Origin of the sequence: Sulfuriferula thiophila (genome assembly GCF_003864975.1) — a bacterium.
In the GTDB taxonomy this organism is placed as follows: Bacteria; Pseudomonadota; Gammaproteobacteria; order Burkholderiales; family Sulfuriferulaceae; genus Sulfuriferula; species Sulfuriferula thiophila.
In genome coordinates this window covers 1-113,172 of the sequence record NZ_BHGL01000006.1, presented here as the reverse complement: position 1 = coordinate 113,172, position 113,172 = coordinate 1, and the positions used below count along the sequence as shown (strand labels likewise).

The window sequence follows — 113,172 nt, the reverse complement described above, 5'->3', positions numbered from 1 at the left end:
TGAGCACGGATCTGCGCGACGGCAATCAGTCATTGTTCGAACCAATGAACGCTGAGCGTAAGCTGCGCATGTTCCGCACCTTGTGCGACATCGGCTTCAAGGAAATTGAGGTGGCATTCCCGTCTGCCTCGCAGACCGATTTTGATTTCGTACGGCACATCATCGAAGGTGGCCACATCCCCGCCGACGTCACCATCGAGGTGCTCACCCAGGCACGCGAGCATCTGATTCGCCGCACCATGGAGTCACTCAAAGGCGCACGTCGCGCTATCGTCCACGTTTACAATGCCACCTCCAAACCTTTCCGCGACATCGTGTTCGGCATGAGCAAGACGGAAGTCATTGACATGGCGGTCTCCTCAGTAAAGTTGATCAAGCAACTGGCTGCCGAGCAGCCGGAAACTGAATGGGTACTGGAATACAGTCCGGAAACCTTCACCGCCACCGAGCTCGATTTCGCGCTGGAAGTGTGCGACGCGGTGACAGCGGCCTGGGACGCTACCCCGGACAACAAGATCATTCTCAACTTGCCAACCACCGTGGAGACAGCCACACCGAATGTGTACGCCGACCAAATCGAGTGGATGCACCGTCACCTCGCGCGCCGCGACAGCGTCATTCTCAGCCTGCATCCGCACAACGACCGCGGCACTGCGGTAGCGGCTGCCGAACTGGGATTGATGGCAGGGGCCGACCGGGTTGAGGGCTGCCTGTTCGGCAACGGTGAACGCACCGGCAACGTCGATATCGTCACTCTGGCGCTTAATTTGTATACGCAGGGTGTGGCACCGGGACTGGACTTCTCCGACATCAATGCCGTGGCGCGCACCGCCGAATACTGCACCCAGTTGCCGATTCACCCGCGCCACCCTTACGTCGGCGATCTGGTGTTCACCGCTTTTTCCGGCTCGCATCAGGACGCCATCAAAAAAGGCTTTGCCGCACAGCAACCGGACACTTTATGGAACGTGCCCTACCTGCCCATCGACCCGGCCGACGTCGGCCGCAGCTACGACTCGGTGATCCGCGTCAACAGCCAGTCGGGCAAGGGCGGTATCGCCTATCTGCTGGAAACCGAATACGGCATAGTCATGCCGCGCCGGTTGCAAGTGGAATTCTCCGGCGTGGTACAGCGCTATGTGGATGAACATGGCGGGGAAATGAGCGCTGCCGACATCTGGGCACTATTTACCCACACCTATCTCGCCAGCGACGCGCCGCTCAGCTATGTGGAGCACCACCTGTTCGAACATGGCGCAGCGCAAGGCATCCGCTTGACCGTAACACAGAACGGCGTGAGTCATGTATTGACTGGCGAAGGCAATGGCCCGATTGATGCGGCAGCACACGCCTTGCGCGGCCTGTGCATGAATGTGCAAGTACGCAGTTATGAAGAACGCTCCATGGGCAGCAGCGGCGATGGCGGCAATGCACTGGCCTGCGCCTTCATGGAAGTGACCAGCCCCGAACATGGCGGCGAATGCTATGGTGTGGGCATGGATGCCAATATTGTCACCGCCTCGATCAAGGCGCTGGTGAGCGGGGTCAACCGGTTGGTTGGGTAACGCTGACTGAGACTAGAATCGCCCGAGCATGCGCCTTACCAGCAACAGCGGCAGCCGCAGCACGAACCCGAGGAACAGTCGCAGGTGCATCCAGCTTAGCAGCAGATTGTCGCGCAGGTAACGGAAATGCGATACGCCGCCTTCTTCGACACGGTAATAGCGCACCTGAGCCGGCAGGTTAACCGGCTTAACTCCGCGCCAGCACAGTCGCACCACTGCTTCAGGGTCGAAGTCAAAGTGCCGCATCCACGGCTGAAAACGCATCACCTTTTGCAAAGGCGCAATAGGATAGACACGAAAGCCGAACAGTGAGTCGCCTATGCCTGCCCACAGTGTTTCCAGATTAGCCCAGGCATTCGACACGCGACGACCCTGAACGCGTAATGCGGGGGCGCTGGCATCAAACACCGGCTTGCCCAGCACCATCGCAGCGGGTTGCTTGATAGATGCCGCCATAAATACTGGGATCTGCTCGGCGGGATGCTGGCCGTCTGAATCCATGGTCAGCACATGGGTGTATCCGGCCTGCGCGGCCAGATTGATGCCATGCAACACCGCAGCGCCTTTGCCCTGGTTATGCTCCAGCACAATGACGCGCAGACCAGCATCTTCGGCAGCCATGGCTTGCAGGCCAGCAGCGGTGCCGTCGGTGCTGCCATCGACCACCACCCATACCGGCTGCCAGTACTGACGCGCGTCACGCACGGTTTCATAAACTTTCTCACCCGGGTTATAACTGGGTATGAGGACGAGATGTGAGGTTGAAGTCGTGGTCATGGCAATACGGTAGTTTGTGTTGGGTCTGGTTGGATAGGGGATTACGGCGATTAATTTTATATTTTTCAGCTTTGCGATAGCGCATTTATCTAACGCGCACCACCCACGCATAATTCCGGGACAGTCGCTGATGCGCGAATTATAGCCTATCGTCATGACATTCTGGTTATACCCGGCTGACCACCTAGCGGATACATGACCATCTGGTTGACCTGGTATACAAAAAGGCTGTTGCAGCAGTATCAAGCTCGACACCTTTTTAGGTTAAAATACAGCCTATTCCTCCCGCTACCCCGGTCAACACCATGGACACCAGCAACCCCGACTTCCGCACCGGCTTTATTGCCATTATCGGTCGCCCCAACGTTGGCAAATCAACGCTTACCAACCACATCGTTGGTGCCAAAGTCAGCATCACGTCCCGCAAGGCGCAAACCACGCGCCATCGTATCCATGGTATCTATACCAGCGAGGATGCGCAGTTCATTTTTGTTGATACGCCCGGATTCCAGACACAATACAACAACGCACTGAATCGCGGCATGAACAAAACCGTGATGGATGCGCTGCATTCAACCGATGTGGTGCTCTTCGTCATCGAGGGCACCCGTTTTGACGAACGCGACCAGCGCGTGCTGGAATTGCTGCCCAGCGACTTGCCGGTGATTCTGGTATTGAACAAGCTCGATCTGGTGAAGGATAAAGACCAGTTATTGCCGTTCATCAGCTCCATGAACGAATTATTCAAATTTGCCGCCATCGTGCCTATTTCTGCACGCAATGGCGAGCATGTGCCGCAATTGCTGGCAGAAATCCGCAACTATCTGCCGATTGCAGCGCCAATGTTCGACGAAGACGACATTACCGACAAGAGCGAACGCTTCCTTGCCGCTGAGATTGTGCGCGAGAAAGTCTTCCGCCTGTCCGGCGAAGAAGTGCCCTACTCTGCCAGCGTGATGATAGAAAAATTCGAACAGGAAGGTGAACTGCGCCGCATATTTGCCAGCATCCTGGTCGACCGCGACAATCAGAAAGCCATCCTCATCGGCCATGAAGGCAGCAAGCTCAAGGAAATCGGCACCTCGGCCCGTCTGGACATGGAGCGTCTGTTCGGTGGCAAGGTGTATCTGGAACTATGGGTTAAGGTCAAAGGCGGCTGGGCCGATAGTGAACGCATCCTCAAGCAACTCGGTTACGATTAAGCAGCAATGACTGCCCGGCTTCCCAGCACCGCCCACGAACGTAGTCGCGTCGATAACGCGATCGGTCTGGTGCTGCACAGCTATCCTTTCCGTGAAACCAGTCTGATCGTCGAAACCTTCACCCGCGAACACGGCCGTGTCGCGCTGGTAGCGCGTGGCGCACGCCGACCACGCTCGCAACTGCGTGGCCTGATCCAGTCATTCACCCCGCTGCTGCTGTCATTTGCTGGCAAAGGTGAACTGCGCACCCTGCACAAGGCCGAATGGCAAGGCGGCCTGCCGTTGCCGCAAGGCATGGGGCTGTTATGTGGCTTTTACATCAACGAACTCATGCTCAAGCTGCTGGCACGCGATGATCCACACCCGCAACTGTTCGAACATTATCACGCCACCTTGCAGGCACTGGCTACGCCGGGCTTATCCCAGACCGGATACGCCATCATCCTGCGCCAGTTCGAGCAGCGCCTGCTTGCCGAGCTTGGCTATGCGCAACCCTTTACCCACGAAGCCGACAGCGGCCAGCCAGTCATAGCCGAACAATTCTACAGCTACGTGTGTGAACGCGGTGCCTGCCTGACTTCCGCCGAACATGCGCATAACGGCCTGATCTTGCGCGGCAAAACGCTGCTGGATCTGGCCAGTGGCGATTACGCCGACCCTGCCAGCCTGATGCAGGGCAAGCAGCTGATGCGCCACATTATCAACCACCACCTCGCCGGACAAACCCTGCACGCGCGGGAACTACTCAAGGATTTACAACAGTTATGATACAGCTCGGCGTTAACATCGACCACGTTGTCACCATCCGTCAGGCGCGCGGTACGCGTTATCCCAGCCCGGTACAAGCTGCACTGGTGGCCGAAATGGCAGGTGCAGACGCGATTACCCTGCACTTGCGCGAAGACCGCCGCCACATCCAGGATCACGACGTGGACACCCTGAGCCAGGTACTGACCACGCGCATGAATCTGGAAATGGCCGTCACCGATGAAATGCTGGCCATCGCCTGCCGGGTCAAGCCGCATGATGTGTGCCTGGTGCCGGAACGTCGCGAAGAGCTCACCACCGAAGGCGGGCTGGATGTGGCAGGACAACTCGACAAGGTCAAACGCGCCTGTGACATATTAGCCAGTGCCGGTATTCGCGTGTCGCTATTTATTGATGCCGACGAACGCCAGCTAGATGCAGCACGCGCCTGCGGTGCGCCGGTGATAGAAATCCATACCGGGCGCTTTGCCGATGCAGAGAATAAGCACGAGGAAGCCAGTGAGCTGCAGCGCATCATCCGCGCAGTCGAGCATGGCAATAAGCTGGGGCTGCAAGTCAATGCCGGTCACGGTCTGCATTACCACAATGTGCAAGCCATTGCTGCCATCCCCGGCGTGGCTGAGCTCAACATCGGCCATGCCATCGTCGCGCAGGCGTTATTTGTCGGCTGGGAAGCTGCGGTACGCGACATGAAGCAATTGATGCTGGCCGTGGCCGTATAACACCTCCCTGCGCCGTTTGTGTTTTAATACAGATTCCATTGCGATTAACAGGAGATACAGGATAAACCACAATGTTGGCGGTATTGATCGAGTAATACGCATTGTTGCCGGAGTCGTGTTGATAGCTCTGGCTGCTACCGGCACGATAGGCATCTGGGGCTGGATAGGTGTTGTACCCTTGGCAACCGGCCTTATCGGCTGGTGTCCGGCTTATCTTCCTTTTGGTATCAAAACCTGCAAAACCAGGTAAACATCTCGCGCTTACAGAATTCTGGCGTTTTACCCGGAGTTACGGTTTAATCTGTTTTTCTACGATTAAACCGTAATCCCTATGTTGATCTCCAGCCAATTCGATGCCGGCGCAATTGAAGTCGTCGCCGCCACCGATCCCAGCAACATCCAGCTAAATATCCGTGCAGATAACGCCGCACAATTCCGCCAATGGTTTTACTTTCGCGCCCACGACGTTGCCAACACCGAGCTCACCCTGCACTTACTGAATGCCGGAGACTGCACTTATGACCAGGGTTGGGAAGATTATCAGGCCATGGCCAGTTATGACCGGCACAACTGGTTTCGCGTCCCGACTGATTATGATGGCAAGGTATTAACCATCCGTCACCGGCCAGAACATGACAATGTCTATTACGCCTATTTCGCACCCTATGCCTACGAACGCCACCTGGATCTGATTGCACGCGCGGCAATAACTGAGAATGTGCGCATCAGCTCGCTGGGAAACAGTGTGGAAGAACGCCCTATCGATGCGATTCATTGGGGCTCGGGGAAGTTACCGGTATGGATTATCGCCCGCCAGCATCCCGGGGAAACCATGACCGAATGGTGCATCGAAGGTCTGCTGACGCGCCTGATTGATGACAGCGACCCGGTCGCGCGCCAACTGGCACAACTGGCCACACTGCACATCGTTCCCAACATGAATCCGGACGGTGCCATCCATGGCAATTTGCGCAGCAATGCAGTGGGTATCAATCTTAATCGGGAATGGATGCAGCCTGGCATCATACGTAGCCCCGAAGTTTGCCGCGTGCGCCAGGCCATGCATGACACGGGTGTTGCCCTGTTCCTGGATATACACGGCGACGAGACCATCCCGTACGTGTTCACTGATGGCTGCGAAATGATACCTGGCTATGCACCCGAATTAATCGCGCAACAGCAAGAATTCACCCAATTGCTGCAACAGATCAGTCCGGATTTTCAGACTGAACACGGCTACGCGCCGGATCGGTTTTCCGATGAAATGCTTACGCTGGCCTCAAAATATGTGGGGCATACTTTCGGTTGCGTATCACTTACGCTGGAAATGCCGTTCAAGGATAATGCCAACCTGCCCGATGCGCACTCTGGCTGGAGTGTGGCGCGCAGCAAAAATCTTGGCGCTGCGCTGCTCACACCCATACTGGCACATTGCCAGGCATTACAGCATCAACCTAAATAGACACCCAGGGTCGCTACGGTCACGGTCAGAATACCGAGGCTCAGATTTATGGCAATCAGCTTGCGAATCTGACCGAGTGCGGCACCACCGGCCGGCCAGTCCTGTGCTGCGACGGCGCGCTTGAGGCGTTTGAATGGCGCAAAGAACACATGGGCAAACAGCAGCATCATGATAATTCCGAGCACAAACATGATAGCCACATGAACGGGCGGCTTACCCAGCATCGCCATCATGTACAAGCCGCTAGCAAGTATCAGCACGACCGATGTCCACACCCATGGAAAAAACTTGCTGAATACGCCTTCCCACAGGCTCAGGCGTTGCGGCAGCTCCAGACGTTCAGCTGCCACCGGACGCAATGCCATGTAAGCGAAGAACATCCCGCCTACCCAGATAACCACACTCAATACGTGTAAAAACTTTGCCAGTATCATTTGATTCCCTTTCAATAAATACAGTTAGAGTAGCATTCGGGTTTGCTGTTAAAACATCGTTTGCTGCGCCAAGGCTTTCACTGGCGCATAGCTAAGTCTATGCTCGGGCGTGATGCCATATTGCGCCAATGCCGCCAGGTGCGACTTGGTAGGATAACCTTTGTGCTGAGCAAAACCATACTGCGGATAGAGCGCATGCAAGCGCAGCAGTTCCCGGTCACGTGCAGTTTTGGCCAGGATCGATGCCGCCGAAATCGATGGCTCGGTCAAATCCCCCTGCACAATGGCTCGACTGGGGAAATTTACTTTGGGACAATACAAGCCATCAACCAGCACCTCATCAGGCACCATGGTCAAAGCCATGATCGCACGCTGCATCGCCAGCAATGATGCCTGCAGGATATTTACCTGATCAATCTCAGCCGCTGTAGCAAAACAGACCGCATAGGCCAGCGAGCGTTCAATGATCAGCAACTCCAGTTGATCACGCCGCTTGGCAGTTAATTTTTTAGAGTCAGTCAGGCCATCTATCGGGCGCTTCGGATCCAATATTACGGCAGCCGCATACACGGCACCGGCCAGTGGCCCGCGACCGGCTTCATCAACGCCGCAAATCAGCTGCACTTTCTGCCTAAAAATGGCAACACGGCATCAGCCATTTTTTCTGCCGTATTCTGTTTGAGAGCACGATGCTGGCGCGCAAATTCGATTTCTATTTCTGCACGCTTATTTTTATCAGTCAGCAAATTGATAAGGGCTTCAGCTAATTGCGGGGCAGTCGCATTCTCCTGCACCAGCTCGGGCACCACGTCACGGTTGGCCAGAATATTAGGCAGACCCACCCACGGCAGATACGCCTGACGCCGCATCAGGTAGGCAGTAAATTTAGGTACACGATAGGTTATGACCATAGGCCGCTTTAACAACGCCGCTTCCAGCGTTGCCGTACCCGAAGCTACCAGCACGAGATCAGCAGCGGTCATTGCATAATCAGCATGACCAATCATGATCTGGATAGGCGGCGGATGATCACAGGCATGCAGCGCACGCGTAAATATCTCGCGCGTTTCCCGGCTGATCAGCGGCACGACAAAACGCACTTCCGGATGATGCGCCTGCACCAGTTGGGCAGTTTCTACAAATAGCTGAGCATGCTGCTGCAACTCACCCACGCGACTACCAGGTAACAAAGCAATAATGGGTGTCGCCAATGGCAGATTCAGCCGCTCACGCACAGCCTGCCGATCCGGCTGTTCCGGCAACATATCTGCCAGCGGGTGGCCAACATACGTCACGGGTATTCCGGCATTACGGTAAATCGCCTCTTCGAAAGGAAATACCACCAGCATATGCGATACAGCGCGCGCAATTTTTTTGATGCGGCCGCCGCGCCAGGCCCAGATTGAGGGGCTGACATAATGCACGGTAGGGATACCCCTGGCTTTCAGATCAATTTCCAGCCCGAGGTTGAAGTCCGGAGCGTCGATGCCGATAAACAGATCAGGCAAGTCTTGGAGGATAGCGCGTTTGAGCTTGCGCCGAATACCCAGAATTTCCGGTAAATGACGCAGCACTTCCACGTAACCATTAACCGACAGTTTCTCCATGGGAAACAGACTGCGCGCGCCGGCAAAGATCATTTTAGGTCCGGCAATACCATAGAATTCGGCATTCGGACAACGTGCTTTGATCGCACGGATCAAGTGACTGCCTAATAGATCCCCGGATGCTTCGCCAGCAACAATCGCAATCCGTGGCGGTCGAATATGATCTTGCATGATTAGCGGATGATCCCGCGTTCAGACTGCGCAAGGAAGTCGGACATCAATGCGACTTCCGGCACTTCCAGCGCGAGTTCGGACAGTTTGATTTGAGCTTCACTAAAGCTCAGACCTTCCCGATACAGTATTTTATAGGCGCGCTTCAAGCCCGCCAGGGCCGCCGGTGTAAATCCGCGCCGTTTCAAACCTTCGCTATTCAGCCCGTGGGGCGCAGCCGGTTGTCCAGCAGCCATCACGTATGGCGGTATATCCTTGAACACCACACTGGAGATACCCGTCATCACATGCGCACCGATCTTGCAGAATTGATGCACTCCGGTAAACCCGCCGAGTATAGCGTAATCACCAACATGGACATGGCCTGCCAAGGAGGCATTGTTGGCAAAAATGGTGTTATTGGCGACCTGACAGTCATGCGCCAAATGCACGTAGGCCATGATCCAGTTGTCGTTACCGACACGCGTCACGCCGACATCCTGCACTGTTCCCAGATTGAATGTACAAAACTCGCGAATGATATTGCGGTCGCCGATTTCCAGGCGGGTTGGTTCACCGGCGTACTTTTTGTCCTGCGGCACTTCACCCAGCGAACAAAACTGGAAAATCTGGTTGTCGCAGCCGATAGTCGTATGCCCACTGATCACCACATGGGCGGCGACTGTGGTGCCATCACCGATCTGCACATGCTCGCCGATAATGCTGTAGGGACCGATGCTGACATTCACACCAAGCTGTGCGCCTGGATGGACAATTGCTGTTTCATGTATCATTAAACTAGACTTTCACTCATTAGCGCAAAGTCGCCATCATCTCTGCTTCAGCGACGCGCTGACCGTCCACTTCGGCGTAGGTTGCGTACTTCCAGATCCCTTTGAGGTGGCGCATTATTTCGACATGCAATACCAACTGATCGCCCGGCATGACCGGTTTCTTGAAGCGCGCGCCGTCAATACCGGCAAAATAAACCACAGCGTTACTGTCGGGTGGGTTGCCGACTGTTTTGAATGACAACAAGGCTGCGGCCTGTGCCAGCGCTTCCAGTATCAATACGCCCGGCATGACTGGATGCGCGGGGAAATGACCGGTAAAGAACGGTTCATTCATAGTGACATTTTTTAACGCAATGATGTTTTTCCCCGGCTCTAAATAAGTCACACGGTCTACCAGCAAGAAGGGTGGACGATGCGGCAAATACGCCATGATTTCATTGATATCCATATTATTCATTTGTTTTTTTCTCCAAAGCTTCCAGCTGTTTTTCCATAGCGCGCAGACGCTTTGCCATACTGTCCAGATGACGCATCTGCACTGCATTTTTTAACCATTCGCTATGTTCTGAAAATGGCAATGCCGAGGTATAGGTCCCCGGCTTCGGTAACGATTTGGTAATCAGGGTATTCGTGGAAATATTTACCCGATCGGTAATTTCGATATGACCGAATATCATGGCCGCGCCGCCTATCGTACAATGCGCGCCGATATGTGCACTGCCTGCTATCCCGGTACAGGCGGCAATAGCAGTGTGTTCACCGATATGCACATTGTGGGCTACCTGAATCTGGTTATCGAGTTTTACGCCATCATGGATGATCGTATCGTCCAGAGCCCCGCGATCCACCGTGGTATTGGCACCGATTTCAACATCATCCCCAATCACAACGCGTCCGATTTGCGGAATCTTTAACCAGCGACCGGCATCGGGTGCCAGACCGAATCCATCTGCACCGATCACGCAACCAGAATGCAGGATAACCCGATCCCCGATCACGCAACGATGATACACCGTGACATTGGCGTAAATCAGTGCGTCACAGCCAATGATGGTTTCCGCACCAATCACACTACCAGCGCCGATAACAGATCGACTGCCTATCACTGCACCACGCTCAACCACTGCGTTGGCAGCAATCTCGGCACCTTCGCCGATTACGGCCTCAGGATGGATGACTGCGCTGGGGTGCACACCTGCCTCACCGCGGATGGGCGGATTAAACAAAGTCGAGACTTTTGCAAAGTAGGTGTACGGATTTTTGGTTACGATACGCGGCTTAGCGCTTGCCTCAGCCATATCCTCACCCACAATCAAGGCTCCTGCCTGACTGCTGGCAAGCTGATCGCGATATTTGAGATTAGCCAGGAAGGCAAGCTGATGCTGGGTAGCATGGGCGAGGCTGGCGACTTGCGACACCGCGGTCAATGCATCACCGCGCACCTCGCCACCAAACTGCGCCACTAACTCAGCCAGCGTATAGGCGGGAACTGACATGACGTGTACCCGCTTACTGCGACAAGGTACGAATTATACGGTCAGTAATATCGATTTTTGGACTGAAATAAATGGCGTCTTCCAAAATCACGTCATATTTTTCGGCTTCGCCATAAGCCTGAATTGCCTTGCGTGCGCGATCCTGTACTTTAACCAGCTCTTCATTGCGGCGCAGATTCAAGTCTTCACGGAACTCACGTACGCTACGCTGATATTCGCGATTCAAATTCGCCAGATCACGCTCTTTATTGCGACGGTCTGAATCAGACAGCGTTACGCCATCTTTTTCGATCTGGTTTTGCAAATCACGTGCCTGCTTTGCCATTTTCTGCAACTCTGCATCCCGCGATGCAAACTCTTTTTCCAGCTTTTTCTGGGCAGTCAGCGCAATGGGAGCTTCACGAAACACCCTTTCGGTATTTACAAAACCGATTTTCAGTTCAGCGAATGACGCGGTGCTTACAACCAACAATGTTGCGGCAACGATACTTTTTAACCATGGCTTGCTCAAAACACTACTCCTTAGAATACTTGACCCAGCGTAAACTGGAAGACTTGCTTTTTATCATCGCTTTGTGGATTCAGCGGTTGTGCAAGACTGAATTTTAGCGGACCGACCGGTGAAACCCAGTTAAGCGCCAGACCCGTTGAATAACGCAAATCCTGGAATGAGAAGCTGCTGTAACGACCTAAATAATCCCCAGGGCCAGCCACTTCACCCGCATCAAAAAATGCGCTCAGACGTACCGATTTGTCGTTTTCCATACCCGGCATCGGGAACAGCAACTCGGCATTCGCGACAACGCGCTGTGTACCACCTGCAGACACAATGGCTCCTGTCGTTGGATCCTGGTACTTAGGCCCTATCGTCGCTGTATCATATCCACGTACGGAGCTCACGCCACCGGCGTAGAAATTCTTGAAGAACGGCATACCCTGGCCGCCATAGCCATCACCGTAACCAACTTCACCATTCAGCATCAGGGTAAAGTTTTTACTTAACGGCTGGAACCACTGGTGCTGATAATTCAGCTTATAGTACTTTAAGCTGCCAGGCGGCACGCCTATTTCGCCATAGACACGTTGCAACATGCCCTTGGTCGGGTAAGTCAGGCTGTCACGACTATCGCGCGACCAGCCCAGATCCGCACGTACAGTATCGTTAGTACTGCCATACTGATTAACGAAGTTCACATACTGAACCGGACTGGTCGGATACGTAGTTAACGTAAAGCGCTCGTAAGCCAGTCCCAGGCTGATCGCATCTTTCTCATTCAGCGGAATGCCTAAACGCACGCCGGCACCGACAGTCGAGTTCTTGTATGTGGAAAGCGCGGTTAAACGACTGGTATCCGTATCTCTGCGGTACACGTCATAACCCAGGCTCAAACCATCCGGCGTAAAGTAAGGATTGGTGTACGAAATCGAATATATTTTATTTACGCCACCGCTGTTGATCCTCGCGGTCAATGCATTACCGCTGCCAAACAGGTTATTCTGCGATATGGAACCTGACAGAATCAAGCCTTCCGAGGAAGAGAAACCCGCACCCACCATGATATTACCGGTGGCTTTTTCAGTCACACTCAGATTCACGTCCACCTGATCTGTCGTTCCAGTCACCGGCGGAGTTTCAACGTTGATGTCACTGAAATAGCCTAGACGCTCGACACGCTCGCGCGAACGCTGAATCTTGTCCGCCGCGTACCAGCCGCCTTCCATTTGGCGGAACTCACGGCGCACCACTTCATCGCGGGTACGCGTATTGCCATTAATATTGATACGGTTGACATAAACTCTGCGGCCAGCATCGACAAAGAAGGTAAACGCTACCGTATGTTTATCTTTATCAATCTCAGGTACTGCATTGACGTTAGCAAACGCATAACCGTCATTACCCAGACGGTCACCAATTTTTTTCGCTGATTCGGTAATTTTCTCGCGGGAGAACGTATCGCCAGCTTTGAGCGTAATAAGTTTCTGCAACTCGGCTGCAGGCACCATCATTTCGCCAGCGAGCTTGACGTCGGTAACGGTATATTTGTCACCTTCCGTCAAATTAACAGTCAGGTAAATATCGTGTTTATCAGGCGTAATCGACACCTGGGTAGAATCGATATTAAATTCCAGATACCCCTGATTCAGATAAAACGACTTCAGGGTTTCCAGATCAGCAGATAACTTCTGTTTGGAATACTGATCGTTCTTGCTGTACCAGGTAAACCAGCCGGGGGTACGTAACTGAAACAGGCCTCGCAATTGCTTTTCACTAAAAGCCTTATTGCCGACAATATTGACATCGCGGATTTTGGCAACATCGCCGTCTTTAACGTTAAAGGTAATCGAAACACGATTACGCTCTAAGGGTGTAATTGTCGTGTCGATTTGTACCGCATATTTACCACGGCTGAAATACAAACGTTTAATTTCTTGCGACGCCCTGTCCAGCATGGCTTTGTCAAAAATCCTACCTTCAGCCAGGCCGGATTGTTTCAAGCCATCCTTGATTTGTTCTGCGGTAAATTCTTTGCTGCCGATGATATCAATTTTCGCGATCGCCGGGCGCTCTTCCACGACCACAATCAACACACCATTCTGGGCTTCCAGACGCACGTCCTTGAAAAACCCGGTTGCATACAGAGCTTTAATTGCCGCTGCAGATTTGTCTGCATCCAGCGTATCACCTACTTTGACAGGGAGGTAACTAAATACCGTACCGGCTTCAGTACGCTGTATCCCTTCAACGCGTATATCCTTTACGACGAAACTGTCGATTGCGTGAGCAGACATTGCCCACACACTAGTAACCAGTGCTATAGCGATTTTGTTGTGCATTATTGAGAACCAAACAAACGAATAACGTCGTTGTAAAAAGCGAACACCATCAGCGTCAGCAGTGCCGCCATTCCGAAGCGCTGCCCCAATTCCATGACGCGATCGGGTACCGGACTGCCCTTAACGGCTTCGATAATATAATACATCAAATGACCGCCGTCCAATAACGGAATCGGCAATAAATTAAGCACGCCCAAGCTGATACTGACCAGCGCCAGGAAGCTGACAAAGGCCAGCCCGCCACTGCGTGCCGACTGCCCTGCATAATCCGCGATGGTGAGTGGTCCCGACAGGTTATGCCAGGACACCTCACCCGTGATCATTCGCCCCATCATAACCAGACTGAAAGCTGACGTTTCCCAAGTCTTGCTGAATGCCTGCTGCAACGCGCGACCGAAGGAGTAATGCACTTCCGTCAGCATATCTTTGAACAGGGCTTCATCTATTTGCGGACCGGCGCCAATTTTACCGATTTCTTGCTGCTGTTCATGTGACAGCTCTGGCATCAAATTAATAGTCACGATTTTGCTATCGCGCTTGACATCGGTTTTTAGCAATCGGGCGGGATTATTCCGCACCCATTGCACCAAATCCGACCAGACTTTAACGGGTTCGCCGTTTACAGCTACGATCTGATCACCCACACGCAAACCTGAACGCTGCGCCACACCATCGGGTATCAATTGCCCGATAATGGCAGGCAAAGCGGGCTCATACACATGCAAACCCAATTGTGCAGACACACTTACTTTACCATCCCCCAGCGCCGCTCCGCTCGCATCCAACTGATGCATACCACCACCGGCCACTTTAATCTGTAGCGGGGATTGAGTAGGCAGTTTACGCAACAGTATCCAGTCTATGTCCATCCAGCTCTGTACCTGCTGACCGGCGATCTCGGTGATTTCATCACCCTGATGCAATCCGGCCAATGCTGCCGCACTCGCTGGTACTGGCTCCGCCAACACCGGTTTAATTGCTGGTACGCCGTGCAAAAACAGCCCCCAGTACAGCAACACTGCCAATAATAAATTAGCCACAGGGCCCGCCACCACAATCAGCATCCGCGCCCACACAGTTTGACGATTGAATGCACGCGACAACTCGGCCGCCGCAACGGGCGCCTCGCGTTCGTCCAGCATTTTTACATAGCCGCCCAGCGGTATGGCAGCCACTGACCATTCCGTTGCATCTGCCCCCCAGCGCCGGGTAAATAATGGCTTACCAAATCCGACAGAAAAGCGCAGCACTTTTACTCCTACCCAGCGTGCTGCCAGATAATGGCCGGATTCATGCACCACCACCAGCACGCCCAAGGCCGCTACAAATGCGAGCAGGGTACTTAACAGGTGCATGACTACGCCGCCCGCTTCTGTATATGCATTGCGGCATCACGCCGTGCCTGCGCATCGGCTTCCACCAGATCTTCCAGCGAACCTGGCTCCCCGGTAATTGCACGAGCCAATGCGTATTCAATATTAGGCGCGATATCGCCATACCCGATCTGCCCTGCCAGAAATGCCGCCACCGCAACTTCATTGGCAGCATTCAGCACTGCAGGCAGCATTCCGCCTTGTGCCAGGGCATCAAACGCCAGCTTCAGGCAAGGGAAACGAGTGTAATCGGGTGCTTCAAATGTCAAGCCACGGCCAAACAACTCCAGCGCTGATACACCTGAATCTATCCGTTCCGGGAAACCTAATGCGTAAGCAATCGGCGTGCGCATATCGGGGTTACCCAACTGCGCTATCACAGAGCCATCCAGATAATCCACCATGGAATGAATCACGCTTTGCGGATGGATCACCACCTCAATTTGCTGGGGAGTCGCGTTGAAGAGCCAGTGCGCCTCAATGACCTCCAGACCTTTATTCATCATGGTAGCGGAGTCAACCGAGATCTTTTTACCCATTACCCAATTAGGGTGAGCACAAGCCTGATCAGGTGTGACATGCGGCAGATCTGCCAGCGGCAGCGTACGGAATGGCCCGCCGGATGCTGTCAATAGAATACGACGCACCCCGCATGCAGCCAGGTCGCCGGCGAATTCGCGAGGCAACGATTGAAATATAGCGTTATGTTCACTATCAATTGGCAATAACTCAGCGCCACCCGCGGCCACTGCCTGCATGAACAAGCTGCCCGCCATAACCAGCGTTTCCTTGTTGGCCAACAGAATACGCTTACCCGCATGTGCCGCAGCCATGGCCGGGCGCAGACCCGCTGCACCGACGATTGCAGCCATAACCGTATCAACTTCGGGCATGGCGGATACAAACTCCAACGCCTCAATGCCAAACAATACTTCCGTCTTCAAACCGGCATCAAGCAACAAACTGCGCAAGCGAACCGCCGCACTCTCTTCCAGCACTACCGCATAGCGTGGCTGATGCTGCTGACATTGTGTTACCAGCTTTTCCAGCTGGCTGCTGGCAGTCAATGCCACGACCTTGAAACGCTCAGGATGGCGCGCTACCACATCCAGGGTATTTACCCCTATCGTGCCGGTCGCGCCTAAAATTGTCAGATTTTGTACTTTAGTCATAAAATTCGCTGCAACAATTCGGCATGCAACAAGATCAATGCAGCAATTGGCAAGGTTGAGGTCAGCGCATCGATACGATCAAGCACACCCCCATGCCCTGGCAATATGCTGCCGCTGTCCTTAACATTGGCCACACGCTTGACCCAGGACTCAAACAGGTCGCCCAATATGCTCAGGTACAACATCACCACACCCAGTATCATTACCGGCAATGCCCAGGCGTATGCATCGAACCGCGGGCCACTCAATACTTTCAATACAATGACGCCGTATACCACCACAGCAACAGCGGCACCGATTACGCCCTCCCAGGTCTTACCCGGACTAATGCTCGGTGCGAGTTTGTGTTTACCGAACTGACGGCCGGCAAAGTACGCAGCCGTATCCGCAATCCACACCACGCCCATCAGCAACAGCACCCACCATGGACCACGCTCGCGCAACTCGACCAACGCCATCCACAGCGGCAACAATACCAAAATACCCACTGGCATCCGCCACCAGAGTGATTTAAGCTGCCAAGCTGCAGCTAGCCACATCGGCACGATGATCAGCCATAAAACAAGCGCCGCCACATATAACCATGCGGCCAGATCAAAATAGTAGGTAACGCCCGCCAATACCACATTCCCCAGCGCATAAGTCACCCTGGCAGGTTTAGACAAGCCGGATAACTTGCCCCACTCCAGCGCACCCACCGCCAAGGGCAGCAGCATGACTAGCGCCCAAAGAGTATCCGGCAGAAAAAACAGGCAGCCCAACAGGCCGACCAGCAACAAAGCAGCGGTTAATATACGTTTAAGGAGCATGTTGTTTAAGTTGTTCACTCGTACGTCCGAAACGGCGCTCGCGTTGCTGGAATGAGGCTATCGCCTGATCCAGTTCGGCCGCGCCAAAATCAGGCCACAAGGTTGGTGTGAAATAAAGCTCGGAGTAGGCTAACTGCCACAGGAGAAAATTGCTGATGCGCTGTTCACCACCGGTACGGATAAACAGATCCGGCTCCGGCGCATAGTGCATTGATAAATGGGGTTCAAGATGATGCTCTGCCAGCGGCTGGCCAGCCAGTTCAGGTTGATGCGCCAACAACTTGGTAACCGCCTGCAACACATCCCAGCGACCGCCATAATTGGCTGCGATTGTTAAGGTCAGCCCACCATTACCTGCTGTCATGCGCTCAGATTCATGTATGAGTTGTATCAGCCGGGGTTCGAAGCGGGACAAGTCGCCCACCACCTTGAGACGCACCTGATTTTTATGCAGCTTCGTGACTTCGTGTTCCAGCGCATAGCGGAACAAATCCATCAGTAACGACACCTCTTCTTCAGGGCGCCGCCAGTTCTCGGAACTGAACGCAAACAAAGTCAGATACTTGACGCCACGGGAAGCGCACGCCTTAATGACTTCCCGCACCATTTCCACGCCGCGTTTATGGCCAGCTACACGTGGCATAAAACGCTTCTTTGCCCAGCGCCCATTACCATCCATAATGATGGCAATGTGACGCGGGACATCCACTGATTCTGGAATGGCTTGCGTCGAGCTACTGAAAATACTCACGCTTAAACCGCCATCAAATCGGCTTCTTTAGCGACCAGCGCTTTATCCACTTCAGCGATGAATTTGTCGGTCAGCTTTTGCACTTCATCTTGCGCGCGACGTTCATCGTCTTCACTAATAGCCTTGTCTTTAAGTAATCGTTTCAGCTGATCATTAGCATCGCGGCGCACATTACGTACAGCAACCTTGGCTGCTTCACCCTCGGTTTTAACCAGTTTGATCATATCCCGGCGACGCTCTTCAGTCAGTGCAGGCATAGGCACGCGTATTACTGCACCCTGGCTGGCTGGATTCAATCCCAGATCAGCATCACGAATAGCCTTCTCAATTGCACTCACCATCTTGGATTCGAATGGCTGCACAGCAATCGTACGCGCATCCATCAGCGTGACGTTAGCCACCTGGTTGATAGCCGTCGGGTTTCCATAATAATCGACCATAACGTGATCCAGTATGCCCGGATGTGCACGCCCGGTACGTACTTTGCCTAAATCGATTCTGAGCGATTCCAAGCTTTTGGTCATTTTTTGTTCAGCGGTGTTCTTGACATCAGCAATCATGCAATATTCCTCTTAACAATGTACTATCGTACCTTCGTCTTCACCCGCAACAAAGCGCGCCAAAGCGCCGGTCTTGAAAATACTCAATACTGCCAGCGGCATTTTTTGATCCCGGCACAACGTAAACGCGGTTGCATCCATTACTTTCAGGTTCTTCTGTATCGCTTCATCGAAGCTCAGGCGCTGATAACGCGTAGCACTTGCATTCTTATTCGGGTCATCAGTATATACGCCATCCACCTTGGTGGCCTTGATAACAATATCAGCGTTCATTTCCATGCCACGCAAAGCTGCAGCGGTATCGGTGGTAAAGAACGGATTACCCGTTCCCGCACCGAATATCACCACACGCCCCTCTTCCAGATAGCGTATGGCTTTGCCACGTATATAAGGCTCGGCAACCTGTTCAATATTTAACGCCGATTGTACGCGACTCACTACACCATTAACACGGAAGGCGTCCTGCAACGCCAGTGCATTCATTACTGTTGCCAGCATCCCCATATAATCGGCAGTTGCGCGATCCATACCCGCTGCAGCGGGCGCAACGCCACGGAAGATATTACCGCCACCGATAACGACGGCGACTTGCACCCCCATATCCACTACGGATTTAACTTCCTTGACGATGCGGGTGATGGTGTCACGGTTAATACCGTAACTATCTTCCCCCATCAACGCTTCGCCGGAGAGCTTGAGCAATATACGCTTATACACTGGCGCACTCATGCTTACACCTTCGCAGCAGCAGCCACTTCAGCGGCGTAATCAACCACTTTCTTCTCGATGCCTTCACCGACAACAAACATGGTGAAGCCATTCACTTTGGCTTTTTTCTCAGCCAGTAATTTCTCTACCGTTTGATCAGGGTTCTTCACAAACGGCTGACCCAGCAATGTTACTTCTGCAAGGTATTTAGCTACACGGCCTTCTACCATTTTAGCCACGATATCAGCAGGCTTGCCTGATTCAGCAGCTTGAGCGGTGTAAATCTCGCGCTCTTTCTCAATCAGGTCAGATGCAACCTGGTCTTTGGACACACACACCGGCTTGCTTGCAGCAATGTGCATCGCCAGATCTTTACCCAATGCTTCTTCGCCATCCAGATCAACCATAACGCCGATCTTCGAACCATGCAGGTAAGTTACCAAGCGACCCGCTGTCGAATAATAAGCTACGCGACGGATAGTCAGGTTTTCACCCAGCTTCATGATCAATGCCTGGCGCACCTCTTCTACCGTACCGCCAGTCATGGCCATTGCCGACAATGCAGCAATATCTGTGCAGTTATGCTCTGCCGCCAATTGCGCTACAGCTTTGGAGAAAGCCAGGAAATCTTCGTTCTTGCCCACGAAATCGGTTTCGCAGTTCACTTCTACCAGCGCGCCAGTTTTGCCATCGGCGCTGATAAACGCGCCGATCACGCCCTCTGAACCGCCACGCGCAGCCGCTTTACTCGCTTTAGCGCCACTCTTGATACGCAACAAGTCTTCTGCCGCTGACATATCGCCGCTGGTTTCAGTCAATGCTTTTTTGCATTCCATCATGCCCAAGCCAGTGCGTTCACGCAACTCTTTAACCATACCTGCTGTAATTTCAGCCATGCCTTGCTCCTTAATTGAATCGATACAAAATTTACAAAAAAAGGGGCGAAAGCCCCTTTTCGTTAAACGTTTTGGTGATTATTGCGCTGCAGCCGCTTCGTCAGCAACCTCAACGAATTCTTCGCCTTCACCTAAAATCTCGTTAATGGACTGGTTACGCGCTTCCAGCACAGCATCGGCAACACCACGTGCATACAAACGAATTGCACGGCTGGAGTCATCGTTACCTGGCACAATGAAATTCACGCCAGCAGGGCTGTTATTGGTATCAACCACACCAATCACTGGAATACCCAGTGTGTTAGCTTCTACCACAGCGCCTTTTTGGTAACCAACGTCGATTACGAAAATCGCATCAGGCAATGCAACCATATCCTTGATACCACCCAGGCTACGATTTAATTTATCCAATTCACGCTGCAATACCAGCGCTTCTTTTTTAGGGATCTTAGCGCTTTCGTCACCCAACAGCACTTCCAGATCTTTCAAACGCTTAATGGACAATTTAACGGTTTTGAAGTTGGTCAACATACCACCCAACCAACGGTTATCCACATAAGGCATGCCAGCACGCTCAGCTTCTTCACGGACGATTTCACGTGCAGAACGCTTGGTACCAACAAACAATACAGTACCTTTATTAGAAGACAGTTTACGCACGAACTTCAATGCGTCCTGGAACATAGGCAAGCTTTTTTCCAGGTTGACAATGTGAATCTTGTTGCGATGACCGAAAATGTACGGTGCCATTTTCGGGTTCCAGAAACGGGTTTGGTGACCGAAGTGAACACCGGCTTCCAGCATTTGACGCATAGTAATAGACATGATAATTTCCTTTAGGGTTAAGCCTCCAACTGTCGCCCAACATTCTCATTGAGAACACCCTAAGCATAGACAGTTGTGCGTATTTTGCTATTTAACATTAAATAACAAGCTCAAAATTATAACACAATAACCCTGTGCGGAGCAACGCAGTCACCACTCCCTGCCATAACCCACCAACCCTTTTAACATGCGCACCAGACCCAATGCCAGGTTCGGTAAAATACGCCGATACCACGCTCTCCGGCGCCAACCATCCGGCTGCACCAGCGTCCCTCCGTCCTGCATCGCCACCTGCAAACTCTGCTGCAATGCACGTGCAAAATCGCCGCTTTCCACCACCAGATTGGCCTCACGCGCCAGCAACAAGCTGAACGGGTCGATATTGCTCGACCCAACCGTAGCCCACAGCTCATCAATCACGGCCACTTTGGCATGCAAAAAGCTCTTGTGATACTCGCAAATCTCCACCCCGCCCTCCAGCAACTGAGCATACAGCGCGCGCGATGCATAATGCACCAGACGGTATTCCACCCTGCCTTGCAACAGCAGCGTCACCTTCACCCCGCGCGCCGCTGCCTCAATCAACGCCCGGCGAAAGCGCATGCCCGGCAAAAAATAGGCATTGGCAATCAGTATATGACTGCGCGCACCGGTAATAGCCGCCATATATGCCTGCTCAATGTCGCGCCGGTGCCGGAAGTTATCGCGCACCACAAATGCTACGCTATCCTGTCCAGCCACCTGAGTTTGCACAGCAATCCGCTTATTAGCTCGCCATGCAGTCTTACTTTGCGTCCACAGCACCAACGACCATAGCCGCTGCACATCCTGAATTATCCTGACCAATATCGGCCCTTGCACGCGCGCGGCATAATCAAAACGCGGTGGAGTCTGCCCCGGCGTATCCATATCATCAATAATATTGATACCGCCGACAAAAGCAATTTTCGCATCAACCAGCACCACTTTGCGGTGTAAACGCCGTAAACGGTGACGGCGCATCACCAGCAAGCTGTCATCAGGCCGAAACACCAGCCACTCCACGCCCGCGTCTTGCATGCCGCCAATCAGCTGAGGCGACAAACCGCGCGAACCAAACCCATCCACCAGCACCCGCACCCGTACGCCGCGTTGTGCTGCTTGCGACAAAGCTGCCGCTATCATCGCACCCGTTGCATCGCTGGCGAAGATATAAGTATGCAAATCAATATCGAACTGCGCGGCATTGATTGCTTCTACCAGCGCAGGGAAATACGAAGTACCACTTTCCAGCAAATCAACCTGATTCCCGGAAAGCAGACCATTCATCACAACACGCCCACCGTTGCCAGCAGCACGGCATGATCCGAGCGATGCCAGTCGTCAATCCCGTGCTTGACCTCTGCATGATGTACTTGCCAGCCACGCACATAAATTCTGTCCAGCGACAACAGCGGCATACGTGCAGGGAAGCTTCTGGCCGGCTTGCCATGCATAGCTACAAAAACCTCAACCAAACCCAGATCCCGCGCAAATTCCCGACCAGCATGACCACGCCAATCGTTAAAATCACCGGCAATAATCAACGGCGCCTCTTGCGGAACCGCCTCCAGCACGCGCCGCCGCAACATAGCCAACTGCTGTTTACGACTACGCTCAAACAATGCCAGATGCACACAGAACGCATGCACCTCATGCTCAATATCCGGCACAGCAATCACCGCATGCAGCAATCCTCGCGACTCAAAGGCATGCGCCGAAATATCCAGGTTTTCCCAGCGCACTATCGGATAACGCGACAATATCGCATTGCCGTGATGCCCATCGTCATACACTGCATTTTTGCCATAAGCAAAATCTGTCCACACTTCATCCGCCAGAAACTCGTACTGAGGCGCAACCGGCCAGTGCTTCCAGCGTTGCTCATGCCCCAGATGACTGCCCTGCACCTCCTGCAGAAACACGATATCCGAGTTCAGTGCACGCAAGCGTTCGCGCAGATCATGGATCACCATGCGCTGATTAAAGTGGGAAAATCCCTTATGGATGTTATAACTGGCGATACGTAGCTGATTACTCATGCGTAGATAATAGCAAGCGTTATGCTCAACTTGCTACTATCTTTAAACAACTGCCGGCGTTTTCATACTTGCTCAAGCCGCTGCCAGCACCCTGGTTTGCTGCAACGAAGCCGTACGGCGCTCGACATACAAGCTGGAACCCGATATTTTTTTCGCGCCTTTTTTCACTTCCGTGGCGGCTGCTGCAATTTCATGGCACTCACGGAATTGATTGCGACCCACCGGCACAGCGCCAATAGACAAGGTTGGGAAACTGTATTCCGCGCGGTTGCCACGCCTGTCCTCTGCCACGTAAAAACCGTCACCCAGATTTTCCTGTTGCAGATAAGATTGCACAGCGCTGTCGAATGCCTGCAAAATAGCCTGACAACGCTGCTCCCAATCTGTGCTCTGAAACAGCACAAAGAAATCATCACCGCCGATATGGCCGACAAAATCAATATCCTTGTCCGCATGATTCACCAGCACATTGGCAGTCAGCTTGATCAGCTCATCACCACGCCCATAACCGAACACATCATTAAACGGCTTGAACCAGTCCAGATCGACATAACATGCGCAGAAAATCTGCCCATTACCCAGCAGTAACTCTATCTGTTCATTAATAGGCACGTTACCCGGCAACATTGTCAGCGGATTGGCGTAACGCGCCTCCTGAATCTGCAGCTTGGTCATCTCCTGCATCAATGCAAAGTTCGATCCGACGCCGGCATAAGCACCATCCCGCACCAGAATAAAACCATCGGCAAAGCGTTTCTGCCCCTGCATCAGCACCAACTGGCTTAATGCCACGACTGACATGGTCACATCCACGATCAGCGGATTCTGCTCCATAAAAAACGTGCATGGCTTGCGGCTGTACAAATCACGCACATAACCATGGGAAAATTTATCCACCAGGGTCCGATTCAGCAAACCAACCGGCACTTTGCCATCCAGCACCGGCAACACGTTCAGCTCAGGATTAGCCAGCAATACTTTCAGCGCATCTTCGCTGGCAGTCGTCACTGTCACCGTCGGCACCTCAGTCAGCAATAACCGGGCCTGGCGCCCGCGCTGCAACACCATCTTCGACCAGGGATTCGCACTGACCAGCGCGCCATCCAGGCAGGCCTGCGCTGCCGCACTGGGCACCCGCTCGGGCTGCATTACCGGACGACCGATAAAATAACCCTGCCCCAGGCAAATACCCATTTCTTTCAAAATCAGCAATTCAGCCCGGTGTTCTATACCCTCAGCGATAATAATGGCGTTACTTTTTTCCGCGATTTGCTTGATTGAGCGCACAAACTGCAACTTCACCGGGTCTTTATCAATACCGGTAACAAAATGCTTGTCCATTTTCACAAAATCCGGACGCACATCCGACCAAAGCCGCAAGCTGGAAAAACCCTCACCCAGATCATCCAGCGCAATCTGAAAACCGCGCTCGCGCAAGGTCATCAGCCCGGCGACCACCGATGCATTGTCCATTTGCGGCGAACCTTCGGTGATTTCAAACACCACTCGCCCCGTCAGCACGCTGTGCTCGCCAATTAAATCAGTTAACAATGGATCAGACAGCGCGCCCGCCAGCAGCGCAAAGGGACTGATATTGACAAACAGCCTGCCCGGCAAATCCGACTGAATAAATTGCGTCATCACTGTATAAATGCACAGCATTTCCAGACGCACCAGCAAATCGGTATGCTCAGCCGCCTGAAACAGGGCCTGGGGCAGATGCAATTCACTCTCTGCCGGACCTCGAATCAGCCCCTCGTAGCCAATCACTGTGCCATGATGCAAATCCATAATGGGTTGAAACAGCGGATACAGTGCCCGCCGGTTCAGAATATCTAATAACTCTTCGCGTAGCTTCATGAGAATTTCCACCTGATTTTCCTAGCTTGTCAAAATACACCAGCAACATGACAAATTGACGACAAGCGCCCACTCCCAATGAATTCGCGTTAAGATATTGTACAAAGACAAATTATGCTTAAGGATCGTGCATGGCCCGCCCAGAAAAAATCCGCCTTGGGGAATTACTCGTTCAACAAAAGCTGCTATCTGAAACCCAGCTGCAGTTAGCACTGGAAGAACAGAAGAAGAGCGGGCGCAAACTTGGCCGGTTTTTAGTCGAAAACGGCTTCATCACCGAAGACCAGATCGCCGATGCGATTGCCAAGCAACTCAACATCCCGTTTATCCAGCTCAAAAATTACAGCATCAAACCCGAAACCACGCGCCTGTTGCCGGAAATGCAGGCACGGCGCTTCCGCGCAGTGGTACTGGAAGACCGCGGCGACAGCGTACTCATCGGCATGACCGACCCAACAGACCTTTACGTGTATGACGAAATTGCGCGTGTCGTCAAAAAAACCATAGACCTGGCCGTCGTCAATGAAAATGCCTTATTGCAAACCATAGACCGGATCTACCGCAAGACTGGCGAAATCACCGATCTCGCCCGCGAACTGGAGCAGGATCTGGGCGACAGCGTAGTCGACTTTTCCGGACTGGGCACCGGTTCCGGCAGCGAAGATGCCCCTGTCGTCAAGCTGCTGCAATCGGTGTTTGACGACGCTACCCAGGTGCATGCTTCGGATATTCACATCGAACCTCAGGAAGATGCGCTACAGATTCGTTTCCGCATTGACGGTGTGCTCAACCTGCAAACCCGTGCCGACATCAAGATCGCACCAGCACTGGCATTGCGCCTCAAGCTCATCTCCGGGCTGGATATTTCCGAAAAACGCCTGCCGCAGGACGGCCGCTTCGCCATCAAGGTCAAACAGCAATCCATCGACGTGCGTATCTCCACCATGCCTACCCAATACGGCGAATCAGTGGTCATGCGCCTGCTCAACCAGAGCGGCAACACCCTCAATCTCAACGCCATCGGCATGCCACCGGCGATGCTGGCACGCTTCCGCGCCATCCTGAAACGACCGAATGGTCTTATTCTGGTAACCGGCCCGACCGGTAGCGGCAAAACCACTACCCTGTACGGCGCACTGTCCGAACTCAACAGCCCCGAGCTCAAACTCATCACCGTAGAAGACCCGGTGGAATACCGCCTGCCCGGCATTAACCAGGTGCAGGTCAACGACAAAATCGATCTCAGCTTTGCCCGCGTGCTGCGCGCCGCATTGCGTCAGGATCCCGACGTGGTGCTGGTCGGCGAGATGCGCGATCAGGAAACCGCACAGATCGGCATGCGCGCCGCAATGACCGGCCACCTGGTGCTCTCCACCCTGCACACCAACGATGCCGCCAGCACCCCCATCCGCCTGATGGACATGGGCGTGCCGCGCTACATGGTCGCCACTTCGATACAGGCGGTATTGGCGCAGCGGCTGGTGCGCATCATCTGCGACAGCTGCAACGAGCCGTACACACCGACACCCGCCGAACACACCTGGCTCAAATCCGAGCTAGGCGCCAGCGTCGACAGCCAGACCTATCAACACGGCAAAGGCTGCTCGCAGTGCAATCAAACCGGCTATAGTGGACGCATAGGCGTGTATGAAATGCTGGAAATCACCAATGCCGTAGCCGAAGCCGCCAGCCAGGCCGATCCCGCCGTGTTTTTACGCGCTGCCGAACAGCAGATGGCAGGCAATACCTTGCGCCGCCATGCTATCAACCTGGTAGTCGCCGGCAAAACCACAGTGGCCGAAGCCATGCGCATCAGCAATCAGTTCGATGATTAATAACGTTAACATTGCCTTCAAGCGCCTGAATTTTTTAATTGACTGACGACTAGCCCACCCATGCCATTTTTTGCATATAAAGCCCGTAACACTCGTGGCGAGCTGGTAGAAGGCACACTGGAAAGTGCCGACAGCGGCAGCGTCGCTGACCTGCTCATCAACACGGGCGTCACCCCGGTCGACATCCGTCTCACTGCCGACCCGCATGCCAAGACCGGTGACAACTGGTGGAAAAAACTCACCGAAGTCAAAGTCACTGCTATCGACGTGCAATTATTCAGCCGCCAGATTTACACCCTGCTCAAAGCCGGCGTGCCCATCATGCGCGGCCTGGCTGGCCTGCAGGAATCCGCCGTCAATAAAACCTTTGCCGGCGTCATTCAGGACCTGCGTGAATCACTGGATGCAGGCCGCGAACTGTCTGCCGCGATGCAGCGCCACCCTACCGTGTTTTCAGCGTTCTATTTGAGCATGATCCGCGTTGGCGAAATGACCGGGCGACTGGAAGAAGTGTTTATCCGTCTGTTTGACCACCTCGAATTCGAACGCGAGATGGGTGAGCGCGTCCGCACCGCCTTGCGCTACCCGTCTTTTGTCGTCCTGGCCATGGCCATCGCCATCGGCGTTATCAACCTGTTCGTCATCCCCGCGTTTGCCAAGGTCTATGCCGGGTTTCATGCTGAACTGCCGCTGGTCACGCAAATCCTCATCAACACCTCGAATTTCATGGTGAATTACTGGGGACTGATGCTGGCCATCATCATCGGCAGCATCATCGCCTTCAAATACTACATCGGCACCGAAGCAGGCCGCTATCGCTGGGACAAAACCAAACTCAACATCCCCATCGCCGGCAAAATCATCCTCAAAGGCACGCTGGCACGTTTTGCCCGCAGCTTCGCGCTGGCCAGCAAAAGCGGCGTTCCGATTATCCAGAGTCTCAACGTCGTCGCCCAGACCGTCGATAACGCCTACATCGCCAGCCGCATCGAACAGATGCGCGACGGCATCGAACGTGGCGAAAGCATACTGCGCACCGCCGCCACTGCCAACGTGTTCACCCCGGTGGTACTGCAGATGATCGCCGTCGGCGAAGAAACCGGCGATCTCGACAACCTCATGGAAGAAATCGCGCAGATGTACGAACGCGAAGTCGATTACGAACTCAAAACCCTGTCCTCGCAAATCGAGCCCATCCTGATTATCGGCCTGGGCATACTGGTGCTGATACTGGCTCTGGGTGTATTCTTACCGATCTGGGATCTGGGCAAGGTTGCATTGCACAAATAAAATCAGATTATATAAAACGCACGGAGACGCAAAATGAATAATAAACAGAGCGGTTTCACCCTGATCGAACTTGTGGTCGTCATCACTATTTTAGGTATTTTGGCTGCGATGGCATTGCCCCGCTTTACCGCGATTCAGGCCGACGCCCGCCTCGCTAAAATGAATGGTGCCATGGGCGCAGTCAAATCCGCTGCCGCCATGGCGCACGCCACCCTGCTCACCCGTGGCTACAGCAGCAACTACACCGGCACGCCCAGCACACCGGCCATTATCATCGAAGGCACCACGGTCAGTTATGTCAATGGCTACCCGGATGCAGCGTCAATTGTGCCGCTGGCCGGACTGACCACGCCGGATTACGTCATTACCGGATTAACCGCACCGGTGATTGCCGCAGTCGATGCCAACCATACCGGCGGCACTGCCGATTGCAGCATCAGCTATACCGCACCCGCTGCAGCGGATACCCTGCCAACCTATACCGTCAACGCCACGCTAGCCACGTGCGCTTAAGAATTGTATTATTCAACCGTTATTACAATAATCATCAACACTTTTATTAATTGCACAGGGGCACAAAAATGAAAACAACTCAAAGCGGTTTTACCTTGATCGAATTAGTCGTCGTGATCGTCATTCTGGGCATTCTGGCCGCGACCGCATTGCCAAGATTCATTGATTTGACAGACGATGCTGACAAAGCTGCCATTCAAGGTGTTGCTGGTGGCTTAAGTTCTGCCGCAGCGATCAACTACGGTGGCTGCGCTGTTACCAATAACGCTACTTCCAGCAAGTGCGTCAAAGTCGCAAAATGCTCTGATGTAGGTACATTACTGGCTCCCTCATTAACATTATCTACCACAAGCACACCTTATTATCTTGCTGCAGACACTCCAGCCACAACTAACGGCGCTACCGTTACCTGTACTATCTATAAAGATAAAAGCGCAACGGCTACAAAAACTTATACAGCAGATTACAGCGCTGTTGGTGCCGGCAACTAAATAGCTTGACCGATAAGGGGTTCCATTAGTGGAACCCCTTGTTTATCCCACCTCAGCAGTTACTTATATCATGTGGCCACACGCCTTTTCTGGAGCAGCAATAGATGGGCAGGTCTGATCGTTACCACTCTCTGAAACACCCCTCAACCGGCTTCACTCTGGTCGAACTCGTCGTCGTCATCGTTATCGTCGGCGTATTAGCCGTCGCCGCCATACCGCGCATGTTTGACCGCAGCACGTTTGATAGTCGTGGTTTCTATGATGAAACCATGTCGGCACTGCGCTATGCGCAAAAAACCGCGATTGCCCAGCGCCGTACCGTATGCGCCGCTTTCACCAACACCAGTCTGACCCTGACCATCGCCTCCGCCGCTAATGTCGGCACGTGCGACACCAATCTTGCCAACCCGGCCGGCAGCAGCCCGTTTACCGTTACGCCGCATTCAACCGGAATTACCTACACCAGCACCCCCACCGCTTTCAACTTTAATGCGCTGGGGCAAGCCAGCAGCGGGCAGACCATACAAGTCAAAGACGCTACTGGCAGCATCATCATTGAGCAGGACACCGGCTATGTGCACAATTAAACGCCAGTCCGGAGTCTCGCTGATCGAGCTCATCATTTTCATTGTCATCGTCAGCACTGCCGTCGCCGGTGTGTTAGCGGTGATGAACGTCACCACGCAACACAGTGCTGACCCTATGCTGCGCAAGCAGGCACAAGCCATTGCCGAATCATTGCTGGAAGAAATCGAATTGCAGCCATTTACTACCTGCGACCCTAACGATGCCACGGCAAGCACGGGCACCTGCACCACCACTCCAGAAGCCATGGGGCCGGACGTCAATCCAGACACTGGCGTCACTGAGACCCGTTACGACTCGGCTAACCAGTTTGATAATGTCAACGACTACGCAGGTTTCACCATGACTGGTATCAACGACATCACCAACACCCCCATAGGCGGCTTAGGCAGTTATACCGCAACTGTCGCCATAGCGACGGATGGCGCCAGCTTTGGACTGGCTTCAGGTCAAGTATTAAAAATTGATGTCACCGTCACCAGAGGTAACGACAGCCTCACTCTCACCGGCTACCGTTTCCAGTACGCTCCGAACGCGGTGCCATGATCATGCGACCCATACCTCCCCTTACCCAGCGCGGCTTTACTCTGATAGAAGCCATCGTTGTCATTACCATCACCGCTATCATTGCTGCGGTGGTGGCGACTTTCATCCGCACACCGGTACAAGGTTATTTCGACAGCGTACGCCGAGCCGAATTGACTGACACCGCCGACACTGCGGTGCGCCGTATTAGCCGTGACCTGCATCTGGCGCTGCCCAATAGTGTACGCGTCACCAATATTGGCGGGATTTCCTATCTGGAATTTTTGCTGACCAGCGGCGGTGGGCGTTATCGCACCGACACCCCCGGCAATGTTCTGGATTTCACCACCAGCACTACCAAATTCGACGTACTTGGCCCCGCCATCGCCACCACATCAGGCGCACTCAATCTGATCGCCATCTACAACCTGGGCATCCCCGGCGCAGATGCTTACTCTGCCGACAACACCAGCCCAATCACCGGCATCGCGGGCAATACCGTCAGCATCAATGCCAAGCTGTTTCCGTTTGCTTCACCCAGCAATCGTTTCCAAATTATCCAGACACCGGTGACCTACGTGTGCGACCCGACTGCCGGCACACTCACGCGCTATTGGAATTACACGATAAGCGCAAGCCAGCCCACCAGTTTCAGCAGCGGCACCAGTGCGCTCCTGGCCAAGAACGTCAGCGCATGTAACTTCACCTATAACCCCCAGGTCATCACCCAGCGGGCCGGTCTGGTTTCGGCTACTCTGCAACTCAGCCAAAGCGGCGAAGCCGTGAATTTATATTATGAAACCCATGTCAGCAATGCGCCTTAACCTCCTTCAGCGCGGCTTCTCCATCGTTTCCGCGATTTTTCTGCTGGTCGTGCTGTCAGCGCTGGGCGCATTCATGCTCACCTTCTCCAATGTGCAGCAAATGACTTCCGCACAAGATGTGCAGGGCGCAAAAGCCTATCAGGCCGCCCGTACCGGCATAGAATGGGGTGCGTATCAAATTATCGTCGCCAACAGCGGGTGTACGGGCTTTCCGCTCAACAAAAATCTGTTCGGCTTTGGCCTGACGGTGACATGCTCACGTTCAGGCCCATACACTGAGGGCGTCAACACCGTCAACCTCTACCAGATTACAGCTACTGCAAGCACCGGAATCGTTGGCAGCAGCACTTATATCGAGCGTCAACTGCAAGCCACGCTAGAGAAATAAGGGAATAAAACATGTGCGTTCAAATTAAAAATACCGATAAACAAAGCGCTATCCATTCGTTACTCGTTCTTTGGCTGATACTCGCCACGACGCTCATGGCATTGCCTGCCATGGCGGCTACGTACGCCTATCGCAACGACACCTTCAGTTACGACACTCCTTCGGCTGCCGCCAAAACTGTTGCCTGGCATACAGCCAGCCCCGCGCCAGCGTGTACCGGGTATCCCAATGGCGATGACGACTGGGCCGATATCAGTTTTGCCAGCGTAACTTCTCCCGCAAATAACTTTACCTTCACTTTTGCCGGAGTCGCTCAGACCGGAGTACGCATCTATTCCAACGGTATGCTGGTATTCGGTAATGACACATCCGGTTATTGGCGCGTCTATACCAACACTACCCTGCCCGCCACCGCCAATGCGACAGCTTATACCGGGTGCAGCAGCGGACAACTTGGCAATGCGATTGTGGCTTATTGGACCGATATTGTTGCCGGCACTGCCAACAACACCACCGGTGCCTCTGTGCAATACGAATTACTTGGCACAGCACCCAATCGGCGCATGGTCATTTCCTGGGTAAACGTAAAACTGTACAACAGCACCACACGCTATAATTTCCAGATCAGCTTGTATGAAAGCCCCGCAGGCGGCCTGAACAGCAATTTCAAATATCAATACACCACAGGCAGTTCAACAGGCTCGGCGGCTACTGTAGGCGTACAGGTCAACACTACTGATTCGACACTATATGCATACAATCAGGCATTTATTGATCCGACCATCGGATCTGCAATCCTCTGGTACCCCGCTAACCAGTTAGCAGGCAAGAGTGCTGAATATCACTTCGACGAAAGCACCTGGAATGGCACGCCCAACGAGATCAAAGACACTTCCGGCAATAGCCGGAACGCATCTCGGACAGGTGCAGCGAGCAATATTGCAACCGGCAAGATTTGCCGTGGAGGGAGTTTTACCAACAACACCAGCAATGCAATCATAGATGCCGTTTCCACTCCGCTTTCACCATCCAGCGCGGGTTCTGCCGACTTCTGGTTTTACTCCAACGCAAAATGGAATTCAGCTGATGCCATGCTGCTTGATGCCACAACGACTGCAGCGAAACCATTTTTCTTTATGAAAACAGCAGCCGGTGCTTTAAAACTCGCGGTGACTGATAGTAGCGGCACGGTATTAACGCTATCGTCGGCAAATCAGGCCTTCGCTGCCAATACCTGGCATCATGTCGGGGCAAGCTGGAATATGCGTCCTGGCAGCAATCAAACCTTGTTGCAAATTTTTCTGGACGGCGCGTTAACAACCTCTTTGCGGACCACTTCAAACGGCTCGATTACCGCGCTCTCGACTTTCAACATTGGTGACAATCGCACATCAGGCATTACTCCCACAGGCGGCACGCCAAATGGTGCCAACGGTTACATCGACGAAGTCAATATCTACTCCACCGAAATCAATACCAATCAGGCATTGGCCGATATGAATGCCACGCATGCCTGCACTTCACTCGATCATTTCCACATTATTCACAACGGCTCGGCTGTCACCTGCGATACAGCACCGGTGACGATAGAAGCACATGATGTCAATCACACATTGCTGACTCTGTCTGGCACAACCCTGAACCTATCTACCTCCACGAACCACGGCAACTGGTCCAACATAACGGGTGGCTCTGTCAGCACTATTACCAATAATGGCAACGGCTCTGCAAGCTATGTGTTCAGCAATGAGTCTTCGGTCACTTTCGGGTTGCAGGATTCCACTGCCGAATCTGTCATTATCGGCGCAACTTCAGGCACCGTCTCCACTACATCCGGCGCAGCGGCATCTTGCGCTGTGGCAGATTATACGTTTGGCACCGCCTGTAATGCGCCATTGGTATTCTCATCCGCCGGATTCCGTTTTGTGGATGGCTCTGGCAATCCCATTACCAATCAGGTCGCTGGGGTCAGTTCGGGTACTTACTATCTTCAGGCCATCAAACAAGGCACTACCACCGGTGTTTGCACCTCATTATTCCCGGCGGGAACGGCGGTCAATATTAATCTGGCATCGGAATGCAACAACCCGAGCAGTTGCCAATCCGGACAAGCGGTTACGTTTACCTCGGGCACTGCCACCACGATAGCCAGTAATGCCAATGGCACAATCACCGCTACCAGCGGCAATTACACCAGCAAATCGCTTACCTTTAACTCCACAACGCTTATACCTGCAGCGCCTTTCACCTTCAGCTATTCCGACGTCGGCCAGATTAGATTATGGGCGAGTTACACCCCTTCCGGCGGCTCGACCATCTCGGGTAACACCCAACTGATCGTGGCACCAAAATCTTTTGCATTCAGCAGTATTACCTCAGCCCCAATCAAAGCCGGGCAGGCATTCAGTGCCAAGGTAACCGCAGTCAATGCATCAGGCATAGCCACGCCCAACTTTGGACAGGAGACCACGCCAGAAAGCGTAAATCTGTCATTCACAAAGTGCCAGCCAACAGGCTCCAATTCCCAAAACGGGGCGCTCGCTGGCACTCTGGGCACTTTCAGTGGCGGCATTGCGGCAAGTAACAATCTTACATGGAGTGAAGTAGGCAACATTGACCTGATCGCTAACCTCGGCAACAGCAACGGCTATCTGGGCTCGGGGCTTTCAGCCACAGGCAACTCCGGCTCTACCGGCACGACTTGCTCCGGCACAGGCAATATCGGCATGGTGGGGCGCTTTACCCCTGATCATTTCATTACCTCAGTGACCCATGGCTGCAATGCCGGCAGCTTTACATACTCAGCACAACCATTTACGGTTGCCATCACCGCGATGAATGGCCTGGCTACACCCACTACGACGCAAAATTATGATGGCACAACCAATACATCACCAAATTTTGCCCAGAAAGTCACCCTGACCGATGCCAATGCAGCAGCCATACCTGTTGGCAAGTTTGTTACCAATACCGACAGCGTAGCTGCCACCAACTTTAGCAAGGGCGTCGCTTCGGTCAGTACGCCAGCCTATGCCTTCAACAATGCATTAACGGGGGCTACAACAATTAAACTTCGCGCAACGGACGCTGACAGCATTACATCATCCGGTTATAGCGAAGGCACTACTGAGATCCGCAGTGGCCGCATCAAAATCAATAACGCCAGCGGTTCAGAAGCACTTGCCCTGCCTGTGCCCATGGTGGCGCAATACTATAACGGCACCGCCTTTGTCACCAATGCTGCAGATAGCTGCACATCAGTCCCCGTGCCAACTACGCCTACTGCGAGCTCAGGCCTGTTAACCACATTAACGACAACAGCAACTCTGTTGGCACCATTCAGTGCCGGCGACAGCAAGCTAAAATTATCCAAACCAGGGGCAAAAGGTTATGTCGACATCACTATCGCTGCCCCTGCCTGGCTACAGTACAACTGGAAGGGTACGGGCCTGACCAACCCGACCGCACGCGCAACCTTCGGAGTTTACAAAAATGCGAATGAATTCATCTATATGCGCGAGATGTATTAAGCTAATTGACAACTTCATGCATTTGCTTTAATTTTCATACAATTACTTAAAAAAATAGATAAAAATGGGGCTTTTCTCAAAAATCAAAAAAACACAGGGCGGGATGGTTTTTGAGCTGCAGGCCGACGGCATTTGTGTCACCCGTGTCACGCAAACCGCCCATGCCAAGCCCAAAGTAGCGCTGGCTAAGTTTTATCCGCTGGCACAGTTGGAAACATCCGTATTGCTGTCCAATATCCACAAAGAACTGCAGACCAAACGCTACGACTGCAGCCATTTACTCAGTGCCGGCGAATACCAGTTATTGACAGTCGAAACCCCCGGTGTGCCACAGGAAGAGCTAAAAACCGCAGTACGCTGGCTGCTCAAAGATATGCTCGACTACCATGTGGATGATGCCACCATCGACGTACTCGATATCCCCGTGGATAAAAATGCCCCGGCACGCAAAGCGATGATGTACGTTGTCGCCGCTCGCAACCAGCTTATCGCGCAACGCCAGGCGATGTTCGACAGCGTACAAATCCCGCTTAAAGTGATCGATATCCCGGAACTGGCACAACGTAATATTACGACTCAGATTGCGCCTGCTGATCGCGGCCTGGCGCTGCTATCCGTTGATCAGGCTGGTAGCTTGCTGACCATCAGCTTTAATGGCGAACTGTATCTGTCACGTCGGCTGGATATTAATCTTATCCAGATCGGCACTCCCAACACCGAATATCAGGAACAGCTATTCGAGAAGCTCACCCTGGAATTGCAACGCACGTTTGACCACATCGACCGCCAGTACCCGTTTATCAGTCTGGCCAAACTGGTATTGGCACCCGCCTCACCGGAAATCTCGGCATTGTTGGCCTACCTCTCCAGCAACCTGTATATCCCCGTGGAAATCCTCGACTTGGCCGCAGTATTCGACCTCACCCCGGAATTACAGCAGACCGAACAGCAATCCCGTTTCTGGATGAGCCTGGGCGCAGCATTACGGCATGAGGATAAAGCCCTGTGAGTCAACAGATCAATTTATGCAACCCGCTGTTCCGCAAACAGGAAAAATACTTTTCTGCTGTCACCATGGCCCAATCCCTGGGCCTTATCCTGCTGGGCTGCGCCGTGTTTTACGCTTATCTGGCGTATCAGACTCGCGCACTGACAAAACAGGCCGGACAAATGGTGCAGATGCACGAAGCCGCACAACGGCAGCTGACTACGCTCGCCACCACAATGGCCGCACGCAAGCCTGACCCGCTGTTAACCGATGCAGTAGCCAAAGCCGAACAGGATGTGCGCGCACGTCAGGTTATTCTGGATCTGCTACAACAAGGCGAGTTAGGCAACCAGACAGGCTTTTCCGAGTATTTCAAGGCCTTATCCCGCCAGACAGTCAGTGGTTTATGGCTAACCGGGTTCGAAGTTATCGGCAACGGCAATCAGATCACCATCAGCGGTCGCGCCTTGCAACCGGCATCAGTCCCGCTGCTGATCCAGCACCTGAAATTTGAACCTGTGTTTGCCGGTGTGCACTTTGCCGCGCTCGACATGCGCCATCCGGATACACCGACAACCAGCACCGGCACCCCCGGCTTGCCTTTGCCGTATATCGAATTCACTTTGGGCAACAGCAAAGCGGAGCCAGCTAAATGAAAGCATTAAAAGCCCACTGGCAGAATCTGGCTAACCGCATCGATGTCCTGAGCATGCGCGAGCGCATCATGGTATTCGCCGCTGTGGTCGTGGTCATCGTAACCATCATCAACACGCTGCTGATCAACCCGCAACTCGCCCATCAGAAGCAATTAGCCGAGCAAATTGTGCAATCGCAACAAGCCACCGCAGCGATGCAAGCGCAAATCCAGGAGTTGCTCAAAGCCGGCAGCACCAATCCGGACATCGCGCTACAGGTCAAACTGGCGCAGTTGCGCAACCAGGCCACCGATAGCGGCAAAACCCTGGATGACATCCAGAGCAAACTGGTCGCACCGCAACAAATGTCGACGCTGCTGGAAAACATCCTGCGTCATAACCAGAACGTACACCTGGTCACGCTGAAAACACTGCCCGTTGAAATCCTGAATGCCAAATCCGATACCGACACCAGTGCAGACAGTAAAGCCTCTACAACTGCCAAGTCCGATGCAGCCAGTCCGACTGAAACCGCCAACCACATTTATAAACACGGTGTAGAAATCACCGTGACCGGCAGCTACCTTGATCTCACCCGCTATTTGAGCGCAGTCGAGGCCTTGCCGTGGCGCATGTTCTGGGGCAAAGCAGCGCTCAGCGTAGATAAAGACCAAACCGTCAGCCTTACGCTACGCCTCTACACATTAAGTCAGGATAAAGCATGGCTCAGTATTTAAGCTTGCTCACCCGCTGGGTATGCACTGCATTGTTATCAGGCCTTGCTGCCACCAGCTTTGCTGATATGCCGCACGACCCGACGCAACCGCCTGCCTCTATCGCCACAGTTGGCCCAAATGGCAATGCTACGACCGGATCAGCGATACAGTCCATTACCATTCGCGGCAGCCAGCGCTATGCGATGGTAAACGGCACCATGGTCAAGCCGGGCGATACACTCAGTGAAGGTCGTATTGTGAAAATTACAGAAAACGCGGTCATTGTTAAATCCGCTACCGGACTCACAGCCTTGAAACTGTTTCCCAATGTAGAGAAACGCATGCACCCACCCGCAAAATCGACCCACCAACCGTCGGTTCACCGCAATTAAAGGTAGAATCATGAACACACGCCGCTCACTTACCCCTACCCGTTACTTATCCGGTTTACTGGCTGTACTGGTGCTCAATCTGACCGGCTGCGCCGCACTGCAACCCAAAGCCGATAACACTCAGGCACACATCAACACTGAGTTGGACCAAGCTGCTGCCTCAAGCAAAACCCCGTTAAAAATGCAGCCTGCGGCCGTAAATGCGGCCTTATTACCGCCTTTGCAAATTGCCTTGCCGAAAGCAGCCAAGCCGATAGAACAACGATTTGATCTGGTTATCAACAATGCGCCTGCCAGCCAGGTGTTCATGGGCATTGTCTCCGGCACGCCTTACAGCATGCTGATCCCGCCTGATCTGACCGGGAATTTGTCCGTCAATCTTAAAAACGTGACGGTGTTTGAAGCACTGGATGCCATCCGCGAGCTTTACGGCTATGATTACAAAGTGGACGGCAGCCGCATTTTCATCCAGCCGATGACCATGCAGACCCGGGTGTTCAAGCTCAATTACATTGCCGGCCACCGCAAGGGCAGCTCTGACATCCGCGTGACTTCAGGCTCTGTCAGTGACGGCCCCATCACACCGGGAGCAGTACCCGGCGCGATCCCCACCACAACACCGGGCGCAGCTAACAGCCGCGCAATCGAAACCAGTAAAATTACCACCTCGATCGAAACTGATTTCTGGGGCGACCTCAAAACCTCGTTATCTACCATTATCGGCGATAAAGATGGCCGCAATGTGGTGGTCAATCCGCAATCAGGTGTCCTGCTGATCCACGCCATGCCGGTGGAAATTCACCAGGTGGAAAACTACCTTAAAGCCATGCAACTGGCCGTTGACCGCCAGGTCATGCTCGAAGCAAAAATTATCGAAGTGCAGTTGAATGATGGTTTTCAAACCGGCATTAACTGGGCAGCATTCAACCGCAACGGACAAAGCCGATTCTCGGTGGGTGCCGATCCCGCTAGTTTTGGCGTACCCGGTGGCACACCCGTCGCCAATAGCACGCTGGCCAGCATATTCTCTGCCGGCATGTCCACTGCCATCAACACCAGCGCGGGCTTGCTTAATGTGGCCGCACAATCCGATAACTTTGCTGCTTTACTGAATTTCCTCGATACCCAGGGCACAGCCCGTGTGCTTTCCAGCCCGCGCATAGCTACCTTGAATAACCAGATGGCGATACTGAAAGTCGGTACTGACGAATTCTTCGTCACCAATGTCACCTCCACGGTAACCAGTACCGGCAGTGCAACCAATACGGCCACGCCGAATGTGACACTGCGCCCGTTCTTCTCAGGTATCGCGCTGGATGTGACCCCGCAAATCTCGGATGAAGGTCTTATCACCCTGCACATTCATCCTTCGGTGAGCAATGTGACCGAAAAAAATAAAGTGATAAACCTCGGCCAGTCGTTGGGCACGTTGACGCTACCACTGGCATCCAGCACCATCTCCGAAACCGACAGCGTGGTGCGGGTGCAGGACGGCAGCATCGTGGCCATCGGCGGCCTGATGCGCGAAGCCAGCACCGATGACAAAACCGAAGTGCCGGGACTGGGCAGCGTACCGTTACTCGGCTCGCTGTTCAAACATACCAATCGTATTTCGCAAAAGCGCGAACTGGTGATCCTGCTTAAGACCACAGTGGTTAAGGGCGGCAGCGACTGGACCCAGGATGTATTACAAAGCCGCGAGCGCATCCAGAACATGCAACGCGGTGGCAGCTGAGTGTCATGTACCTTGAACACTTCGGCTTGCGCGAGTATCCGTTTACCCTCACCCCGGATACCAGTTACTTTTTAGCCAACAGCCACCATCAGGCGGCGTTGAATACCTTGCTGGTTGCCATCAGCACCGGCGAGGGCTTCATCAAGATCACCGGTGAAGTTGGGACCGGAAAAACCTTACTGTGCCGCCAATTTCTGGCTCACATCGAGCATATCAACGCCACGCAACCCACCCCGCAATTTGTCACCGCATACATTCCAAACCCCTATCTGACGCCGCACAGCCTGATGCTGGCGCTCGCCGAAGAGCTAGGCTTCAGCCCGGCAGCCAATATCGAGCAACACCAGCTGCTCAAATCCATTACGCAAGCGCTGCTGGCCTGCGCCAATCAGGGTCAGCAGGTCATACTGTGTCTGGATGAGGCTCAGGCCATGCCCATCGAAACGCTGGAAGCGCTGCGCCTGCTCACCAATCTGGAAACCGAAAAACGCAAATTGCTGCAAATCATCCTGCTCGGACAGCCTGAACTGGATCAGAAATTACAGCACCACAGCATACGCCAACTGAATCAGCGTATCAGCTTCCACTATCAGCTAGGCACGCTCAACCTCGCTGAACTAGGACAATATGTGGCGCATCGCCTGCACACTGCCGGCTATCAGGGCCCACCTGTGTTCACTCGACGAGCCTTGCAGGCCCTGCATCATGCCAGTGGCGGCATACCCCGTCTGATCAACATCCTCGCCCATAAAGCCATGATGCTGAGCTTCGGCACTGGCGAGTATCAAATCGGCGCAAGGCAGATCAGCATCGCTGCCGAGGACACTGAAGCCGCACAGCAAATCGTACATTACCGGTATTACCTGGCGATCGCCTTCATCATGCTCGCTACCGGATTTGGATGGGTCATACTTAAATGAGTCTAATCAATCAGATGTTGCAAGACCTGGCACAGCGGCAGGCACCCACCGCGGATACCCTCAGCCAGGTTACCGCCATTCCGCTGCAACCCCGGAAAAAAGGAATACCAATCTGGTTCTGGGTCAGCCTGACCAGCCTTATCGCTATTAACGCTGCAGCATGGTTATGGTGGCACAGCCGGCCAAATACAGCGCAACCCGTCACGCCGCCGATCATGCGCCACGCCATACAAGCTGCTGTACCTGCAGTAACCAAACCGGCTCCGACAGTAGCTCCACCGCCTGCCGTACCCGTAGCGGCAGTAGCTCAGCCAACTCTGGCTAGCACTATACCGACCCTAACACCCTCGCTGACACTGTCATTGGGTATCAGCAATCCTAACCCCAGCGTATTACCGAGCAAACCAGTACCGCTCAATGATCCTGTGCAGATTACTGCTAACAGCAGCATCAGCAAACAGCTCAAACCACTGACGACTGCCCAACTGGCCGAAAACGAATACCGCAAGGCACTGACACTGACGCAGCAAGGCCACATTAATGAAGGCATGGAAAGTTTCAGCCTAGCCTTGTCGCTTGATCCGCACCACCATGCCGCCAGACTGACACTGGTCGGACTGCTGATTGAGAATAAACGCATGGCAGAAGCCGAGCGTCGTTTGCAGGATGGTATCGCCCTCGATGCCGACCAGACCGATCTGGCGATGATACTGGCACGCCTGCAAGTCGAGCGCGGCAGCATCACTGATGGCATCGCCACGCTGGAGCGCAGCTTGCCTTATGCAAGCGAACAGGCGGATTATCAGGCATTTCTCGCCGCATTATTGCAGCGTAACGGACGCCATAAATCGGCAATTGAGCACTATATTGTCGCGCTGAAAAAGGCGCCGCAATCTGGCGTGTGGTGGATGGGCCTGGGCATTTCCCTGAAAGCCGACAATCAACCGGACAAAGCGCGTGAAGCGTTTACCCGAGCCAAAGCGACTAACAACCTGAGTCCGGATTTGCTCGCATTCGTAAACCAGCAATTATCCTGAGCATGCACCAAAAAGGATGAACTCCACTGTGTCGGCACTATACAGGTGCCGACAGTCATCGCCATAAAAAACACAACATACTGTTTATTAATACAATTAATCATGGCACGCTCATTGCTATGTAAAGAGTGGGGCATAAATTTTCGTTGTTGGTTTATGCACCGTTTTCATCCTCCATGCGGTATTTAGGGCGTCTTCGGACGCCCTCTTTTTTATCAGTTGCCTGAGTCCCTACCGAGCAGCGTACAATTACATCTTTCGATTTCCGTAGCTGATTACCGTGATCCGTTTTACACAACTCACCCTCGCCCGTGCTGCCAAAGTCCTCATTGAGCAAGCCAATCTGCAAATTCACCCCGGCCAGAAAATCGGTCTGACCGGTGCCAACGGCTGCGGCAAATCCAGCCTGTTTGCCCTGCTCCTCGGCGAACTTCACCCCGAATCCGGTGAACTGAGCTTACCTGATACCTGGGTGATCGCGCACGTCTCCCAGGACACTCCGGCCTTGCAGCAACCGGCTCTGGAATTTGCCATGGATGGCGATAAACGCCTGCGTGCAATCGAGCACGAACTGGAGCAGGCCACCGCTGCCAATGACGGGCACCGTGTCGGTGAACTGCATGCACAACTGGGCGAAATCGATGGCTACAGCGCCCGGGCGCGCGCTGCGGAATTGCTTCATGGTCTGGGCTTCAGCGATACCGACTTTGCCAAACCGGTTGCCGACTTCTCCGGCGGCTGGCGCGTACGCCTGAATCTGGCGCAAGCGCTGATGAGCCGCTCTGATTTGCTGTTGCTGGATGAGCCCACCAACCACCTGGATCTGGATGCGGTGCTGTGGCTGGAAGGCTGGCTGAAGAGCTATCCGGGCACGCTGCTGCTGATTTCGCATGACCGTGACTTCCTTGATGCAGTTACCACCCATATTGCGCACATCGAAAACCGTGGCATCAAGCTCTATAGCGGCAGCTATTCCGACTTTGAACGCCAGCGTGCCGCCCATCTGGCGGTGCAGCAAGCCATGTTCGACAAGCAGCAGCGCGAACGCGCCCATCTGGAAAGCTTCATCGAACGCTTCCGTGCCAAAGCCACCAAAGCCCGCCAGGCGCAGAGCCGGATCAAGGCGCTGGCACGCATGGAAGACATCAGCGCAGCTCATGTCGACTCGCCATTCAGCTTCACTTTTCGTGATCCGGTCAGCGCACCCGACCCGCTACTGGATATCCGCCACGCCAGCGTCGGCTATGGCGCGCAACCGCTGTTGACCGATATCAACCTCGCGGTACGCAGCGGTGAACGCATCGGCCTGCTCGGCCGCAACGGTGCCGGAAAATCCACACTGATCAAATTACTCGCCGGTGAAATCCAGCCGTTTAGCGGCACCCGCAGCGAAGGCAAAGGGCTCGCCATCGGTTACTTCGCCCAGCACCAGCTGGAGCAATTGCGCCCCGACGAATCCCCCTTGCAGCACATGTTACGGCTGTCACCCGATACCCGCGAGCAGGAATTGCGCGACTTCCTCGGCACCTTTGACTTCCGCAACGACGCAGCCATGTCACCCTGCGGTCCATTCTCCGGCGGCGAAAAATCGCGCCTGGCGCTAGCACTGCTGATCTGGCAACGTCCGAACCTGTTGCTGCTGGACGAACCCACCAACCATCTGGACATGGACATGCGCCACGCCCTCAACCTGGCATTGCAAGGCTATCAGGGCGGTGTGGTATTGGTATCGCACGACCGCTCGCTGCTCTCCACCACCTGCGACAGCTTCATGATCGTCGCGGATGGCAAGGCGCAAGTATTCGATGGTGATTTGAACGATTACCGCGACTGGCTCAACCAGCAGCGTCTGCAGGAAGCCAGCGTCAATCCTGACAAGCTTGAACGCCGCCAGCAACGCGAGCAATCGGCACAGGAACGCCAGGCACGACTCGCGCAACGCCGCCCCATCGTAAAGGAATTGGAAAAACTTGACCAGCAACTGCCGAAATGGCAAGCCGAAAAAACCACACTCGACCAGCAACTGGCCGACACCACCCTGTATGAAGTGGCTCAGCGCGACAAACTGCAAACGCTGCTCAAGCGTCAGGGAGAGCTCGGCAACATGATAGATGAGGCTGAAGAACGCTGGCTGAATCTGCATGAAACCTTAGCCGAACTTGATACTGCCGAAAACTGATCCTGATTGCTGGCGCAATATCGCCAGCAATCAGGCATCTTGTACTACCCACGCCATCAGCATTCCCGCCGCACAACCATGCACCACAATCACAAAAACAACACCGATAGCTATTAACTATCTATCAAATTAATATTTTCAATTAGATTTATTAATCACCCTTCTTTATCATACGCTCCGTAGCAACTAATTTTTAACCCACCAAGGAGCAAGACGCATGAACACCACTTTAATCAACACCGAAGTTCTGCCATTCGCAGCCACCGCTTTCCACAACGGCAAGTTTGTTGACGTTACCGAAGCAAGCCTTAAAGGCAAATGGTCGGTCGTGTTTTTCTATCCGGCTGACTTTACCTTTGTCTGCCCAACAGAGCTTGGCGATCTGGCTGACAACTATGCTGAATTTCAGAAAATGGGCGTAGAAATCTACGCGGTATCTACCGACACCCATTTCACCCACAAAGCCTGGCATGACACCTCCGACACCATCGGCAAAATCCAGTATCCGATGATCGGCGATCCTACCGGCACCATCACCCGCAACTTCGGCGTGATGATCGAATCTGCCGGTCTGGCCGAACGCGGTACTTTCGTGATGGACCCTGCAGGCAAAATCCAGATTATCGAAGTCAACGCCGGTGGCGTGGGTCGTGATGCATCTGAACTGCTGCGCAAGATCAAGGCTGCTCAGTATGTTGCTGCGCATCCGGGCGAAGTCTGCCCAGCCAAGTGGAAAGAAGGCAATGCCACCCTGGCGCCTTCGCTTGACCTGGTAGGCAAGATCTAATTGCCACCCGCTGCCGGCTTAAACCGGGAGCGGGATTGCAGCGCAAAGGCGTAGATACTATCCACGCTTTTGCAGTGTAATCCCATAGAGGAAAATATCATGCTCGACACCAATATCCAGACCCAACTCAAAGCCTATCTCGAACGCCTGCAGCAACCGATAGAACTCGTCGCCACGCTGGACGATTCGACTAAATCCGCAGAAATGCGCGAACTGCTGCATGACATCGGCGCGCTGTCGACGCTGGTCAGCGTACGCTACGACGGCATAGACGCGCGCATCCCGTCATTCTCGGTCGGCCTGCCCAACCAGACAGCACGCATCCGTTTCGCCGGTATCCCCATGGGTCATGAATTCACCTCGTTGGTGCTGGCGCTGTTGCAGACCGGCGGCCACCCGCCCAAAGTTGATGCTGCGTTGATAGAACAGATCAAAGCCATTCCCGGCAATTTCCGTTTTGAGACCTTCATTTCGCTGTCCTGCCACAACTGCCCGGACGTCGTACAGGCACTGAACCTGATGGCGGTGCTAAACCCCGGCATCGAAAGCGTAATGATAGACGGCGGGCTGTTTCAGGATGAAGTCGCCTCGCGCCAGATCATGGCCGTGCCCATGACCTTCCTCAACGGCGAACTGTTCGGGCAGGGACGCATGACCCTGGAAGAAGTGGTTGCCAAACTGGATAGCGGCAGCGCTGCACGCGATGCCGGGATACTGGATGCCAAGGCTGCCTATGACGTGCTTATCGTCGGTGGCGGCCCGGCAGGAGCTGCTGCCGCCATCTATGCGGCACGCAAAGGTATCCGCACTGGCGTGGTCGCCGAACGCTTCGGAGGCCAGGTACTGGATACGCTCGCCATCGAGAACTTCATTTCGGTACAGCATACCGAAGGCCCCAAGCTGGCCGTAGCGCTGGAACAGCACGTAAAAGAGTACGACGTCGACATCATGAACCTGCAACGTGCTGCTGCGCTCATTCCCGCTGGCGACGATGGCCTGAATCAGGTGCGTCTCGCCAATGGCGCAACGCTCAAAGCCAAAACCATAGTGATTGCTACCGGTGCCAGATGGCGTGAAATGAATGTACCGGGTGAACAGGAATACCGCAACAAAGGCGTTGCCTACTGCCCGCATTGCGATGGCCCGCTATTCAAGGGCAAGCGCGTGGCAGTGATTGGTGGCGGCAACTCCGGCGTGGAGGCTGCCATTGATCTGGCAGGTATCGTTGCCCACGTCACACTGCTCGAATTTGACGTCAAGCTGCGCGCGGATGCGGTTTTGCAGAACAAGTTGCGCAGCCTGCCCAATGTCACCATCATCCTCAATGCCCTGTCGACTGAAGTCAGCGGCGATGGCAGCAAAGTCAATGGCCTGATTTACCAGGATCGCGCCAGCAATACCACCCACCGTATCGAACTGGAAGGCATTTTCGTCCAGATCGGCCTGCTGCCGAATACAGACTGGCTCAAGGACACCTTAGCCCTGTCTCCTCGCGGAGAAATAGAAATCGATGTACGCGGCCAGACTTCCCTGCCCGGCGTATTCGCCGCCGGCGATGCTACGACTGTGCCGTACAAGCAGATTATCATTGCCATGAGCGAAGGAGCAAAAGCCAGCTTGTCGGCATTTGATCACCTGATAAGAAGCTCGTCACCCGGCTAGGCAGCAATTTACGAAGTAACAGAAATCATTGGAATAAGACGTAAAAAAGGCCCACATTGCTGTGGGCCTTACTTTTACTGGTGGGTCTGCACGGACTTGAACCGTGGACCAAAGGATTATGAGTCCTCTGCTCTAACCAACTGAGCTACAGACCCGAAAGCGCAAAACTATACCATTTTCAGGCTGTTCTTACCAGCCTGCAATGGATCTTATTGACTACCGTTGTCGATAAAGCTCTTGAGCCGGTCGGAACGGGAGGGATGACGCAATTTACGCAATGCCTTGGCTTCGATCTGGCGAATACGCTCACGCGTTACGTCAAACTGCTTGCCGACTTCTTCCAGGGTATGGTCGGTATTCATTTCAATACCGAAGCGCATGCGCAGAACTTTGGCTTCACGCTGGGTCAGGCCGTCCAGAATTTCCTTGGTGACATCCTGCAGGCTGTCATAAATGGCAGCATCCATTGGTGCCAGGGTTGAAGTGTCCTCGATGAAATCACCCAGATGCGAATCTTCATCATCACCAATCGGCGTTTCCATGGAAATCGGCTCTTTGGAAATTTTGAGGATCTTGCGGATTTTCTCTTCCGGCATTTCCATTTTCTCGGCAAGCACTGCTGGATCCGGCTCTTGTCCGGTTTCCTGCAATATCTGCCGGGCGATACGATTCATCTTGTTGATGGTTTCGATCATGTGCACGGGAATACGGATGGTGCGTGCCTGATCGGCGATGGAACGGGTAATCGCCTGACGTATCCACCAGGTGGCATAGGTCGAGAACTTGTAACCGCGACGATATTCGAACTTATCCACTGCTTTCATCAGGCCGATGTTGCCTTCCTGAATCAGATCAAGGAATTGCAAACCACGGTTGGTGTATTTTTTCGCGATGGAAATAACCAGACGCAAGTTGGCTTCGATCATTTCGCGCTTGGCGCGCAAGGTACGACCTTCGCCCGTGGTCATCTGGCGATTGATTTCTTTCAGGTCCTGGATAGGAATACCTATCTTGTCCTGCAACGCAATCAAACCATTCTGCCGCTCAATAATGGTGTATTGATGGCGAATCAGACCTTCTACATAAGGCTTCTTGACGGAAGCCTGTTCGTTGACCCATTCCAGGTTAGTTTCGTTATTCGGGAATACTTTGATGAAATGCTCACGCGGCATACCGGATTTCTTAACTGCAACTTCCATGATGTCGCGTTCATGAGAACGCACGGTTTCTACCAGACCGCGAATCAGGTTGCACAGCGCTTCAACCTGCTTGGCGGAGAAACGGATTTCCAGCAGCACGTTGGAGACTTCTGTTTGCAATTCGTTGTATTGTTTGCTGCCATAACCGTATTTCTTGTGCGCAGCCTGCATGCGCTTGACCAATTTGCGCAGCAGTTCGAAACGCTCCATTGCATCCGCTTTAAGCTGTGCCAGGTTGGCTGCTGCCATGGCACTGCCATCGTCCTCTTCTTCGCCTTCCTCTTCGTCCAGCTCAGCTTCCGCTGCCTCTTCTTCAGCCGCAGCGGTCACGACAGCCGCCGCAGCCGCTTCGAGTTCAGCTTCGGTGGCGACAATGCCATCAACGAATTCATCAATGCGAATTTCGTCACGCTCAACTTTATCGACTAAAGACAGGATTTGATCAATGGTGATCGGACAGGCTGAAATCGCCTGCACCATGTGCTTCAGACCATCTTCGATACGTTTGGCGATTTCAATTTCGCCTTCACGTGTCAGCAACTCTACCGTACCCATTTCGCGCATGTACATACGCACAGGATCGGTGGTGCGACCGAATTCGGAATCAACTGTGGACAGCGCAGCTTCGGCCTCGGCAACCACATCTTCATCAGCCACCGCTGGGGCCGCATCCGACATGAGCAAGGCTTCAGCATCGGGCGCTTCATCATAGACCTGGATACCCATGTCATTGATCATGCTGATCACGCCTTCGATCTGCTCGGCGTCGAGCATGTCATCAGGCAAGTGATCGTTGATTTCTGCGTAGGTCAGATAGCCACGCTCTTTACCAAGTACAATCAGATTTTTGAGACGGGCACGACGCAATTCTGCATCGGTTTGTTTAACATCATTCTTGTCTTGATCGATCGCCATAATAAAAATGTATCCAATGAGTACTGCTTAAAAATGTGATAATTATACCAGCCGACACACCATTCCAGCCAAAACTTCGTTATAAACACTGTGTCTGCTTAGCGTAATTGCTGTAATTCTTTTTTTTCTTCGTCAGTTAAATCGCGCAGCGATTTTTGCGCCAATACCTGCATACGCGTCTGCTTACCCGTCATACGCAACTGCTCCAATACCAGATTGAATTCCGGTGTCACATCCAGATCGGCTTCCCAATCCATGATTTCAGCACCGCATTGCTCAATATCGGCAGCATGTAACTGATGCTGCCCCTGCTCAATCAGCATCGCTGTATCCAGATGGGGATGCTGATGCAAAATTACAAGTACTTCGCGCAGGGTTTGCGTGTCAGTATCGGTTTGCGTCAGCAGATCCTCAGTTAAATATTGTGCCAAACTCGGATTAAACAACAACATACGTAATAAATGCCGGCTGATAGACGCAGGCGCCGGACGCTTTATCCGCGCCGGCCCTGCCGATAATGCCCGCACCGGTTTGAGGTGCCACAACGCAGCAAGTTCCGCCATATCAATCTGCACTAATTCAGCCGCGCGCTTACGCAACATCAGCGCCAGACTGGGTGCCGTTACCTGTGCAATTAACGGCTGCAGCGCTTTTAGAAAAGCGCTTTTACCCTCGTCTGTAGCCAGGTCGTGCTGCTGCGCAATCTGCTTGAACAAGTAGGCTGAAAGCGGCACAACCGACTTGGACAGCATCGTTTCAAATCCAGCGCGCCCAAATTCCCGCACATAGCTGTCCGGATCATGCGACTCGGGCAGGAACAGAAACCCCAGCCGACTGCTGTCGGTAACAATAGGCAAACTATGCTCTAATGCGCGCCATGCTGCGCGCTGTCCGGCGCTGTCACCGTCAAAGCAGAAGACCACTTCATCTGTGTGGCGCAACAATTTCTGTAAATGCGTTGCTGTCGTCGCCGTACCCAGCGTTGCCACAGCATATTCCACGCCATGCTGCGCCAGCGCCACGACATCCATGTAACCTTCGACCACAATTACGCGGCCGGCATCCCGAATGGCGCGACGCGCCTGAAACAGGCCATACAGCTCGCTGCCTTTCTGGAACAATGGCGTTTCCGGCGAATTCAGGTATTTTGGCTCGCCACCGCCATCCAGCACTCGACCACCAAAACCAATGACATCACCCTTCTGATTAATGATAGGGAACATGACTCGATCACGAAAGCGATCATAGCGCTGCCCCGCATCATTCACCACCACCAGCCCGGCTTCATGCAATGCCGGATCAGCATAGTGCTCAAATACCGCTCCCAGGTTCTGCCAGCCATTCGGCGCATAACCCAATCCAAAACGTGCCGCAATCTCGCCAGTAAGCCCACGCTTCTTCAGATATTCAATTGCCGTAGCAGACAATTTAAGCTGCTGGCGATAATACTGCTCGGCACGTTGCATGACTTCTACCAGACTGGCTGTTTGCTGCGCACGTACCGGATTCGGCGTCGCACTCTCCGGCACTGTCATGCCGGTTTGATCTGCCAGCGCCTTAATCGCATCAACGTAGCTTAAACCGGCATATTCCATTAAAAATCCGATTGCCGTGCCATGCGCACCGCAACCAAAACAATGATAGAACTGTTTGGAAGGCGAAACCGTAAATGAGGGGGATTTTTCGTTATGAAACGGACAGCAGGCTTGATAATTGGCACCGGCTTTTTTCAGCGGCACGCGGCGATCGATCACATCTACAATATCAACGCGACTTAACAGGCTTTGAATAAAATCCTGCGGGATCATATAACGCAAACCTTTTAGTAGCGGAAACCTTTAATGATACGTACCCGAACAGCACGTAAAATTAGCCGACTAACTTGGCCTTAATCCGTGTTGACACTTGCGCCATATCGGCACGACCGGCCAGCTTGGGCTTAACCGCCGCCATGACCTTACCCATATCCTTGACACCAGCAGCGCCTGTTTCTGCAACAGCTTGAGCAATCAACGCATCAATTTCATCGTCGCTTGCAGCATCTGGCATATACGCTTGCAGTACACTGATCTCAAAATGCTCAATATCAGCCAGATCCTGTCGTCCCGCAGCTTCAAACTGAGAGATGGAATCACGCCGTTGTTTAAGCATTTTATCAATCGCAGCAATTATTTGCGTATCATCCAGCTCAATACGCTCATCAACTTCACGCTGTTTAATTGCTGCCAATAATAGCCGAATCGCTCCCAGACGCGCCGTTTCCTTGGCGCGCATGGCAGACTTCATATCTTCAGTGATTCGGGCTTTCAGACTCATAAAAAATGCAAATTAATACATTTTTGGAGGAAGAGTTTGGCTACGGATACGCTTGTAGTGACGCTTTACTGCAGCTGCTAATTTGCGCTTGCGCTCAGCAGTTGGCTTTTCATAAAACTCACGAGCACGCAACTCGGTCAACAGACCAGTTTTTTCAACAGTACGCTTGAAACGACGCATCGCTACTTCAAACGGCTCATTTTCCTTAACACGAACACTAGGCATGAAATCTAAACTCCAAAAGAGGGGAGGAAAAACGCGGATTATAACCCTTAATGCTATTTTTTCCAAGCTTATTGCTCGGCATTTGTTTTTTGCCCATCCAATAATGAGCGCTTCTGGTAAAATGGCATCATGGCTTATCAAGTATTAGCGCGTAAATGGCGCCCTCGAACTTTTGCAGAACTTGCTGGGCAAGCGCACGTCGTGCGCGCGTTGAGTAATGCGCTGACCCAGAACCGCCTGCACCACGCCTACCTGTTTACCGGTACGCGCGGCGTTGGCAAAACCACAGTGGCGCGCATACTCGCCAAAGCACTTAATTGCGAAACAGGCATTACCGCCACACCTTGCGGCGTGTGCTCCGCATGCACGCAAATTGATGCCGGACGTTTTGTCGACCTGCTGGAACTGGATGCCGCATCCAACACCGGCATAGACAATATGCGCGAGGTACTGGATAACGCGCAATATGCGCCGACAGTCGGCCGCTTCAAAGTCTACATTATCGACGAAGTGCACATGCTTTCCAAAGCAGCGTTCAATTCCATGCTTAAAACGCTGGAAGAACCGCCTGAACACGTCAAGTTCATTCTGGCGACTACCGATCCGCAAAAAATACCCATTACCGTACTGTCGCGTTGCCTGCAGTTCAATCTCAAGCAAATGCCGCCGGAACTGGTGCGTGAGCACCTGACCAAAGTACTGGAACTGGAAGGCATACCCTCGCAACCAGCCGCACTGCAACTGATTGCACGTGCCGCCCAGGGCAGTATGCGTGACGCGCTGTCATTACTGGATCAGGCCATCGCTTACGGCAGCGGCGAAGTGCTCACCGACACCGTGCATGGCATGCTCGGCGCAATTGACCAGCGCTACTTATTCAGTCTGCTGTACGCGCTCATCGCCAATGACGGCGTCACGCTGCTGAACGAAGCTGAACAGATGGCGGTACGCAGTATCGATTTCGATGCCGCGCTGCAGGATTTTGCAGCATTGCTGCAACAGATCGCACTGACCCAGATCGTCCCGGCCGCACTGGCTGACGACACACCGGATCGCGACACCATCATTGAACTGGCGGCGCAACTCGACCCGCAGACCGTGCAACTCTATTACCAGATATGCCTGCTGGGTCGACGCGACCTCGCGCTGGCACCGGATGAATTTGCCGGCTTCAGCATGACCTTATTACGCATGCTGGCATTCCTGCCACAAACCAGCAGCATAGGCATGGCTAATCCTGCTCCGACCGTACAGCGCGCACCAGTAGTCAGAACCGCTGCTCCAGCTCCAGCGGTTAGCGTAGCACCTCCAGCTGAGGTAGCACCTGCTGTGGCAGCCCCCATCCAGGCAACACCGACTCCACCCGTAACCGAACCAAACGTCGCCACAGCAGCCGCACCTCATATATCCGAGCCCGCAGCGCCAGCGCCCACCTACAATGGCGACTGGGCCACGCTGGTCACGCAACTCAAGCTGGGTGGGCAAGCACGCATGCTGGCATTGCAATGCGAATTCGTACAATTCGAAGCAGACAACATGCAACTGCGCGTCCCTGCCGAACATAAGCACCTGACCGACAAATCCTATCAGGACAAGCTGCGCGAATCCCTGAGCGGCCATTTCGGCCGTCCGCTGCGACTCGAAATCAGCCTCACCACCGAAGTCGCCAACACCCCGATCAAACAGCAGAACGATGCCCGTGCTGCTCGCCAGGCCGAGGCCGAAAGCATCATTCAGGACGACCCTTTTGTGCGCGACGCCATCAACCAGCTTGATGCGCATGTCGTCGCCATTCAACCCGTAGATCAACCCGCAAATTAATCAAGGAGTAACGCCATGCTAAAAGGTGGTTTGGGCAATATGATGAAGCAAGCTCAGCAAATGCAGGAAAACATGAAGAAAATGCAGGAAAAACTGGCTGACGTCGAAGTCGAAGGTGTATCCGGCGCAGGCATGGTCAAGGTATTAATGACCTGTCGTAACGATGTGCGCCGCGTCACCATTGACCCTAGTCTACTGAGTGACGACAAGGAAATGCTCGAAGACCTGATCGCCGCAGCCATGAACGATGCTGTACGCAAAGCCGAAGCCACGACCCAGGAAAAAATGAGCGGCTTCACTGCCGGACTGAATCTGCCACCAGGCTTCAAGCTGCCATTCTGATTAATCCTCTGTGAAATCCCCTACCCGCCTTGCCGAACTGATCGCCGCATTACGCGTACTGCCTGGCATCGGACCAAAATCCGCGCAGCGCATGGCTTATCACCTGCTGCAGCGCGACCGGCAGGGTGCGGTCAGACTGGGTCACGCCATTGAACAGGCGCTGACCCAGCTCAACCATTGCGAACTGTGTAATGACTTTAGTGAAACGCCTATCTGCCCGCTGTGCTCGGATTCCGCGCGCGATACCAGCCAATTGGCCGTGATCGAAATGCCGACCGACCTGCTGATGATGGAGCAAACGCAAAGCTATCACGGCTTGTATTTTGTGCTGATGGGGCGATTATCGCCACTGGATGGCATCGGCCCGCGTGAAATCCACCTTGACCGCCTGATTCAGCGCGCCAGCAATGGCACGGTGCAGGAAGTCATCCTCGCTACCAACTTCACCATGGAAGGTGAAGCCACCGCACACGCCATCACCGAACTGCTGCGCGCACGCGGTATCGCCGTCAGTCGCATCGCTCGCGGCGTACCGGTGGGAGGCGAACTTGAACACATTGATTCCGGCACACTGGCACAAGCACTGACTGACAGACGGCGCTGCGACACCAACTAAAGGCCTGCAAACACCATGACTAACTGCGAATTATGCGAAACGACCGGGGGAGAACTGCTGTGGCAGGATGCCTTCTGCAGGGTGATACTGGTTGCTGACAATGACTATCCCGGATTTTGCCGGGTCATCTGGCATGAGCACATCAAAGAGATGAGTGATCTGACTACAGTGCAACAAAACCGCATGATGCGCGTGGTGTTTGCAGTAGAAGCCGCCGTGCGCGACACATTAAAACCAGACAAAATCAATCTGGCCAGCCTGGGCAATATGGTGCCGCATCTGCACTGGCACGTCATTCCGCGCTTCAAGGAAGACAAGCACTTTCCCAATCCGATCTGGGGTGAAGCGCAGCGCGAAACCAATCCCAACCAGGACAACAACCTGATCGCCAGCGTACTCAGGGCCACCTTGTCACAGCGCCTGTCCTGACATTGTAATCACGCCGGTAGCCTCAAGCTACTTTCACCACCCGCGTAGCCGGGAAGCACGCACTGAAACAACTGCCCTTACCTACCTTGCTCTCAATTGCAAGACGTCCCTGATGGCGAGTCAGCACATGCTTGACAATGGCCAGCCCCAGCCCGGTACCGCCTGTTTCACGAGAACGGCCACGATCAACCCGGTAAAAACGTTCGGTTAATCGCGGTATATGCTGGGCTTCGATACCCTCGCCGCTATCCCGCACACTGAAGCACAGCGCGTTATCACGCCAACCCCAGCGCAACGTTATGGCGCCACCGGGCGGGGTATAACGTACGGCATTACTTACCAGATTGCCCAGCGCGCTGGTCAACTCATCCGCATTACCGATTAACGCATCCTCGCTCTCGCTTTCCAGCGTGATATCGTGCCGCCCCGCACTCAGACTCAGCGCATCCTGATACAGAGATTGCACCAGTTGCGACATACTGACAGGCGCTTCGACCAGGCGGTTCTGCGGGCTTTCCAGCCGCGACAAAGTCAGCAGATCATCCACCAGCCGGCGCATACGCTCGGTCTGCTGCTGCATCAGGTCGCAATATTTATGGAAATCGGCGGGCGGAATGCTGCCCATATCGAGGAAGGTTTCCAGAAAACCGCCGACGACGGTTAATGGCGTACGCAACTCATGGGAAACATTCGCCACAAAATCACGGCGCATCGCCTCAACCATCTCGAACTGGGTGATATCGCGCGAAATCAGCATTTTCTGATTATCGCCGAACGGCACCATCTGCACCGACAGACTCATCTCCCGGCTGGCGGGTGATTTCATCACCAGCGGCTCGCGATAATCATCACCGCTCAGATATTCATGGAATGTCGACTGACGTATGAGGTAACCAATAAACTGACCGCGGTCAGCATTATCATCCAGACCGAAATGACGCCCTGCTGCCGGATTGAACCAGTCGATCTGATCTGCCTCATTCAGCATCACGATGCCATCGGGAATCGCCTGTGCAGCATGCTCGAACCGTTCCAGCACCGCAGACAGCTTGGAAGTACTGCGCTTCTGCCGTCGCATCAGCCGATCGAGACCATAAAAAATCTCATCCCAGGCACCACTTGCCGACGGTATACGAGTGCGTTCGCCATGCTCCAGCCAGGTTGCTAGCGCCGCCATCTGCCGCAAATGATACCCAAGATAAATCAGCAGACCTGCAATGAAAACAACCGTTGCAACCATTAAGCCCCAAAACAGCGCTGCACTCAGTGCAACGGCAATCAGGGCGCACAACATCAACAATGGCCGCCACCAAAAATCAATCAAATCGTTCTCCGCTTTCGCTCACAGGCCTTGCCCATATTATACCTGTGCAGACAACCGATAACCCGCGCCGCGCACGGTATCAATCAGACTTTCGTGACCGGAGACTTCCAGTGCCAGACGCAAACGACGGATATGCACATCTACCGTACGCTCTTCAACAAACACATGATCGCCCCACACATGGTCAAGCAATTGCGCACGTGAATAAACGCGCTCCGGATGTGTCATCATGAAATGCAGCAAACGAAATTCAGTCGGACCCAACTCCAGCGGCACGCTGTTACCCATCACCCGATGGCTCACCGGATCCAGACTCAAACCGCGGATTTCCACGCGATCTTCCGTCATTTGTGGCGCACGACGACGCAATACCGCTTTGATCCGGGCGGTCAATTCTTTAGGGGAAAACGGCTTGGTAATATAATCGTCAGCGCCGGTTTCCAGCCCGAGCACTTTGTCACGCTCATCGCCACGCGCGGTAAGCATGATAATCGGTACATTTTTCATGCGCGTATCCGCGCGGAACATGCGTGCCAGCTCAATACCGCTCATACCCGGCAACATCCAGTCCAGCAGCACCAGATCCGGCAACACCTCACGCACCAGCGTTATCGCCTGCTCCGCCGAATCCGCACACATCACCGCATGACCGGCTTGCGTCAGATTAAACTTAACCAGCTCCTGGATACCTGATTCATCTTCGACCAACAAAATTGTCGCGGCCATGAATAACCTCTTTGGATTCAATTATAATAGTCAGGTATGTTATGACAGCAAAATGACAAAATGATGACAAAAACAGCTTCGACTTCATTCTATCGTATTTTCTTAACATGTTAGTGTTAGGCATAGAATCCTCCTGCGACGAAACCGGAGTCGCGCTCTACGACACCCATCTCGGACTGCTCGCGCACGCTCTGCATACCCAGATCGCCATGCATGCCGAATACGGTGGCGTAGTGCCGGAGCTGGCATCGCGCGACCATATCCGTCGCGTGTTGCCGCTCACGCGCCAGATACTCGCTGAATCGCAACGTCAGTTAAGTGATATTAATGCCATTGCCTACACCGAAGGTCCCGGCCTGGCAGGTGCCTTGCTGGTCGGCACCGGTATCGCGCACGCCCTCGGCGTCGCCCTGGATATACCCGTGCTTGGCGTGCACCACCTGGAAGGCCATTTGCTGTCGCCGCTATTATCCGCCGACCCGCCCGCTTACCCGTTTGTCGCGCTGCTGGTCTCCGGTGGGCATACCCAATTAATGCATGTTACGGATGTTGGACAATATGCCATGCTGGGCGACACCCTCGATGATGCCGCAGGCGAAGCCTTTGACAAAACCGCGCAATTACTGGGATTGCCTTATCCGGGCGGTGCCGCATTGTCGAAACTGGCGCAGAACGGCGACCCGACGCTCTTCAGACTGCCACGGCCGATGCAGCACTCCGGAGACTTGAATTTCAGTTTCAGCGGCTTGAAAACTGCAGTGCTCACGCTCAGTCAGAAACACCCCGACCCGGCAGATCACGCCGACATCGCCGCCGCGTTCCAACTGGCGATGACCGACGTACTCAGTAGCAAATCGCTGGCCGCGCTCAAAGCCACGCGCAGCAAGCGACTGGTAGTCGCCGGGGGAGTAGGTGCGAATCAGCAACTGCGCACTGCTTTGCATGCAGCGGCCAAGAAGGTGGGTGCTACAGTGTATTTTCCAGAACTGGAATTTTGCACCGACAACGGCGCCATGATTGCTTATGCCGGCGCGATGCGCTTACGCCATGGTGGATATGCCGCAGGCAAATTCACCGTACGCCCGCGCTGGGATCTGGAGAGCATGGAAGCCCCGGCCTGATCAACATCATTCGTAAGTTGGGTTAGGCACAGCCATAACCCAACTTACATCACTACCAGCGCACATGCGGGAACATATCCCGCACCACCCTTAATAATGCAGCACCGCCCGGTAACTCCGTGACGATATTCGGAAATGCCAGCAGCCCCAGCACCAGCGCCAGCACCGCCACCAGTAATACATTGGAAAACACGCTTTCCGGACGCAGCACGCCCCAATAACGCATCGCCAGGAACATCACATCTTTACGGTGTTCCTTCATGCGCCGCCAGCGCAGCAGCAGCTTCACCAGCAAGTACACCGCATAACCGCCGGTCAGCGCAGAGAACACCACGCGGAAGATGCCGAACAGATCCATCTCGCCGCGCGCCAGATGCTGGTAAAACCATGACACCACACCCACCGACAGCGAAGCCATTACCGCAATCAACACATTCAGCAGCAAACGCCGGCGTTCACGCGCCAGATCCTGCTGGCGCTGGATAAAGAAGCTGTCCACTTCGGTTTTGAAATACTCCACCTTCTCCTGTACCAGCGACGAAATCTCGCGCTTCGCTACCGCCACCCGTTCATCCAGCACACTGGCAAGGCGCTCTCCGGCATAATCCACCAGCTCGCGCACATCATCCTTGGTAAACTGGCGCTGGTTATGCAGCTCTGCCGAAATCTTGTCCAGCTTCAGATCAATCTCATGGCTGGTGCTCTGCACCACATCACGCAACTCTGCACCGACCTGCGCAGCTCCCTCTTTGACCACTTCCCCCAGCTTATCGCCCGCCAAAGCAATCGAATCGCGCGACACCTCGGTCAGTTGGCTACGCGCATAATCCATTTCTTTTTCAAACCAAGCCATCATTCACCTCGCAGTCAGAGCGCCAGCAGGCGCAACCACAAATCTGTCATTCCTGTTCTGCCAGGAGCGATGCATGCAGATTTGTGCCATGCCTATCAGCTGTTTGTGGATATAGAAGCCTTAGTTGCGTGCAATTGCAGCCCTAATGCACGCACCACTTTCATAATCGTTGCAAATTCGGGATTACCGTCAGGCGAAAGTGCTTTGTACAAACTTTCACGACCTAGCCCCGTTTCTCTGGCAATTTGAGCCATTCCTTTAGCTCGAGCTATATCGCCGATTGCTGCCGATATAAGGACCGGATCGGCCTCTTCGAAAGCCGCTTCCAAGTATGCAGCCATATCTTCCTCGGTTTCCAGATGTTCCGCCACATCCCACAGACGAGTAGCATTTTTTGCCATGTTTAACTCCTAGAGAATTTGTGCCATTTCAATTGCAGTATGGATGTCTTTGGCTTGGGTGCGCTTGTCCCCACCAGCCAACAAAACGATCAGTGTTTCGCCTCGCTGAACAAAATAGACTCGATAGCCGGGACCATAGTCTATCCGCAACTCCGAGACGCCACTACCTACCGGCTTCACATCTCCGGGATTGCCAAGAGATAAACGACGGATACGCACATCAATGCGAGCGCGCGCCACCCGATCTTTCAGCGAGGCAAACCATGAGGCATAGTATTCGGTTTGGCGAATCTCGATCATTAGCCTATTGTATCCCTAAGGATACATATATACAATAACGCTCTACACCACGCAACACTTGGGTCAGTTGGCTACGCGCATAATCCATTTTTTTTCAATCCAAGCCATCATTCACCTCGCAGTCAGATACTCACTTACGCTTGGCAAAACGCCCTTCTTCACCGGCCAACAAGCGTTGAATATTCGCCCGATGCCGCCAGAAGATCAACACTGTTAATACCGATAACGCCGCAAGCGCAACTATATCCCCCAGCAGATAGTAGCCGAATACTGGCGCTACCGCCGCCGCCACCAGCGCCGCCAGTGACGAAACCCGCGAAATCACAAACACCGCAACCCAGATCGACACACACACCAGTCCCAGCCACAGCGAAACCGCGAACAGCACACCCACCGCCGTAGCCACGCCCTTGCCACCTTTAAAGCCGAAGAACACCGGATACAAATGCCCCAGAAACACCGCCACTGCCGCGGCATAGATTACCCAGCCCGGCAACTGATAGCGCACGCTCAAATAGCCCGCCAGCCACACCGCCAGCCAGCCTTTCGCCATATCACCCAGCAGCGTCAGCACCGCCGCCGACTTGCGCCCGGTACGCAACATATTGGTCGCCCCTGGATTGCCCGAACCATGGCTGCGCGGATCCGGCAAGCCGAAAGCACGGCTGACCAGCACCGCAAACGACAACGACCCCAACAAATAAGCCAACACCACCACCACTAACGCCATCATCGTCATTCCGCATCAATTCTAAAAAACATATTGTAACCGCGAGTCAGTGATTTCCATATAAATGGACCTGGACACGCCTGCCTACACTCATCCACTCACTATCATTTCCGGTTTTATATTGATAAAAACGCTATCAATGATTACAATGCAATCATTCAGCAGGAGTATTCACATGGCCAGCATTACCATACGTAACCTCGACGAATCCATTAAAACGGATTTACGCATACTGGCGGCACAGCACGGCAATTCCATGGAAGAAGAAGCCAGACAAATTCTGAAACGCGCTTTGGCAAGCAACACAAGCGGACTGGGTAGCAAAATCTCGCAACGTTTCGCTGCATTGGGTGGCGTAGAGTTACCCCTTCCAGCACGCACACTATCCCGACCGACCCCTGATTTTGGCGAATAATGCCGCTGCATGATACTACTCGACACTAACGTGCTATCCGAGCTCATGCGCCCCAAACCTGATGAGCTTGTATTACACTGGATAGACCAGCAACCGGCAGCGCACCTGTGGATTAGCGCCATTACGCGTGCTGAAATAAACCTGGGGCTGGCGTTATTACCTGATAGCAAACGTAAGCAGTCACTCATGGATATTGCAGAAAACATGTTTATTGAAGACTTCGCGAACCGCTGCCTGGCTTTTGAACAACATGCCGCTGACACATACGCAAAAATAGTCTCCAACCGTAAAAAACTGGGCATTCCTATTAGCGTCGAAGACGCACAAATCGCTGCAATCGCATGCGTCAATTCATTAGCTATTGCTACGCGCAATATTAAGGATTTCAGCAATATCGAAGGACTGGTCATTATTGACCCGTGGGGAAATACCAACTGATTTACAACATCTGAACAACAGCAACACCTGCCGTATTACGTCACATTGCGCCGGAATTTAACTACCAAAAAAATCACTGCCACCTGTCCCGAATTTTTTAAAGCAACGCAACGCAACATCTTCACAACAGAAAACCAGGCAATCGCTTTTAAAAAAATTCGTTTTCCAACACCGTTAAACCATGATAAATAAGGCGTTTAAGCCATATGCCATAATATTTACGAGTGTTTTTCAAACCACTCCACAACTGCTCAATTGTGAAATATTTGTAAAATCAACCGCCGCAACAACACCTGGCACAACGCTTGCGTATAATCATTCGAACACCAGATCAACACCAAGGTGTTTTAGCTATATTCACTTTATTAGGAGATACACAATGAACAACATGCAAAAAGTACAAAAGGGTTTTACCCTGATTGAATTGATGATCGTGGTTGCGATTATCGGTATTCTGGCTGCGATTGCGATTCCTGCCTATAGCAATTATGTTAAAAAAGCTAAATTCACTGAAGTTGTACAGGCAAGCCAAGGGGTCAAAACTTCAGTAGAAATTTGTATCCAAGATTTGGGCATAGCTGCTGGCGGAACACCTACTGGTTGCACTACAGGCAGTAACGGAATTGTGGCTATTAGCGGCACCAAATACGTGAATGCCGCAAACAGTTCCGTCACAGATGGCAAAATCACAATGACTCCTAATGCTGTGGAAGGTATTGCTGCTACTGACACATATATCCTAACACCTACAGTTGGTGCTAACGGATCGGTAACTTGGGCTAACACTGGTAGCGGATGTCTTGCAACCCAGTTGTGTAAATAATTTATTATTTGTTTAAATAAAAATCCCCTCGCTGAGGGGATTTTTTTTGAAATAAAATTCATCTAAATTCAAAACTAGCACGAATAAAATATTCGTTTTTGCTTAGAGTTGTTTATAACATAACCTAACGCCATGAACCTTACCCGATCAATTTACCTACTATTTCTTATAGCGTTAATTCTCTCCGGCTTTTGGTATATTGGTAGCGCCCTAACTGCATTAATGCTATTAACCGCGGTAATGGTAGGGGGTAGCGCTATATTTAAACAAAAAATCTGGCGAGATTATTCATTAACCAAACTGATGCTGATTTACCTTACTTGGCTGTTTATAGTTGCTTATAGTAGCAATATACCTAACCCTAGCATCTTAGCAGTGGCAGTATTGGCAGGATTACCTGTACTTTATCTAACCGCATCTAACTCTTCCATCTTAGGTGAAACATGGCATCAGTTACGTATAATGTTTTTCCTCAGCGGGGTAGGCTTGGCAATGTGGGGTTTATGGCAAGTCATCGCTCATATCGGTTATGGCTGGCCTGTTGGCCCCTTGGTTGATCGTAACGTTTTTGCAGCATTGATGAACCTATTATGGTTTCCAGCTGCCTATCTATATTTGACCAACACCCAGATTCGTAGCAAGGCAATCTTATACGGAGCTGGCTTGTTTATTATCAGCATGGCATTGTTTGCCACAGCATCACGGGCGGGGATCGCAACCTGGTTGCTACTATTACCTCTGTTTTTATGGGCAGGAGTGCGGTATACGAAAGCTAAATGGTGGGTTGCTAGCATACCCCTCTTAGCTCTATTAGGCTATTACGCCGGTGCCAATTTAGGTGTGGACACAAATATTGCCAATCGTAGCTATGCATTAAGCCAAGATGCATCCACCAGCGCGCGTTTATTGATGTGGCAATCAACCATAAAAATGGCTATTGCTCACCCTTTAACAGGCACAGGCTGGGGAACATTTGCTGGCATCTACCCTGCTTTTCGATCTCATCAAGAGAACTCAACCGCCGGTGTTTCAGCTCATAATGACTATTTACAGCTAGCTGCAGAGGGCGGGTTTCCCGCACTAATAATATTACTGGTTATGCTACTTGGCATTGTCTGGCAATTACGTTCCAGCATTAAACTGAGCCATAAATCAGAGGGTTTCGAAAGTAACGCATTGTTATTAGGGGTACTGGCGATTTTCATCCATGCCAGCCTAAATTTTATTTTCAGCTTCGCTTTTATGAACATCATTGCGGGAATATATCTTGCCCGCGCTGCGCAACTAACTGAAATACCTTGCACAACAAACCTACCGAGGTTTGATTCAATCAGCCACCCAATAAAATATTTAGTAGCAAGTTTTACTATTTTACTTATTGCTACACCTTTCGCCCTGCATCTTATTGCGCAAGCATGCTTAACTGGATCGCAACCCGGTTTAAAACTGTTAAACCGCATAGCACCGAATATTACCACCTATGACATCGCCAAACTCATCACCGCCATACGCCCAGAAGAGGGCATTGCACAAGAAGTCATGCTGCAAGTGGCTGAGTCTGGCTTGGAGAATAGCAATGGAATAAGTATGACCGGCGGCAACTTTAAACGCGAATTACTTAATGAAGCGCTGAATCGATACGATACAATTCGTTCACAAACTGCGAACAGTCCAAGCATAGGTGTACGTGAAGTGAAAACCCTACTTGCGCATCAAGCCGACCTCCCCCCCAATTTCGCCTATGCCAAAGCACATGACATCATAGTCACCAACTTAAAAACAGCTCCTTACCATGTAGACAGTTTAATAGTTTTTGCTCGTCTGCGTGTAGCTGAAGGGCATCGTGATGATGCAATACGTACATTACAATGGGCAAAAAGCCAAGTTCTCAGCCAACGAGACTTCCAGCTATTAGACGTCGAAATATTACGTCAACTAGCCGCGCCTAAAATCATTCCCGAACTGGATGACATAGAAAAACAATTGCGGCAGGTGCGCTCTGATTCAGAGACTGGCAAGCCATTAATTCTGGCGCCTCACTTCAGCGAGGATATCGATAAGAGACTACAGACGATTGCAACCCAGATTCAATCACCCCACTAATCTCTACTTTCTGTGGTTGCCGTATTGTTCACGGCAACCACACACCATCAATGCCGCGTCTCCCCCTCCAGCGCAGTCACATTCGGCAACCACAGTTGCGCCGCATCTATCGGGTCAAAGCGATAATGGCGGTTGCAGAATTCGCACTGCACTTCAATCTGGCCTTGCTCTTCCAGCACGGACTCTATCTCTTCGCGCCCCAGCATTTTAAGCATGTCGGCGACGCGTGAGCGCGAGCAAGTGCAGGCAAAGCGCACAGACTCGGCCTCGAATACGCGCAGGTCTTCTTCGTGGAACAGTCGATGCAGGATCATTGCAGCATCCAGCGTCAATAATTCTTCCTCTTTCAGGGTTGCGGCGAGATGGGTGGCACGGTTCCACGCATCGGGATCGCCATCCACCATATCCGGCAGTTTCTGCAACAGCATGCCGGCGGCACATTCCTCATCGGCGGCCAGTACGATGTGGGTATCGAGTTGCTCGGATTGCGCCATGTAATGCATCAGTGCGGCGGCGACGTCAGTGCCTTGCAGCGGCACGATACCCTGATAGGCCTGTTTGTCAGCACTGACCGGATCCAGGGTAATAATCAAACGGCCTTCGCCCAGCAAATCCGCAAAGTTACCGATAGTAAGATCACCGTCCCACTGTGCAGTGGCGCGCAGCGTACGCTCCGATGTCGCCTCGACTACCAGCAATTTCACCGCACCCTCGCCCTGCATCTGCAGGATCATGCTGCCTTCAAATTTCAGGGTGGCGATCAGTAACGCGCTGGCGGCCATCAGTTCACCGAGCAAAGTCTGCAGCGGTGCCGGGTATTCGGCGTGCTTGAGCACTTCGCGCCAGGTTTCATCGAGGCTGACTAATTCGCCGCGCACGGCGGCGTGTTCAAACATAAAACGGGTCAGGCTGTCAGTAGTAAGCATGTTGAATCAATGAGTAACGAATTAGGGGTGATTATACCGCTTGTCAGCCAGTTGGACTTTATGCATAGTTGCGGTTTTTCACGTATCCCCGGATAAATCCATGTTACCTGCGATTGAACAGCGTCTTGCCGCTGAAATGAATGTCCGCCCGCAACAAGTGATGGCGGCCGTAGCCCTGCTCGACGAAGGCGCCACCGTGCCGTTTATTTCCCGTTACCGCAAGGAAGCTACCGGCGGGCTGGACGATACGCAGATGCGCCATCTGGAAGAACGACTGGGCTATATGCGTGAGCTGGAACTGCGCCGCAGCGCAATCCTGTCGAGCATCACCGAGCAGGGCAAACTGACCCCGGCCCTGCAAAACGAGATTTCGCAGGCTGAATCCAAACAGACGCTGGAAGACCTGTACCTGCCGTATAAACAGAAACGCCGCACCAAGGCGCAGATCGCACGCGAGGCCGGGTTAACACCGCTGGCCGATGCCCTGCTCAATGACCCCACGCTGCATCCGGATACCGCTGCCGCCGCCTATATCGACGCCGACAAAGGCGTGCCGGACAGCAAAGCCGCGCTGGATGGCGCACGCCAGATTCTGATGGAGCGTTTTGCCGAGGACGCCGGACTGCTGGCGCGGTTACGCGAGCATTTGTCCGCTAACGGTATCCTGGTCGCCACCGTGGCCGAGGGCAAGGAAACCGAAGGTGCCAAATTCCGCGATTATTTCGACTACAGCGAGCCACTGAAAGCAGTACCGCCGCACCGGGCGCTGGCGCTGTTCCGTGGCCGCAACGAGGATATCCTGCGCGTTGCACTCAAGCTGCCGGAAGAACTCAGCGATACACCGCAGAGCCACCCTGCCGAGAGCATGATTGCCCGCCAGTTCGGTATCAGCAATCAGAACCGCAGTGCCGATCAGTGGCTGGCCGACACCGTGCGCTGGACCTGGCGCATCAAGCTGGGCATGCATCTGGAACTGGAACTGCTCGGCGACCTGCGCGAACGCGCCGAAACCGAAGCCATCCGCGTGTTTGCCCGCAACCTGCACGACCTGCTGCTCGCGGCGCCGGCTGGATTACGTGCCACCATGGGCCTCGACCCCGGCATCCGCACCGGCGTTAAAGTTGCTATAGTGGATGGCACCGGCAAGCTGCTTGATACCGCTACCGTGTACCCGCACGCGCCGCGCAATGACTGGGATGGTACCTTACATACCCTGGCAACACTGGCACAAAAACATAACGTCGAACTCATCAGCATCGGCAACGGCACCGCCTCGCGCGAAACCGACCAGCTCGCTGCTGACCTGATCGCCCGCCTGCCGCAGTTAAACATGACCAAGGTAGTGGTTTCCGAAGCCGGCGCTTCGGTGTATTCGGCATCGGAATTTGCCGCCAATGAATTTCCGCAACTGGACGTCAGCCTGCGTGGCGCGGTATCCATCGCCCGCCGCTTGCAGGACCCGCTGGCCGAACTGGTGAAAATCGACCCGAAATCCATCGGCGTCGGCCAATACCAGCACGATGTCAGCCAGTCGAAACTGGCGAAAAGCCTGGATGCGGTAGTAGAAGACTGCGTCAATGCGGTCGGCGTCGACGTCAACAGCGCGTCGATACCGCTGCTGGCACGTGTATCCGGATTATCGATGACCATGGCAGAAAACATCGTCAGCTACCGTGACCAGTACGGCCAGTTCGCCAGCCGCGAAGCATTGAAGAAAGTCCCGCGCCTCGGTGCCAAAACCTTTGAACAGGCCGCCGGCTTTCTGCGTGTGCGTGGTGACAATCCGCTCGATGTATCCGCGGTCCATCCGGAAGCCTACCCGGTCGCCGGGCGTATCCTGCAAGACCTCATGCAACGCCTGCAGACCCCCAACCCTGCTGCGCTCATCGGTCAACCCGGCGTATTCAGCCAGGTAGATGCCCGCGCTTATACCGATGAACACTTCGGCCTGCCCACTGTACAGGACATCCTGCGTGAACTGGAGAAACCGGGCCGCGACCCGCGTCCGGCATTCAAGACCGCCACGTTCAAAGCCGGTATCGAGGCGATCAGCGACCTGCAGCCAGGCATGGTGCTGGAAGGCGTGGTCACCAATGTCACCAATTTCGGCGCGTTTGTCGATATTGGCGTGCATCAGGATGGTCTGGTGCACATTTCCGCACTGGCCGACACCTTCGTCAAGGATCCGCACAGCATCGTCAAGGCGGGTGACGTGGTCAAAGTCAAAGTGCAGGAAGTCGATGCCCAGCGCAAGCGCATCGCGCTGACCATGCGCCTGCAGGATGCGGTCACACCACGCGAACCTGCCGCGGCCCGCCCCGCCAAACCGACGCAGCAAGCACCGGCAGCCCCTCAAAATAACGCGATGGCCAGCGCGCTGGCACGTGCCATCAAACAACGAAATTAGCAAACCCCGCAGCACGCGGGGCTTGTAACCCCGCTGTCTTTTTACGCATCAAATCGTCTTCAAAAAGTCATTAAATAGTCATAATCGGTCAGCATAATTCGTCCCAGGACAACGTTTAAACCTGCAGGGTTTAAACGTTTTGCCTCAATTCAACGTTATGCCATCAGGAAGACCATTATGCACACCCTTCTGCAACCCGCCGCAAAACTCATGCAGCAACTGCGTTTACTGCCAAAATTCATCGTGCTGTCAGTGGTTTTTATTACGCCGTTATTTATAGTCACCGCCCTGTTATTCGGCGAATTGCAGAAGTCCGTTTCAGTGGCTGAACAAGAGCAAGCCGGCATGCGCCATATGCAACAAATCAACGACATCATCCGTCTCACCCAGCAGCACCGCGGTTTGCAACACATGCTGCTCAATGGCAATCAGCAGGTCAGCGCAACTGCCGCGCAAATCCGCAACAACATAGACAAAAAGATGGCTCAGTTCGATGACCTGCAAAAATCCGACAATAGTTTCGGTACAGCAGCCACTTGGGCCACACTGAAACAAAACTGGCAAACTCTGGAAAGCAATGTCAGCACAGACCCGTCTAAAACCAGTTATGAGCGCCACACCGCCATACTCAAGCAATTGAATCAGCTCAACACGTTCATTGCCGACAGATCTCATTTAAGCCTGGATGCAATGGCCGAGAGCCATCACCTGATAACTTTATTCACCCGCACTATTCCTATAGTCAGCGACAACCTTGCTGAAATCTCAGGGCGTGGCGCTTCCATCATCGATACCGGTTTATTTGAAGGCAATGAAGATGTGCTGCTTAACTCAGACATCATGCTGACCAGATTCGGCATCGAGCGCATCGCGGATCAACTGCCCAGTCTGTATCATGAAAACCCGGCACTGAAAGCAACGCTGGCGCCGCATACCGCTACCTTGGCCGCCATCAAGGCTTATCTGGAAAGAACCCGAATCGAAGTATTGAATTCAGCCAACCAGACTTCCGGCAACCAGTTTTTTGATGCGGGCAATAAACGCATGGACGAGTTGGCTGCTTTCAGCATGACGACGGCAAATTTGATCAATGGATTACTGCAACAGCGCATTCAGCAAGCAACCGACTGGCGCAATGAAATGATAGCCGGCGTGTTACTGGCACTGGCTATTGCAGGTTATCTGTTCGCCGGCTTTTATACCTCGTTTACCCGTGAAGTTAAATCGCTGGAGCACGCTGTAAACAGCGCAGCAAACGGCGATCTGACCAACGAAATCCGTTCTACCGGCAAAGACGAAATTGGCGGTCTGATCAACGCATTTGGCGGCATGACGCTCAACCTCGCGCAACTGGTCGCCGAAGTACGTACCGGCACACATACCATCAACACCGCCTCACGTGAAATTGCTGCCGGCAATGCCAATCTGTCTTCACGCACCGAATCGCAAGCCGCCTCACTGGAGGAAACAGCCAGCTCCATGGAAGAATTGACCTCGACCGTGAAACAGAATGCCGATAACGCCCATCAGGCCAGTCAATTTGCAGCTTCTGCATCAGGCATTGCGGTTAAAGGCGGCTCTGTCGTGCATCAGGTCATCGACAGCATGGGTTCCATCAAAGACAGCTCCCGCAAGATTGCCGACATCATCGGTGTCATTGACAACATTGCCTTCCAGACCAACATTCTGGCACTCAATGCCGCAGTAGAAGCCGCGCGTGCCGGCGAGCAAGGTCGTGGATTCGCAGTGGTCGCCAAAGAAGTGCGCAGCCTCGCCCAACGCTCTGCAGAAGCGGCCAAGGAAATTAAAATCCTGATCAGCAACTCGGTAAACCAGGTCGAAGTCGGCAGCAAGCTGGTTAATGAAGCCGGCGGCACCATGGAAGAAGTCGTCAGCGCCATCAAGCAGGTCGCCGACATCATGAATGAAATCACGATTGCCAGCAGGGAGCAAAGCTCGGGTATTGCCCAGGTTAACCAGGCGGTTACCCAAATGGATGAAATGACGCAACAGAACGCCGCAATGGTGGAACAGGCCGCTGCCGCTGCCATCAGCCTGCAAAATCAGGCGAGCTCATTAGCTGATACGGTAAGCGTATTCAAACTGGCACAGTCAACCAACGACGACTGGTCGCACCAGCAAGTGTATGACGCTGAAATCATCCCGATGCGCACCCGCCCAACCGCTGCATCCGGCAAATTAGCTGGCAAGTCAGCGCGAACCCGGAAATCATCAATCGCGGCTTAACCACGACAACTGACGGCAATAAAAAAGCGCAATCGTAGGATTGCGCTTTTTTACATCTGAACTACTGAACGACGGGAATTAACCCTTAGCTGCGTAAGCCAGACACCAGCCATGCGGGTTGATATCACCTTCTACCACATTGCAGGTACCATTTGCCTTGGCTGATTTACCTGCTACATACTGCACGCAATTCACGCACTCCAGACCGCCTTTAGGCTTGTCCTGATATTGCAAAGCGGCTTTGGCCATTTTCGCAGCGGCAGCTTCTTTACTTACCAGAGCAGCAGGCACAACTGCGATACTGGCCAATAAAGCGGCACCTTTCAGGAAAGAGCGGCGTGACACTGACTTGTTTGTGATATTTTCCAAAATAAGCTCCCGGATACAAAAGACGCGTTAATCAATATAACCAAATCCTAATATAGACACTGAAGCATTATCTGTCAACCAGTACAAAACTCTCAGTATGCCACCGCTACAGGATCGAGACTGCGCCACAAATACCAGGTCGCTACCGAACGCCAGGGTTGCCAGCGTTCAGCATAACGACGCAATCCCGCTTTATTAAACGGCTGTAGCTCAGGGTAATGCATGGCAAACGCATTTTGCAAACCAATATCATCCACCGGCAGCACATCCGGACGCAACAGATTGAACATCAGAAACATTTCCGCACTCCACTGCCCGATACCGCGAATTTGTGTGAGATCAGCAATGATAGCGGCATCATCCATATTCGGCCAGACTGACGGATCAACCAAGCCATCCGCAAAATGCCGCGCGAGATCATGCAGGTATTCGACCTTGCGCTGCGAATAGCCGCAGGTACGCAGGGCAATAGCCGGTTGCGCCGCGATTGCGGCCGGATTGACCGCTGTCAGTGCCAGCAGGCGCTGCCATACCGTATCAGCCGCTTTGATGGAAATCTGCTGGCCGGTAATCGCCCGCGCCAGCGTCTCAAACGCATTACCGCGACTTTGCAACTGCGTGTGCGGATAGCACGCAATCAACCTTGCCATCACAGCATCAGCCTGTGCTAATTGCCGGGTTGCAAGCGCCCAATAATCAGAATCAGGCTGGAGAGAATATTCACTCATAATATTCTGTTAGGGAAGCACTACTTATGCATTCCCAGATGAACTCGAATGGCATCTTCCAGCGCCAGCATATCGAGTTTGGACAAGGTATCAAGCTGACTCTTCAGTCGGGCTTTATCTGCTGCCATAATCTGGTCAGCCATTGCCTTACCTGGCTTTCCGGCTATCGTTACCAACGCCTCACCTGGATACTGACGCTCTGCGTTGCTGGTCAGCGGCACGACAACAACCCGCGCCAGATTCCGGTTAGCTGCATCATTACTGACAATCACGGCTGGGCGCGTCTTGCGTATCTCGCTCCCTACTGCAGGATCAAACTCCACCCACCAGACTTCACCGCGCTTCATCAGCCATATCTCCAATAATGGCATGACCCCATTCACTGGCCTCAGCTTCACGCTCCTTGTCGGCCGCCATTGCCCGATACCCTTCATCTAACGCGGTATCCAGTACATACGGCCTTACCAGATCTTCAATAAACTGGCTTATACGCCGTTTGCCGACAGTCCGATACAATCCCTCGTAAACGTCTTCATCAAGGGTAATCGTCATTTTTTTGTGCATGGCACCCTCCTTTACACGCTATACGTATAACGTACTAATGCTGATATTCTAGCAGATTTCAGCAACATGTCAGCGTATTCAAAAAATGGATTTATAGCGCCCCCCGAAACATTTGGCATATACTGGACTAATAACCATAACGCAGCATCAGGTAAGCTCTGGAGGTCGAAATGGATAACAATTACATCCGCTGGTTTGAAGATATCACCATTGAAGACATCGCTCTCGTCGGCGGAAAAAATGCCTCGCTGGGCGAGATGTACCGCGAACTCACCTCACAGGGCGTAAAAGTACCCAACGGTTTTGCCATTACCGCCGATGCCTATCATGACTTGCTGGCGCAGCCCGGGGTCAGTGCCGCGCTGCATGATGCACTCGATGCGCTCAACCCGGAGGATGTCGTCGATCTGGCCCGGCGCGGCGCTCGCGCCCGCGACATCATTTATAACGCCCCGCTTTCAGGAAATATCAGTTCCCAAATCCTGCTCGCCTATACCCAGCTCAAGGCTGAATACGGCGACACGCTCAGTCTGGCAGTACGCAGTTCGGCCACTGCCGAAGACTTGCCCACGGCCAGCTTTGCCGGACAACAGGACACCTACCTCAACATCAGCGGCGATGATGCACTACTCGACGCCTGCAAGCATTGCTTCGCCAGCCTGTTTACCGACCGTGCCATTCATTACCGTGTAGATCAGGGCTTCGATCATTTCAAAATCGCTTTGTCTATCGGCGTCATGAAAATGGTGCGTTCCGACATTGCTGCCTCCGGAGTCATGTTTTCGCTGGATACAGAAAGCGGGTTTCGTGATGTGGTGTTTATCACAGCCGCCTATGGCCTGGGTGAAAACGTGGTGCAAGGCACGGTGGAGCCGGATGAATTCTATGTGCACAAACCCACGTTCAATCTGGGCCACCGCATGGTGCTGCGCCGGCGACTGGGCGGCAAAAAAATCAAGATGACCTATAGCGCTACGCAGGCTGGCATCACTACGGTCAATATTCCCACGCCAGTAGCCGATCAGGCACGCTACTGCATCAGCGATACCGACGTATTGACGCTGGCCGACTACGCACTGAAAGTGGAAAACCACTACTCGCAAAAAATCGGCCATGACCGCCCTATGGATATGGAATGGGCCAAGGATGGCCTCGATGGCGAGCTGTACATGGTGCAAGCCCGTCCGGAAACCGTGACCTCGCAGCGTGCCGCCAACCTGCTGGAAACCTTTCATCTTGACGGCAGCGGCGAACTGGCAATTACCGGTCGCGCAGTCGGCGCGCGCATCGCCAGCGGCAAAGTCCGCATCATCAGCGATGTCGCCAATCTATCCGAATTTCAGGCGGGGGAAATCCTCGTCGCCGACACCACGTCGCCTGACTGGGAGCCGGTAATGAAAATCGCGGCTGCCATTGTCACCAATCGCGGCGGGCGTACCTGCCATGCCGCCATCATCGCCCGCGAACTCGGCATTCCTGCCATCGTCGGTGCCGATCATGCCACCACTGCCTTGCACAACGGCGAACTGGCGACCGTATCCTGCGCAGAAGGCGACATTGGGGATGTCTACCGTGGCGACATTCCCTACCACGTCGAGCAGACCGATCTCGCGCAGTTAGCGCGCCCGGCAACGGAGATCATGATCAATATCGGCAATCCCGATCTGGCGTTCAAAACGGCGCAACTGCCCAATGACGGCGTCGGTCTGGCGCGCATGGAGTTCATCATTACCCAGGCCATCAAGGCGCACCCGATGGCATTGCTCTACCCCGAACGTATCACCGATCCGGCAGTGCGCGAGCAGATTATCGCGCTCTCCCACGGTTATAAAAGTGGCGCGGATTTCTTCATCGCCAGACTGACCGAAGGCGTGGGCACACTGGCGGCCGCGTTCTACCCCAAACCAGTGGTGATGCGCATGTCCGACTTCAAATCCAACGAATATGCGTCGCTGCTGGGCGGCAAGGATTTCGAGCCGGATGAAGCCAACCCGATGATCGGTTTTCGCGGTGCCTCACGCTACGCCCACCCCGCCTATGCTGATGGCTTCAAGCTGGAATGTCTGGCGATGAAACGGGTACGCGAGGAAATGGGGCTGACCAACGTCATCCTCATGCTGCCGTTCGTGCGCCGCGTCGCCGAAGCCGACCTGGTCCTTGCCAAAATGGCCGAATTCGGCCTAAAGCGTGGCGATAACGGCTTGCAGGTCTATGCCATGTGCGAAGTGCCGAATAACGTCATCCTCATCGACCAGTTTGCCTCGCGCTTCGATGGTTTTTCCATCGGCTCCAATGACCTTACCCAGCTCACGCTGGGCGTCGACCGCGACAGCGAGATCGTCGCCTTTGATTACGATGAACGTGACGACGGCGTGAAAGCCATGATCCGCATGGCCGTCGAGGGTTGCAGCAGAAACAGCATCCATTCCGGCCTGTGTGGTCAGGCGCCGTCCGACTACCCGGAGATGGCGGAATTTCTGGTTGAACTCGGCATCGACTCTATCAGCCTTAACCCAGACAGCGTGCTTGCCACCACGCGCAGCATCCTCGCGCTGGAAGCCAAGCTGGGGCGCGCACCGCGCAGCCAATCAGGAGATTCAAAATGAACCTTTCCTTTCATGGTGCCGATCGCGGCGTTACCGGCTCGTGCCACATGATCGTGTGTGCCGGTAAAAACATCCTGATCGATTGCGGCATGTATCAGGGCGGGCATGAACTGGACGAAGAAAACAGCGAACCGTTCGGCTTTGACCCGGCCACCATCGATTACGTACTGCTCACCCATGCCCACCTCGATCACTGCGGACGGCTGCCATTGCTGGTCAAACGCGGCTTTCGCGGCGAAATCATCACCACTGCCGCCACCCGCGCCCTGGCCCGTGTGGTCATGATGGATGCCGCCGGTTTGCAGGAAGACGAAGCCCGTTACCGGGCACGCAAACACAAGCGCCATGGCGAACAGGATGGCGATGAACCGCTGTACACCACGCTGGATGCGCTCAACACACTGGAATACTTCGGGCGTAGTGCCAAGTACGACCATGCTATCGATATCGCCCATGGCATTAGCGCCACTTTTCTGGATGCCGGCCACATTTTAGGTTCAGCCAGTATTTTCCTGAACCTCACAGAAGGTAAAAAAAACCGCAAAGTGGTTTTTTCCGGGGACCTGGGCAACGCGGGCAGAAAACTGCTACGCGACCCGACACCACCGCAACATGCCGATGTCGTGGTGATGGAAACCACCTATGGCGACAGGCTGCATCGTTCCCTGCCGGAATCCATCACCGAGTTGTACGATGCCATTAACGATGCCTTGCAGCGCGGCGGCAATATCATCATTCCGACTTTCGCTCTGGAGCGCACCCAGGAGTTGCTGTTCTTCTTGCGTGAAGGCGTAGAACAAGGCGTGCTGCCACGCAGCATGCAGGTATTTCTGGATTCGCCGATGGCAATCTCCGCCACTGAAATATTCAAGCAGTATCCGGATTGCTACAAGAAAAGCACGGCGGCGCTGTTCCATGCCGGCAACGACCCTTTTAGCCTGCCCGGCCTGCACTTTACCCGCGAAACCGCACAAAGCATGGCCATTAACACGGTAGTGGGCGGAGCAGTGATCATGGCCGGATCCGGCATGTGTACCGGTGGAAGGGTACGCCACCATCTCAAGCACAACCTGTGGCGCAAGGATTCCAGCGTCATATTTGTCGGCTTTGCTGCACAGGGCACACTGGCGCGGCTAATCATTGACGGTGCGCAGAAAGTCAAAATATTTGGCGAAGAGATTGCGGTCAAAGCTAAAATCTATACTATCAACGGCTTTTCTGCCCATGCTGACCGTGATGAATTGCTGGCGTGGCATCATCACATCAAGCCCGCCCGCACCTTCCTGGTACACGGTGAAGAAGAGGTGATGCAGAGCTTTTCCAGCCGCCTGAAAAACACCGAAGTTCACATGCCCCTGCGCAATCAGGTTTTCGATCTCTAATACAGCCATACCCTATGTTCATCTTTCCAGAAATCCCCCCCATGCTTGTGGCGCTCGTCGCCACCGTATTATTCGGCTTCGTTATCGGACTGGAAGTCCACAGCTATCGCCACGCCCGCAACAAAGACCTGGGCTTCGGCACTACCCGTACCCTGACGCTGCTGGCGGTAATGGGCTTTGTGCTCGCCGCACTCGACCCGCATTTGTGGCTGTTCATGGCCGGCCTGTTCATCATCTCCGGCTTGCTGGCACTGCAATACTGGAACCGGCTGGCTGCAGGCGAGCAAAGCCTGCTGCCAACCTTCATCGCGCTGCTGACCTATCTGCTCGGCCCGCTGGCGCTGCAGCAGCCGCTATGGCTGCTGATCCTGTATGTGGTGGTGGTATTGCTGCTGCTCGGCGGCAAGCCCGGCATCCGCCGCTTCTCCGACACTTTCCAGAGCACCGAAGCGGTAACGCTGGCCAAATTCATGATCATGGCCGGGCTGATCCTGCCCATGCTGCCCGATCAGCCCATCGCCAGTTTCATCAGCGTCACCTATAGCCAGCTGTGGCTGTCGGTCGTCGTCGTGTCGACCATCTCCTACCTGAGCTATGCCGCCCAGACTTACTTCTTCCCCAATAACGGTGTGCTGCTGGCCGGTATCCTCGGCGGACTGTATTCCAGCACCGCGGCTACCGTGGTACTCAGTCGCCGCGCGCAAAACGCTACCGCCAGTGATCGCCTCTATGCCCCCGCCATCATCCTGGCGACGGCGATGATGTACCTGCGGCTGATGGCACTGATCCTCATCCTCGGCCACACCAGTATCGCGTTACAGCTGGCGCTGCCTTTTGCCGTGGTGATTATTACTTCAATACTGATCGTCTGGTGGCTGTACCGGCGCGTGGCCAGCATCAGCAACAAGGATGACGACATGGCTACGCCGGTGCGCCACCCGCTGGAATTCACCACCGCCATCCTGTTTGCGGTGCTGTTTATCTTTTTTGCCGGCCTGACGCAGCAAGTCATCACCCACTACGGCAGCGCCGGGTTACACTGGCTGTCTTTCGCCATAGGCTTCAGCGATATCGATCCGTTCATCCTCGCCTTACTGGCAGGTAAATACAGCATCGACCTGAATTTGATTACCACCGCCATCATCATTGCCACCGCCAGCAACAACCTGCTCAAGGCCGCCTATACGACAGCCCTGGCGCGTAATCACACCGTCATGCCTGCGGCGCTCTGGCTGGGTTTCATTGGCATCATCTCTATCAGTTACGTTTATCTGAAATAATCAGGGGCACTCCATGCAATTCAAAGATTACTACCAAATACTTGGCGTCGACAAAACTGCCACCGCCGACGAAATCAAGAAATCCTACCGCAAGCTGGCGCGCAAATACCATCCCGACGTCAGCAAGGAAGCCGATGCCGAGAAAAAAATGAAAGAGGTCAACGAAGCCAATGAAGTACTGTCCGACCCGGAAAAACGTGCCGCCTATGATCAGGTCGGCAAGGGCTACCGACCCGGCCAGGATTTCCAGCCGCCTCCGAACTGGGATGCCGGATTCGAATTCTCCGGCGGCGGGTTCTCCGGTGCAGACATGGGCGATACCAGCGACTTCTTTGCCAACCTGTTCGGCCAGGCCGGACGCGGCAGACGCCACAGCCAGTATCAGGCGCGCGGCGAAGATCGTCACGCCAAGATCGTCATTGAATTACAGGATGCCTATGATGGTGCCACCCGTACCATCACGCTGCAATCGCCGACGACCGATGCGCAAGGCCGCGTTTACACCAAAGAGCATGCCATCAACGTACGCGTTCCCAAAGGCGTCAAGGCCGGCCAGCATATCCGCCTGAGCGGACAGGGCAGCCCCGGCATCGGCGGCGGCACTGCGGGCGACCTGTATCTGGAAATCCAGTTCAAACCTGATGCCCGTTTCCGCACCGAAGGCCGCGACGTCTTCCAGACTGTACCGGTCACGCCGTGGGAAGCCGCGCTCGGCGCCAGCGTCGAAGTCGTCACGCCATCCGGTTCAGTACAGGTCAAAGTCCCAGCCAATTCCCAGACCGGGCGCAAGTTACGGCTCAAGGCGCGCGGCATCCCCGGCGACCCGGCAGGCGACCTGTACCTGCTGCTGGAAGTGGTACTGCCACCTGCTGACACTGAAGCCGCCCGCCAGCTGTATGAAACCATGGCACGCGAACTTGCCTTCAACCCCCGTGACACAATGGGAGCATGAACCATGACCACTATCATCATCGGTGACATCAAGCTGAACCTGGCCGACCTGGCGCATAGCTGCAGCGTCAGCCAGGAATGGATTGTGGAGCGAGTGCAAGCCGGCTTACTGTGTACCCTGCCCATGAATGCAGATAAAGCCAGCTACAGCAGCGCCGAGCTCACCCGCGCCCGCCGCCTGCTCAACATCGAACGCAGCTTTGATGCCAACCCGGAGCTGGCGGCGTTGGTAGTGGATATGATGGAAGAGATTGAACGGCTGCGCGGTCAGGTTAGCCGCATCGATAACGATCTAATTGATTTGTAATATTATTCCTGTATTTTCGGACTTTCCCGATTCAGTTCCAGCAGGGCTCATTTTTGGATCCTGAGGCAATCGAGATACATGATACACTCTGAACGGATGGATTAATTAGTCTCCCTTACGGATTTACTGATTTTTACAACCAACTTTAAAGGACATCTCATGTCAGGTTCAATAAATGGTGGTGTGCGTCTCGTACTGCGGCTCGAAGGCTTGTGTGTGCTCATTGCGGCTGTAGTGGCATACTCGAAATTCGGCGCTGGCTGGAGTACGTTTGCACTTTTCTTCCTTGCACCCGACATTTCATTCCTCGGCTATCTTGCCGGCCCGAAGTCTGGTGCCATTAGTTACAATGCGGCGCACTCCTATATAGGTGCGGTTGCTTGCGTTGTGGCGGGCCTCGTACTTCCAGCCCCGGTATTGCTTTATGCCGGCATGATCTGGTGTGCTCACATCGGTTTCGACAGAGCGCTCGGTTACGGACTCAAATCTTCAGAGGGCTTTAGCTTTACACATCTTGGCCGCATTGGGCGCATTTCTGGCAGTGAACTTACACCGGCAGTGGACTATGCGGATTCACCGCGATCAAACCCTGTTACGCCAGCTTGAATTACACGGCGTCATCGCAACAGACTCACACTAAACTTTATGTTTCTGTCACGACACCCGGTATATGTGATTTTACTTGCCGCCAGCGCTCTGAGCTTGAACGGGTGCACTCTGGTTCGGGTTGCGAATGCATGGATACAACCCAAAATCTCATTTACTCAATGCACGCCTGATCCAAGAATATGGTGCGAACCGGGGTCTGGAGAGCTGGCGAATCGCATCGCCCCGCTCCTGTCAGATGCAATAGCCATTGTCGAGCGGGCGCAATTTTCCAGTTTCACTTCTCCCGTCGTAATCTATACATACAATTCTGCCGAAAGCTTTTCCGCACACAGCGGTGCAGTAATATATGCAGCAGGCGCTGTGTCACTGGGGCGTCTGAATCTTTCGCCAAAACTATTAGCTACCCCCGACCGGACCAAAGGCATACTGATACACGAGTTGTCGCATCTCAACCTGCAATTACAGATGGGATCGCTGGCGTGGGCGCGTGTACCGAGCTGGTTTCACGAGGGCCTTGCTACTTTTGTGTCAAATGGAGGCGGCGCGGAAACCATATCCGTGCAAGATGCCACTGTCGCATTATTGCAGGGAAAACGATTCAACCCCGATGAATCGCAATGGGCTGCATTCCCAAAAAGCGCATCTTCTTACGGCCTGACTCCGCACATGTATTACAGGCAGGCAGCCTTGTTTGTCGGCTTCCTGCATGACAGCGACCCCAAGGCATTTCAGAGGCTGCTCCACGCCATTGCAGCGAAAATCACATTCTCCGAAGCTATCAATTTGTCATATCATGAAAACCTGGCTTCCTTATGGTTACGTTTTCTGTCCAGCAGCTACCTCGCCGAACCTGCTCACGGAACTGCTGCAGTGACCACTAAACTTAACTAACCAGTATCGCCGGGAGTGGCCACATGGGGTTACCAGACCAGCCTCGAAATACACTTAACACTTATCTCAGATAACGTTACCAGAATTTGAGAAGATGAATAAAATAAACACTAATCCACTGATACGCCGTCTGTTTGCCATTATCCTCGTCGTCGCGGTGCCCAGCTTTGGCTGCTTCGGACTGTATTCGCTGGGGCCAGAGAGTAACGCTAGCGCACCGGTGCAATTCATGGTGGTTGGCGCTTACCCGGTCGCGCTTATCAGCCTGGGGCTGCTGGTGCTGGCGCTGACATCCCCAACTCGCCAACGCTGGCAAATTGGGGGTGCAACTGCAGTACTGATCTTAGCCACGACCATCATCCTGCTGGCACGTAACAGCCACATACTCGACTGAATACGCAGACAGCAGGAAATGCATAGCACTTTCAAGAGTTATGCAGCCTGGTTCTACCTGTTTTATTGTTGGTACTTTAACGGTACTCTTCGCATCTTAACTTCAAATTTTGGCGTGATAATTATGGACTCTGATCGCTACAAACGTGGTTTGGAAAAACTCAAGGAAATTGATGGTCATGCAGGTGAACGAGTAATTGAAGCTCTGAAAGACATAGCACCCGATCTCGCTCGTTACACCATCGAATTCCCTTTCGGCGATGTTTATTCCCGTGGTGTACTTTCTCTTAAAGAACGAGAGATCGCAACCGTCGCTGCCTTAGCTGCTCTTGGCAATGCGCTGCCGCAACTCAAAGTTCATATTCATGGCGCGCTCAATGTCGGATGCACCAGACAGGAGATCGTTGAGATCATGATCCAAATGGCTGTCTATGCCGGCTTTCCTGCCGCGCTCAACGGCACCTTCGCAGCGAAGGAAGTCTTTGCAGAGCGTGATGCTGCTGGTCAAAAAGATTAACAACCATGCTCGCGCTTGTTCGACTCATCGCCTCCATTGCCTTGATGGTGCTGACATTCGCTGCAAATGCTGCGACAGGTCTGACTGAAATCCATACTACCAACGGCGGGCCTGTCACCGTCTTCTATCCTTCCGACAGTCCGAGCTCGCCAGTCCAACGCGGGCCTTTTATGTTTGACGTTGCGCTGGATGGCGTGCCCATACGGGGTAATGGCCGGTTGATCGTCATCTCACACGGATCACCAGCATCCCCGTGGGTATATTTTGACCTGTCACACACGTTGGTGGATGCGGGTTTCATCGTAGCACTACCGGAGCACTACGCCGACAACTACAAAGACGACAGCGAACCCGGGCCACCGAGCTGGAAACGACGACCACTTGAGGTATCCCGAGCCATCGACATAATGGCCGATGACGCGCGATTTCGACCGCTGCTGGCTCTGGACAAAGTGGGTATGTATGGCATGTCCGCAGGCGGCCACACTGCGCTCACCCTTGCCGGTGGGCGTTGGTCGCCTGCACAACTGCAGCGGCATTGCGAGGCCCATATTACCGATGATTTTCAGGCATGCGCAGGTCTGACGACACAACTTACCGGCGGCATTTTTGACGGTATCAAGACGGCTGTCGCACGTTGGGTGATTGATTATAAATTGACGGATAACACATGGTATCAGCACACCGATTCCCGAATCACAGCGATTGTTGCCGGGGTCCCTTTTGCAGCCGATTTTGATACCGCATCACTGGCAACACCCAAGGTACATCTGGGGATAATTACTGCACGTCAGGATAAGTGGCTGGTACCAAAATATCATAGTGACGCAATTTTAAAGGTATGTACGACATGCGAACGGGTAGCCGATTTCAAAAACGGTGGACATGGCGCATTGTTATCACCCCTTCCACCTGATCGCAGCGGACTGGTAGCGAAACTCATTGCCGACCCGCAAGGCTTTGATCGCGTCAATGAAGTTCCGGAAGTTAATCAGAAGATCACCGCCTTTTTCATTAGGCAACTTGCCACTCGGCAATATCGATAATGAGCGGGTAATAAGCCACGGACATTTTGGCATTTACCTGCATATGGTCACCGCAATGTCACAGCATCGGTTTATACTAAAACGACAAAACCATCTGGAGATAGGCATGATGCAGTCGCAACCGCTTTCCGCTTCCGAACTGGACCTCATCCACCGCTACTGGCGCGCTGCCAACTATCTCTCGGTCGGGCAGATTTACCTGCTGGATAATCCGCTATTAAAAGAGCCTCTCAGCATCGAACACATCAAGCCGCGCCTGCTCGGGCACTGGGGCACCACGCCGGGGCTGAATTTCATTTATGCGCACATGAACCGCGTGATCCGCCGCGACGACCTGAATATGGTGTTCATTGCCGGCCCCGGTCATGGCGGCCCGGCGGTGGTTGCCAACACCTATCTCGAAGGCAGTTACAGCGAGTTTTACCCCAACATTTCGCAAGATGAACTGGGGATGAAGCACCTGTTCCGCCAGTTCTCTTTCCCCGGTGGCATTCCCAGCCACGCTGCACCGGAAACGCCCGGCTCGATACACGAAGGTGGTGAGTTGGGTTATGCGGTGTCGCATGCCTATGGTGCGGTATTCGATAATCCCGACCTGATCACTTGCTGCGTGGTGGGTGATGGCGAGGCAGAAACCGGCCCGCTGGCGACAGCATGGCATTCCAACAAATTTCTCAACCCGGTTACCGATGGCGCGGTGTTGCCTATCCTGCATCTGAACGGCTACAAGATCGCCAATCCCACGATACTGGCGCGCATCAGCCATGACGAACTCAGTCAGCTGTTCGTCGGTTACGGCTACAAACCGTATTTTGTCGAAGGCGACGACCCGGCTCTGATGCACCAGCTTATGGCAGCGACGGTGGATACGGTGATCGCCGAAATTCGGGAAATACAGCGTCAGGCACGCGAGGACGGCAATACCACCCGCCCGATCTGGCCGATGATCATACTGCGCTCACCCAAGGGCTGGACCGGCCCCAAGACAGTCGACGGCCTCAAGACCGAAGGCTCATGGCGCTCACATCAAGTGCCGCTATCAGAGATGGCGAGCAAGCCTGCGCATGTGCAGCTACTGGAAACCTGGATGAAGTCCTATGTGCCCGAGGAGCTGTTCGACAGCCACGGCACGCTGCTGCCGGAACTCGCTGCGCTGGCACCCGCAGGTACGCGGCGCATGGGTGCTAACCCGCATGCCAATGGCGGCATCCTGCTACACGAGTTGCGCCTGCCTGATTTCCGTGACTATGCCGTGGCAGTGACCCAGCCCGGCCGTAGCGAAGCTGAAGCCACCCGCGTGCTGGGCAATTTTCTGCGCGACGTGATGCGCAACAACATGCATAATTTTCGCGTCGTTGGCCCGGATGAAACCGCTTCCAACCGTCTCGGCGCATTGTTTGAAGTCACCCAGCGCACCTGGGAAGCCGAGCTGCTGCCAACTGACGACCACCTCGCCCCGGATGGCCGGGTCATGGAAATCCTCTCCGAGCACACCTGTCAGGGCTGGCTGGAAGGCTACCTGCTTACCGGCCGCCACGGCTGGTTCTCGTGCTACGAAGCGTTCATTCACCTGATCGATTCGATGTTCAACCAGCATGCCAAATGGCTCAAGGTAACTAGCCAGGAAATCCCCTGGCGGCGACCGATTGCCTCGCTCAATTACCTGCTCACCTCGCATGTGTGGCGGCAGGACCATAACGGCTTTTCACATCAGGACCCTGGCTTTATCGACCATGTAGTCAACAAGAAAGCCGAAATTATCCGCGTCTATCTGCCGCCTGACGCCAACACCCTGCTCTCCGTAGCCGATCACTGCCTGAAGAGCCGCAACTACGTCAACGTCATCGTTGCCGGCAAACAGCCGGCGCCGCAATGGCTGTCGATGGATGCGGCAATCAAGCATTGCACCGCGGGTATCGGCATCTGGGAATGGGCCAGCAACGATCAGGATGACACGCCGGATGTGGTAATGGGCTGCTGCGGCGATGTGCCGACACTGGAAGCATTGGCGGCAGTCGATTTGCTGCGCCAGCTGGCACCCGAACTCAAGATACGCTTCGTTAACGTAGTCGATCTGATGACGCTGCAACCTTGCGAAGAACACCCGCACGGTTTGAAGGACATGGATTTCGATGCACTGTTCACCACCGACAGGCCTATCATCTTCGCCTATCACGGCTACCCGTGGCTGATTCATCGCCTCACCTATCGCCGCACCAATCACGATAATCTGCATGTGCGTGGCTATAAGGAAGAAGGCACCACCACCACACCATTCGACATGGTGGTGCTGAACGATCTTGACCGTTTCCATCTGGTCATCGATGTCGTCGATCGCGTGCCAAAAATGCAGCACCGCGCTGCGCATATCAAGCAGGCCATGCGTGATCGCATCATCGAGCACAAACACTATATCGAACGTCATGGCGAGGATATGCCGGAAATCCGCGACTGGACCTGGCGCTATTAATGACGACGACTGCCCCCATACTCACCATCAACAGCGGCTCATCGTCACTCAAGGCCAGTCTGTTTCGCGCTGACGGTACGCGTCAGGATTTCCGCTACGAACATATCGGCCAGGGTTTTCCACACGATCACCGCTACGCCTTTGACGCCCTGCTGCGCGATATGGGCAGCGACCAGCCAGTGGCAGTCGGTCACCGTCTGGTGCATGGCGGCGAAGTCACCACACCGGCCCGGCTGATCGATGACGCCGAGCGGGCACGCCTGCAACAGCTGGTCGCACTGGCACCGCTGCACCTGCCGGGTAACTTGCTGGGAGTGGATTTATGCCGCGCGCATTTTGCTGTGCCGCAAATTGCCTGTTTCGATACCGCCTTCCATGCCACCCTGCCACCACTGGCACAGCGCCTGCCTATAGCCAGTGAGCTGGGCTTACGCCGCTACGGCTTTCACGGCATCAATTACGCTCACATCGCGCAGCGTCTGCCCGCCCTGCTGGGTGACGCCGCCAGCGGTAACATCGTGGTGGCGCATCTGGGCAACGGGGCAAGTCTGTGTCTGCTGCAAAATCTGCAATCGGTGGACACCACCATGGGTTACACACCCGCCGGCGGCATCCCCATGGGCACGCGCAGTGGCGACCTGGATCCCGGAGTGATGCTGACGTTGGCGGAGCGCTATCCGCCCGCCGAACTCAACGATCTGGTGTATCAGCGCATGGGGCTGATTGCATTATCCGAAGGGGAAAGCAGTGACATGGCGCAACTGCTGGCAAGTGACAGCGCCGCGGCGCAATTTGCGGTGGAGTATTTCTGCCAGCAGGTACGCGGCGCTATCGGTGCACTGGCTGCCAAAGCCGGCGGCATCGATGCACTGGTGTTCACCGCCGGCATCGGTGAACACGCGCCGCTGGTACGTACCAAGGTGTGTGAACCGTTGCGTTTTCTGGGCTTTCAGCTCAACAGCAATGCCAATTCAGGCAACGCGCTGCAAATTAGCACGGTAGACAGCAAACCCGTGCTGATCATCCCCGCCGATGAGGAAGGCATGATCCGTCAATTGGTCAGCACACTTATCCAGCACAACACGACAGTTGCTTAACATCCTTGTTAAAGGTTTGCGCACACAGCTTCAGGCCTTCGACCATGGTCAGATAAGGGAAAAACTGTGACGCCAGCTCTTTCACCGTCATCTGCGCACGTAAGGCGAGCGCAGCCGTCTGGATCAATTCACCTGCTTCCGGCGCTAACGCCTGCACGCCGAGCAAACGTCCGCTGACCTTGTCCGCCACCAGCTTGATGAAGCCTCGCGTGTCAAAATTGGCCAGTGCCCGCGGCACATTATCCAGCGTAAGGATACGCGTTTCTACCTCGAAACCCTGATGCAGAGCTTCGGCCTCAGACATGCCCACGGTGGCTACCTGAGGATCCGTAAAGACCACAGCCGGCACGATGGACAGATCCAGCACTTCATGACCACCCAGCATATTGGCGGCAGCACGTGTGCCAGCAGCGGCTGCCACGTACACGAAAGCAGGGTTGCTGGTGCAGTCGCCACCCGCGAAGATAGTGGCCACGGAGGAACGCAAGCACTCATCCACAACGATAGCGCCACTCGCATTTAACTTGACGCCGATATGTTCCAGCCCCATCCCGGCGGTATTCGGCACCCGTCCCGCAGCTACCAGCAAGCGGTCGCCACTGACTGACTCGCTCCCCAAGTCCAGAGTAAATTGCCCATGAGCATGTTTGACGCTTTTCACAGTCTGCTCGGTGAGCACACGCATGCCTTCAGCTTCGAGCAACGTGAGCAGCGTTTCCCCGATCAAGGCATCTTCCTGCGATAACAAACCGGAACGCGCCACCAGCGTCACCTGACTGCCAAGCCGCAGGAACGCCTGCGCCAGTTCCAGCGCAATCACCGAGCCACCGTACACCAGCAGATGTTGCGGCAATTCATCTGTCGCCAGCGCTTCCGTCGAGCTCCAGAACGGCGTTTCGACCAGACCCGGCACCTCGGGAATACGCGCCGAAGCACCGGTAGCGATCAGCACACGGTCAAAAGCAATCTCGCGACTGCCGCCTGCGTCCAAATCCACCGTCAGGGTTTCTGTATTCTTGAAGCGCGCAAAACCCCGCACCAGACTGATATTGGGGTTGCTGTCCAATATGCCTTCATATTTGGCATGGCGCAGTTCTTCCACACGCCCCTGCTGTTGCGCGAGCAGTACCTTGCGATTAATCTGCGGCGTACAGGCTTCGATGCCGGCATCAAATGGACTGCTGGCGCGCAGATGGGCAATGTGTGCAGCCCGGATCATGATTTTGGAAGGGACACAGCCAACGTTGACGCAGGTGCCGCCGGTGACGCCACGTTCAACCAGCGTCACTTGCGCACCGCCTTCAGCAGCTCTGATTGCTGCAGCAAAGGCGGCCCCGCCACTGCCGATCACGGCAATACGCAAAGCAGAACCGCCCGTAGCCGCTTCTGCTGTATTAGCCAGCTTCACGCCATAACCTTGTGCTTCGATAACGGCGGCAACAGTTGCGGCGTTGAGTTCATCCCGGGTTTCGACCCGCGCCTTACCCTCGGCATAGGAAACCTTGACCTGCACCAACCCATCCAGTTCGCGCAAGCTACGCTCTATGGATGTCGCACAATGGTCGCAGGTCATGCCCGCCACGTCGAACACATAGCTATTCATTTGGCTTTATCCGCTTTGATTTCAGACGGGTAACCCGCTTCGAATGTCGCGTCCTGCATGTTGGTAACAGTGGCCTTGCTGTCGTCATAGCTGACCACTGCTTCTTTTTTCTCCAGCGACACATCTACCTTGGCAACGCCCGGCACTTTCTGCAAAGCCTTCTTTACCGTAATCGGACACACTGCACAATACATGCCGGGCACGCTCAAGGTAACGGTTTTGACAGCAGCCAGCGCTGACGCGGAAAAGAACATTACGCCGATTACAGAGGTGGCAACAACCGAGATGATTTTTTTCATGATAGCTCCTAGTAGAAAAGGGGTGCAAGGTAAGGGGAACTGATGGAAATGACGATGAGCGCTGCGACCAGCCAGAACAGGATTTTGTACATGCGCTGGGTACGCGGCACGGCACATAGCGTGCCGGTCTCACAGGTCGCTGCCGGTTGCCATAGCTTGCGGTAGGCCAATACCAGAAACACAATGGCAATACCTAACGTGAATGGGCGGAAGGGTTCCAGCACTTGCAGATTCGACATCCACGCACCACCAAATCCAAGCAGCACTAGCACCAGAGGTCCCAGACAGCAGGCTGAAGCCAGGATTGCCGCTATACCACCGGCAATCAGTGAATACGCCCCTGATTTCGTTGAATTCATTCCCACGACGGTCTCCATGAAGATAAGATATGCTAATCTTAAGTACGGAGTCAGGTACGGAGACAAGCGAATTTTATGATGAAAGATGAATTAACGATCGGCGCGCTGGCGAAGGCCGGCAATGTCAATGTCGAAACCATCCGTTACTATCAGCGCATCGGCCTGCTGCCGGTTCCGGAACGCAGTTACGGCACTATCCGCCGCTATACCGGTGACAGTCTGAAACGGGTGCGCTTCATCAAGCGCGCCCAGCGTCTGGGATTCTCGCTGGACGAAATCAGGTTACTGCTCGGACTGGCGGATGACAAACATTGCACTGAAACCAGAGAATTAGCCGAGAAAAAACTTGCCATCGTTGCTGATAAAATGGCTGATCTGGCAGCGATACAGCAGACGCTGCAGAAGCTGGTTGCGTCATGTGCGCAAACGACCGGAGGACGCGGCTGCCCGATTATTGATAGTCTGGGTGAAGACGAGCAGCCGTAATGCGTTACTGATTCAGCCGTGCCAGCAGATTTTCCAGCTTGTCGGTATCCGTGGCCTTGAGGATTTTTTGCACCAGTATCGTGGTTTCGCTACTGTGGGTTTTTAATATCTGCTGTTTTACGCTGAGCACGCTGGCTGGCTGCATGGAGAAGCGACGCAAGCCCAGCCCGATCAGCAAACGTGTCAGCTTGGGGTCGCCGGCCATTTCACCGCACACCGACACCGGCTTGCCGGCTTTTTCTCCGGCCCGCAGCGTCATGGCGATCAATTGCAGCACCGCGGGGTGCATCGGATCATACAAATAGGAAACACTGTCATCGGCACGGTCGATGGCCAGCGTGTACTGAATCAGATCGTTGGTGCCGATGGAGAGAAAATCCATACGCTCGGCAAAAGCCTGCGCCATTAACGCCGCAGCCGGAATCTCTATCATGCCGCCCACTTCTACCGCTGTATCAAACGGGATATTTTCAGCTGTCAAACTGGCCTTGGCACGATCTAGCGCAGCATACGTCAGGCGCAACTCGACCAGATTGCACAGCATCGGGATCAGAATTTTTACTTTGCCATAATGCGAGGCGCGCAAGATGGCTCTGAGCTGGGTATGGAACAGCGGCAACTCAGACAAACACAGGCGTATCGCGCGCCGGCCCAAGGCAGGATTGAGCGTATGTTCGGTCAACTCACCTAAAGGCTTGTCGGCACCGACGTCCAGGGTACGGATGGTGACCGGCATGCCATTCATCGCGGCGGCCACTTCACGATAGGCTGCAAACTGCTCATCTTCAGTGGGCAGATCAACACGGTTCATGAACAGGAATTCACTGCGGAACAAGCCTATGCCGGTCGCCCCGGATTCTTTTACGGCGGCGATATCCTGCGGCAATTCGATGTTGCCATGCAATTCGATATCCACGCCATCCAGTGTGGCGGCACGGCTGGTGGTAATGCGCTTGAGTTTCTGATGTTCGATTTCCCACTGCTCTTTACGCAGCTGATACTCTTCCAGCTCGGCATCGTCAGGATCGACGATAACCACACCCTGATCGCCATCGACAATAATGATTTCATTATCACGAATCAGGTTAAGCGCGTTATGCAGCGCCATTACCGAAGAAATATTCAGGCTGCGTGCCAGAATCGCAGAGTGCGACGTCGCACCACCGGCATCGGTAATAAACGCCGCAAACTGCGAGCGCTTGAAACCGATCATGTCGGCAGGTGACAGATCATGTGCCACCAGGATACTGTCGGCCAGCGTACTCTCTACCGATGGCAAATTATCCGGCTGCCCTAATAACACCTTGAGCACCCGTTCGACCACTTGCACTACGTCGGTTTTGCGTTCACGCAGATACGGATCTTCGATCGCTTCAAACTGGTCAACCAGCTGTTCCATCTGCTGGGTCAACGCCCACTCAGCATTGCATTGCTGGCTACGGATCAGTTGTTTCGGCACTTCCGACAGCATGGAATCATTCAGGATCATCAGATGCATGTCGAGGAAAGCCGGCAGTTCAGCAGGCGCATTTGCCGGAATCTGCGTACGCAGCACTTCCATTTCCTGACGCACGGTGGTGACTGCATCCTCAAAGCGCGCTATTTCCTTATCCAGATATTGCTGGGACAGGACATAATGCGCGACTTCGATACGGCTGTGCGAAGCCAGCCGGGCTACGCCAATGGCGATACCGGCAGATACACCAATACCATGCAGAGTAAAACTCACTCGCCTTCCCCAAACTTGTCGTTAATCAATGCCAGCAGCGCAGTCATCGCCGGCTGCTCGTCGAGACCATTGGTTTCCAGTTGCACCACCGTGCCTTTGGCTGCAGCCAGCATCATGACCCCCATGATGCTTTTGGCATTCACCCGACGCTGATTGCGTGTGATCCAGATTTCACTTTGAAACTGCCCTGCAGTTTGTGTCAGCTTGGCGGACGCACGCGCGTGCAATCCCAATTTGTTACAAATTTCAACGTCCTGTTGCAGCATCACAAAACTCCGGTGAGATATATAAAATGCCTTCCTGCCCGCCGGTCACGGCTTTTTTCACCAATGACTCGAGGGGTTCCTGACGATAAGTAATGGCACGCATCAACATTGGGAGATTGACTCCGGCAATACCTTCCACCTTGCCCGGGACCAGCAAACGGCACATGGTATTGCACGGTGTTGCCCCATAGACATCGGACAACAGCAACACACCATCCCCCTGATCCAGCTCCACCAGCAATTGCTCTGCCTCACCGAGCATGCAAAGCTGCGTCTGTGCAGACACATCCAGTGCCGCCACTAATGGCGGGCGACTACCTAATACATGCGTCGCACATTGAATCAGGCTTTCACCCAACGTACCGTGCGCGACGACGAGTATACCTATCATCAGCTATTCCTTATTTGCTTCAAAACTCAAACGTTTCTGCATCGCAGGCGTCAGATGAACCTTGCCAGCTGCATCAATCAGCATCGCCTGAGTAATCCCCATTTGTTGTGCGGCCTGCTGCCAGCCGCTTACGCCTGCTATAAAAATTGGCTTGCTTGCCACATCCGATAGTGTACCTGCATGGGGGCCGGGTGCAAGCAGTACCGTCACCGCCTGCACACCCTGAGCCGGCCAGCCGGTACGCGGATCGATGATATGGCAATAGCGTTTGCCGTCCAGCTCAAAGAAGCGCTGATAATCTCCTGAAGTACCTATCGCCTCACCATCGCGCAGATCCAGCGTTGCAATCGGGCCGGGTTTGCGCGGATGCTGGATGCCGACGCGCCAGGCTCGATCGCCATGTTTGCCCAGCGCCATGATATTGCCGCCGATATTGATGAGCGCATTGTGCACACCTTGCGAGCGTAAGTAGGCTGCAGCCAGATCCAGCGCATAGCCTTTGGCGTAGCCCCCCAGATCCAGCCGTACTGCCGGATTGTTGCTATGGAACATGATGCCGTTGACCACGATGTCCTGCATTTGCGGATTGGCTTTTACCAGTGCCTGTATGGCCGCCGGGTCAGGCAATTTCGCTTCGAAATGATCGGACTGGAATCCCCACAGATGGATCAGATTGCCGATGGCCGGATTGAACAACCCGCCCGACTGTATCGAATACTGCGTGGCATCACGAATGACCGGGATCATGCCCGGCGCAATAGCGGCCTGCGCAGGGCTGAGGCTGAATATCTGGTTCATCCGTGCCAGCGTGCCCGGCTCCCAGGCATGCAAGCTATGGTGCATCTGGTCGAAATCACGCAACACCTGCGCCGTCACGCGCCGCGCCTTGTCTTCGGGTTCGCCGTAGATGCTGACTTCGACCCGGGTACCAAACACATAACTTTCCTGACTGTACAGCGCCGGCTTGCCACAACCCGCAAGCAACAGCACAACCAGCAACAGCACCCAGCGTAGCCGGGTTAGCGGCATCGCTGCTCCAGCGCATCGATGAACAGCGCCGCCACATTGCAATCAGTCTGCAACGAGATCTCGACAAAACCCGTTGGGCTGGTAACATTGATTTCGGTAAGATAATCACCGATCACATCCAGCCCTACCAGGAACAGTCCCAGCTCACGCAAGACAGCGCCGATAGTGGTGGCGATTTCCAGATCGCGCGCTGACAGAGGCTGAGCCACGCCACGTCCGCCTGCGGCCAGATTGCCACGCGTTTCGCCTTCAGCAGGAATCCGTGCCAGTGCATAAGGCACAGGCACGCCGTCAATCAGCAATATGCGTTTGTCGCCTGCGCTGATTTCCGGGATATAGCGTTGCGCCATGATCGTACGCCGCCCCAACCGGGTCAGTGTTTCAATAATGACGTTAAGATTGACCTCGCCGCTACGCACCCGGAATATCTCCGAACCACCCATTGCATCCAGCGGTTTCAAGATAATATCGCCATGCTCGTGCAAAAATGCCTTGATCACTTCAGCCCGGCAACTGACCAGCGTCGGTGCCGTAAATTGCGGAAAACGCGCAATGGCGAGCTTCTCGTTAAAATCACGCAATGCCGAGGGGCGGTTAAACACCCGCGCGCCCTGCACTGTCGCCAGCTCGAGCAAATGCGTGCTGTACAAATATTCGGTATCAAACGGCGGATCTTTGCGCATGATCACCGCATCGAACTGGTGCAGCGCGATTTTCTCCACCGTGCCCAGGCTATACCAGTGTTCGGCATCATGTAGCAGATGCAGGGGTTTTGCCAGCGCCAGCACTTGCTGATCATGCAGCAGCATGTCCTCCTGCCGCAACACATGCAGCGTATGCCCGCGTGCAGCCGCCTCGCGCATCATGGCTACGCTGCTGTCTTTATAGGCTTTAAGCTGGCTGACGGGGTCAATTATAAAAGCTATTTTCATGCTATTGGCCTTGTACGTTCTAACTCAATCGAAGCAGCCAGCATTGCCAGCCGCGCAACCACGCCATAGGTATAGAAACGGTTCGGCACAGAATCCGGGTTAGCTTGCTGATCCGGCGTACAGCATGGTGTTTCGAATGCCAAAGGCACAAAATGCATGCCCGGCGCGTTGAGATTCTCGTCAATACCTCGCCCGGTATGCACGCGATAAAAACCACCGACCACAAAGTGATCCATCATATACACCACTGGCTCAGCAATCGCATCGTCTATGCTTTCAAACGTATAGACACCTTCCTGAATGATCACTTCGGACACCTGCAAACCCTCTTTGCCTACCGCCATCTTGTTGCGCTGTTTACGGTTGAGATCGCGCACTTCCGACGGGTCTTTTACGGTCATGATGCCCATGCCGTATGTACCGGCATCTGCCTTCACAATCACGAACGGTGCGGCATCAATGTTGTATTCCTCATATTTGAGGCGAATTTTTTCCAGCATGAAAGTAACGTGTTTTTCCAGGCACTCTTCACCTTGCCGCGCCTGGAAATCAATTTCGCCGCACGTGGCAAAATACGGATTAATCAGCCACGGATCAATGTCGATCAGCTCGGCAAATTCCAGTGCCACCTGGTTATATGCGGAGAAGTGGTGCGATTTACGGCGTACGTGCCAGCCGGCATGCAGCGGCGGCAGCAAGGATTGTTCGATATTCTTCAAAATTTCCGGCACACCGGCTGACAGATCATTATTCAGCAAGATCGCACACGGATCATAATCGCTCAAGCCTACGCGGTTGCCACGGCGTATCACCGGCTCCAGCGTCAAGGTTTCGCCTTCCGCCAGCGCCAGCACCAAAGGCTCGGTCAAATCCGGAATCAGGCTGCCGATGCGAACTTCCAGACCTGTCTGGCGCAGAATACTGGCGAGCCGCGCCACATTTTGCAGATAGAACAGATTGCGGGTGTGATTTTCAGGAATCAACAGCAAGCTTTGTGCATCAGGGCAGATTTTCTCGACTGCGCTCATTGCCGCCTGTACCGCCAGCGGAATGAAGTCCGCATTCAGGTTATTAAACCCGCCGGGAAACAGATTGGTATCAACCGGCGCCAGCTTGAAGCCGCTGTTGCGCAAATCTACCGAGGTATAAAACGGCGCTTCATGCTCCTGCCACTGCGAGCGGAACCAGCGTTCGATTTTGGGCGTTGACGCTAAAACATGACGCTCCAGCTCCAGCAACGGGCCAGTTAATGCGGTTGTTAAATGTGGAACCATGCGATGCCTCTTTTATCATTTGTATAACCAGGTGCCCGACATCCGGCAAACTTACTCGAAATTCACTTTGCGTATTATCCGGCTTGGCGGTTTAATAACGCATTTCCAGCAAACAGCCCTCAATATATGTTCCATATCGTGCTTTTTCAACCTGAAATTCCACCTAATACGGGTAACGTCATTCGTCTTGCTGCCAATACCGGCTGTACCTTGCATCTGGTCGAACCGCTAGGCTTTACGCTCGAAGACAAACAATTACGCCGAGCCGGACTAGATTACCACGAATATGCCAGTCTCCACATCCACCCGGATTGGACAACTTGCCGCCAGCATCTTGGCGATCGTCGCATTTTTGCGCTCACCACCAAAGGTTCCAGCAGCATTGCCGACTGTGCATTCCAGCCCAACGATGTGCTGCTGTTCGGCCCCGAAACACGCGGCCTTCCTGCTGAGATACTGGCCGAATTCAATACCGAGCAACGCATCCGCTTACCGATGATGCCCAGTAGCCGCAGCCTGAATTTATCCAACACCGTCGCCATCGTCGTGTTTGAAGCTTGGCGCCAGAATGGCTTTGCCGGCGGGGTCTGATCGCAAGCCATTGCGGATTCTAATACAATTGACATCCTCCCCGCCCTAAAGGGCGGGGATTCCTACGGCGCTCAAACCAAGACTGCTTGAGTCGCTTCGGCGGGTTCCTGCTTCGCAGAGCGACCTGACTGCGCCATCTCTCCACAGGCTAACAAGCGGTATCCCCGCTCTAACACATTGATCGCGCCGACGACATCGGCGTGATTTTCGTAACCGCAATCGACGCACAAGAATTTTGCTTGTGTTTGCCGATTGTCTTTTGATACGTGACCGCAGCACGGGCAAGTGCGACTGGTGTTGTGCGGTGGCACGGCCAGCAGCATGCCGCCGCTCCACGACACCTTGTAGTCGAGCTGCCGCCTGAACTCGCCCCAGCCCTGGTCGAGAATGGCACGGTTCAGGCCGGACTTCTGCTTCACCATCTTGCCGTGCTGTTCTTTGCTGCCCTTGGAAGACCTGGACATGTTCCGTACCTGCAAATCCTCAATACAGACGAGCGCGTGGTTTTGGCTGATCGTCGTTGTGGTTTTGTGCAGGAAGTCTTTGCGGGCATTGGCGATGCCGGTGTGATTCTTCTGGACGCGGGCTTTCGCCTTCTTCCAGTTGTTGCTGAATTTGACCTTGCGGCTCATGCGGCGCTGGTAGCGCACAAGGCGTTGCTGATGCTTCTTAAAGCTGTTAAGCGGCGCGATGAAGCTATCGTCGCTCATCGTGGCGAACCGGGCAATGCCGACATCGATACCGATGGCCGTCGTCACGGTGGGCAGCGGCTGTTCGACTTCGCGTTGCGTCTGAATTGACGCAAACCACTTGCCGCTCGACTGGCTCACGGTGACGTTGCGCACCTCGCCCAGTACGTCGCGGCTGTTGCGGTAACGCAGCCAACCGAGCTTGGGAAGAAAGAGGCGGTTGTTGGCCTGATCGAGTTTGATCTGTTTCGGGTCTGGGTAGCGGAAAGCTTCGCCGCCGCCCTTACGCTTGAAGCGCGGAATGTCGGCGCGTTTGGCGAAGAAGTTTTTGTATGCTTTCTCCAAATCTTTCAAGGCATGCTGCAATGGGTGACAGGGCGCGTCTTTCAGCCACGGCGTTTGCGCGCCATTGCGCCACCCGGTCAAGTGCTTCGCCATGGCGACGTAGCCGATGAACTTGTTTCCAGCTTCGTGATTTTCTTTTTGCATCGCCAACGCCTTGTTGTAGACGAACCGGCACGACCCAGCGAAGCGGCGCATATCGCGCTCTTGCGCGCCATCTGGTATCAGTTCGTATTTGTAGGCTTGTAAGCGTTGCATAGTTCAATTATAGTTTGGTCTATGAGTAATGACAACGACATTCGCCATGGAAGACACTGCATTTTTCTCATGCATGTGCATTTGGTCTTTGTAACGAAATGCCGCCGTGAAGTCTTCACAAAAGAAATTCTTGACGACCTGCGCCCGATGTTCGCCAGCGTCTGCATGGACTTTGAAGCGGAATTGATGGAGTTCGACGGCGAGGATGACCACGTACATCTCCTGGTGAACTATCCGCCTAAGCTGGCGGTATCGGTGCTGGTGAATAGCCTCAAAGGGGTGTCCAGTCGAATGATTCGGAAGAAGAATTACCCGAGCATCCGTAAAAAACTATGGGGCGGCGCGTTGTGGTCGCCGTCCTACTTCGCCGGTAGCTGTGGCGGCGCGCCCATTGCAGTTATCCGCCAGTACATCGAGCAGCAGCAGACACCTCACTAAATGCACCAAACCGGACGGCTTTGCCGTCCGCGCTCTTGACCCCGTCCTGAACGGCGAGGTTTGCCGCGCAACCGATCAAAACTACCCATATTCAATATTTTTAATCTTTTTTACACCACCTCTTGACACAGCCATACCGGTCGGTATCTAATTAAACCATGAACGCTTCAGCCAAAATCAGACAACAGGATGTCACCAGAGAAAAACTACTGGCTTCCGCCTTCTGTGAAATCCATAGACAAGGTTTCCAGGGTGCCAGTATCGCCAACATTCTTGAATCTACCGAGTTGACCAAGGGTGCGCTGTATCACCACTTCCCCACCAAGCACGCGCTGGGGCTGGCCATCATTGATGAAATCATAGCCCCGCAGCTCGACGGTCTGGTATTTGAACAGTTACGCAGCAGTGAACATCCGGTGGCGACGCTACTGGAAATTATTGCCGGGGTGGACAAATACATGGGTGACGATGGCATCATGCTCGGCTGTCCGCTGAATAACCTGATGCAGGAGATGAGCCCGCTGGATGAACAGTTCCGCCATCACCTGAACGCCATACTGGAAACCTGGCAACAATCGATACGCAATGCGCTGGAGCATGGGCAAGCCCATGATGTGATCAAAACGACTGTTAATTGCCAGGCCGCCGCTCTGTTTATCGTCTCAGCATGGGAAGGCTGTTTCAGTATCGCCAAAAACAAACAATGCCCTGCCGCATTTTCCATGTGCATGACCCAGCTGCATGGCTACGTACAAAGTTTGATGAAATAGTTTTAACCGGATAGCTGAAGCATCTGGTTGTTGTAATATTGTTTTCATATGAGAACAGTATCGTTTCATAAGATACCAAATGGTTGGTATATTTTTTCAAGGAGAAAGCAATGCCATTACTCAACACAGTCACACCGGAAAATGCCCAAGGTCAGGTCAAGGAAATTTATGACCAGATAGCCGCAGCATTCGGTTCAGTACCCAACGCCTTGCAAGCCTATAGTAGCAGCCCGGCGCAATTAGCCAGCCACTGGCAAAGCATCGGCTATTACATGCAGCACCCGAGTTTGAGTTTCAACCTGCTGGCGATGATACGCATGCTGGTTTCGATAGAGACACACTGCGAATATTGCGTCGGCTTTAATGAAGCCTTGCTCATCAACATGGGTGGCTTAAGCCTTGAACAAATCGCCGCTACCAAAAACAACCCGCACGATGCACCACTATCCGATAAGGATAAAGCCATGTTGCTGTTCGTCGTCAAAGCCACTGCGGATTCCTTATCCGTAAATAAGGCTGACATTGCCGATCTGAGAGCGCATGGCTGGAGCGATGGAGATATTCTGGATGGCTTGTCGCACGGCGCGAATATGCTGGCCGGGGATACTGTCCTGAACGTCATGAAAATCGAAAGGGATTTCTAGGCTGCAGTGTATAAACGGCTATCCATAAACAGCCCGAGATAGCCGTTTATTCTTCATCTTCTACGTGGTTAACCACGCGATAAATCACATCCATATCAAAGCCGCGCGATTGCAGGAAACGCATCTGCTGATTACGCTCTTTGGGTGTAGTAGCCGGTGCATCAAACTTCTTTTGCCAGATACTGCGTGCACGTTCCACTTCGGTGGCTTTAAGATTGCTGAGTGTTTCTGCAATCAGGGTTTCCGATACGCCTTGTTCGCGCAGCTCATAGCCGATTTTACGACTGCCATAACGCGACTGACGGGCGTGGACGCGCTGCTCTGCATAACGCGCGTCGGATAGCCAGCCACGTGTTTGCAAATCGTCCAGTAACTGATTGATTTGTTCGAGATCTTCACTGTGCGCACTGAGTTTACGCAGCAGTTCCAGGCGGGTATGTTCACGCCGTGCCAGCGCATCAAGCGCACGGGCACGGAGTGATTTTTCTACAACCTGGCGCATAGGCTGAGGGCTTATGCCTCGTCTACAGGCACGCTATCGCCAATGATGGCGGTGTGAGGAATGATACCGATGGCAGCACGCACTTTATTCTCGATTTCACGTGCGATTTCCGGATGCTCACGCAGATATTCACGTGAATTATCCTTGCCCTGACCGATTTTCTCGCCGTTGTAGGCATACCATGCGCCCGCTTTATCAACGATCTTATGGGTAACGCCCAGCTCGATGATCTCACCTTCACGGGAAATACCTTCGCCATACAGAATATCGAATTCAGCTTGCTTGAACGGTGGCGCTACTTTGTTTTTAACAACTTTCACGCGGGTTTCCGAACCAACCACTTCTTCACCCTTCTTGATTGCACCAGTACGGCGAATATCAAGACGCACCGAAGCGTAGAACTTAAGCGCATTACCGCCAGTGGTAGTTTCCGGGTTACCGAACATCACACCGATCTTCATACGTATCTGGTTAATGAAAATCACCAGCGTATTGGTACGCTTGATGTTACCGGTCAATTTACGCAATGCCTGGCTCATCAGACGAGCCTGCAAGCCCATGTGAGAATCGCCCATCTCGCCTTCAATCTCGGCCTTTGGTGTTAATGCCGCAACCGAGTCAATAACGACGATATCTACCGAACCGGAGCGCACCAGCATGTCGGCAATTTCCAGGGCCTGCTCGCCGGTATCCGGCTGCGAGATCAGCAGATCAGACACATTTACGCCTAGTTTTTGCGCATATTGCGGATCAAGTGCATGCTCGGCATCGATAAAGGCCGCGGTACCACCCAGTTTTTGCATCTCGGCAATCACTTGCAGCGTCAGCGTGGTTTTACCAGATGATTCCGGTCCGTAGATTTCCACGATACGTCCGCGCGGCAAACCACCCACACCCAATGCGATATCCAGACCCAGTGAACCAGTTGATACCACCTGGATATCATTGACTACCTCACCATCACCCAGGCGCATGATTGAGCCTTTACCGAAACTTTTTTCGATTTGTGCCAAGGCTGCCGCAAGCGCTTTGCTTCTGTTTTCGTCCATGTATATTCCTTAAATGATACTGCTGAAAATATAAAAGGCCTTTGCTCGATATTGCGAGCTCAGCTCAGCAATCGGGAAAAGGTCTGTAGTTTGATTATGCGGGATTCAGGCCAGCAACTCAATCACTCCGCGCAAAGCTGCCGCCACGGCACGCGCACGGATCTCGTCACGATCACCACTGAATCGGCAAGTAGTTTCCAGATGCGTGCCGTCGGTCAGCGCCCAGCCTATGCACACCGTACCCACCGGCTTGTACGGTGTACCGCCCCCCGGTCCGGCAATGCCGGAAATCGCCAGGCTGATATTGGCTTTACTGTGCTGCAATGCACCCTGCGCCATCTCGCGCACAGTCGATTCCGATACCGCCCCGTGCGTATCGATGGTATCGGCTGACACATCCAGCTGCATCTGTTTCGCATCGTTGCTGTAAGTGATAAAACCGCGGTCATACCAGGCCGAACTGCCGGGTACGGCGGTCATCACCATCCCCACCCAGCCGCCGGTACAGGACTCGGCGGTAACCAGTTGATAGCCACGCTGCTTCAAGGCGTGCCCAACCTGTTCGGCAAGCTGATACAGCTCAGCATCGGTAGGTCTCATGTCAGCCAATGTTGCACTCCCAACAATACCGCTATGGCATAGACGGCAGCGAGCAGATCATCAAACATGACGCCAAAGCCGTTTTTCAGGCGGGCATCAAACCAATTGATCGGGAATGGCTTCCAGATATCGAACAGGCGGAACAAACCAAAAGCAGCCGCTATCCATAATGGCTGCACGGGGGTAAATGCCAGCACCAGCCAGAACGCCACAATCTCGTCCCATACGATACCGCCATGATCAGCCACGCCGATATTGCGCCCGGCCACACCACAAAACCAGATGCCAGCCATTGCCGCCAGCGCAATCACAGCATAAAGCTGGGTCGCACTTAAAAATGCAGCCAATACATAATACAAAGGCAGAGCCGCCAGCGTGCCAAACGTGCCCGGTGCCACAGGCGCGAGACCGCTACCGAATCCGAATGCGAAAAAATGCGCCGGATGACGCGTGATGAATTTCCAGTCAGCTTGCAAAGTGATCATACCCGACGCTATCCAGCGCGATTGCCAGCCCGTCGCCATCCGTAACACGCAAACCGGCTTCTGCGCTAATCTGGCCGATGGCCGTTAACCGCAGACCCAGGCTGGCGCCTATCGCAGTGATGGCATCCTGTTTATCGGCAGGTGCCGTAAAGCACAACTCGTAATCATCACCACCTGCCAGCACGCAGCGATCAAACGCCGGATGCGCAGCCAGGTCATGCACCAGCTCACTGACCGGCAATTGTGTGTAATCCAGCTCGGCACCGACTTGCGAACGCTCCAGGATATGCCCGAGATCGGCCAGCAGGCCATCGGAAAGATCGATTGCGCTGCTTGCAATCTGGCGCAACGCCAGCCCCAGCGCCACTCTTGGCACCGGGGCGTGCAAACGGGTACTGAGTGTTGCGAAATCGGTATCGCTCAAATTCAAATGGCCCTGAATGGCAGCTAACGCAAACGCAGCATCGCCAAGGCAACCCGACACCCACACCGTATCACCTGCCTGTGCGCCATCACGACGCAAAGCCGCACCCGGCGGCACCTCACCCATCACCGTCAAGGTCATGCATAACGCACCGCGTGTGGTATCGCCGCCTACCAGGCTAATATGATGCTGCGCCGCACAACGATACAAGCCGTCAGCATAAGCAGCCAGCCATTCGTCATCTACTTCGGGCAGGGTAATCGCCAGCGTCGCCCAGCGCGGAGTCGCGCCCATGGCGGCCAGATCGGATAAATTCACCGCCAGCGATTTCCAGCCCAGCAAAGCCGGATCAGCATCGGGGAAGAAGTGCACCCCGGCCACCAGCGTGTCGGTGGAAACCGCCAACAGCATGCCTGGCGTAACTTGTAACAAGGCGCAATCATCACCTGCACCCAGAATCGCATCAGGTGCAGGTCGGGAAAAATACTGCCGGATCAGATCGAATTCGCTAGACATACTTTCAGGATCAACGCCGCGGCTTGTTCACTTCAACGCTACGCACTTCGGCTGCAAGCTTATCCATTACGCCGTTGACATACTTATGCCCGTCGGTGCCGCCAAAGGTTTTAGTCAGTTCTACTGCCTCGTTGATTACCACGCGATACGGCACCTGCAGATGATGCAGCAATTCCTGTGCGCCCAGCAACAGCACGGCATGCTCAACCGGGCTGAGCTCTGCAATCGGCCGATCCAGATATTTCACCAGACGCTGATCCAGATCCGGCACTTCACTGATCACACCATTCAGCAACGCTAAAAACATCTCCTCGTCTATGCTGGCATAGACCGGATCATCGCGTAACTGTTTGACCACATCACTCACCGGTTGCTGGTTCAACAGCCACAGGTACACACCTTGCACCGCGAATTCGCGTGCCTTACGTCTATTTCCGCTCATAGTACTTTTAACAGGTTAGCCATTTCAATCGCACATTCAGCCGCTTCCGCGCCTTTGGCCCGGGTACGGCAATGGGCTTGTTCGTCGGTATCGGTAGTGAGCACGGCATTGGCTATCGGTACACCAGTATCCAGCTGCACACGGGTAATCCCGCTCGCCATTTCATTGGACACCACTTCAAAATGGTAGGTATCGCCGCGTACCACCGCACCAATCGCTACCAGCGCATCAAATTTACCGCTCAGTGCCATCTTGCGCAGCACCAGCGGAATTTCCAGCGCACCGGGCACCGTGGTCAGCAACGCATTGTCGGTTTTGACGCCATGCTTGGCCAGCGCATTAGTGCAGGAAGCCAGCAGACCATCGCAGATATCGCGGTTGAAACGGCTCATCACAATGCCGATGCGCAGCGCGCTGCCGTCCAAATTACTCTCTATTTCTTTAATACCATCATATGTAGCCATGTTTATCCTTTTACCCAACGGGCTGAGTGTGTTGATGCAACAACGCGGCTAGCGCGTCACGTCCTAAATCGCCAATAGCAACACGTAACATCCATTCAAATAACTGCACATTGGTTAACGTCGGCATCAAACCGTTCATCACCAGAAAAGTTAACATGCAGTCAGCAGCGCTACGCTTATTCCCATCTATAAAAGGATGGTTGCGTGCCATCGACACGCCTAAGGCCGCAGCTGCCTGATAGATATCAGAAGTATAAGCAAATGTTTGTGCAGACTGGCCTAATGCAGAATCCAGCAAATGTTGTTCGCGAATACCATGCATACCACCAAATATTTCTATCTGGTCATGGTGTATGGCTAACGCCACCTCCAGTGTAATGAATAACGGCATCTCAGTTAAGCATCGGCCAGTCTTTGAAAGGCGGAACGATACTGATTCAGGACAAGCCGATGCGCCTCCATGGCGGCGTCAAATTCAGCATTGGTGGGCACCAGTACCAAACGTCCATTTTCCTTACCAATCTCGAACTTCTGACCTTCCTGCAAATGCATTTCCTGCACCAATTCCGCCGGTATGGTGGTAACGAAACTGGAACCTACTTTACGTAAAATCACTTGTGCCATGATTCAAACCTCAATATATACATTGATATATATTAGCATAAGTCAGAGACTATTCAATTGCCTTCGCTATAGCCGGTGACTTCCAGATCGAAGCCTGCCATGGATGGCATCTTGCGCTGGGTTGCCAGCAAGCGCATTTTGCCGACACCGACATCTTTCAGTATCTGCGCGCCGATACCGTAATTGCGCACATCCCACTTCTGTGCCGGTTTCGGTTCGTTGCTCGGCAAGGCATGGCTGAGCAACTCGGATGCCGTTTCCGCACGATGCAGCAGCACCACCACGCCCTTGCCCGCATCCGCAATTTTCTGCATGGCGCGATTCACGCTATAAGCATGAAGTGCACTGTCCATTTCCAGCACATCCATCACCGATACCGGCTCATGCACCCGCACCAGCGTTTCGGTATCGGCATGAATATCGCCTTTGACCAGCGCCAGATGCGCTGCGCCCGAAATCTTTTCACGATAGGCGATCAGGTTAAACTCGCCGAATGCGGTTTCAATCACACGACTGCCAACGCGTTCGATCAGGCTTTCATTCCGGTTACGGTAATGAATCAGATCAACGATAGCACCGATTTTCAGACCATGCTCACGCGCATATTCGATCAGATCCGGCAGACGCGCCATGCTGCCGTCTTCCTTGAGGATTTCGCAAATGACTGCGGCCGGCTCCAGCCCCGCAATGCTCGCCAGATCGCAACCGGCTTCGGTGTGGCCGGCGCGGATCAGCACCCCGCCCGGCTGGGCACGCAGCGGGAAAATATGCCCCGGCTGAATAATGTCAGTGGCCTTGGCATGTTTGGCTACCGCCGCCTGGATGGTGCACGCCCGATCCGCCGCCGAGATACCCGTGGTCACACCCTCGGCCGCTTCGATCGAGATGGTAAAAGCCGTACTGTACGGCGACTGGTTATCCGCCACCATCTGCCGCAGACCCAGCTGTTTGCAGCGCTCATCAGTCAAAGTCAGACAAACCAGACCGCGGCCGTATTTGGCCATGAAATTGATCGCTTCCGGCGTGGCAAACTCGGCTGCCATCACCAGATCGCCCTCGTTCTCGCGGTCTTCTTCATCGACCAGCACCACCATTTTTCCGGCCTTGATGTCGGCGATAATATCTTCGATAGGACTTAAACTCATGTGGATTCCCGATAATTGAGGATGCGTTCAGCGTAGCGCGCCATCATGTCAACCTCAAGGTTGACGCGACTGCCGGCTGTTAAAGTATGTAAATTGGTATGCGTCAATGTATGCGGGATCAGATTGATGCTGAACTCGTCGCCGTCGACCTGATTCACGGTCAGGCTCACGCCGTTCACGGTAATTGAACCTTTGGTCACCACGAAACGCGCAATGTCGCCCGGCGCCCGGATCACCAGCTCAAAGCAGTCGCCCACCGCGGCAAAGCGCACCACTACACCGACGCCGTCCACATGCCCGGACACCAGATGGCCTCCCAACCGGTCGGCCAGGCGCAAGGCTTTTTCCAGATTCACCGGCGCACCGAGCGGAAAGCCCACCGTGCAGCGGAATGTCTCTGCCGACACATCGACGCTGAAACCCTGCGGCGACAGCGCGATCACCGTCAGGCACACGCCGTTGCAGGCAATGGAATCGCCCAGCGCCACATCGCCCAGATCCAGCCCGGCCGCATTGATCAGCAACCGTGCATCATCGTTATGCGGTTCCACTTCGGCCACGCTGCCGACGGTTTGAATAATTCCAGTAAACACAGGCGTCCTTAAAATTATGACTCTTCGTCGAGCACGGCCGAGGTATACACCTCTTGCACATCGTCCAGCGCTTCCAGTGCATCCAGCAGTTTCTGCATCTTCACCGCATCATCACCCGTCAGTTCGATCTCGTTTTGCGGCTTCATGCTCACTTCGCCGAATTCGGCTTTGAATCCTGCCGTTTCCAGCGCCTGCTTGATGGTGTGCAACTCATACGGCGGCGTAATCACTTCGATACTGCCGTCTTCATGAGTCTGCACATCGTCGGCACCGGCTTCCAGTGCGGCTTCCATCAGCGCATCTTCATCGACGCCCGGTGCAAACAGCAATTGACCGCAATGCTGGAACTGAAACGCCACACAGCCGTCAGTACCCATGTTGCCGCCAAATTTGCTGAACGCATGGCGCACATCGGCCACAGTACGTACCTTATTGTCGGTCAGGCAATCCACCATAACCGCTGCACCGCCGATACCGTAACCTTCGTAACGAATTTCTTCGTAGTTCACGTTTTCCAGCTCACCGCAGCCGCGTTTCACCGCGCGCTCGATAGTGTCTTTCGGCATGTTGGCGTCAAACGCCTTATCCATCGCCAGACGCAGGCGCGGATTAATGCTGGCATCGCCGCCGCCCATTTTGGCAGCAACCGTAATTTCTTTGATCAACCGCGTAAAAATCTTGCCACGTTTTGCATCCGTTGCTGCTTTTTTATGCTTAATGTTTGCCCACTTACTATGTCCGGCCATCACACCCTCTAAGCTGGTAATAAAAAATGCTTTAATTTTACCACTTTACGTCTGTTGCGATAAGGGTTTACACCTCAACCGGACGCGCAAAGCGTTGCAATACATCCAGACTCACCAGATCCAGCACACGCTGGTGGGTACTTTCCAGCACTACCTGCGGTGCCACGCCGGCCTCGAATGCCGTTTTCCAGTGATTGGCGCACAGGCACCACTGATCGCCCGGCTTCAATCCAGCGAACTGCCATTGCGGCCGTGGCGTGGTCAGATCATTGCCATTGCGGAAACTGAATTCCAGAAACGGCAGCGTCACCACCACGCAAACCACATGCGTACCCAGATCTTCTTCATTGGTTCGGCAGGCACCGTCGCGGAAATAGCCGGTCAGTGGCTTGAATGAACACGCCACCAGCGGTTCGCCAAATACGTTTTTGGCCATACGTACATCGGATTGGTTCATCTTAGCTCGCTTCCAGATCGAAGCCTTCAGCTTCCCAACATTCCAGTCCACCCGCCAGCGAATACGCCTGCTCGAAACCCATCTGCTTCAGCACCCAGGCCGCCATCGCCGAACGCCCGCCGGAATGGCAGTACAGCAGTATGGTTTTATCGTGCGCGGTGCACAATACGGGATGACGATGTTTGGTAGTCGGATCGGCTGAAGCCTCAAGGATGCCGCGCGGAATATTCAGCGCGCCGGCTATATGACCGCCGTTGAACTCGTCCGGCTCGCGCACGTCTATCACCAGCACACCACCGGCGCCCAGTTTTTCTTCTGCGGTTTCCGCATCCCATTCATCGATGTGGCTACGCGCTTCTTTAATAAAGCAGCCAAGCTGTTTAGCCATTATAATTCCCCTTCACAGTAATATCGCGGTATGCATAAAGTCTAACATGTCATCACTACTCGACGGATTAAATCCAGAACAACTCGCCGCGGTCACTCTGCCGCACCAATCAGCCTTGATTCTGGCGGGCGCAGGCAGCGGCAAAACCCGCGTGCTTACCACGCGCATCGCCTGGCTGCTGCAGACCGGGCAAGTGTCACCATTAGGTATTCTGGCCGTCACCTTTACCAATAAAGCCGCCAAGGAAATGCAGTTGCGCCTAGGCACCATGCTGCCGATCAATACCCGCGGCATGTGGATAGGCACGTTTCACGGCCTGGCAAACCGGCTGTTACGCACGCATCACCATGAAGCTCGTCTGCCGCAACTGTTCCAGATACTCGACAGCGCCGATCAGCTGTCAGCGATCAAACGCCTGCTCAAATCCATGAACGTGGACACCGAGAAATTCGAGCCGAAGAAAGTGCAGAATTTTATCAACAGTAACAAGGATGCCGGTTTGCGCGCCCAGCAAATCGACGTCTTTGATCCGTACACGCGGCGTCTGGTGGAATTTTATGCGGCCTACGACGAGCAATGCAACCGCGAAGGCGTTGTGGACTTTGCCGAACTGCTGCTGCGCAGTGAAGAATTATTATCCCGCAACGAAGCCTTGCGCCGCCATTATCAGGAACGCTTCCGCTACATACTGGTGGACGAATTTCAGGATACCAACCGCCTGCAATACCGCTGGCTCAAGCACTTTGCCGGCGCGGATTCAGCACTGATGGCCGTGGGTGACGATGACCAGTCCATCTACGCGTTCCGCGGTGCGCACACTGGCAACATGAACGAATTTCAGCGCGATTACGCGCACGACAACATCATCAAACTGGAACAGAATTACCGCAGCCACGGCAACATCCTCGACGCCGCCAATGCGCTAATCAGCCAGAACCCGGAACGGCTGGGCAAGAACCTCTGGACTGCCGCTGACAAAGGCGAACCGATCCGCGTCTATCTGGCCTATAACGATCAGGAAGAAGCCCGCTTCATCGCCGAAGAATCGCAAGCACTGCATCGCGAAGGCATCGCCCTCAACGACATGGCCGTGCTGTATCGCTCCAACGCCCAATCGCGGGTGCTGGAACACGCCCTGTTCGGTGCCGGCATCCCCTACAAAGTTTATGGCGGCTTACGCTTTTTTGAGCGTCAGGAAGTCAAGCACGCGCTGGCATATTTGCGCCTGCTGTCCAATCCCGAAGACGATGGCGCTTTTACCCGCGTGGTGAATTTCCCTACCCGTGGCATCGGCGCGCGCAGCCTGGAGCAGCTCATCGACGCCGCGCAGCAGAGTTCATCCAGCCTGTGGCATACCGCCAGCGCCAAGGCTGGTGATGCACCGACCAGCAAAGGCCTACCCGGCTTTGTTCAACTTATCCGCAGCATGCAAGAAGCCACCCTCGGCGTCACCCTGCCCGAAGCCATCGAGCATATCCTGCAAGCCAGCGGGCTGATGATGCACTATGTGAATGAAAAAGATGGGCAAGATCGGGTCGACAACCTGAACGAGCTGATAAACGCCGCCACTGTATTCATCAACGACCCCGATGCACTGGCCGACGCCGAGGATAACGGCGGGCTGATGGCCAGCTTCCTCGCCCATGCCGCGCTGGAAGCCGGCGTGCACCAAGCCGGCGAAGGCCATGACGCATTGCAGTTAATGACCGTGCACGCCGCCAAGGGACTGGAGTTTCATGCAGTATTCCTCAGCGGACTGGAAGAAGGCCTGTTCCCCAGCGAGCAGTCGCTGAGCGAGCAAAGCGGCATCGAAGAAGAGCGCCGCCTGATGTATGTCGCCATCACCCGCGCCCGCCAGCGCCTGTACATCAGCCACGCACAAAGCCGCATGCTGCACGGGCAGACCCGCTACGGCATCCCGTCACGCTTCCTCGGCGAGATCCCGATGGAGTTACTGAAACCCATCAATAAAGGCTATGCACCCGATGTTGACGCCTACACCGTGCCGGTTGCCCGCGCTGCCCAGCAACACAGCAGCTCACCGTGGCGCATGGGCATGAGCGTACGCCATGCCAAATTCGGTGTCGGCGTGGTCATCAACGTCGAAGGTCAGGGCGACGACACCCGTGTGCAAATCAACTTCGGCGGCGCGCATGGGGTAAAATGGTTAGCACTGGAATACGCTAAACTCGAAGTCGCCTGACATGCTCACTATCCTCACCCTTATTGCCGCTCTGGTCGCCGTTACCATCCTTATCTGGCTGGCATTACGCATCAACACCCTGCAAAAAACACTGGCACAACTCCCCGCCCAGCTCGACGCCGGGCTGGAGCAGCGCCACCGCGCCATGTTGAGTGACCTGCATCAGGGTTTGGGCACTCAATCTGACCGTACCCAGACAGCCTTGCTCGATGTCTCCGACCGCTTGCGCGCACTGGTCAGCACCGAGCTGGCGAGCACGCGCAGCGCGGTACAGGCGCTGCAACTGGAGCAATCCACCCAGCTCGCTACCAACCGCGAGGCCATGAGCACCGCCATGCATGCGCTGGCACAATCGCAAGCGGCAGAGCTGGCCAACAGCCGCACCGCAGTCAATCAGCAGCTGGGTGAATTCGCCGCCGGACTGCAAACCGCGCAAGCCGAATTCCTCAGCAAAACCTTACAAACACTGGCCGAACAAGCCCGCGCCGAACAGGCACTGATCCAGACCACCATGCAGCAGGCCAGCGCCCAGCTCGCCGCTGCCGTAGAAACACTGGCCAAAGGCGTAGACACCCGTCTGGCGGAAATCTCAGGCAAAGTCACCGAGCGTCTGGACGACGGTTTCAAAAAAACCAACGAAACCTTTGCCAACGTCATGGCGCGCCTCGCCACTATCGACGAAGCGCAGAAGAAGATCGACGGCCTCACCACCAACGTCGTCACGCTACAAGAATTATTAGGCGACAAACGCTCGCGCGGTGCCTTCGGCGAAGTGCAGCTGGAAGGTCTGGTGCGCAACATCCTGCCCCCTGATGCCTACGAATTTCAGGCCACGCTGTCCAACGGCAGCCGCGCCGACTGCATGCTGGTATTACCGGAGCCGACCGGGCGCGTCGCCGTCGATTCCAAGTTCCCGCTGGAAAACTACACCCGCATGTTCTCGCGCGATACGGCAGAAGCCGACCGCACCGCAGCCACGCGCGCGTTCAAGGCCGACGTCAAGAAACACGTCGACGACATCGCCAGCAAGTACATCATCGAAGGCGAAACCTCCGACGGCGCAGTGATGTTCATCCCTGCCGAAGCCGTGTTTGCCGAGATCCACGCTTACCACGGCGATCTGGTCGAATACGCCATGGCGCGCCGCGTATGGATCGTCTCGCCGACCACGCTGATGGCCGTGCTCAACACCGCCCGCGCCGTCATCAAAGACGTCGAAACCCGCCGTCAGGTACACATCATCAAAGACGAGTTATCCAAGCTAGGCAAGGATTTCGCCCGCTTCGACACACGCATGAAGAAGCTCGCCGACCACATCCGCCAGGCTAACGAAGACGCCACCGAAGTCCACATCAGCAGCCAGAAAATCAGCAAACGTTTCAGCCAGATAGAGTCGGTCGACCTGGAGCACCTGCGTGCCCCTACCCCTTCGCTACTGCCTGACGAAGAATAAGGAAATCAGCATGACCACTCCACTAGAATTAATGCGCGCCAAGCTCAACACCGAAACCGCCAAAGCCGACTGGACCGAACTGCAGCCGTTCTTCGCCAAAGGCCAGTTAATCAAAGTCGATAACAGCCTCGACTTGATCGACGTCGCCGCGCATATCGCCAGTGACGACACCGACTGCGTGCGCGACTGGATGATAGGCGGCCAACTGGTCAAGCTAGACGATGAAACAGCACTGGACTGGGAGCAGCGCAAACCGGCGATCTGGACGGTGGTGGTAGCACCGTGGATATTGGTGCAGGAGCGGGGGCATTGAGATTTCATTATCACTACGGAATTATTCAAGACTATGTGATATATTGAATACATGTATTTTATTAGGAGTTGATGATGGCTACTTCAATACGCCTGACTGCCGAAACCGAGCAACGGCTTGATTTTCTGGCTACGCAAACAGGGCGAACCAAAGCCTATTACCTGCGGGAAATTATTGAACAAGGCATTGAGGATATGGAAGATTATTACCTTGCCGCGGATGTCCTGGAACGGGTGCGCAAGGGACAAGAGACAGTACATTCAACAGCAGACGTAAGGAAAGACCTTGGTCTGGACGATTGATTATGCTGACACAGCAAAACTACAGTTACGCAAGCTCGATAAACCAACAGCACGCCGTATCGTTGATTACCTGAGTGAACGCATCGCTACACTAGAAAACCCGCGCAACACTGGCAAAGCATTAACTGGTCCACTGGGTGGATTATGGCGTTATCGGGTTGGTGACTACCGAGTCATTTGTGACATACAAGATAACGCTGTGCGTATCCTCGTAGTACAAATTGGCAACAGGCGTGAAGTTTACCGATAAACCAATCACTCGATTGTTACGTTTCAAACGAACACAAAAATTAAAATTTCAAATGCAAAGCCAGGTCCCTAAATACTGGACTGGGAGCAGTGCAAACCTGCGAACTGGACGGTGGTAGCACCGTGGATATTGGTGCAAGAGCGGGGGCATTGAGATAATATACCATTCAGGTTCCGAGATATTTTAACTGACTATATTTTTAGCAATATACAAGGATTTCTAGTGGTGTTTTTCTCGAAAAAATTAGGGTGGGCGAAAATTTTATCATCAATAAATTCAAAGCATTGCTTAAAAATTCCCAGTTTATACACCTCGAAGGTGCTTTTGATGGCGCTTTTTAGGGTGTCTACTTTACGTTAGGAGTTGCATGTCATACTATTGTCCTAAATGCGGAAAGAAACTACCTGGCACAGTAGTAGCGTGCAAATGTGAGCCTTCGTTATTGCCTGCGGCATTATCACTTTTAGGCTCAATTGCCATCAATGCTCTTGTTGGCTTTGTGTTCATAGTTTTTGCTGGTGCAGGAGCAGGTAATAATGGTCAGGGAAATCAGTTTTCTTTTGGCATCCTAATTGGTGTATTCGTTCTGTTGTGTTTAGTTTCCATTATTTTTCTTGTTAAGCGAAAAACAACACTAGCATTTTGCCTACCATTCGCAACGATACCGGTGGAGTTAATTGCCATAAAATTTATGCTGGATATTCCATGGATCAGTTAGTACAGGTAGGTGCAAATCCTAACCCTGCGCTCAAGAGGGACGCCGCAAAAGCGCGGCGCCCCTTAGCTTCACGTTGGCGGGCTTGGAACCGCCCTCGAATATTTTGCAAATAGCGCTTGCTTTCTTGTACGTGTTACGTATAATCCGAACTGTCGATACACGACAACCGCGCCTCGGGATCAGGGGCAGGAGCAGAAAATGACCAACTTCATCGAAACCGCCGACAGCCGCGAAACCTCCACCGAACTCATGGAGGCCATCCTGTACGTGGCCGGCGGCAATGAAACCGAGGCCGTGCGCGTGTGGGAAGCGCCGACCGAGGCCGAGATGATCGCCATCTGGGAGCGCGCTACCAAGAACGGCCTCATCGATGACACAGAATTCTGCTGGGGTGCCTCCGGTGACCAATGGGCCGCTGAAATCCGTGCGTAACCATCCGAACCGAGGCCGGGGCGAAAGCCACGTTCCGTCGCCCACGAAAGAGGAGGTCCGTGCCGCCCGCGAGGCTGCCGGGCTTACACAGGAGGCAGCGGCCGAGCGCGTGCATGCCAAGCTGCGAACTTGGCAGGATTGGGAGTACGGCCACAACCGAATGCCCGTCGCCGCAATGCACCTGTTCTGCATTCTGTCAAACCTCCAGTTCCCGTTCGTCATCGACTAGCCCTCCAACAACCGCATCGAGCGGGACCGTGCGCGATGAGGCCGCGCCCGGCCCCTCATGCGGAGCGTTAGGTCATTCTGGCTACGGTGTAGTGAAAGTTATAAAGGGTCAAGGCTCCGCCAGCCTGAAAGTTTAATTCGTTGAGGACAGTTTGCTGTCCGTTTGCATCACGCCACTGAAAGTTTTTTCGCCATGTTCGTCGTTCATTTTTGTGGCGCGATGCAAGCCGGAAACCTGCATTAACTTTTGCCTGCAAGCCGCACTAGCATTGCCTTGTATGGTTTTTTGTAACATTATTTGCGTTGCGGTTGCGTGTCTAGTAAAGTCACCTAACCCACCGTTCGAGCGGGACTCGCCAGAAGCGGGCGAGCCCCTCAACTTTACGTTAGCTCTCACAGGTCCAACTATGCCCATCCGGCGAAGAACTCTTCTCGCATCAGCTATCGCAACCACACTAATTGGTTTGGCTGCCTATGCGTTCGCAAATCCAGGTGTCGCGGCATGCGCCATCATCGGTACTGAACCGTTCGTCCCGCTTCTGGATGGAACACTGGTTGAAAGTGGTTCAAGCGCCCAAGATAATGCTGCTGTTCTTCAACTCCTGTCGCTCGCTAGAACCAGAATTCAAAATACCTTTGGTGTCCCACGCGCAAAGCCGATTGTCGTCTTCTTCAACAATCCCCGCGCCTTTTGGCCGCTGAAACTCAATGAGTACGCGAGCACCAGCTTTGCGGGCACCAGAGCCTGCCTGATCGTTGGGCCAAAAGGCCAGAACGTCGATGTAGTCGCGCACGAACTCATGCACGCCGAGCTATTTGACCGGGTCGGTTTCTGGGGCAGGATCACACAGGTTCCGGTATGGTTCGATGAAGGTCTCGCAATGCAGGTTGATTTCCGACCCAAGTACATCCTAGCCGGAGGCGCGACTCCAAAAACCAAGAGCGTCAAAACGCTAGACGCTGCACGCGACTTCTTTGTATCCGACAACGATCTTCTAACGTGGAACTATTCCGCCGCAAAGGTCGAGGTTGCGCAATGGCTTGCAGAAGTCGGTAACTCCTCAGTGTACGGTCGGCTTTCACTCATTCGTGCAGGCGCTTCATTCAACGCGGTCACTCGGAGTAACTGAGGTGAGAGCTAACCTTGCGGTCAACCGGACCTGCGCGAAAAGCCGCGCAGGCCGGTTACCTTGAACGTTAGAGAACATGAAACTACATGCTCATGGCCTACATATCGAACTGCGTCCACAGAGGTTAGTGGATGATGAAGATTGGGTCCGCGTCCAAGTGCTGGTGGAAGCCAATGGCTTTAGCGGCGACTTTGAAGCGTGGCTTCAGTTGGGCGATCTGACACATTTCGCAAACGAGGTTGGTGTCATGTACGAGTCAGTAGGCAAATCAAGCACCGCAGTTCTTGCTAGTGCCGAGCCAGATATCATTATTAAATTGGAGATGCAGTCACTCGGAGGTATTGTCGGTAACTATTCGCTCGAAAGCGAAAGACCCGATGGCATACCTACAGTCCTATCGGGAGCGTTCAACATTGATCAGAGTTTTTTACCAAGTCTTCGTCAAAGCATAGACTCTCTCATTGTAGATTTAGGCGGGAAGCATGTACTCTAACAAGGCAGTCGAGAGGGACTGGCCATTGCATGCTTTTTTAGTGACGTTGGTACCAAATTTATTTGGGGTTTCGCTGCACAGCAGTGCGGCCAGCCCCTCACTTTTACGTTAGACCTTTTTCACACTCACCTATCGGAGGAAACACATGGATCAAGATAACAGCGCTACCGTCCAATCTGAAATCGCAAGCCTTGGCGGAAAGTCATGGACAGCGTACGTACGTGTCGTTCTTGTTGGCATCGTCCTACTTCTTATCGTAACGCCATTGGCATGGTCTGCTTCAGCCACTGCTGGGGTCGTCTTATTGGTCGCTTCACTTGCATTTGTGGTCTACCAATTCCTGCTTCTGAAGAGTTTCCACTTGTACTTTGATGATGTCGGGGTTTGGGTTTACTCCGGTGTCCTGCCCTGGAACAAAGGGGTTGCCGGTGTGAAATGGCGCGACCTCGATGAAGCTGTGTATTTTCAGTCCATGGGAAGCTGGCTCTTCAAGTCTTACTCCATTCGCATTGGACATCGCTTCACAAAATCAAGCGAAATTCTTCTTAGCCACTGGGCACGCGGCCACGAAGCTGTGATGGCAATCAACGGGCAGCATCAAGAACTAGTGAGGGCGGGCGCGTTAGGTTGAGCACAAGGTCTAACCCTGCGGTCCACCGGACGCTGCGCGATAAAGCCGCGCAGCGCCGGTGACCTCCACGTTAGCCCTCAAAAGAGAAGCAAAAAATGAAATCAGCATTATTGGTAACTGATGTTCAGGCCAAGGTCTTTGATACCAATCCCCGACCGTTTGAAGCTGACGAAGTCGTGAAACGAATTAATCACGTAGCCACTCTGGCGAGAGCCGCTGGCGTTCCGGTCTTTTTGATCCAACACGAAGTGCCAGGCTATTTGGATCATGAAAGTGAAGGTTGGCAATTACAGAAAGATTTGGTTGTTAAAGATACCGATATTCTCGTGCGTAAAACCACAGGTGATTCATTCCTTCGGACAGACCTCGAAGAAAAATTGAAATCACTCGATATCACCAATCTAGTTATCTGTGGTTATGCTTCGGAGTTTTGTATTGACAATACAACGCGTAGGGCCACCGGCCTAGGTTATACCGTGCAACTCGTTTCCGATGCTCACACAACGCATGATAAGAAACACCTATCAGCACAGAAAATCCGAGAGCACCACAATTTAACGTTATCAATGGGCCCTACGATAACAACCGTTCAATCGGAGGATATAAACATTGAGGGCTAACATTTCGTTCGAGCGGGACGCGCCAAAAGCGGCGCGCCCCTCAACTTTACGTTGACGCTGTAGAAAAACCCCTTTTTCACTGATTTTCGGACGCAATTTTCCCACCCGAATCGTTTCTG

At 53.9% G+C, this 113,172-nt stretch carries 125 protein-coding genes and 1 tRNA gene (1 of these 126 only partly in view); 65 read left to right on the top strand and 61 right to left on the bottom strand.

Going from position 1 to position 113,172, the window contains the following annotated elements:
* Nucleotides 1–1,565 carry the 3' portion of a 2-isopropylmalate synthase gene (gene leuA, locus EJE49_RS03000; RefSeq protein ID WP_124948924.1) on the top strand. Its footprint begins 100 nt before the window's first position, so the window shows 1,565 of its 1,665 coding nt (coding positions 101–1,665); the start codon falls outside the window, past its left edge; its stop codon occupies nt 1,563–1,565.
* Nucleotides 1,566–1,577: 12 nt separating this feature from the next.
* On the opposite strand, the gene EJE49_RS02995 is transcribed toward leuA, so the two are convergent.
* A complete protein-coding gene (locus tag EJE49_RS02995) occupies nt 1,578–2,342 on the bottom strand; it encodes a glycosyltransferase family 2 protein (protein WP_124948923.1) in 765 nt (254 codons plus the stop codon).
* A 305-nt stretch (nt 2,343–2,647) separates the two neighbouring features.
* Here EJE49_RS02995 and era point away from each other — a divergent pair, with 305 nt between their 5' ends.
* From era to EJE49_RS02970, 5 genes are all read left to right on the top strand, one after another.
* On the top strand, nt 2,648–3,544 hold the full coding sequence (gene era, locus EJE49_RS02990) for a GTPase Era (protein WP_124948922.1): 897 nt from the start codon (nt 2,648–2,650) through the stop codon (nt 3,542–3,544).
* A gap of 6 nt (nt 3,545–3,550) precedes the next feature.
* Complete coding sequence (gene recO, locus EJE49_RS02985; RefSeq protein ID WP_124948921.1) at nt 3,551–4,312, top strand: DNA repair protein RecO; 762 nt, start codon at nt 3,551–3,553, stop codon at nt 4,310–4,312.
* On the top strand, nt 4,309–5,034 hold the full coding sequence (gene pdxJ / locus EJE49_RS02980) for a pyridoxine 5'-phosphate synthase (protein ID WP_124948920.1): 726 nt from the start codon (nt 4,309–4,311) through the stop codon (nt 5,032–5,034). The genes recO and pdxJ overlap by 4 nt, the downstream gene beginning before the upstream one ends.
* Nucleotides 5,035–5,095: 61 nt before the next feature.
* Nucleotides 5,096–5,284: a YgaP family membrane protein gene (locus tag EJE49_RS02975; RefSeq protein ID WP_124949245.1), complete on the top strand. Its 189-nt coding sequence runs from the start codon at nt 5,096–5,098 to the stop codon at nt 5,282–5,284.
* 81 nt (nt 5,285–5,365) lie between these two features.
* Nucleotides 5,366–6,496, top strand: coding sequence for a M14 family metallopeptidase (locus EJE49_RS02970; RefSeq protein ID WP_124948919.1), 1,131 nt, complete (start codon nt 5,366–5,368; stop codon nt 6,494–6,496).
* Here EJE49_RS02970 and EJE49_RS02965 read toward each other — a convergent pair.
* From EJE49_RS02965 to EJE49_RS02875, 19 genes are all read right to left on the bottom strand, one after another.
* Nucleotides 6,484–6,930, bottom strand: a complete 447-nt coding sequence (locus EJE49_RS02965; RefSeq protein ID WP_124948918.1) for a CopD family protein — start codon at nt 6,928–6,930, stop codon at nt 6,484–6,486. The two genes, EJE49_RS02970 and EJE49_RS02965, sit on opposite strands and share 13 nt — an antisense overlap.
* A gap of 48 nt (nt 6,931–6,978) precedes the next feature.
* Nucleotides 6,979–7,554 (bottom strand): ribonuclease HII, encoded by a 576-nt coding sequence (rnhB, locus tag EJE49_RS02960; protein ID WP_223246718.1) that lies wholly within the window; start codon nt 7,552–7,554, stop codon nt 6,979–6,981.
* Nucleotides 7,545–8,708: a lipid-A-disaccharide synthase gene (gene lpxB, locus EJE49_RS02955; RefSeq protein WP_124948917.1), complete on the bottom strand. Its 1,164-nt coding sequence runs from the start codon at nt 8,706–8,708 to the stop codon at nt 7,545–7,547. Before lpxB ends, rnhB begins: the two co-directional genes overlap by 10 nt.
* Before the next feature lie 2 nt (nt 8,709–8,710).
* Nucleotides 8,711–9,481, bottom strand: a complete 771-nt coding sequence (gene lpxA / locus EJE49_RS02950; RefSeq protein ID WP_124948916.1) for an acyl-ACP--UDP-N-acetylglucosamine O-acyltransferase — start codon at nt 9,479–9,481, stop codon at nt 8,711–8,713.
* Nucleotides 9,482–9,500: 19 nt separating this feature from the next.
* Nucleotides 9,501–9,929 (bottom strand): 3-hydroxyacyl-ACP dehydratase FabZ, encoded by a 429-nt coding sequence (fabZ, locus tag EJE49_RS02945; protein ID WP_124949243.1) that lies wholly within the window; start codon nt 9,927–9,929, stop codon nt 9,501–9,503.
* Between the two features lies 1 nt (nt 9,930).
* Nucleotides 9,931–10,977 (bottom strand): UDP-3-O-(3-hydroxymyristoyl)glucosamine N-acyltransferase, encoded by a 1,047-nt coding sequence (gene lpxD, locus EJE49_RS02940; protein WP_124948915.1) that lies wholly within the window; start codon nt 10,975–10,977, stop codon nt 9,931–9,933.
* 13 nt (nt 10,978–10,990) lie between these two features.
* Entirely contained in the window at nt 10,991–11,488 is a 498-nt protein-coding gene (locus tag EJE49_RS02935; RefSeq protein WP_189941641.1) for an OmpH/Skp family outer membrane protein, read from the bottom strand.
* Nucleotides 11,489–11,499: 11 nt separating this feature from the next.
* Entirely contained in the window at nt 11,500–13,812 is a 2,313-nt protein-coding gene (bamA, locus tag EJE49_RS02930; protein ID WP_124948914.1) for an outer membrane protein assembly factor BamA, read from the bottom strand.
* Nucleotides 13,812–15,167, bottom strand: a complete 1,356-nt coding sequence (gene rseP / locus EJE49_RS02925; protein WP_124948913.1) for an RIP metalloprotease RseP — start codon at nt 15,165–15,167, stop codon at nt 13,812–13,814. The genes bamA and rseP overlap by 1 nt, the downstream gene beginning before the upstream one ends.
* Nucleotides 15,168–15,169: 2 nt before the next feature.
* Nucleotides 15,170–16,357: a 1-deoxy-D-xylulose-5-phosphate reductoisomerase gene (gene ispC / locus EJE49_RS02920; RefSeq protein WP_124948912.1), complete on the bottom strand. Its 1,188-nt coding sequence runs from the start codon at nt 16,355–16,357 to the stop codon at nt 15,170–15,172.
* Nucleotides 16,354–17,166 (bottom strand): phosphatidate cytidylyltransferase, encoded by an 813-nt coding sequence (locus tag EJE49_RS02915; protein WP_124948911.1) that lies wholly within the window; start codon nt 17,164–17,166, stop codon nt 16,354–16,356. The genes ispC and EJE49_RS02915 overlap by 4 nt, the downstream gene beginning before the upstream one ends.
* Nucleotides 17,156–17,917 carry a polyprenyl diphosphate synthase gene (gene uppS, locus EJE49_RS02910; protein WP_124948910.1) on the bottom strand — a complete coding sequence of 254 codons (762 nt, stop codon included), beginning with the start codon at nt 17,915–17,917 and terminating at the stop codon, nt 17,156–17,158. Before uppS ends, EJE49_RS02915 begins: the two co-directional genes overlap by 11 nt.
* Nucleotides 17,918–17,919: 2 nt before the next feature.
* Nucleotides 17,920–18,477, bottom strand: coding sequence for a ribosome recycling factor (gene frr, locus EJE49_RS02905; RefSeq protein ID WP_124948909.1), 558 nt, complete (start codon nt 18,475–18,477; stop codon nt 17,920–17,922).
* 12 nt (nt 18,478–18,489) lie between these two features.
* The gene (gene pyrH / locus EJE49_RS02900) at nt 18,490–19,206 is read right to left on the bottom strand and encodes a UMP kinase (RefSeq protein WP_124948908.1); all 717 of its coding nucleotides are present in this window, start codon (nt 19,204–19,206) and stop codon (nt 18,490–18,492) included.
* A gap of 2 nt (nt 19,207–19,208) precedes the next feature.
* Nucleotides 19,209–20,081 (bottom strand): translation elongation factor Ts, encoded by an 873-nt coding sequence (gene tsf, locus EJE49_RS02895; RefSeq protein ID WP_124948907.1) that lies wholly within the window; start codon nt 20,079–20,081, stop codon nt 19,209–19,211.
* A 78-nt stretch (nt 20,082–20,159) separates the two neighbouring features.
* Nucleotides 20,160–20,906, bottom strand: coding sequence for a 30S ribosomal protein S2 (gene rpsB / locus EJE49_RS02890; protein WP_124948906.1), 747 nt, complete (start codon nt 20,904–20,906; stop codon nt 20,160–20,162).
* Between the two features lie 150 nt (nt 20,907–21,056).
* Nucleotides 21,057–22,214 (bottom strand): cardiolipin synthase ClsB, encoded by a 1,158-nt coding sequence (gene clsB / locus EJE49_RS02885; RefSeq protein ID WP_124948905.1) that lies wholly within the window; start codon nt 22,212–22,214, stop codon nt 21,057–21,059.
* Nucleotides 22,214–22,966 carry an endonuclease/exonuclease/phosphatase family protein gene (locus EJE49_RS02880; protein WP_124948904.1) on the bottom strand — a complete coding sequence of 251 codons (753 nt, stop codon included), beginning with the start codon at nt 22,964–22,966 and terminating at the stop codon, nt 22,214–22,216. The genes clsB and EJE49_RS02880 overlap by 1 nt, the downstream gene beginning before the upstream one ends.
* 72 nt (nt 22,967–23,038) lie before the next feature.
* A complete protein-coding gene (locus tag EJE49_RS02875; RefSeq protein WP_124948903.1) occupies nt 23,039–24,826 on the bottom strand; it encodes a bifunctional diguanylate cyclase/phosphodiesterase in 1,788 nt (595 codons plus the stop codon).
* Nucleotides 24,827–24,957: 131 nt separating this feature from the next.
* Here EJE49_RS02875 and EJE49_RS02870 point away from each other — a divergent pair, with 131 nt between their 5' ends.
* From EJE49_RS02870 to ahpF, 19 genes are all read left to right on the top strand, one after another.
* Nucleotides 24,958–26,661: a GspE/PulE family protein gene (locus EJE49_RS02870; RefSeq protein WP_124948902.1), complete on the top strand. Its 1,704-nt coding sequence runs from the start codon at nt 24,958–24,960 to the stop codon at nt 26,659–26,661.
* 60 nt (nt 26,662–26,721) lie between these two features.
* Nucleotides 26,722–27,951: a type II secretion system F family protein gene (locus EJE49_RS02865; protein WP_124948901.1), complete on the top strand. Its 1,230-nt coding sequence runs from the start codon at nt 26,722–26,724 to the stop codon at nt 27,949–27,951.
* 33 nt (nt 27,952–27,984) lie between these two features.
* The gene (locus EJE49_RS14355) at nt 27,985–28,464 is read left to right on the top strand and encodes a prepilin-type N-terminal cleavage/methylation domain-containing protein (protein WP_124948900.1); all 480 of its coding nucleotides are present in this window, start codon (nt 27,985–27,987) and stop codon (nt 28,462–28,464) included.
* A 68-nt stretch (nt 28,465–28,532) separates the two neighbouring features.
* Complete coding sequence (locus EJE49_RS14350) at nt 28,533–28,955, top strand: type II secretion system protein (protein WP_124948899.1); 423 nt, start codon at nt 28,533–28,535, stop codon at nt 28,953–28,955.
* Between the two features lie 104 nt (nt 28,956–29,059).
* The gene (locus EJE49_RS14325) at nt 29,060–29,542 is read left to right on the top strand and encodes a GspH/FimT family pseudopilin (protein ID WP_124948898.1); all 483 of its coding nucleotides are present in this window, start codon (nt 29,060–29,062) and stop codon (nt 29,540–29,542) included.
* Nucleotides 29,529–30,086: a type IV pilus modification PilV family protein gene (locus tag EJE49_RS02845; protein WP_124948897.1), complete on the top strand. Its 558-nt coding sequence runs from the start codon at nt 29,529–29,531 to the stop codon at nt 30,084–30,086. The genes EJE49_RS14325 and EJE49_RS02845 overlap by 14 nt, the downstream gene beginning before the upstream one ends.
* A 2-nt stretch (nt 30,087–30,088) precedes the next feature.
* Nucleotides 30,089–30,889 carry a prepilin-type N-terminal cleavage/methylation domain-containing protein gene (locus tag EJE49_RS02840; RefSeq protein ID WP_189941639.1) on the top strand — a complete coding sequence of 267 codons (801 nt, stop codon included), beginning with the start codon at nt 30,089–30,091 and terminating at the stop codon, nt 30,887–30,889.
* Nucleotides 30,879–31,277 carry a hypothetical protein gene (locus EJE49_RS02835; RefSeq protein WP_124949241.1) on the top strand — a complete coding sequence of 133 codons (399 nt, stop codon included), beginning with the start codon at nt 30,879–30,881 and terminating at the stop codon, nt 31,275–31,277. The genes EJE49_RS02840 and EJE49_RS02835 overlap by 11 nt, the downstream gene beginning before the upstream one ends.
* Nucleotides 31,278–31,288: 11 nt before the next feature.
* Nucleotides 31,289–34,807, top strand: coding sequence for a DUF6701 domain-containing protein (locus EJE49_RS02830; RefSeq protein ID WP_223246716.1), 3,519 nt, complete (start codon nt 31,289–31,291; stop codon nt 34,805–34,807).
* Nucleotides 34,808–34,910: 103 nt separating this feature from the next.
* Nucleotides 34,911–35,816, top strand: coding sequence for a type IV pilus biogenesis protein PilM (gene pilM / locus EJE49_RS02825; RefSeq protein ID WP_223246715.1), 906 nt, complete (start codon nt 34,911–34,913; stop codon nt 35,814–35,816).
* Nucleotides 35,813–36,451: a PilN domain-containing protein gene (locus EJE49_RS02820; protein ID WP_124948894.1), complete on the top strand. Its 639-nt coding sequence runs from the start codon at nt 35,813–35,815 to the stop codon at nt 36,449–36,451. The genes pilM and EJE49_RS02820 overlap by 4 nt, the downstream gene beginning before the upstream one ends.
* Nucleotides 36,448–37,167 carry a type II secretion system protein GspM gene (locus EJE49_RS02815; protein WP_124948893.1) on the top strand — a complete coding sequence of 240 codons (720 nt, stop codon included), beginning with the start codon at nt 36,448–36,450 and terminating at the stop codon, nt 37,165–37,167. Before EJE49_RS02820 ends, EJE49_RS02815 begins: the two co-directional genes overlap by 4 nt.
* Nucleotides 37,152–37,538, top strand: a complete 387-nt coding sequence (locus tag EJE49_RS02810) for a hypothetical protein (RefSeq protein WP_124948892.1) — start codon at nt 37,152–37,154, stop codon at nt 37,536–37,538. The genes EJE49_RS02815 and EJE49_RS02810 overlap by 16 nt, the downstream gene beginning before the upstream one ends.
* Nucleotides 37,539–37,548: 10 nt before the next feature.
* Entirely contained in the window at nt 37,549–39,273 is a 1,725-nt protein-coding gene (mshL, locus tag EJE49_RS02805; protein ID WP_124948891.1) for a pilus (MSHA type) biogenesis protein MshL, read from the top strand.
* Nucleotides 39,274–39,278: 5 nt separating this feature from the next.
* The gene (locus EJE49_RS02800) at nt 39,279–40,193 is read left to right on the top strand and encodes an ExeA family protein (RefSeq protein ID WP_124948890.1); all 915 of its coding nucleotides are present in this window, start codon (nt 39,279–39,281) and stop codon (nt 40,191–40,193) included.
* Nucleotides 40,190–41,230, top strand: a complete 1,041-nt coding sequence (locus EJE49_RS02795) for a tetratricopeptide repeat protein (protein ID WP_124948889.1) — start codon at nt 40,190–40,192, stop codon at nt 41,228–41,230. Before EJE49_RS02800 ends, EJE49_RS02795 begins: the two co-directional genes overlap by 4 nt.
* Nucleotides 41,231–41,510: 280 nt before the next feature.
* Nucleotides 41,511–43,409: an ATP-binding cassette domain-containing protein gene (locus EJE49_RS02790; protein WP_124948888.1), complete on the top strand. Its 1,899-nt coding sequence runs from the start codon at nt 41,511–41,513 to the stop codon at nt 43,407–43,409.
* A 217-nt stretch (nt 43,410–43,626) separates the two neighbouring features.
* A complete protein-coding gene (gene ahpC / locus EJE49_RS02785) occupies nt 43,627–44,196 on the top strand; it encodes an alkyl hydroperoxide reductase subunit C (RefSeq protein ID WP_124948887.1) in 570 nt (189 codons plus the stop codon).
* 99 nt (nt 44,197–44,295) lie between these two features.
* Nucleotides 44,296–45,858 (top strand): alkyl hydroperoxide reductase subunit F, encoded by a 1,563-nt coding sequence (ahpF, locus tag EJE49_RS02780; RefSeq protein ID WP_124948886.1) that lies wholly within the window; start codon nt 44,296–44,298, stop codon nt 45,856–45,858.
* 78 nt (nt 45,859–45,936) lie between these two features.
* Here the strand turns inward: ahpF and EJE49_RS02775 are convergent.
* The 5 genes from EJE49_RS02775 to rpsU all read right to left on the bottom strand — a co-directional run bounded on the left by EJE49_RS02775 (nt 45,937) and on the right by rpsU (nt 50,513).
* Nucleotides 45,937–46,013, bottom strand: a tRNA-Ile gene (locus EJE49_RS02775).
* A gap of 54 nt (nt 46,014–46,067) precedes the next feature.
* Nucleotides 46,068–47,972 (bottom strand): RNA polymerase sigma factor RpoD, encoded by a 1,905-nt coding sequence (gene rpoD / locus EJE49_RS02770; RefSeq protein WP_124948885.1) that lies wholly within the window; start codon nt 47,970–47,972, stop codon nt 46,068–46,070.
* A gap of 98 nt (nt 47,973–48,070) precedes the next feature.
* The gene (gene dnaG, locus EJE49_RS02765) at nt 48,071–49,780 is read right to left on the bottom strand and encodes a DNA primase (protein WP_124948884.1); all 1,710 of its coding nucleotides are present in this window, start codon (nt 49,778–49,780) and stop codon (nt 48,071–48,073) included.
* A gap of 61 nt (nt 49,781–49,841) precedes the next feature.
* A complete protein-coding gene (locus EJE49_RS02760) occupies nt 49,842–50,288 on the bottom strand; it encodes a GatB/YqeY domain-containing protein (RefSeq protein WP_124948883.1) in 447 nt (148 codons plus the stop codon).
* A gap of 12 nt (nt 50,289–50,300) precedes the next feature.
* Nucleotides 50,301–50,513 (bottom strand): 30S ribosomal protein S21, encoded by a 213-nt coding sequence (gene rpsU / locus EJE49_RS02755; RefSeq protein WP_087446429.1) that lies wholly within the window; start codon nt 50,511–50,513, stop codon nt 50,301–50,303.
* A gap of 129 nt (nt 50,514–50,642) precedes the next feature.
* On the opposite strand from rpsU, the gene dnaX reads away from it, so the two are divergent.
* From dnaX to EJE49_RS02735, 4 genes are read left to right on the top strand one after another with little or no spacing between them, the layout of a single operon-like run.
* Entirely contained in the window at nt 50,643–52,334 is a 1,692-nt protein-coding gene (dnaX, locus tag EJE49_RS02750) for a DNA polymerase III subunit gamma/tau (RefSeq protein ID WP_124948882.1), read from the top strand.
* A gap of 15 nt (nt 52,335–52,349) precedes the next feature.
* Nucleotides 52,350–52,676, top strand: coding sequence for a YbaB/EbfC family nucleoid-associated protein (locus EJE49_RS02745; RefSeq protein ID WP_124948881.1), 327 nt, complete (start codon nt 52,350–52,352; stop codon nt 52,674–52,676).
* Nucleotides 52,677–52,686: 10 nt separating this feature from the next.
* Nucleotides 52,687–53,292 carry a recombination mediator RecR gene (gene recR / locus EJE49_RS02740; RefSeq protein WP_124948880.1) on the top strand — a complete coding sequence of 202 codons (606 nt, stop codon included), beginning with the start codon at nt 52,687–52,689 and terminating at the stop codon, nt 53,290–53,292.
* Between the two features lie 15 nt (nt 53,293–53,307).
* A complete protein-coding gene (locus EJE49_RS02735) occupies nt 53,308–53,721 on the top strand; it encodes an HIT family protein (protein WP_124948879.1) in 414 nt (137 codons plus the stop codon).
* A gap of 22 nt (nt 53,722–53,743) precedes the next feature.
* On the opposite strand, the gene phoR is transcribed toward EJE49_RS02735, so the two are convergent.
* Nucleotides 53,744–55,045: a phosphate regulon sensor histidine kinase PhoR gene (gene phoR / locus EJE49_RS02730; RefSeq protein WP_124948878.1), complete on the bottom strand. Its 1,302-nt coding sequence runs from the start codon at nt 55,043–55,045 to the stop codon at nt 53,744–53,746.
* A 36-nt stretch (nt 55,046–55,081) separates the two neighbouring features.
* On the bottom strand, nt 55,082–55,771 hold the full coding sequence (phoB, locus tag EJE49_RS02725; protein ID WP_124948877.1) for a phosphate regulon transcriptional regulator PhoB: 690 nt from the start codon (nt 55,769–55,771) through the stop codon (nt 55,082–55,084).
* A 107-nt stretch (nt 55,772–55,878) separates the two neighbouring features.
* Here phoB and tsaD point away from each other — a divergent pair, with 107 nt between their 5' ends.
* A complete protein-coding gene (gene tsaD / locus EJE49_RS02720; protein ID WP_124948876.1) occupies nt 55,879–56,892 on the top strand; it encodes a tRNA (adenosine(37)-N6)-threonylcarbamoyltransferase complex transferase subunit TsaD in 1,014 nt (337 codons plus the stop codon).
* Nucleotides 56,893–56,944: 52 nt separating this feature from the next.
* On the opposite strand, the gene EJE49_RS02715 is transcribed toward tsaD, so the two are convergent.
* From EJE49_RS02715 to plsY, 4 genes are all read right to left on the bottom strand, one after another.
* Complete coding sequence (locus EJE49_RS02715) at nt 56,945–57,748, bottom strand: hypothetical protein (protein WP_223246714.1); 804 nt, start codon at nt 57,746–57,748, stop codon at nt 56,945–56,947.
* A gap of 92 nt (nt 57,749–57,840) precedes the next feature.
* Nucleotides 57,841–58,146, bottom strand: coding sequence for an addiction module antidote protein (locus EJE49_RS02710; RefSeq protein WP_124948874.1), 306 nt, complete (start codon nt 58,144–58,146; stop codon nt 57,841–57,843).
* 9 nt (nt 58,147–58,155) lie between these two features.
* Nucleotides 58,156–58,446 (bottom strand): type II toxin-antitoxin system RelE/ParE family toxin, encoded by a 291-nt coding sequence (locus tag EJE49_RS02705; RefSeq protein ID WP_124948873.1) that lies wholly within the window; start codon nt 58,444–58,446, stop codon nt 58,156–58,158.
* Between the two features lie 130 nt (nt 58,447–58,576).
* Nucleotides 58,577–59,179, bottom strand: coding sequence for a glycerol-3-phosphate 1-O-acyltransferase PlsY (plsY, locus tag EJE49_RS02700; RefSeq protein WP_124948872.1), 603 nt, complete (start codon nt 59,177–59,179; stop codon nt 58,577–58,579).
* A 172-nt stretch (nt 59,180–59,351) separates the two neighbouring features.
* Here plsY and EJE49_RS02695 point away from each other — a divergent pair, with 172 nt between their 5' ends.
* From EJE49_RS02695 to EJE49_RS02680, 4 genes are all read left to right on the top strand, one after another.
* Nucleotides 59,352–59,591: a FitA-like ribbon-helix-helix domain-containing protein gene (locus EJE49_RS02695; RefSeq protein ID WP_124948871.1), complete on the top strand. Its 240-nt coding sequence runs from the start codon at nt 59,352–59,354 to the stop codon at nt 59,589–59,591.
* A 9-nt stretch (nt 59,592–59,600) separates the two neighbouring features.
* Nucleotides 59,601–60,029 (top strand): type II toxin-antitoxin system VapC family toxin, encoded by a 429-nt coding sequence (locus EJE49_RS02690; RefSeq protein WP_124948870.1) that lies wholly within the window; start codon nt 59,601–59,603, stop codon nt 60,027–60,029.
* Between the two features lie 388 nt (nt 60,030–60,417).
* Entirely contained in the window at nt 60,418–60,852 is a 435-nt protein-coding gene (locus EJE49_RS02685; RefSeq protein WP_124949239.1) for a pilin, read from the top strand.
* Nucleotides 60,853–60,984: 132 nt separating this feature from the next.
* Nucleotides 60,985–62,955, top strand: coding sequence for an O-antigen ligase family protein (locus EJE49_RS02680; RefSeq protein WP_124948869.1), 1,971 nt, complete (start codon nt 60,985–60,987; stop codon nt 62,953–62,955).
* A 47-nt stretch (nt 62,956–63,002) separates the two neighbouring features.
* Here the strand turns inward: EJE49_RS02680 and hslO are convergent, their stop codons facing one another.
* Entirely contained in the window at nt 63,003–63,881 is an 879-nt protein-coding gene (gene hslO / locus EJE49_RS02675; protein ID WP_124948868.1) for an Hsp33 family molecular chaperone HslO, read from the bottom strand.
* Nucleotides 63,882–63,981: 100 nt separating this feature from the next.
* Here hslO and EJE49_RS02670 point away from each other — a divergent pair, with 100 nt between their 5' ends.
* Complete coding sequence (locus EJE49_RS02670) at nt 63,982–66,288, top strand: Tex family protein (protein ID WP_124948867.1); 2,307 nt, start codon at nt 63,982–63,984, stop codon at nt 66,286–66,288.
* 177 nt (nt 66,289–66,465) lie between these two features.
* On the top strand, nt 66,466–68,535 hold the full coding sequence (locus EJE49_RS02665) for a methyl-accepting chemotaxis protein (RefSeq protein ID WP_223246713.1): 2,070 nt from the start codon (nt 66,466–66,468) through the stop codon (nt 68,533–68,535).
* A gap of 78 nt (nt 68,536–68,613) precedes the next feature.
* On the opposite strand, the gene EJE49_RS02660 is transcribed toward EJE49_RS02665, so the two are convergent.
* The 4 genes from EJE49_RS02660 to EJE49_RS02645 form a co-directional block, all read right to left on the bottom strand.
* On the bottom strand, nt 68,614–68,904 hold the full coding sequence (locus EJE49_RS02660) for a high-potential iron-sulfur protein (RefSeq protein ID WP_124948866.1): 291 nt from the start codon (nt 68,902–68,904) through the stop codon (nt 68,614–68,616).
* Between the two features lie 92 nt (nt 68,905–68,996).
* On the bottom strand, nt 68,997–69,632 hold the full coding sequence (locus tag EJE49_RS02655) for a DNA-3-methyladenine glycosylase family protein (protein WP_124948865.1): 636 nt from the start codon (nt 69,630–69,632) through the stop codon (nt 68,997–68,999).
* A gap of 20 nt (nt 69,633–69,652) precedes the next feature.
* A complete protein-coding gene (locus EJE49_RS02650; protein WP_223246712.1) occupies nt 69,653–70,003 on the bottom strand; it encodes a type II toxin-antitoxin system PemK/MazF family toxin in 351 nt (116 codons plus the stop codon).
* Nucleotides 69,966–70,196, bottom strand: a complete 231-nt coding sequence (locus EJE49_RS02645) for a DUF8778 family protein (protein WP_124948863.1) — start codon at nt 70,194–70,196, stop codon at nt 69,966–69,968. The genes EJE49_RS02650 and EJE49_RS02645 overlap by 38 nt, the downstream gene beginning before the upstream one ends.
* Nucleotides 70,197–70,366: 170 nt before the next feature.
* Between EJE49_RS02645 and ppsA the strand changes: the two genes are divergently transcribed.
* From ppsA to EJE49_RS02585, 12 genes are all read left to right on the top strand, one after another.
* On the top strand, nt 70,367–72,802 hold the full coding sequence (ppsA, locus tag EJE49_RS02640; protein WP_124948862.1) for a phosphoenolpyruvate synthase: 2,436 nt from the start codon (nt 70,367–70,369) through the stop codon (nt 72,800–72,802).
* The gene (locus tag EJE49_RS02635; protein WP_124948861.1) at nt 72,799–74,184 is read left to right on the top strand and encodes an MBL fold metallo-hydrolase RNA specificity domain-containing protein; all 1,386 of its coding nucleotides are present in this window, start codon (nt 72,799–72,801) and stop codon (nt 74,182–74,184) included. The genes ppsA and EJE49_RS02635 overlap by 4 nt, the downstream gene beginning before the upstream one ends.
* Before the next feature lie 41 nt (nt 74,185–74,225).
* Nucleotides 74,226–75,464 (top strand): MgtC/SapB family protein, encoded by a 1,239-nt coding sequence (locus EJE49_RS02630; RefSeq protein WP_223246711.1) that lies wholly within the window; start codon nt 74,226–74,228, stop codon nt 75,462–75,464.
* 13 nt (nt 75,465–75,477) lie between these two features.
* Nucleotides 75,478–76,416, top strand: coding sequence for a DnaJ C-terminal domain-containing protein (locus tag EJE49_RS02625; RefSeq protein WP_124948859.1), 939 nt, complete (start codon nt 75,478–75,480; stop codon nt 76,414–76,416).
* Between the two features lie 3 nt (nt 76,417–76,419).
* Complete coding sequence (locus EJE49_RS02620; RefSeq protein ID WP_124948858.1) at nt 76,420–76,722, top strand: chaperone modulator CbpM; 303 nt, start codon at nt 76,420–76,422, stop codon at nt 76,720–76,722.
* A 159-nt stretch (nt 76,723–76,881) separates the two neighbouring features.
* A complete protein-coding gene (locus EJE49_RS02615) occupies nt 76,882–77,328 on the top strand; it encodes a DUF4260 domain-containing protein (protein WP_124948857.1) in 447 nt (148 codons plus the stop codon).
* Between the two features lie 39 nt (nt 77,329–77,367).
* Nucleotides 77,368–78,222, top strand: a complete 855-nt coding sequence (locus tag EJE49_RS14480) for a peptidase MA family metallohydrolase (RefSeq protein WP_124948856.1) — start codon at nt 77,368–77,370, stop codon at nt 78,220–78,222.
* Between the two features lie 94 nt (nt 78,223–78,316).
* Nucleotides 78,317–78,616 (top strand): hypothetical protein, encoded by a 300-nt coding sequence (locus tag EJE49_RS02605; protein ID WP_124948855.1) that lies wholly within the window; start codon nt 78,317–78,319, stop codon nt 78,614–78,616.
* A gap of 18 nt (nt 78,617–78,634) precedes the next feature.
* The gene (locus tag EJE49_RS02600) at nt 78,635–79,132 is read left to right on the top strand and encodes a carboxymuconolactone decarboxylase family protein (RefSeq protein WP_223246710.1); all 498 of its coding nucleotides are present in this window, start codon (nt 78,635–78,637) and stop codon (nt 79,130–79,132) included.
* Nucleotides 79,133–79,137: 5 nt separating this feature from the next.
* Nucleotides 79,138–80,178: an alpha/beta hydrolase family protein gene (locus EJE49_RS02595; RefSeq protein ID WP_189941634.1), complete on the top strand. Its 1,041-nt coding sequence runs from the start codon at nt 79,138–79,140 to the stop codon at nt 80,176–80,178.
* A gap of 109 nt (nt 80,179–80,287) precedes the next feature.
* Nucleotides 80,288–82,648, top strand: a complete 2,361-nt coding sequence (locus EJE49_RS02590) for a phosphoketolase family protein (RefSeq protein ID WP_189941700.1) — start codon at nt 80,288–80,290, stop codon at nt 82,646–82,648.
* Complete coding sequence (locus EJE49_RS02585) at nt 82,648–83,745, top strand: acetate/propionate family kinase (protein WP_124948852.1); 1,098 nt, start codon at nt 82,648–82,650, stop codon at nt 83,743–83,745. The genes EJE49_RS02590 and EJE49_RS02585 overlap by 1 nt, the downstream gene beginning before the upstream one ends.
* Here EJE49_RS02585 and merA read toward each other — a convergent pair.
* The 3 genes from merA to merT are packed head-to-tail and all read right to left on the bottom strand — an operon-like array spanning nt 83,717 to nt 86,006.
* A complete protein-coding gene (merA, locus tag EJE49_RS02580) occupies nt 83,717–85,348 on the bottom strand; it encodes a mercury(II) reductase (protein ID WP_124948851.1) in 1,632 nt (543 codons plus the stop codon). The genes EJE49_RS02585 and merA overlap by 29 nt on opposite strands.
* The gene (gene merP, locus EJE49_RS02575) at nt 85,345–85,647 is read right to left on the bottom strand and encodes a mercury resistance system periplasmic binding protein MerP (RefSeq protein ID WP_124948850.1); all 303 of its coding nucleotides are present in this window, start codon (nt 85,645–85,647) and stop codon (nt 85,345–85,347) included. Before merP ends, merA begins: the two co-directional genes overlap by 4 nt.
* A gap of 8 nt (nt 85,648–85,655) precedes the next feature.
* Nucleotides 85,656–86,006 (bottom strand): mercuric ion transporter MerT, encoded by a 351-nt coding sequence (merT, locus tag EJE49_RS02570; RefSeq protein ID WP_124948849.1) that lies wholly within the window; start codon nt 86,004–86,006, stop codon nt 85,656–85,658.
* A gap of 75 nt (nt 86,007–86,081) precedes the next feature.
* On the opposite strand from merT, the gene merR reads away from it, so the two are divergent.
* Nucleotides 86,082–86,492 carry a mercury resistance transcriptional regulator MerR gene (gene merR / locus EJE49_RS02565; RefSeq protein ID WP_223246709.1) on the top strand — a complete coding sequence of 137 codons (411 nt, stop codon included), beginning with the start codon at nt 86,082–86,084 and terminating at the stop codon, nt 86,490–86,492.
* Nucleotides 86,493–86,496: 4 nt separating this feature from the next.
* Here merR and ptsP read toward each other — a convergent pair whose 3' ends face one another.
* Genes ptsP through gshA form a run of 6 tightly spaced genes read right to left on the bottom strand, consistent with a single transcriptional unit; the run spans nt 86,497 to nt 92,113 of the window.
* Nucleotides 86,497–88,221, bottom strand: coding sequence for a phosphoenolpyruvate--protein phosphotransferase (gene ptsP, locus EJE49_RS02560; RefSeq protein ID WP_124948848.1), 1,725 nt, complete (start codon nt 88,219–88,221; stop codon nt 86,497–86,499).
* On the bottom strand, nt 88,218–88,487 hold the full coding sequence (locus EJE49_RS02555; RefSeq protein ID WP_124948847.1) for an HPr family phosphocarrier protein: 270 nt from the start codon (nt 88,485–88,487) through the stop codon (nt 88,218–88,220). Before EJE49_RS02555 ends, ptsP begins: the two co-directional genes overlap by 4 nt.
* Nucleotides 88,468–88,878 (bottom strand): PTS sugar transporter subunit IIA, encoded by a 411-nt coding sequence (locus EJE49_RS02550; protein WP_124948846.1) that lies wholly within the window; start codon nt 88,876–88,878, stop codon nt 88,468–88,470. Before EJE49_RS02550 ends, EJE49_RS02555 begins: the two co-directional genes overlap by 20 nt.
* Nucleotides 88,879–88,881: 3 nt before the next feature.
* Nucleotides 88,882–89,907: an FAD:protein FMN transferase gene (locus EJE49_RS02545; RefSeq protein WP_124948845.1), complete on the bottom strand. Its 1,026-nt coding sequence runs from the start codon at nt 89,905–89,907 to the stop codon at nt 88,882–88,884.
* Nucleotides 89,898–90,839, bottom strand: coding sequence for a glutathione synthase (gene gshB / locus EJE49_RS02540; protein WP_124948844.1), 942 nt, complete (start codon nt 90,837–90,839; stop codon nt 89,898–89,900). Before gshB ends, EJE49_RS02545 begins: the two co-directional genes overlap by 10 nt.
* Nucleotides 90,836–92,113 (bottom strand): glutamate--cysteine ligase, encoded by a 1,278-nt coding sequence (gene gshA / locus EJE49_RS02535; RefSeq protein WP_124948843.1) that lies wholly within the window; start codon nt 92,111–92,113, stop codon nt 90,836–90,838. The genes gshB and gshA overlap by 4 nt, the downstream gene beginning before the upstream one ends.
* Before the next feature lie 126 nt (nt 92,114–92,239).
* On the opposite strand from gshA, the gene trmL reads away from it, so the two are divergent.
* Entirely contained in the window at nt 92,240–92,704 is a 465-nt protein-coding gene (gene trmL, locus EJE49_RS02530) for a tRNA (uridine(34)/cytosine(34)/5-carboxymethylaminomethyluridine(34)-2'-O)-methyltransferase TrmL (protein ID WP_124948842.1), read from the top strand.
* A 71-nt stretch (nt 92,705–92,775) separates the two neighbouring features.
* On the opposite strand, the gene EJE49_RS02525 is transcribed toward trmL, so the two are convergent.
* Complete coding sequence (locus EJE49_RS02525; RefSeq protein ID WP_124948841.1) at nt 92,776–93,993, bottom strand: RNA-guided endonuclease InsQ/TnpB family protein; 1,218 nt, start codon at nt 93,991–93,993, stop codon at nt 92,776–92,778.
* Between the two features lie 21 nt (nt 93,994–94,014).
* On the opposite strand from EJE49_RS02525, the gene tnpA reads away from it, so the two are divergent.
* The 3 genes from tnpA to EJE49_RS02510 all read left to right on the top strand — a co-directional run bounded on the left by tnpA (nt 94,015) and on the right by EJE49_RS02510 (nt 95,845).
* Nucleotides 94,015–94,431: an IS200/IS605 family transposase gene (gene tnpA / locus EJE49_RS02520; protein ID WP_124948840.1), complete on the top strand. Its 417-nt coding sequence runs from the start codon at nt 94,015–94,017 to the stop codon at nt 94,429–94,431.
* 158 nt (nt 94,432–94,589) lie between these two features.
* Entirely contained in the window at nt 94,590–95,201 is a 612-nt protein-coding gene (locus EJE49_RS02515) for a TetR/AcrR family transcriptional regulator (protein WP_124948839.1), read from the top strand.
* A 110-nt stretch (nt 95,202–95,311) separates the two neighbouring features.
* Entirely contained in the window at nt 95,312–95,845 is a 534-nt protein-coding gene (locus tag EJE49_RS02510) for a carboxymuconolactone decarboxylase family protein (RefSeq protein ID WP_124948838.1), read from the top strand.
* A gap of 46 nt (nt 95,846–95,891) precedes the next feature.
* Here EJE49_RS02510 and recX read toward each other — a convergent pair whose 3' ends face one another.
* The 14 genes from recX to EJE49_RS02440 all read right to left on the bottom strand — a co-directional run bounded on the left by recX (nt 95,892) and on the right by EJE49_RS02440 (nt 104,280).
* Nucleotides 95,892–96,347: a recombination regulator RecX gene (gene recX, locus EJE49_RS02505; RefSeq protein ID WP_189941625.1), complete on the bottom strand. Its 456-nt coding sequence runs from the start codon at nt 96,345–96,347 to the stop codon at nt 95,892–95,894.
* 11 nt (nt 96,348–96,358) lie between these two features.
* The gene (recA, locus tag EJE49_RS02500; RefSeq protein ID WP_124948836.1) at nt 96,359–97,396 is read right to left on the bottom strand and encodes a recombinase RecA; all 1,038 of its coding nucleotides are present in this window, start codon (nt 97,394–97,396) and stop codon (nt 96,359–96,361) included.
* A 105-nt stretch (nt 97,397–97,501) separates the two neighbouring features.
* A complete protein-coding gene (locus tag EJE49_RS02495) occupies nt 97,502–97,996 on the bottom strand; it encodes a CinA family protein (protein WP_124949235.1) in 495 nt (164 codons plus the stop codon).
* Entirely contained in the window at nt 97,993–98,481 is a 489-nt protein-coding gene (locus EJE49_RS02490; protein ID WP_124948835.1) for a phosphatidylglycerophosphatase A family protein, read from the bottom strand. Before EJE49_RS02490 ends, EJE49_RS02495 begins: the two co-directional genes overlap by 4 nt.
* Nucleotides 98,462–99,421 (bottom strand): thiamine-phosphate kinase, encoded by a 960-nt coding sequence (gene thiL / locus EJE49_RS02485; RefSeq protein WP_124948834.1) that lies wholly within the window; start codon nt 99,419–99,421, stop codon nt 98,462–98,464. The genes EJE49_RS02490 and thiL overlap by 20 nt, the downstream gene beginning before the upstream one ends.
* A gap of 10 nt (nt 99,422–99,431) precedes the next feature.
* Entirely contained in the window at nt 99,432–99,863 is a 432-nt protein-coding gene (nusB, locus tag EJE49_RS02480) for a transcription antitermination factor NusB (protein ID WP_124948833.1), read from the bottom strand.
* Entirely contained in the window at nt 99,860–100,327 is a 468-nt protein-coding gene (ribH, locus tag EJE49_RS02475; RefSeq protein ID WP_124948832.1) for a 6,7-dimethyl-8-ribityllumazine synthase, read from the bottom strand. The genes nusB and ribH overlap by 4 nt, the downstream gene beginning before the upstream one ends.
* A gap of 10 nt (nt 100,328–100,337) precedes the next feature.
* Nucleotides 100,338–100,718 carry a type II toxin-antitoxin system death-on-curing family toxin gene (locus EJE49_RS02470; protein WP_124948831.1) on the bottom strand — a complete coding sequence of 127 codons (381 nt, stop codon included), beginning with the start codon at nt 100,716–100,718 and terminating at the stop codon, nt 100,338–100,340.
* Between the two features lie 5 nt (nt 100,719–100,723).
* Nucleotides 100,724–100,951, bottom strand: coding sequence for an AbrB/MazE/SpoVT family DNA-binding domain-containing protein (locus EJE49_RS02465; RefSeq protein ID WP_124948830.1), 228 nt, complete (start codon nt 100,949–100,951; stop codon nt 100,724–100,726).
* A gap of 53 nt (nt 100,952–101,004) precedes the next feature.
* The gene (gene ribBA / locus EJE49_RS02460) at nt 101,005–102,096 is read right to left on the bottom strand and encodes a bifunctional 3,4-dihydroxy-2-butanone-4-phosphate synthase/GTP cyclohydrolase II (protein ID WP_124948829.1); all 1,092 of its coding nucleotides are present in this window, start codon (nt 102,094–102,096) and stop codon (nt 101,005–101,007) included.
* Complete coding sequence (locus EJE49_RS02455; protein WP_124948828.1) at nt 102,093–102,689, bottom strand: riboflavin synthase; 597 nt, start codon at nt 102,687–102,689, stop codon at nt 102,093–102,095. Before EJE49_RS02455 ends, ribBA begins: the two co-directional genes overlap by 4 nt.
* Before the next feature lie 14 nt (nt 102,690–102,703).
* A complete protein-coding gene (locus EJE49_RS02450) occupies nt 102,704–103,435 on the bottom strand; it encodes a YebC/PmpR family DNA-binding transcriptional regulator (RefSeq protein ID WP_124948827.1) in 732 nt (243 codons plus the stop codon).
* 67 nt (nt 103,436–103,502) lie between these two features.
* Nucleotides 103,503–103,892 (bottom strand): DUF2237 family protein, encoded by a 390-nt coding sequence (locus EJE49_RS02445; RefSeq protein ID WP_223246708.1) that lies wholly within the window; start codon nt 103,890–103,892, stop codon nt 103,503–103,505.
* A gap of 1 nt (nt 103,893) precedes the next feature.
* Entirely contained in the window at nt 103,894–104,280 is a 387-nt protein-coding gene (locus EJE49_RS02440) for a rhodanese-like domain-containing protein (RefSeq protein ID WP_124948826.1), read from the bottom strand.
* A gap of 46 nt (nt 104,281–104,326) precedes the next feature.
* On the opposite strand from EJE49_RS02440, the gene EJE49_RS02435 reads away from it, so the two are divergent.
* The 8 genes from EJE49_RS02435 to EJE49_RS14400 all read left to right on the top strand — a co-directional run bounded on the left by EJE49_RS02435 (nt 104,327) and on the right by EJE49_RS14400 (nt 110,180).
* On the top strand, nt 104,327–106,483 hold the full coding sequence (locus tag EJE49_RS02435; protein WP_124948825.1) for a UvrD-helicase domain-containing protein: 2,157 nt from the start codon (nt 104,327–104,329) through the stop codon (nt 106,481–106,483).
* A 1-nt stretch (nt 106,484) separates the two neighbouring features.
* Entirely contained in the window at nt 106,485–107,936 is a 1,452-nt protein-coding gene (locus EJE49_RS02430; RefSeq protein WP_124948824.1) for a DNA recombination protein RmuC, read from the top strand.
* Between the two features lie 10 nt (nt 107,937–107,946).
* Nucleotides 107,947–108,249 (top strand): DUF2288 domain-containing protein, encoded by a 303-nt coding sequence (locus EJE49_RS02425; RefSeq protein WP_124948823.1) that lies wholly within the window; start codon nt 107,947–107,949, stop codon nt 108,247–108,249.
* A 71-nt stretch (nt 108,250–108,320) separates the two neighbouring features.
* A complete protein-coding gene (relB, locus tag EJE49_RS02420; RefSeq protein ID WP_223246707.1) occupies nt 108,321–108,551 on the top strand; it encodes a type II toxin-antitoxin system RelB family antitoxin in 231 nt (76 codons plus the stop codon).
* Complete coding sequence (locus tag EJE49_RS02415) at nt 108,535–108,801, top strand: type II toxin-antitoxin system RelE family toxin (RefSeq protein WP_124948821.1); 267 nt, start codon at nt 108,535–108,537, stop codon at nt 108,799–108,801. The genes relB and EJE49_RS02415 overlap by 17 nt, the downstream gene beginning before the upstream one ends.
* 367 nt (nt 108,802–109,168) lie before the next feature.
* Nucleotides 109,169–109,519: a hypothetical protein gene (locus EJE49_RS02410; protein WP_124948820.1), complete on the top strand. Its 351-nt coding sequence runs from the start codon at nt 109,169–109,171 to the stop codon at nt 109,517–109,519.
* Between the two features lie 198 nt (nt 109,520–109,717).
* The gene (locus tag EJE49_RS02405; RefSeq protein ID WP_124948819.1) at nt 109,718–109,951 is read left to right on the top strand and encodes a YccJ family protein; all 234 of its coding nucleotides are present in this window, start codon (nt 109,718–109,720) and stop codon (nt 109,949–109,951) included.
* A complete protein-coding gene (locus tag EJE49_RS14400) occupies nt 109,890–110,180 on the top strand; it encodes a helix-turn-helix domain-containing protein (RefSeq protein ID WP_124948818.1) in 291 nt (96 codons plus the stop codon). Before EJE49_RS02405 ends, EJE49_RS14400 begins: the two co-directional genes overlap by 62 nt.
* A 132-nt stretch (nt 110,181–110,312) precedes the next feature.
* Here the strand turns inward: EJE49_RS14400 and EJE49_RS14060 are convergent, their stop codons facing one another.
* A complete protein-coding gene (locus tag EJE49_RS14060; protein ID WP_189941623.1) occupies nt 110,313–110,474 on the bottom strand; it encodes a hypothetical protein in 162 nt (53 codons plus the stop codon).
* Between the two features lie 112 nt (nt 110,475–110,586).
* Between EJE49_RS14060 and EJE49_RS02395 the strand changes: the two genes are divergently transcribed.
* From EJE49_RS02395 to EJE49_RS02380, 4 genes are all read left to right on the top strand, one after another.
* Complete coding sequence (locus EJE49_RS02395) at nt 110,587–111,309, top strand: hypothetical protein (protein ID WP_124948817.1); 723 nt, start codon at nt 110,587–110,589, stop codon at nt 111,307–111,309.
* A 76-nt stretch (nt 111,310–111,385) separates the two neighbouring features.
* Nucleotides 111,386–111,802 carry a WapI family immunity protein gene (locus EJE49_RS02390; RefSeq protein ID WP_124948816.1) on the top strand — a complete coding sequence of 139 codons (417 nt, stop codon included), beginning with the start codon at nt 111,386–111,388 and terminating at the stop codon, nt 111,800–111,802.
* Nucleotides 111,803–111,947: 145 nt separating this feature from the next.
* Entirely contained in the window at nt 111,948–112,433 is a 486-nt protein-coding gene (locus EJE49_RS02385; protein ID WP_124948815.1) for a hypothetical protein, read from the top strand.
* Between the two features lie 95 nt (nt 112,434–112,528).
* Nucleotides 112,529–113,053, top strand: a complete 525-nt coding sequence (locus tag EJE49_RS02380) for a cysteine hydrolase family protein (RefSeq protein WP_124948814.1) — start codon at nt 112,529–112,531, stop codon at nt 113,051–113,053.
* Nucleotides 113,054–113,172 lie beyond the last annotated feature (119 nt).

Excerpts from the sequence above, each read along its gene's own strand:
- EJE49_RS02585 (WP_124948852.1), top strand. The coding sequence starts at position 82,648 with ATGACGACGACTGCCCCCATACTCACCATCAACAGCGGCTCATCGTCA.
- lpxA (WP_124948916.1), bottom strand. The coding sequence starts at position 9,481 with ATGATACATGAAACAGCAATTGTCCATCCAGGCGCACAGCTTGGTGTG.
- ahpC (WP_124948887.1), top strand. The coding sequence starts at position 43,627 with ATGAACACCACTTTAATCAACACCGAAGTTCTGCCATTCGCAGCCACC.
- EJE49_RS02555 (WP_124948847.1), bottom strand. The coding sequence starts at position 88,487 with ATGCTGCAACAGGACGTTGAAATTTGTAACAAATTGGGATTGCACGCG.
- EJE49_RS02690 (WP_124948870.1), top strand. The coding sequence starts at position 59,601 with ATGATACTACTCGACACTAACGTGCTATCCGAGCTCATGCGCCCCAAA.
- EJE49_RS02635 (WP_124948861.1), top strand. The coding sequence starts at position 72,799 with ATGAACCTTTCCTTTCATGGTGCCGATCGCGGCGTTACCGGCTCGTGC.
- EJE49_RS02710 (WP_124948874.1), bottom strand. The coding sequence starts at position 58,146 with ATGGCAAAAAATGCTACTCGTCTGTGGGATGTGGCGGAACATCTGGAA.
- EJE49_RS02865 (WP_124948901.1), top strand. The coding sequence starts at position 26,722 with ATGCCATTTTTTGCATATAAAGCCCGTAACACTCGTGGCGAGCTGGTA.
- ppsA (WP_124948862.1), top strand. The coding sequence starts at position 70,367 with ATGGATAACAATTACATCCGCTGGTTTGAAGATATCACCATTGAAGAC.
- EJE49_RS14480 (WP_124948856.1), top strand. The coding sequence starts at position 77,368 with ATGTTTCTGTCACGACACCCGGTATATGTGATTTTACTTGCCGCCAGC.
- EJE49_RS02800 (WP_124948890.1), top strand. The coding sequence starts at position 39,279 with ATGTACCTTGAACACTTCGGCTTGCGCGAGTATCCGTTTACCCTCACC.
- merP (WP_124948850.1), bottom strand. The coding sequence starts at position 85,647 with ATGAAAAAAATCATCTCGGTTGTTGCCACCTCTGTAATCGGCGTAATG.
- EJE49_RS02965 (WP_124948918.1), bottom strand. The coding sequence starts at position 6,930 with ATGATACTGGCAAAGTTTTTACACGTATTGAGTGTGGTTATCTGGGTA.
- EJE49_RS02590 (WP_189941700.1), top strand. The coding sequence starts at position 80,288 with ATGCAGTCGCAACCGCTTTCCGCTTCCGAACTGGACCTCATCCACCGC.
- era (WP_124948922.1), top strand. The coding sequence starts at position 2,648 with ATGGACACCAGCAACCCCGACTTCCGCACCGGCTTTATTGCCATTATC.
- EJE49_RS02830 (WP_223246716.1), top strand. The coding sequence starts at position 31,289 with ATGTGCGTTCAAATTAAAAATACCGATAAACAAAGCGCTATCCATTCG.
- EJE49_RS02745 (WP_124948881.1), top strand. The coding sequence starts at position 52,350 with ATGCTAAAAGGTGGTTTGGGCAATATGATGAAGCAAGCTCAGCAAATG.
- EJE49_RS02490 (WP_124948835.1), bottom strand. The coding sequence starts at position 98,481 with ATGATCACTTTGCAAGCTGACTGGAAATTCATCACGCGTCATCCGGCG.
- ribBA (WP_124948829.1), bottom strand. The coding sequence starts at position 102,096 with ATGAGTTTAAGTCCTATCGAAGATATTATCGCCGACATCAAGGCCGGA.
- lpxD (WP_124948915.1), bottom strand. The coding sequence starts at position 10,977 with ATGTCAGTTCCCGCCTATACGCTGGCTGAGTTAGTGGCGCAGTTTGGT.
- merT (WP_124948849.1), bottom strand. The coding sequence starts at position 86,006 with ATGAATTCAACGAAATCAGGGGCGTATTCACTGATTGCCGGTGGTATA.
- EJE49_RS02445 (WP_223246708.1), bottom strand. The coding sequence starts at position 103,892 with ATGAACCAATCCGATGTACGTATGGCCAAAAACGTATTTGGCGAACCG.
- EJE49_RS02515 (WP_124948839.1), top strand. The coding sequence starts at position 94,590 with ATGAACGCTTCAGCCAAAATCAGACAACAGGATGTCACCAGAGAAAAA.
- EJE49_RS02760 (WP_124948883.1), bottom strand. The coding sequence starts at position 50,288 with ATGAGTCTGAAAGCCCGAATCACTGAAGATATGAAGTCTGCCATGCGC.
- recX (WP_189941625.1), bottom strand. The coding sequence starts at position 96,347 with ATGCGCCAGGTTGTAGAAAAATCACTCCGTGCCCGTGCGCTTGATGCG.
- EJE49_RS02810 (WP_124948892.1), top strand. The coding sequence starts at position 37,152 with ATGGCTCAGTATTTAAGCTTGCTCACCCGCTGGGTATGCACTGCATTG.
- dnaX (WP_124948882.1), top strand. The coding sequence starts at position 50,643 with ATGGCTTATCAAGTATTAGCGCGTAAATGGCGCCCTCGAACTTTTGCA.
- merA (WP_124948851.1), bottom strand. The coding sequence starts at position 85,348 with ATGAATAGCTATGTGTTCGACGTGGCGGGCATGACCTGCGACCATTGT.
- EJE49_RS02435 (WP_124948825.1), top strand. The coding sequence starts at position 104,327 with ATGTCATCACTACTCGACGGATTAAATCCAGAACAACTCGCCGCGGTC.
- EJE49_RS02600 (WP_223246710.1), top strand. The coding sequence starts at position 78,635 with ATGCATAGCACTTTCAAGAGTTATGCAGCCTGGTTCTACCTGTTTTAT.
- EJE49_RS02470 (WP_124948831.1), bottom strand. The coding sequence starts at position 100,718 with ATGCCGTTATTCATTACACTGGAGGTGGCGTTAGCCATACACCATGAC.
- EJE49_RS02970 (WP_124948919.1), top strand. The coding sequence starts at position 5,366 with ATGTTGATCTCCAGCCAATTCGATGCCGGCGCAATTGAAGTCGTCGCC.
- EJE49_RS02395 (WP_124948817.1), top strand. The coding sequence starts at position 110,587 with ATGCCCATCCGGCGAAGAACTCTTCTCGCATCAGCTATCGCAACCACA.
- hslO (WP_124948868.1), bottom strand. The coding sequence starts at position 63,881 with ATGCTTACTACTGACAGCCTGACCCGTTTTATGTTTGAACACGCCGCC.
- EJE49_RS02625 (WP_124948859.1), top strand. The coding sequence starts at position 75,478 with ATGCAATTCAAAGATTACTACCAAATACTTGGCGTCGACAAAACTGCC.
- ahpF (WP_124948886.1), top strand. The coding sequence starts at position 44,296 with ATGCTCGACACCAATATCCAGACCCAACTCAAAGCCTATCTCGAACGC.
- EJE49_RS02880 (WP_124948904.1), bottom strand. The coding sequence starts at position 22,966 with ATGAGTAATCAGCTACGTATCGCCAGTTATAACATCCATAAGGGATTT.
- EJE49_RS02645 (WP_124948863.1), bottom strand. The coding sequence starts at position 70,196 with ATGCACAAAAAAATGACGATTACCCTTGATGAAGACGTTTACGAGGGA.
- EJE49_RS02845 (WP_124948897.1), top strand. The coding sequence starts at position 29,529 with ATGTGCACAATTAAACGCCAGTCCGGAGTCTCGCTGATCGAGCTCATC.
- EJE49_RS02550 (WP_124948846.1), bottom strand. The coding sequence starts at position 88,878 with ATGATAGGTATACTCGTCGTCGCGCACGGTACGTTGGGTGAAAGCCTG.
- recO (WP_124948921.1), top strand. The coding sequence starts at position 3,551 with ATGACTGCCCGGCTTCCCAGCACCGCCCACGAACGTAGTCGCGTCGAT.
- bamA (WP_124948914.1), bottom strand. The coding sequence starts at position 13,812 with ATGCACAACAAAATCGCTATAGCACTGGTTACTAGTGTGTGGGCAATG.
- EJE49_RS02665 (WP_223246713.1), top strand. The coding sequence starts at position 66,466 with ATGCACACCCTTCTGCAACCCGCCGCAAAACTCATGCAGCAACTGCGT.
- EJE49_RS02695 (WP_124948871.1), top strand. The coding sequence starts at position 59,352 with ATGGCCAGCATTACCATACGTAACCTCGACGAATCCATTAAAACGGAT.
- nusB (WP_124948833.1), bottom strand. The coding sequence starts at position 99,863 with ATGAGCGGAAATAGACGTAAGGCACGCGAATTCGCGGTGCAAGGTGTG.
- EJE49_RS02835 (WP_124949241.1), top strand. The coding sequence starts at position 30,879 with ATGCGCCTTAACCTCCTTCAGCGCGGCTTCTCCATCGTTTCCGCGATT.
- tsaD (WP_124948876.1), top strand. The coding sequence starts at position 55,879 with ATGTTAGTGTTAGGCATAGAATCCTCCTGCGACGAAACCGGAGTCGCG.
- EJE49_RS02735 (WP_124948879.1), top strand. The coding sequence starts at position 53,308 with ATGACTAACTGCGAATTATGCGAAACGACCGGGGGAGAACTGCTGTGG.
- EJE49_RS02715 (WP_223246714.1), bottom strand. The coding sequence starts at position 57,748 with ATGATGGCTTGGTTTGAAAAAGAAATGGATTATGCGCGTAGCCAACTG.
- EJE49_RS02545 (WP_124948845.1), bottom strand. The coding sequence starts at position 89,907 with ATGCCGCTAACCCGGCTACGCTGGGTGCTGTTGCTGGTTGTGCTGTTG.
- pyrH (WP_124948908.1), bottom strand. The coding sequence starts at position 19,206 with ATGAGTGCGCCAGTGTATAAGCGTATATTGCTCAAGCTCTCCGGCGAA.
- EJE49_RS02685 (WP_124949239.1), top strand. The coding sequence starts at position 60,418 with ATGCAAAAAGTACAAAAGGGTTTTACCCTGATTGAATTGATGATCGTG.
- EJE49_RS14325 (WP_124948898.1), top strand. The coding sequence starts at position 29,060 with ATGGGCAGGTCTGATCGTTACCACTCTCTGAAACACCCCTCAACCGGC.
- EJE49_RS02655 (WP_124948865.1), bottom strand. The coding sequence starts at position 69,632 with ATGAGTGAATATTCTCTCCAGCCTGATTCTGATTATTGGGCGCTTGCA.
- EJE49_RS14060 (WP_189941623.1), bottom strand. The coding sequence starts at position 110,474 with ATGTTACAAAAAACCATACAAGGCAATGCTAGTGCGGCTTGCAGGCAA.
- EJE49_RS14355 (WP_124948900.1), top strand. The coding sequence starts at position 27,985 with ATGAATAATAAACAGAGCGGTTTCACCCTGATCGAACTTGTGGTCGTC.
- merR (WP_223246709.1), top strand. The coding sequence starts at position 86,082 with ATGATGAAAGATGAATTAACGATCGGCGCGCTGGCGAAGGCCGGCAAT.
- mshL (WP_124948891.1), top strand. The coding sequence starts at position 37,549 with ATGAACACACGCCGCTCACTTACCCCTACCCGTTACTTATCCGGTTTA.
- EJE49_RS02405 (WP_124948819.1), top strand. The coding sequence starts at position 109,718 with ATGACCAACTTCATCGAAACCGCCGACAGCCGCGAAACCTCCACCGAA.
- EJE49_RS02840 (WP_189941639.1), top strand. The coding sequence starts at position 30,089 with ATGCGACCCATACCTCCCCTTACCCAGCGCGGCTTTACTCTGATAGAA.
- EJE49_RS02440 (WP_124948826.1), bottom strand. The coding sequence starts at position 104,280 with ATGGCTAAACAGCTTGGCTGCTTTATTAAAGAAGCGCGTAGCCACATC.
- EJE49_RS02390 (WP_124948816.1), top strand. The coding sequence starts at position 111,386 with ATGAAACTACATGCTCATGGCCTACATATCGAACTGCGTCCACAGAGG.
- EJE49_RS02410 (WP_124948820.1), top strand. The coding sequence starts at position 109,169 with ATGTCATACTATTGTCCTAAATGCGGAAAGAAACTACCTGGCACAGTA.
- thiL (WP_124948834.1), bottom strand. The coding sequence starts at position 99,421 with ATGTCTAGCGAATTCGATCTGATCCGGCAGTATTTTTCCCGACCTGCA.
- EJE49_RS02605 (WP_124948855.1), top strand. The coding sequence starts at position 78,317 with ATGAATAAAATAAACACTAATCCACTGATACGCCGTCTGTTTGCCATT.
- EJE49_RS02995 (WP_124948923.1), bottom strand. The coding sequence starts at position 2,342 with ATGACCACGACTTCAACCTCACATCTCGTCCTCATACCCAGTTATAAC.
- rpoD (WP_124948885.1), bottom strand. The coding sequence starts at position 47,972 with ATGGCGATCGATCAAGACAAGAATGATGTTAAACAAACCGATGCAGAA.
- EJE49_RS02815 (WP_124948893.1), top strand. The coding sequence starts at position 36,448 with ATGAAAGCATTAAAAGCCCACTGGCAGAATCTGGCTAACCGCATCGAT.
- ribH (WP_124948832.1), bottom strand. The coding sequence starts at position 100,327 with ATGGCTACATATGATGGTATTAAAGAAATAGAGAGTAATTTGGACGGC.
- ispC (WP_124948912.1), bottom strand. The coding sequence starts at position 16,357 with ATGACTAAAGTACAAAATCTGACAATTTTAGGCGCGACCGGCACGATA.
- plsY (WP_124948872.1), bottom strand. The coding sequence starts at position 59,179 with ATGATGGCGTTAGTGGTGGTGGTGTTGGCTTATTTGTTGGGGTCGTTG.
- rpsB (WP_124948906.1), bottom strand. The coding sequence starts at position 20,906 with ATGTCTATTACTATGCGTCAAATGCTGGAAGCCGGTGTTCACTTCGGT.
- lpxB (WP_124948917.1), bottom strand. The coding sequence starts at position 8,708 with ATGCAAGATCATATTCGACCGCCACGGATTGCGATTGTTGCTGGCGAA.
- EJE49_RS02450 (WP_124948827.1), bottom strand. The coding sequence starts at position 103,435 with ATGGCCGGACATAGTAAGTGGGCAAACATTAAGCATAAAAAAGCAGCA.
- EJE49_RS02380 (WP_124948814.1), top strand. The coding sequence starts at position 112,529 with ATGAAATCAGCATTATTGGTAACTGATGTTCAGGCCAAGGTCTTTGAT.
- EJE49_RS02915 (WP_124948911.1), bottom strand. The coding sequence starts at position 17,166 with ATGCTCCTTAAACGTATATTAACCGCTGCTTTGTTGCTGGTCGGCCTG.
- EJE49_RS02795 (WP_124948889.1), top strand. The coding sequence starts at position 40,190 with ATGAGTCTAATCAATCAGATGTTGCAAGACCTGGCACAGCGGCAGGCA.
- EJE49_RS02525 (WP_124948841.1), bottom strand. The coding sequence starts at position 93,993 with ATGCAACGCTTACAAGCCTACAAATACGAACTGATACCAGATGGCGCG.
- EJE49_RS02595 (WP_189941634.1), top strand. The coding sequence starts at position 79,138 with ATGCTCGCGCTTGTTCGACTCATCGCCTCCATTGCCTTGATGGTGCTG.
- pdxJ (WP_124948920.1), top strand. The coding sequence starts at position 4,309 with ATGATACAGCTCGGCGTTAACATCGACCACGTTGTCACCATCCGTCAG.
- EJE49_RS02425 (WP_124948823.1), top strand. The coding sequence starts at position 107,947 with ATGACCACTCCACTAGAATTAATGCGCGCCAAGCTCAACACCGAAACC.
- fabZ (WP_124949243.1), bottom strand. The coding sequence starts at position 9,929 with ATGGATATCAATGAAATCATGGCGTATTTGCCGCATCGTCCACCCTTC.
- EJE49_RS02680 (WP_124948869.1), top strand. The coding sequence starts at position 60,985 with ATGAACCTTACCCGATCAATTTACCTACTATTTCTTATAGCGTTAATT.
- EJE49_RS02670 (WP_124948867.1), top strand. The coding sequence starts at position 63,982 with ATGTTACCTGCGATTGAACAGCGTCTTGCCGCTGAAATGAATGTCCGC.
- clsB (WP_124948905.1), bottom strand. The coding sequence starts at position 22,214 with ATGAATGGTCTGCTTTCCGGGAATCAGGTTGATTTGCTGGAAAGTGGT.
- tsf (WP_124948907.1), bottom strand. The coding sequence starts at position 20,081 with ATGGCTGAAATTACAGCAGGTATGGTTAAAGAGTTGCGTGAACGCACT.
- EJE49_RS02430 (WP_124948824.1), top strand. The coding sequence starts at position 106,485 with ATGCTCACTATCCTCACCCTTATTGCCGCTCTGGTCGCCGTTACCATC.
- tnpA (WP_124948840.1), top strand. The coding sequence starts at position 94,015 with ATGAGTAATGACAACGACATTCGCCATGGAAGACACTGCATTTTTCTC.
- EJE49_RS14350 (WP_124948899.1), top strand. The coding sequence starts at position 28,533 with ATGAAAACAACTCAAAGCGGTTTTACCTTGATCGAATTAGTCGTCGTG.
- EJE49_RS02650 (WP_223246712.1), bottom strand. The coding sequence starts at position 70,003 with ATGCCATTATTGGAGATATGGCTGATGAAGCGCGGTGAAGTCTGGTGG.
- EJE49_RS02465 (WP_124948830.1), bottom strand. The coding sequence starts at position 100,951 with ATGGCACAAGTGATTTTACGTAAAGTAGGTTCCAGTTTCGTTACCACC.
- EJE49_RS02870 (WP_124948902.1), top strand. The coding sequence starts at position 24,958 with ATGGCCCGCCCAGAAAAAATCCGCCTTGGGGAATTACTCGTTCAACAA.
- EJE49_RS02620 (WP_124948858.1), top strand. The coding sequence starts at position 76,420 with ATGACCACTATCATCATCGGTGACATCAAGCTGAACCTGGCCGACCTG.
- EJE49_RS02385 (WP_124948815.1), top strand. The coding sequence starts at position 111,948 with ATGGATCAAGATAACAGCGCTACCGTCCAATCTGAAATCGCAAGCCTT.
- dnaG (WP_124948884.1), bottom strand. The coding sequence starts at position 49,780 with ATGATCCCGCAGGATTTTATTCAAAGCCTGTTAAGTCGCGTTGATATT.
- EJE49_RS14400 (WP_124948818.1), top strand. The coding sequence starts at position 109,890 with ATGACACAGAATTCTGCTGGGGTGCCTCCGGTGACCAATGGGCCGCTG.
- EJE49_RS02630 (WP_223246711.1), top strand. The coding sequence starts at position 74,226 with ATGCTTGTGGCGCTCGTCGCCACCGTATTATTCGGCTTCGTTATCGGA.
- EJE49_RS02705 (WP_124948873.1), bottom strand. The coding sequence starts at position 58,446 with ATGATCGAGATTCGCCAAACCGAATACTATGCCTCATGGTTTGCCTCG.
- EJE49_RS02495 (WP_124949235.1), bottom strand. The coding sequence starts at position 97,996 with ATGAGACCTACCGATGCTGAGCTGTATCAGCTTGCCGAACAGGTTGGG.
- EJE49_RS02510 (WP_124948838.1), top strand. The coding sequence starts at position 95,312 with ATGCCATTACTCAACACAGTCACACCGGAAAATGCCCAAGGTCAGGTC.
- gshA (WP_124948843.1), bottom strand. The coding sequence starts at position 92,113 with ATGGTTCCACATTTAACAACCGCATTAACTGGCCCGTTGCTGGAGCTG.
- phoB (WP_124948877.1), bottom strand. The coding sequence starts at position 55,771 with ATGGCCGCGACAATTTTGTTGGTCGAAGATGAATCAGGTATCCAGGAG.
- gshB (WP_124948844.1), bottom strand. The coding sequence starts at position 90,839 with ATGAAAATAGCTTTTATAATTGACCCCGTCAGCCAGCTTAAAGCCTAT.
- recA (WP_124948836.1), bottom strand. The coding sequence starts at position 97,396 with ATGGACGAAAACAGAAGCAAAGCGCTTGCGGCAGCCTTGGCACAAATC.
- EJE49_RS02615 (WP_124948857.1), top strand. The coding sequence starts at position 76,882 with ATGTCAGGTTCAATAAATGGTGGTGTGCGTCTCGTACTGCGGCTCGAA.
- trmL (WP_124948842.1), top strand. The coding sequence starts at position 92,240 with ATGTTCCATATCGTGCTTTTTCAACCTGAAATTCCACCTAATACGGGT.
- rseP (WP_124948913.1), bottom strand. The coding sequence starts at position 15,167 with ATGCACCTGTTAAGTACCCTGCTCGCATTTGTAGCGGCCTTGGGCGTG.
- pilM (WP_223246715.1), top strand. The coding sequence starts at position 34,911 with ATGGTTTTTGAGCTGCAGGCCGACGGCATTTGTGTCACCCGTGTCACG.
- rpsU (WP_087446429.1), bottom strand. The coding sequence starts at position 50,513 with ATGCCTAGTGTTCGTGTTAAGGAAAATGAGCCGTTTGAAGTAGCGATG.
- frr (WP_124948909.1), bottom strand. The coding sequence starts at position 18,477 with ATGATTGCTGATGTCAAGAACACCGCTGAACAAAAAATGACCAAAAGC.
- EJE49_RS02875 (WP_124948903.1), bottom strand. The coding sequence starts at position 24,826 with ATGAAGCTACGCGAAGAGTTATTAGATATTCTGAACCGGCGGGCACTG.
- relB (WP_223246707.1), top strand. The coding sequence starts at position 108,321 with ATGATGGCTACTTCAATACGCCTGACTGCCGAAACCGAGCAACGGCTT.